The following is a 115,343-nucleotide window of genomic DNA, read 5'->3' as shown; positions in this document are numbered from 1 at the left end:
TTGCTCATCCCATAAATTTGCCCGGTAGTTTACGTCAAACGAGATTTTTGCCCCACCTGCACGAAAACGGCGAACCAGCTCTAAAGCCACCTCACGGGTTTGCTGGCTAAGGGCAAGAGAGATACCGCTTGTATGGAACACACGTGTGCTGGTATAGGCAGATTCGGGAATCTCATCGAGCGTGATGCTATTGATAGAAGAATGCTTTCTGTCGTACACCACACAAGGCTTTCTGGGGTGAGCTCCATTTTCGTAGTAATACACGCCTAGGCGAGCATCGCGGTTTTCATCGTAGAGCAAAAAGTCATCACTCACACCGCCAAAGCGGATGCGGTTTTTAATAAAAGTACCAACTTCACTACGAGGGATTTTTGAAATAATACCCGTGCGCAGCCCTAAAAGAGATAGACCGGAGGAAACATTCAGCTCCGAGCCGCCGGCTCTCTTTTCAAACACCACACCATCAACAATTCGCTCGTTGATGGTGGGTGATAGCCGCAGCATAATTTCCCCAAAGGTGATGGCGTCAAAAGGTCGTTTGGATTCCATGTCATCTGCTCCTTTTCACAAGCAACACTACATTCTAAAGTTTATCTATTATGATTATTTAAATCTGAACTCATACGAATCAATTATGAAAGCTCGCTGTGCCGGCTGAATTTCCCCATAACCGCTTATGTAAGAAAAGGGCACCGAATGATGATGATTCTTCGGTGCCCTTTCTGCAACACCGCGCGTCACGGTGTTTTTCTACTCTAGCTTGTTATCTCTGAACACGGCCAGAGCCGTCTCCCAGTGCAAGCTTATTTACTTCATCCACAGAAACCTGGTTAAAGTCACCCTCAATGGTGTGCTTGAGGCAGCTTGCCGCAACGGCAAACTCAATTGCATCCTGGGGAGCATAGTCGTTTAGCAAGGAGTAAATCAAACCGCCGCCGAAGCTATCGCCTCCGCCTACACGGTCAACAATGCGAATGAGGTAGTTTTTGCTGAAATAGTAGTCGCTGCCATCATACAGCATTGCAGCCCAGTTGTTATCGCTAGCAGAAATAGAACCACGAAGCGTAATGGCAACCTTGTCAAAATGGAAGGTGTCTGCAAGCTTCTTGGCAACCTCTTTGTAGCCCTCATGGCTGATTTTACCGCCGGTAATGTCGGTATTTGCTGCTTTGATGCCGAACACATCGCTGGCATCTTCTTCGTTGGAGATGCAAACATTTACATATTCCATCAGGCCGCCCATAACCTGACCAGCCTTCTCGCGAGACCATAGGTTCTTGCGGTAGTTGAGGTCGCAGCTCACTTTTACATTGTGGCGTTTTGCAGCTTTGCAGGCTTCAAGGCAAATTGCTGCTGCACTGTCGCTGATAGCGGGAGTGATACCGGTGAAATGGAACCAATCCACACCCTCAAAAATATCATCCCAATTAAAATCGGAAGGCTGTGCAGTTGCAATTGCAGAACCGGCACGGTCATAAATAACCTTGGAAGGACGTTGGCTGGCACCCTTCTCTAAGAAGTAAATACCTACTCTGTCGCCGCCGCGGGGGATTTTAGAAACATCGACTCCAAATCTTCTGAGGGAATTAACTGCACTCTGGCCAATGTCGTGCTTCGGCAGCTTTGTTACAAAGCTTGCCTCAATGCCATAATTGGCAAGAGAAACGGCTACGTTGGCTTCGCCACCGCCGTAGGTAGCGCCAAAGTTTTCAGCCTGAACAAAACGATAATAGCCTTCCGGAGCAAGGCGCAACATAATTTCACCAAAGGTAACTACTTTCATCTTAATGAATCCTCCAAATGATATATACTTTCTATTCTTCCATGCAAAAGAACATCTTTTTCTGTTGGGTAATTTTTACTTTTTCTGGGCAAGATGTACTCGAAAGCCGCAGAAATCGCGCTTTAAATAAATGATGGTCATGTTGCCTTTATCATCATACTTTGCAGAATCAGCATCAAACTCAATTCCGCGGCTCTCAAAGTAGCTGATGGCTCTGGGCAAGAAATTGGTATTGATTGAGAAATGGCCGCGCTCACCATACCCCATAAACTTCATAATTTCTACTGCGGTACCGGCAAAGAAGGAGCTATTGCCCTCTTTCTTAGCAAAGCCAAAAATATCACTGAACGCATCGGTTAATTCACCGGCTTCGGCTGCATCTTTGGTGTTAATACCAACATGGCCAATTTCAAAGCCCAGCATAGTCTGCACTGCTTCACGGGTCATATCGCGAATTTTATTAAACTCCCCTGCGCTAATCAGCTCGGGCTTTACCATCCAGCTGCCGCCGCATGCTAAAATTTTATTGTAAGACAGATACTCGTTCAGGTTTTTCGCGCTGATTCCGCCGGTGGGCATAAACTTCATTTTCACATAAGGAGCTGCCAATGCTTTAATCATAGCAAGGCCGCCTGCCTGCTCCGCCGGGAAGAACTTTACAACGTCGAGCCCAAGCTCAATGGCCTGCTCAATATCGCTCGCATTTGAGGTACCGGGTGTCACCGGAATCCCTTTATCTACACAATACTTTACAACTTTGGGGTTCAGGCCAGGGCTAACAATAAATGCAGCACCGGCAGCAACCGCTTTGTCTACCTGCTCGGTATTCAGTACAGTACCTGCACCTACAAGCATTTGAGGGAATGTCTGAGACATTGCGCGAATGGCCTCTTCTGCCGCATCGGTACGAAAAGTAACCTCCGCACAGGGCAAGCCGCCTTCGCAAAGCGCCTTGGCTAGCGGAACCGCATCCTTTGCGTCATCGATTTTAACGACCGGAACAATACCAATTGCACCAATTTTTTTTAATGTTTCATTCATGTTCAGCACCTCTGATTCTTTTAGTTTCATAATGTGGAACTTAGTTTCATTTCTTTGTACTTTTATTATACTGTTTCCCCGCGTGAAGTCAATAGAATCTTACAGGTTTCCAATTGTTTTTCCCGATTCACTATGATACTATTAGAGAACTAAGTCAGTCGCTTTGCTTTTTAAGCAATATTTTTACGTACTTTTTTGCAGCTTTACCTGTTTTAGTTTTAAGATTCATCCAATTTGGAAAGGAAGAAATTGGTGTATGCCCCAATCTAATCCCGTTCAGTCGGCAGAGCGTATTTTTGAACTGTTGGAAGCTCTGGTACAGAGCGGCCCAGTCACTCTAACGGAACTGAGCACACGGCTTTCCCTTCATAAAAGCACCGTACATCGCCTCCTCAAATCCCTCGTTTTAATGGGATATGCACGGCAGGAGGAGGAGTCTGGTAAATACCTGCCCACCTACAAAATTTTAGGGCTTGCGGGAATGCTGCTCTCAAAACTCGACATTCTTGCTGTTGCGCGCCCGTTTTTAGAACGCTTAATGAGGCAAACTCATGAAACGGTTCACTTTGTTCAGCGAGAAAACACCCACATTATTTATGTGGATAAAGTGGAATCCGACGCGAACAGCATCCGCATGGTATCTCGCATTGGGCTACGCCAGCCGATGTACTCCACTGGAGTTGGCAAGGCAATACTCGCTCAAATGAAAAACAGCGAAATACAAGATGTATGGAACCAAAGCGATATTCATCCCTATACTGAACACACCATTGTAACCTTTGAGCAGCTTATGCTAGAGATTGAGCAAATTCGCAAGCAAGGCTACGCGCTCGACAACGAAGAGAACGAGTTAGGGGTACGCTGCATTGCCGCTTGTGTAACCGATTTTTACGGTCGTGCATCGAACGCCTTTAGTATTTCTGCACCCGTTTCCCGTATGTCAGACGAACGCATCCAGGAGCTCTCGGAATATGTTCTCCAAACAAAGCGAGACCTTTCTCAGGAATTGGGTTTTTCCGGAAAGTGATTTCCGGTACCTGAGAATAGGCTCGCATTTTTCCGTTTACTCTAATGGATTTTTGGTAAGATACGGGAAAAACTTTAATAGTAACTCTTATAGTTGACGAATTACTTTTATTGAGAAAATAAGCGGCTTTTAACCGTGCACACTGTATTTTTTACGGCAAAAAGGAACGCAAAGAACGAATTATTCTATATCGGATGATAATAAATACCAAATTGCAGTGAAATTTGCGAGATATGGAAGCTTTTTATGCAAAATATGCACTGCTTTTGTTGAAACCCCCTGCATTTGATGGTATAATTATTTGTAATTGTTTTCAGAAATCTGAGCAGACGAAAGGATTAATTGAGATATGATTTGCGCTAACAAATATCACACCCGCCTGTGTGGCAGGGTGAGTGAAACCGATATTGACCAGACGATTCGCGTGGCGGGCTGGGTTGAGAATATCCGCGACCATGGCGGAGTACAGTTTCTGGATTTGCGGGATCATTACGGCGTGGTGCAGGTTGTTGTACACGACGAAGCCATGATGCAGAACGTAGTGCGTGAATGCACCATCAGCGTTGAGGGTAAGGTGACTTTGCGTGATGCAGACACCGTAAACTCCAAGCTGGCAACTGGTACAGTGGAAATAAAGGTAGATTCTCTTACCGTGCTTGGCAAGGTAACCAACCCCCTTCCCTTTGAGATTACCAATTCCACAGAAACCAAGGAAGACGTTCGCCTAAAATACCGCTTTCTGGATTTACGTAATCCGGAGGTTCACAATAATATCGTGCTTCGCTCGCAGGTGATTTCCTTTCTGCGCCAGAAAATGACCGAAATGGGCTTTTTGGAGATTCAAACCCCCATTCTCTCTACTTCTTCTCCGGAGGGCGCGAGAGACTACTTGATTCCCAGCCGTAAGCATCACGGTAAATTTTATGCGCTGCCGCAGGCTCCGCAGATTTTCAAGCAGCTGCTGATGGTATCTGGCTTTGACCGTTACTTCCAAATCGCACCCTGCTTCCGTGATGAAGATGCAAGAGCAGACCGTTCACCCGGCGAGTTCTACCAGCTCGACTTTGAGCTTGCTTTTGCTACACAGGAAGATGTTTTTGCTATTGCAGAAGAGGTTCTCTCCGAAGTATTTGCGAAGTTCTCGAATAAGCAGGTCTCCAAAGCACCGTTTGTGCGCATTCCTTTTCAGGAGTCCATGCTCAAATATGGCACGGATAAACCCGATTTGAGGAACCCGCTTGAAATTATCGATATTTCCGATATTTTCGATAATACCACATTTGCACCGTTTAAGAATAAGACCATCCGTGCCATTCGTGTGCCGGGCTGCACTTCCCAACCAAAGAGCTTCTTTGAAAACATGCTGAAATTCGCAACAGAAATTGGCATGAAGGGCCTTGGTTATATCAGTGTAATCGGCGAGGGCGAATACAAGGGCCCCATCACCAAATTCTTGCCGGATGACAAACTGAAAGAGCTTATTTCGCGTGCCGGTTTAATTCCGGGCGATGTCATTTTCTTTATTGGAGATGAAAAAACCGCTGCTGCAAAGCTGGCCGGGCAAATTCGTACCGAGCTTGGCAGACGCTTGAACTTGATTGATGAATCTCGTTTTGAAATGTGCTTTATTGTCGACTTCCCCATGTATGAAATTGATGAGGACACCGGCAAATACATTTTCACTCACAACCCCTTCTCTATGCCCCAAGGCGGCCTTGAGGCACTGCAAGGCAAGAATCCCGAAGAGATTCTCGCTTACCAGTACGATATTGTTTGCAATGGCGTTGAGCTTTCTTCTGGTGCTGTGCGTAACCACGACCCTGAAATCATGGTGAAGGCATTTGAAATTGCAGGCTACACTGAGGAAGACATCCGCGAGAAATTCGGCTCGCTGTACAATGCGTTCCACTATGGAGCACCGCCGCATGCTGGTATGGCTCCCGGAGTTGACCGCATGGTAATGCTGCTCACCGAACAGCAAAACATTCGTGAAGTGATTGCATTCCCCATGAACAGCAACGCGCAAGATTTGCTCCTTGGTGCACCTACCGAGGTTACCGAGCAGCAGCTGCGTGAAGTTCATATTAAAATTAGATAATTCTAAAAATTTCTCTCCTCTCCCATTTTTGTGAGGGGAGAGTTAAAAATTACAAGGAGGCGTTTCCGCTTGGTCACACATGAAGATATATTAAAAATTGCACGGCTTGCCAAGCTCCAAATCCGCGAGGATGAGCTGGAGGCTTTTACGAAAGATATGGACGAAATTATAAATTTCGCCAATACCATTAATCAGGCCAATGTGGAGTCCTCAGATTTTGATCACATCAATCAATTGGAAAACGTGTTTCGTGAGGATGTCGTTGAGCCGTCTCTTCCTTCAGAGGATATTCTGCGCAACGCAGAAAGCCAGGAGGACGGTTACTTCTTGGTGAAAAAAAGAGGATAAGGCGGGTGTAATCAATGGAAGATTACGGTAAAATTAAGAAACTTCATCACTCTTTGCAAGCAAAAGAAATTTCTTGCCAAGAGCTGACCAAAACCTATATACAGGCGATTGAAGCGGACAATCCCGCCCTCAATGCCTACGTTCACTTTACCCCAGAAGCTGCCCTAGCGGCAGCGCAGGAAGTTGACGCAAAAATAGCACGTGGTGAAGAAATTAATATTCTTGAGGGCATCCCGATGACCCTCAAAGACAACATCTCTACCACAGGAATTGAAACCACTTGCGGCTCTAAAATTTTAGAGGGCTACCGCCCGGTATTCGATGCAACCGTTTGGAAATTACTGCACAGCAGAGGCGCTGTACTTTTAGGAAAAACCAACATGGACGAATTTGCCATGGGTTCTTCCAATGAAACCTCCATTTATGGAGGAGCATGGAATCCCCACAACACCAATTTCGTTGCAGGCGGCAGCTCTGGCGGAGTTGCGAGTGCGGTTGCAGGCAACTTAGCAGTATATGGCCTGGGAACCGACACAGGCGGATCCATTCGTCAGCCGGCGAGCTTTTGCGGTATCGTTGGCCTGAAACCTACTTATGGTGCGGTTTCACGTTACGGCGTAGTTGCCTATGCCTCTAGCTTTGACCAAGTAGGCCCGATTGCCACAAACGTGGAGGATACTGCCTTGGTATACGATGCTTTGGCAAAGCAAGACCGAATGGATTCCACTTCTCTTGGTGCAAAGGAATTGGCATGCGACTCTTTGAAAAAAGATATTAAGGGCATGAGAATCGGCTTTGCAAAGCAGTACTTCGACGGTGTTCGTGATGATGTGCGCCAAGCGATTGAGCGCTCCATGCAGATTTACCGTGAACTTGGCGCAGAATTAGTTGAGATTGATCTTCCCCAGCTCTCTTACGCTTTGCCGGTATATTACATTTTAAGCTGTGCAGAGGCTTCTTCGAACCTTGGTCGCTTTGATGGTATTCGCTATGGCTATAAAGCCTCTAACTACAATGATGTAAACGAAATGGTCGCAAAAACACGCAGTGAAGGCTTCGGTAAAGAAGTAAAACGACGCATTCTGCTTGGTACCTATGTTTTGAGTGCTGGTTACTATGATGCGTATTATAAAAAAGCGCAGAGTCTTCGCGGTGTATTGGTTCAGGCGTTCCAGTCCGCTTTTGAACGCTGCGATGTCATTGCAGCGCCTACCGTGCCGATGACTTCCTTTGAGCGTGGTAAAGCAGAGCAAAATGCGGTTGAAACGTATTTGACGGACATCTGCACCGTTCCGATTAATATTGCAGGAATTCCTGCTCTCTCTCTCCCCTGCGGATTTGACCAGAAAGGAATGCCGATTGGCTTACAGCTCATTGGTAATTCTTTCTGTGAGGCTACTCTTCTCAATGCCGCTTACCAGTTTGAGCAGGCTACCAGAGAAAATGTATTCCGCGCAGCTAGTATGGGGGTGCAATTATGAAATACGAATTAGTATCGGGTCTTGAAACCCACGTGGAGCTTTCCACAAATACAAAGATTTTTTGCAGCTGCTCTACGGAGTTCGGCGGCGACCCAAACACGCACTGTTGCCCGGTTTGCGTAGGGTTTCCCGGAACACTGCCAAAGCTCAATAAACGAGTGGTAGAGTACGCGATTATGGCTGGCCTAGCCACGAACTGTGAAATCTCCATTATCTCCAAAATGGACCGTAAAAACTACTGCTACCCCGATTTGCCCAAGGCATACCAAATTTCTCAGTTCGATATGCCGCTTTGCAAAAATGGCCATATTGACCTTTCCAACGGGCGCAGAATCCGCATTAACCGTATCCATATAGAGGAAGATGCCGGCAAGTTGGTTCACCAAGGCGGCAACACATATGTGGACTACAACCGCGGCGGCGTTCCACTTATCGAAATTGTTACTGAGCCAGACTTCCGCAGCAGTGAAGAGGTACGCGAATACGTAGAGAAGTTACAGCTCGCTATGAAATTTATCGGCGTGTCTGACTGCAAAATGCAGGAAGGCTCCATGCGTTGCGATGTTAATATCTCCGTTCGCCCGGTCGGCACGGAAGAATACGGTACCCGAACAGAAATTAAAAACATGAACTCAATCACCTTTATGACAAAGGCGATTGAATATGAGTACACCCGTCAGATTGATGTTCTTGAAAACGGCGGGAAAATTACGCAGGAAACCCTGCGCTACAATGAGGCTGACGGTACCACCTCCAGCATGAGAAGCAAAGAGGATGCCGACGATTACCGCTATTTCCGTGAGCCGGATTTGATTACCATCCATGTAACAGAAGAAGAGATTGAGGCCATCCGCCGTGCTTTGCCGGAACTGCCGGAAGTAAAGCGTGAGCGTTATATTAACCAAATTGGCCTGCCGGAAGCCGACGCATTGCAGCTTACAAAATCCCGCGCGATTGCGGAATTCTTTGAAGCAGCAAGTGAAGGCGTGGCAAACCCGAAAACCGTTGCAAACTGCATTATCGGTCAGATTTTCCGCCGTATGGACAATGATGATGCCAAAGAAAAATTCGAGGTCTCCATCCCCGCTTCTTACCTGAAAGAATTGGTTCTTTTGTTAGACAGCGGCAAAATCCGTATGAATTTGCTGAAATCCACTTTGGATAAAATGCTGGACAGCGGCAAACCTGCCACCGATTTCCTCAGTGAAAGTGATTTGAGCGGAGTAGATTCCGGGGATCTGAAAAAGCTCTGTGAAGAGGCCATTGCGGCGAACCCCAATGCGGTTGCAGACTACCGTGCTGGTAAAGAAAAGGCCCTCAAAGCCTTGCTTGGTATGGTTATGAAGGCGAGCCGTGGCAGAGCGGATGCTCTTGAAGCAGAACGAATTCTGATTGAGCTGATTTCGCTAGGCTAAACACCAAAAGCGTTCGCAATTGATTTTCGAAATCAAGTTCAAACAAAAATAATGTAACGCATAAATCGGTTTCTCCCCTGCTTTCCGTCGGGGAGAAACCAAAATTTTATTAAGATAAAAATGGAGATACTGAGAAGAAAAAGGAGCTTGTTTATGGAATTTACAAAAGAGGACAATCGCATTTTTTCAAATGATGAAACAGGCAAATTGATAGCGGAAATCACGTTTCCGAACATTTCATCCACAACCGTTGATATTAATCATACGTTTGTAGATGATTCTCTGCGCGGCCAAGGCGTTGCTGGCAAGCTGATGTTAGCAGCGGTAGATTCGATTCGTGCACAAGGGAAAAAGGCAATTGCCACTTGCCCTTATGCCGTTGCTTGGTTTGAAAAAAATAATGAGTTTTCAAATCTTTTGGATTCAGAAATTTCCAGAAATAAATAGCCACTGGCGGCACATGCTATTGTCGAGGAAGTTCAGGCGAAGAACGAAACTTTGCTGAAGCCTTGCCATAAAACACACTCTGTTTTTTTGGTGCTGGCGGATGTAAACTATCGTTGAAACACAATTAAATTTAATTGATGTATCCGCTTGGCACCTCTTGGTAAGTCCGCCTATGACAGGACGTAAAATTAATCTCCATTCAAACGTAATATAGGGGAAGAACCATTGGGTTCTTCCCCTTCCTTTATCTTTCAATTAAGTAAATCATACTAGCAAACTTTTTATTATTATTTATTTAATAAAATAAGCATATATAATTTAAATAAACTATGCTATCCTTAAAAAACGGGAATGGAAAGGAAGGTGATGAGCAATGATTCTAACTACAACTAACACAATAGAAGGCAAACGAATTGTAGAGTATAAGCAAATCGTTTTCGGAGAAGTTGTTTCCGGCGTCAATTTTATGAAGGATTTTGCGGCGGGTCTTACGAACTTTTTTGGAGGAAGATCCTCTTCCTATGAGGGCGAGCTTATGGAAGCGCGAGACAAAGCGATGCTGGAGCTGCAGAGCCGTGCTGCTGCTTTAGGCGCAAACGCTGTGATTGGAATAGATGTTGACTACGAAGTACTTGGAACAGATAACAATATGTTAATGGTAACCGCCTCTGGTACCGCAGTAGTCGTTCAATAATTAATAAAAAGCCTTAATAGTACAACTCGTGCTGCTAAGGCTTTTTTTCGTATTAAATTAAATATAGAAAATGATCAGACAAATCGTTGTGCTGTATAAGGATTCTCCTGATAAATCTGCTGAGACAAACGAATAAACTCTCGCATTGCCTTGCTGATATATCGATTTTTTTTATGCGCGATATAAATGTGGCGGCAAACATTCGGAGCTTGTACCTTATATAAATATGCTCCCGGTTCACCAGAAGTACGTTTGATTACGGTATCTGACACAAAGGCCATGCCGATTTGCTGCTTGACCAGATTATATGACGTCATAAGCTGATCCAAGTACAAGGTACGTTTTGGTGTGAAATGATATTGTTCAAATAATCCATTGGCAAACGTATTCATATTATGCCCTTTGTGAAGCAGTAAGAAAGTGAATTCACGAAAGATAATCGGATTCACTGGCTTACAATCCGGATTTTTATATGCGTCCTCGCATACGTCACGTGCGGTCATACGGTATTCCATTAAGTGGCGATTAATCTCATATTGTTCTGGTACAGCAAGGAGGATATGCTCTTCTCTCAATGGGTAGCTTCGAAAGAGCTTGTCATCAAATGTGCTACTGTCAATCACTAGATCCACTTCCGAATCCAATAGCTTTTGCTGAAGCTCCGGTGTGCTTGCCTCATTTACCTGAAGCTGAATGCCTGGGTACAGGCTATCGAATCTTGATATTAGCGGAGCCATAAAATAGGATGCAAAAAACTGCGGAGCTGCCAACATGAGTGTGCCAGTTTTCATATCCGTATAATCTTGCAAGTAAGACTCTAAGTTTTTTTGCAGTTCTAAAATTTGCCGAGTTGTTTCTATATACACCTTCCCCGCATCGGTTAATTGAACCGGAGTGGTACTTCGGTCAAAAATAGTGATTCCTATATCTTGCTCCAGTTTTTTAATCGTTGCACTTAAAGAGGGTTGCGATATGTATAAATTCTTTGCCGCACGAGAAAAGCTACCTTCTTTATAAATTTCATAAACGTACTTCAAAGTCTGGAACATGGCATTCTCCCTACATTATAAATAAATTCATATAATTTCTATTATATTATATGTATTTGATTATATTATCTCTTTCTGGTATTGTCAATATAGAAGAATTCAAGGAACTTTTGTGAATGGTAACGAACAATAAATAGTGCCAATTCAGGAAGATGAATTCTCATAAACTAGCTTACGAGTATTCCTTAACAATAGAAATTTGGTGAAAAAACGCGCTTTGACTGGCCGCCCATGCCATGTCAAAGCGCGTTTTTTTATTGTTATTTATTGTTGGTTATTTCTTTGAGATGCCTTTATGTTATTTCTGGTTTTACGCAGTTCCGCTAAATTTGCAGCGAGCGCATCATCCGTTCGCTTCATTAAGTCGTCAATGTAGTCGTTTGAGGCACGGCGCATCTCACGAAATTTCGCCTGGCTTTGGCTAATCAGCTCGTTCGATTTTTGTTGCGCCTGGCGCACAATTTCATCCTGATTTACAAGAGTTCTGGCACGTTCCTCCGCAATACGAACAATGCTTTCTGCCTCGCGCTTTGCATCACTGATGATTTGGTTACGATCAGCCACTATGGATTTTGCCTGACGAAGCTCTTGTGGGAGATTATCGCGAATTTCGTCGAGTATCACCTTTACCGCTTCCCCATCCAGCACTGCTTTACCACCAGTAAGCGGAAAATTCCACGCTTTATCTACCATATCGTAGAGCTCATCCAATAAATTCTCTACATTCATCGTTTTTTGCCTCCTGTATAAAGACGTTGCGTAATGTCATCCAAAATACACTCTGGCACAAAATTTGAAATATCCCCGTCAAAGGTAGCTACCTGTTTTACAATACTTGAGCTAAGGTACATATTTTCTGCTCGTGTCGTTAAAAACAAAGTTTCCAAATTCGGGTTCAGCTTTTTGTTGGTCAGAGCCATTTGAAATTCATATTCAAAGTCTGACAAAGCTCGTAGACCCTTTACAATAGCAGTAGCATTGCAAATTTTAGCATAGTCTGCTAATAGGCCTTCAAAACCGACGATCTCTATGTCTGTCATACCTACTGTTGCACGCTTAAGCATGTCAATACGCTCTTCTACGGTAAAGCTAGTATGCTTATTGGGGTTGACCAAAACGGCAACAATCAAATGGTCAAAAATTTTACGGGCACGATTGATAATATCCAAATGCCCAAAGGTAACCGGGTCAAAACTACCCGGACAAATTGCTATTTTCATAACGATGTCACGTCCTTATGCCGATACACGGTCAGCAAAATTTTTCCGTAGCGGTAAGAACGCACCTTCATAAATTCACCAGCGGTAAGAGGGAGTTCTTCATCACTAGGGTGTTCGCAAATAATCGTGCCGCCATGGTTCATCACAGCCGCTGTATGAGGCAACGCTTGCTCAATTAACCCCGTACGATAGGGCGGGTCTAAAAAAGCAATATCGAATGGCTCCGGATTACGGGATAAAAAAGAAATGGAATCCGAGTTCACTAGCTTTGCCTGCTTTTCAAACCCTGTGGCTTCAATGTTTTTCTCAATTACGGCAACCGAATCACGTGAGCTATCAACAAACACAGCCTCCCGCGCACCACGACTGAGTGCCTCTAAGCCTAGCTGGCCAGAACCGGCAAACAAATCGAGTACCCGGCGGCCTTCCAAATCGAACTGAATAATATTAAAAAGGGCTTCCTTCACCCGGTCGGGTGTAGGGCGAACGCGCTCTCCTTCTAGAGATTGCAATCTCTTGCCGCGTGCGGAACCTGTAATAATTCGCATATAAAAACCGGACCTTTCCCAAAGTCTTGTTAAATTTATTATCCCATTATTTGTGCATACTGTCAACCGCTATCTTTTTCTCCCGAATTTGAGTGAAAATAATCGTATATGGTTTGCGCGGCAGGACGAGTCATCCCTTTTACACCGCACAGCTGCTCCAAATCTGCTTCCCGAATGGCCGTAATGGTACGAAAATGCCGCAGTAATGCTCTTGCTCTGGCATCCCCCACGCCCGGAATATTGGTAAGTGTACTGGAAATGGTGTTCTTCTTTCGCATTTGGCGATGATACCCAATCGCAAAGCGGTGAACCTCATCTTGAATGATAGAAACCAGTGTAAAAGCACTGCGGGTAGATTGAATGGAGATTTCGCCGCCATCCTTTGCAATGGCACGAGTACGGTGTTTATCATCCTTTACCATTCCAAAGAGAGGAATATCTAACCCGTACTCCTGTAAAATAGGACGAACGGCAGATACATGCCCTTTGCCGCCGTCAAGCAAAATCAAGTCTGGTAGGCGACCAAAGCCTTCTCCGCTATCCTTGTGTTGGTAGTATTCCCCCAAACGGCGGCTAATTACTTCTCGCATCGCGCCATAATCGTCTTGCCCTTCAAAGCTTTTGATTTGAAAACGACGATAAGCAGACTTTAACGGTCTCCCATTTTCAAACACCACCATACCGGCCACGTTATCGCCGCCTGCAAGGTTTGAAATATCGTAGGACTCGATATACTGTGGTGGGTTTTCTAGCCCTAGCAGGCGCGCCAGCTCATCCAGTGCGGATGCTTCTTTACCGGTTCGACCGGTTTGCTGCGCCAGCTGTTCTGACGCGTTGCTGCGGCACATTTCAACAAGCTGAGCCTGTTCCCCTTTTTGCGGAACGGTAATCTTAACCCTACGCAAAGCCTTCTTAGCGAGCCATTCTTCTAATAACGTGGCATCCTCTACTGGACCATCCAAGGTAAGGCGTGGAGGAACCTGTTCGCGCATAGAATAATACCGCTCTATAAACTCACCGCGTGCCTGCTTTAGGTTCCCAATTTCCCCTAAAAGGAATGTTTCACGATCCACTAAATTACCGCCACGAAAGCGAAACACCTGCACACACGCACTGCCTGGGCCTTGCGCGAGCGCAATTACATCCTGCTCGGGAACTCGAATGGAAACGACCTTTTGCCGTTCCCGCATTTTCTGAATGGCATTCATACGGTCACGTATTCGGGCAGCATATTCAAACTCTAAGTTTTCTGCCGCCTGCTCCATTTTTTCCGTGAGGCGCTTCATCGATTCCGTACTGCCACCTCGAAGAAAGTCCACAGCCTCTGAAACAGCTTCCTGGTATTCTTCTGCTTTCATACGGCCGCGACAAGGGGCACTGCATTGCTTTATATAGTAATTCAGGCACGGCCTGCCCTTGCCAATATCCTGCGGAAAGCGGCGGTTACAGGAGGGGAGGCGAAAGATTTTGAGAGCCTCGTCCACTGCCTGCTTCACAGACCACGAGCTAACATAAGGGCCAATGTACTCCGCACCATCATCCGCAATCTGTTTGGCTTCGGATATTTTAGGCCACTCTCCCTTACTGATACGAATGTAATGGTAGCCTTTATCATCTTTCAGCAAAATATTGTATTTGGGCGTGTATTGCTTAATTAAGCTACACTCCAACACAAGTGCTTCAAACTCACTGTCGGTAAGGATATACTCGAAATCATGTACGTTAGAAACCATGCGGCGAACCTTATCGTCATGGTTTTTTTCAGAACCAAAATACTGACTAACCCGGTTTTTCAGCGCTTTTGCCTTACCAACATAAATTATGGTGCCGCTCTTATCGCGCATAAGGTAAACTCCCGGTGTAAGCGGCAGGCGCATCGCTTTTTTACGCAGTTCTTTTTTATGATCTTCCATGCTTTCCTCCCTTACACTTAGAGCTCAAGTTAAATAACAAAAAAGCACCGCCAAAGCGGTGCCTTGAATTGCTTAGAATTCGCCGGAATCAGCCTTATATGCAAATCATATCCGCACTGGCTACGACACTCAGCAGTTCATAACAAAAGCCGATACTTACTCCGCAAAACCGGATTTCACCAAAGCAACCAAGCTGTCAACAGCGTCCTGCTCATCGGAACCGTCAGCAATAATGCGAATATCGGTACCGCCAACAATACCAAGGGATAATACACCTAAAAGGCTCTTCGCATTCACACGGCGCTCTTCTTTTTCTACCCAAATAGAAGACTTAAACTCATTGGCTTTCTGAATAAAAAAAGTAGCCGGACGAGCGTGCAGCCCTACCTGATTCTGAACTAATACTTCTTTCACGCACATTCAAAATTCACTCCTAGCATCAAAATGTAGCTTCTAACCCGAAAAAACATCCCACATCATAATAATATACAAACTGACATTATTCTTTAAGTCATAGTCATTATATCACAATAGAAAGCGCCGTCAAGAAAGGAAGGCTAATTTTGGATTGATGCCCTATACGTTGTTTCGGACAGGCAATCCCTTTGTATAGTTTGCCCCGATTGTTGAAAACTTTTGTACCCTCTACCATCATTGCAGCGAATAATCTATATTATGCGTTCTATTTTGATTCGTTCGAGGAAGATTCCTTCTCTTTTTCACAAAGTAAGGAGAGGTACCGTTTGTCCTTTTCATCCAAATCAGCCGTTTCGAGCATATCGGGACGATTTTTCCAAGTTCGAAGCAAAGATTGCTCTCTTCGCCATTTGTCGATATTGGCATGGTGACCGGAAAGAAGAACCTCCGGTACCTGCATCCCTCGCCAATTGGCAGGGCGGGTATAATGCGGGTATTCCAAGAGACCGCTGAAATGGCTTTCTTCTTCAAAACAAACGTCGTCAGAAAGCACACCGGGAATCAAACGGCTAACACCGTCTGCTAAAATCAAAGCCGGCAGCTCACCGCCGGTAAGTACATAATCCCCCGCAGAGATCTGTTCATCCACATAACGGTCAATGATTCTTTCGTCAATTCCTTCATAATGGCCGCACAAAATGGCGAGGTTCTCGTATTCCGCCAGCTCATTCATCTTTTGCTGAGTTAAAACGGTTCCCTGCGGCGACATATAAACGATATGAGGCTTTTTGCCTAAATGACGCACCAAATCGTCAATACACTCTGCAATCGGCTCTGCCATTAATAGCATGCCCATTCCACCGCCAAATGGGCAGTCATCCACACGGGAATGTTTGTCGTACGCGTAATCTCGAATTTGGTGGCAACAAACCTGCAAAGCCCCCTTTTTGCGAGCTCTGCCTACAATGCTTTCTGCCATTACAGTTTCGCACATGTCGGGAAAAAGAGTAAACAGATCAATCCTCATCGTCAAATATCCCCTTGATTGGTCTGATTTTCATAACCCCTGCTTCGGGGTCACGCTCCAGAACCACCTGTGGAATCGAAGGCAGAAGATACGTTTTCCCATCTGGCGAAGTGATTTCGTATACATCGTTTGCTCCGGTTTTTAAAATATCGGTAAGTTTGCCGTACTCCTTACCCGAATCATAATCCAGAACAGCTAAACCGAGCATATCCTGCACAAACCAAGTGCCCTCTGGCAGCTTAACATCAGCACGACGCAGGTACAATACTCTCCCACGCATAGAGTCACCCTGTGTAGCAGAGGTTACGCCCTCTAAATTCGCCAGAAGCAGCCTCTTATGCACACGGCTGGAAAGTACCTGAACTGAGGAAGCTCCGTTTGAGTCCCAGTACAAAGTACGAAACTTCGATAAAAACTCAGCAGAATCACACCAAGGCTCTATGCGAAGCTCTCCTTTTATTCCGTGCGTACCAACGATTCTTCCCGCTTCTAAAAATGGCTGCAGCATTCCCTTCCTCCTCATTGCCTATCTTCATTCTCATATTGCAGCATTGCCTGCCAAAAGGGCAGAAATACACCGCAACGCTATTTTAAGAGCGAATAACCCGCTCATTTACTCCATGGTTAAAACAAGACTGCAACAAAGCCAGTACTCCTTACGGAACAAGCCATGTTACAGTCTTGGTTCATTAGTCGATCTCGACAGAAACCTTGCCATTTGTGCGGGTTGCTGCGGCACGCATTACCACGCGAATCGCTTTGGCAATACGCCCTTGCTTACCAATTACCCGACCCATGTCATCCTCAGCTACATGCAGGTGGTAAACTACAGTGCCATCTTCAGACGGCTCGTCCACCTGAACGGTAACAGCTTCGGGATGCCCAACGAGCCCCTGAGCAATCGTAACCAGTAATTTCTCCATCGGTAGATCTCCTCCGATCTTTTAAATCACTCCGTGCTTCTTAAACAGAGCCTTCACGGTATCAGTGGGCTGAGCGCCGTTGGAAATCCACTTCTTTGCCTTTTCTGCGTCAACCTTCACAACAGAGGGCTCTTCCATGGGATTGTAGTAGCCAATCTCCTCAATGAAGCGGCCGTCACGGGGGAAGCGGGAATCCGCTACCACAATACGATAAAAGGGAGCTTTCTTAGCGCCCATTCTGCGCAATCTAATCTTTACTGCCATACAAAACAACCTCCAAAATATGATTCATAAATTTAATATATGTGATTCACTTGAAAGGATTACATAGCGACTCTCACCTTAAAAAGTTGTTGATTTTCTTCTGCAAATTAAGCAAATAAAAATCTCCGTTTTCAATGTGTATCATTTTAAAGTGAATGAACTACACCCTTTTTGAATGAAATCCCGAATTAAAAAGCCTAGAACGGCATGCCGCCCGGCCCGGGCATTCCCGGCATCCCCGGCATTCCGGGGAACTTCTTCTTTTTCTTAAAGCCCTTAACCTGCTTCATCATTTTCTGCATTTGTTCAAACTGCTTGAGCAGGCGGTTTACGTCCTCTACCTTCATGCCGCAACCGGCAGCAATGCGCCGCTTACGAGACGGGTTAATCACAGAGGGGTTCTCTCTTTCAGCCGGAGTCATAGAAAGAATGATGGCCGCAGAACGGTCCATGATTCTCTCATCAATGTCAACGTCCTTAATTTGCTTATCAATACCCGGCAGCTTGGATAATACAGATTTGAGCGGTCCCATTTTCTTCATTTGATTGAACTGGTCAAGCAAATCATTGAGGTCCATCTTATTCTGCATCATCTTGCGGGCAGTTTGCTCTGCCGTCTTTTTATCGATGTTCTGCTGAACATCCTCAATTAAGGTAAGCACATCGCCCATTCCCAAAATACGGGAAGCCATACGGTCTGGGTGGAAAACCTCCAAATCGGTTAGCTTTTCACCAATACCCGCATATTTAATGGGCTTACCGGTCACTGCACGAACCGAAAGCGCCGCACCGCCACGAGTATCACCGTCGAGCTTAGTAAGAATCACGCCCGTAATATCAAGAAGATCGTCAAACGTTTTTGCTACGTTAACCGCTTCCTGACCGGTCATGGAATCGACCACCAAAAGGATTTCCTGCGGTTGCAAGTCACCTTTGAGCTCCTTGAGCTCATTCATCAGTTCTTCATCGATTTGCAAACGGCCGGCGGTATCTAAAATAAGAATATCGTTGCCGTAATCTCTGGCATGGCGTACCGCCGCACGGCAAATTTCCACCGGCTTTGTATTCCCCTGCTCAAACACGGGAACACCCGCCTGAGAACCAACCACTTGAAGCTGCTTAATCGCAGCCGGGCGATAAATGTCGCATGCTACCAGCATTGGGCGGCGCCCTTGCTTTTTGAGCATTGCGGCAAGTTTGCCTGCATGAGTTGTTTTACCGGCACCCTGTAGGCCACACAGCATTACAATCGTAGGGATACTTGAGGCTTCGTTTAGGCGTGCCTGCTGCCCCCCCATTAGCTCGGTTAATTCTTCATCTACAATTTTAACAACCATCTGTGCCGGAGTCAGGCTTTCCATTACCTGTGTACCAACAGCACGTTCGGTTACCTTATTGGTAAAATCTTTTGCGACCTTATAGTTAACGTCTGCTTCTAACAATGCAAGGCGAACCTCGCGCATGGCTAATTTGACGTCGGCTTCGGTCAGCTTTCCTTTTGATTTTAAGTTTTTAAAGGCGGTGCCGAGCTTTTCCGCCAATCCTTCAAATGCCAATGCTATTCAAATCCTTTCGTCTACTCTTCACATAGCCGCCGAACAATGTCTTCGATTAAGGCAACATCCTGCTGTACGTCCTGTGAAAAGAGAGATTGTGAATTATAAATACGAATTCGCTCGGTCGCTTCCCGAATTTGCTCAAGCCCTTCCCGCATTTCGCGAAAACGGCGCGCAAGACCCAAGCGTTCCTCCATCTCTAGTAATTGGGCTTCTGCACGTTTAATGGAGTCGCGCACCCCTTGCCGGGTAATGCCTTCGTTATCTGCTATTTCTGCAAGCGACAAATCGTCGTTGTAATAATACTCGATTACACAGCGCTGCTTATCGGTGAGCATATCGCCGTAAAAATCCAGCAAAAGAGATATTTCTAGATTTTTTGCCATATCGCACCCTCATTCGCTGTAAAGTTCGATTGCTTTCTGTAAAGTGAAAACCTTTACACTTGTGAATTATACAGGAATCACGTCGAAAAGTCAAGTGTTTTTCAAGTGATACTGTTCCTTTTTAAATAATCCAAAAGCTTGTCTTCCAGTTCATTGACATCAATATCTCCTGAAACATTTTTGCCGAGCCAATCTTTTACATAATCTCTCACTTTATTGCCTGCGTCAGACAAAGTAGTGGTCGCCTGAAATAAAATACCATTTTCCTGTACTTGAAACATTCCTAAAGCGAACCCCGTTTTCACTGCTTTTTCAGAATGCAAAAATGGTTTTACATCCACTAAAATCACATTGTCTTTTCTGGTTATTCCGCTTGGAAGCTCTTTGCCAAATAACCGATTAAGTGCAAACTTAGGCGAAACACTTAACTTGCCTAGGCGCACCTGCTGAATTTCCACACGCAGCTGTTCAGCCGCTGCATCATACATAACCTTAGACTGCGAGGTAACCCCCAGATTCTTGCCGTTCCAAGTAACGGGAGTGTAGGCGGTTATCGTATTTTCTTTGGGAAATGTAAGGTAAATTTGGTTTGGCTGGTATTCTGCCTTTCCCATATAGCTCTGCACATCTGGCAAATGGTAAGCTGTGAACGCATTGATTTCAGATTCTGAAAACTTTACAGGTTCACTAGTAAGCATCGCTTTTGCAGCGGTGCGCAAAACCTCTTGCGATGGCGCAGGATTGTACTTACCGGCGAGGTCATCTGTCAGCATCAACTTATAAGGGATTGCAACCGCCAGCCCAAGAACTACAGCGGCACCTAAGGTAATTAGCGCCCAACGTGGAATCGGCATACGCAAGTTAGACAGCTCCTTTCAAATAAAAGATGGGTCAATGGGTATTGCGGCAGACACATTCAGCCTGCAAAACTTGCAATAACCAAATGGAAAAGTGCAAGTTTTACATGGCTATGCCGTTGCGCAACGACTCATTGACCCAAAGCTTTCAAAGAGAAGTCTATTTTAGCTCTACTATGGTTACACCAGATTCCCCTTCGCCAAAAACGCCCAAACGGTACGTTCTTACACAGGAGTGCCGGCGTAAATGCTGCTGCACTGCCGTGCGCAACACCCCGGTACCCTTACCGTGGATAATTGTGAGCTGATGAATACCAGAAAGCAGGGCAGAATCAATTGCGCGGTCTACACTCATAATTGCCTCGATGGAATCTTCGCCGCGTACATCCACCTCAGTCATTACCGGAGCGTCCGAGCGTTTTGGCACAGTTCGAGTGCCGCTCCGGCGCGCTTTACGATTCTGGGTTTTCTGCTCAATCAGACGAAGATTCTCTACGGGAACCCTTGTCTTAATGATACCAGCCTGCACGAGTACTTTTTTGTCGTCTGGTGCCGGTGTTTCAATCACAGTGCCTTCTTTATCAATATCGAATATCAATACGTCATCCCCAGCCTTGAGGGGGCGAGGCAGCACATAGACATCATCTGTTTCTTTTTTACTCACCGGATCGGAAGAGCTCTCCAGCTCACGCATCCCTGCCTTCATTCTGGCGCGCTGCTCAGCCGACATGCTCTTTGCGCCCTGGCGTTTCATTTCTTCCAGCTCTTCAAGCATTGCGTCTGCTTGTGCCCGAGTGCGTGCCACAAGCTGTGCCGCTCTTTCGCGAGCCTGCTCCATCTCTTTAGCGGCTTCACGTTCCAAACGTTCACGGAACTCTTTCGCCTCTTGACTAATGCGCTCTGCCTCTGTGTGCTTTTCCTGCGCCTTTCTGCGCTCTGTTTCAAGCTCTTGACGGCTCATCTCTAAATTTTGAACCACATCTTCAAAGCGGCGGTTCTCTCCCGATACCAACTCGCGTGCACGGTCTACTACATCCTTATTTAAGCCCAAGCGGCTTGAAATAGCAAACGCATTCGAACGACCCGGTACACCAATTAGAAGGCGGTAGGTTGGGCGGAGCGTGGCAACATCAAACTCACAGCTTCCGTTTTCTACTCCGGCGGTTTGCAGCGCATAGGCCTTCAGCTCTGCGTAGTGCGTTGTAGCTGCTACTCTTGCATGCTTACTGCGAAGTGACTCCAAGATTGCCATAGCGAGCGCTGCACCCTCTACCGGGTCGGTTCCCGCTCCCAACTCATCGAGTAAAATCAAGCTGTGTTCATCCGCGTGTTCCAAGATTTGTATGATATTGGTCATGTGCGCTGAAAATGTACTAAGGGATTGCTCAATGCTCTGCTCGTCACCAATGTCTGCAAGAACTTTGCGGAACACAGAAATCTCACTGTTGTCTCCCACAGGAAGCATTAACCCGCACATAGCCATCAGCGTTAAAAGCCCTAGTGTTTTGAGTGTAACTGTTTTGCCACCGGTGTTTGGGCCAGTAATTACGAGCGTGTCAAACGTGGTACCGAGCTCTATGTTCATTGGTACCACTATTTTGGGGTCAATGAGTGGGTGACGCGCTTGATTCAGCAAAATTCGGCCGGTATCATTCACTTTGGGCATGCTGGCTTTCATTTTATAAGCAAGCTGCCCCTTGGCAAAGATTAAATCCAGACCCACAGCCGCTTGGTAGCTTTCAATAATTAAGTCTGCAAAGCCGCCTGTTTCTGCAGAAAGCTCGGTTAAAATCCGTTCAATTTCTGCACTTTCTCGTGACTGCAGTACTCGAATTTCATTATTTGCTTCCACTACTCCCATTGGCTCTACAAACACGGTTGCTCCACTGGAGGAGGTATCGTGCACCAAACCGGGAATCTCTCCGCGGCATTCTGCTTTAACCGGCACCACATAGCGCCCTCCACGCATGGTTACAATGGGGTCTTGTAAGTATTTTTGGTATGTGGCAGAACGAATCATTTTATCGAGCTGCTCGCGCACACGCGAAGATGCGGCACGAATACGGCGGCGAATGGATGAAAGCTCAGGAGATGCGCTGTCGGCTACCTCTTCTTCTGAAATGACCACCGCATTAATTTTTTCTTCCAAATACTTATTTGGAACTACGGATTCAAAGCGCCAATCAAGCGTAGTTTTCATTCCCTCGCTTTTGCGCCGCCAATCAGTTATGGCACGCATAGTGCGCAGCACTCCTGCTATTCGTAGAAAATCCGAAAGATTCAGTACCCCTCCGGCCTGTGCACGACGCAAGGGGTTGGCTACATTCTTTAACCCCCCAAAGGAGGGAGAACCGAATTTTGCCATTAAAACAAAAGCGTCGTCTGTTTCTTGCAAGAGGCGACGCACGGCATCTGTTGAAACGGCAGGTTCCAGCGTTATGGCCTGCTCTGCCGCTTCTTCACTGGCAGTTTGCTCCGCCAGCAGCTTTAAAATTTTATTCAGTTCCACAGCGGTGCTATGCCGCTGAAAGCTATAATTTTGCATGGAAGTTCCTTTCTTACTTGGTGCTCAAAGCATTTGTTCCTCTTGCAGCTCTACTGTAAGAGATTTTTCAAAGCAATGAAACACCCCTTTGCGAAGTAGAATTCGTCCGCAGTGTTCATACCCAAGCGACTGGTACAAATGAATTGCTGGCAGATTTTTCGGGAACGCGTCGAGCCGAATTGCGTTAAAGTCCTGCCCTCGAAAATACTCCTCGGCAAACCGAGCTATCTTTTTACCACAGCCTCTGCCTTGGTACCCTGCGTTCACACACAGGCGGTGGATGACACCAACTTTACCGGTATGGTATTTCCAATCCACGTAACGGTACTGCGGTTCCTGCTCTTCATTTAGAACAATAGCCGCAGCTAAGCCGTCTTCCTCTTCTAACACAAACAGTTCTTGATTCACCACGTCCTGCGTTAAGACCAGTTCATTGGGATAAACATCATCCCATTGGTCAATCCCTTTTAAACCCATCAACTCAATTGAGCCAAGATACAAATTCAATAGATTGGGTAAATCCTCCAACTGGGCTTTGCGAAAATCTTTCTTATCTTCCATTTTGCTCCTCCCGTGATACGCTCACCTTACATTCGGGTTATCTGATGATAAAAATCGAGTGTGGCAAATCGCCGCTGTACCGTACTAAGCAAATACTGTTCCGCTGCATCCGCCAGTAGACGAATACCGTCATCTAAAAGACGAAACGAAAACAGCTTGTCAAATTCCGCATAAATGGTATGGCGCAGTGCGGTCATAACACCTCTCGGCAATGGTATCGCCGGCTCTTGCTGTGTTGTTTTTGCAATGCAGTCTGCACACGTAATAATACCGCTGCGGGGCAGGAAATACATGGTGTCTGCTTCATAACAGCCACAATCGTGACAGCACACAAGATCTGGCATGTACCCGGCCAGCGCAAGCATACGCATTTCTACCACAGCCTTAAGCTGTAGGCTTGGCCGCAATCCCTTCGCAAGAAAATGCAGAGAATTAAGCATCAAACGCAAAAAGTCCCCCGCCTCGGATTCTTCGGGAGCCAGTACGACGGCCAACTCGCAAAAATATTGGGCAAGGGACAGCCTTTCCATATCCAGGCGCAAATCAAAGAATGATTCAATTGGCCAGGCGTCGTTAATTATGTACTTATCCCGCCCTTTATAAACCGAAAGGCGGGAATAGCTAAGCAATTGTGTGGAAGATAATTTCCGGTTTTGCAGGCGCTTTGCCTGCTGTGCAAATGCGCGGATGACTCCCTCATTGCGAGTTAAAACCGTAACGAGACGGTCACTCTCACCCACGCTCTTCTCCATAAGGACTAAACCCTCGGTATTGATTTGCATACTTCTCCTCCTCGGGTTGCACTACGGCGGCCTGCTGGTTAATGGCCTGCGTAAGCCTTGCATAGTGCAAATAGGCCTCTACGCTGCCGGTTTGCTGAAAAACATTCCAAGCCTGTTCTCTGTCCACAAAAAACGCCTCCCAAAAAAGAATCCCAAATAGAGTATTTGCAATTCCGTGAACAGTATGAGAGGAAAATAAAAGAACGTTCGCCATTATTTGACAAGCTTTTTACGATTTTTATGTTACTGGAACGAATTTGAGTCGTAACCCAATGAGCGCAAAAGGTTTTGGCGATTGCGCCAATCTTCCTTGACCTTTACCCAAAGCTGAAGGTTAATTTTGCAGTCGAAAAACCGCTCCATATCTTCTCTGGCATACATGCCAATCTTTTTAAGCATCGAACCATTTTTGCCGATTAGAATGCCCTTGTGCGTGTCGCGCTCGCAAAAGATAATAGCCTGAATATCGGTAATATTGCTACCATCCTCACGTTCTTTCATGCTTTCTACCGCTACGGCAATACCGTGTGGTATTTCCTTATCTGTTAGGCGCAAAATCTTTTCACGCACCATCTCTGCCGCAAGAACGCGCTCCGGCTGGTCGGTGAGAGTATCATCGGCAAAAAAGTGCCCTCCGGGCTGTGCGAGCTTCATCAGCTCTTGCCCTAACAGCTCCATTCCGTTACCGTCTTTGGCAGAAACGGGAACCACCGCTTCAAACTCAAACTTTTGCGCAAACGCACCGATTTGCGCCATCAGCGGAGATTTGTCGCCAAGCGTATCAATTTTATTAATTGCGAGAACCGCAGGGATGCCGAGCGAACGGAACTTTTCCATCAAATCGTTATCCGCAGGGCTAATACGGGTTCCTGCTTCCGCAACTAAAAGGCATGCGTCAACACCCGCAACAGATTCCGTAACGGATTTGACCATATAATCGCCAAGGCGCGTACGGGGCTTGTGCAAGCCGGGCGTGTCCAAAAACACGAGCTGCGTATCCTCTTTGGTCAGCACACCCATAATGCGAGTACGGGTTGTCTGCGGTTTGCTGCTAACAATGGCAACCTTTTGGCCAAGCAGGCGATTCAAAATAGAGGATTTTCCCACATTGGGGCGCCCCACAATTGCGATAAACGCGGTTTTTCCAGCAGTGTCCTGCATCTGATATAATTCCGTCAATAGAAAGCTCCTTCTTTAATTTCATAACAATGCTGCACTATTCTATTAAGAGTTATTTGCATTCTCGCAAGAAATTAGAAAAAATCTTTTGCAAGCATTGCTTTTCATTATCTTTTATTTTTATTACGGTGCAAGCAGTCTCGAATGCCCACCGGCCCCATTTGAATATAGAGATAGCTTACAAATAAAGCAAGTAACAGGAATAGCATATACAAAGGTTGGTACAAAAAATACCGTGCTATAAAAAGCAGTACCTCAGGCCGCCAGAACAGGCAAATTCCAACTCCAACGGAAAAACCGGCAAACACCAGTACAGCTCCTGCCGCTAAGTCTTTAATAATGCGTACAACTGGGTGAAAGCTTGACGCCAGCATATCTGATATTTCTTCTGCCACCGTATTGAACAGCTCTGCACCAATTACCATTGCGAAGGTAATAAAGAGAAGTGCGTACTGCGTGCGTGTTAAATCATAAAAGAACGAAAAAGCGAACACATACAACGCCGCCACTGTATGGATCCGCATGTTACGCTCGTTATTAATGCAGTATATCACGCCCCGAAAAGCATATTTCAGGCTTTTCAGAAAGCGCAGCCTTCGTTTACTCTTCATCCTCATCCAATACATAGCTACTGGTACTTGGAAGTCCCAGCTGCGTCATTACCTGCTCCTCTTTTTCGCGCATACGCACACGGTCCATTCCGCCCTGCTCGTGGTCGTACCCTAACAGGTGCAGCATGGAATGAGCACAAAGATACCCCACCTCGCGCTCTAAGCTATGGCCGTAACGTTCGGCCTGCTCTACCGCTTTTTCCATGGAGAGAACAATATCGCCTAATATTTTCGCGCCGGTATCATGATTCTCATCGTACTCGCCGTTTTCACCCATGGGGAAACTCAGTACATCCGTCGAAGAATCTTTGTCACGGTACTGACGGTTGAGCTCTCGTATCTGTTCATTATTCACAAAGGTTACGCTAATCTCCGCCGGGTGCGGGAATTTCTCCAGCCTTAAAACAGCATTACAGCAACGGCGGATGAGCATCCGCAGGCCGGTGGGAATTTTCACTTCCTTTTGCGTATTGTCAATGATGACTCTAATCTTTTCCATTCTCTATCTCCTGCTCTCTTCATTCTTTTCATAAGCTTTGATGATGTCCTGCACCAAACGGTGGCGCACAACATCCTTGTCGTTGAATCTGACCTGTGCAATGTCATCCATATTTCTCAAAATCCGCATCACGTCCTTGAGCCCGGAGCGTTTGCCATCCGGCAAATCGATTTGTGTTACATCGCCGGTAATGACCATTTTTGAGTTAAAGCCGAGTCGGGTCAGAAACATTTTCATCTGTTCGGGAGAGGTGTTTTGTGCCTCATCCAAAATGATGAAGCTGTCGTCAAGCGTTCTGCCGCGCATGTACGCCAGCGGCGCTACTTCAATATTGCCGCGCTCCAAATACTTCTGGTACGTTTCCGCTCCCAGCATATCAAAAAGCGCGTCATACAAAGGGCGCAAATAAGGGTCTACCTTCTGCTGCAAGTCGCCAGGAAGAAAGCCCAGCTTTTCACCGGCCTCTACCGCGGGCCGAGTCAGGATGATCCGGTTGACCTCCTGAGCGCGGAACGCCGTGACCGCCATGGCCACAGCGAGGTATGTTTTACCAGTACCGGCAGGCCCCACACCAATTGTAATGGTGTTCTGCCGAATCTGATTGCAGTAATTTTTCTGCCCAAGTGTTTTGGGCTTTACGGGCTTGCCTTTCGATGTAATACAAATGCAGTCGCCCGCGAGGGTCTCAATTTTCTCTTCGCTGCCGTCGTTAATCAGCGAGATGCAGTAGCGCACATTCTGCTCACTAAGCGCTTCTCCTCGGTTAATAAGTGAAAGAAGGCTTTCGATGACACGAACCGCCTTACCTACATTTTCAGGGTCACCAGAAACCTTAATTTCCGCACCCCGCCCTATGACGCTAACCTGGTACTCTTTTTCTACCAGTTTAATATTTTCATCGAAGCTGCCAAAAAGTGCAACGGCCTGCTCCATACGGTCTATATTAATGCGTTGTTCAAACATTCTTTCACCTTTCACTATCTCTGCATTTCTTGTATATTATAACATGATTTGCATCATCCGTCATCAGAATTAGAATAGAATTCCTATAAAATTATTCACAAAATTTCTAGGGTTTAAACAGGATTTCTGATTCAAGGGCGATATTTTCCTCGCATTGGCAGTGCAGTGTTAAGCGGTAAACATCTCCCTGCACTTTTCCCGAAAGATTCGAGGAAAGAATCTTTACATCCTTCCATTCCTGCTGCTTCATTTCTTCTATTTTCGCCTTGGCCTGCTCCTCAGCCTGCGCCTCGGTAAGCACGATTTCTTCGTGTGTTTGCTCTGACCATGTTTCGGTATAAACAGAGATAGGCAAATCGCCTGTTTTACCCTTGAGTGTTACACGCTGCGATTCTTTCTGGTATTCGCCTTGCGGCCTCCCCGTAAGCGAAAGTGGCAGCTCTAAGCCAAAAATTCTTACGCTTCGCCGAACGACCTGCTTGCCGGTTGGGCGCAGCTGTGTTTGCTTCATTGGTATTTCGGCCACAAGGTTCTTCTCTGTTTCGGCGATTACCTTGCCGGTGGAACGCATCATTCTTGTTCCCCCAACTGCATCATCTGCAATACCGCTTACCAGCAATTGCCCCTTTATAACAGCATCCCCTACTTTTACCTGCAATACACCCCCGGTTACCTCAAGCTTTCGCACCTGACCAGAGGCAGAAGCTTTTAAATTGCTTACTTTGTCTTTTAATTCCGCTTCCGGGTGCTGAATCTGCTCTTCTAAAGCAATTTCAATATTACAGCCTTGTGTATTTACTGAAAGCCATGAAATCTCAGGGAACGCAATCATTAGGCGCCGCTGCAACTCCTGGTACTCCAGCCGGCTCTTTAGCGCGCCAGGTGAAAGACCCAGGTTTTTTGCCTCTGCCAATATTTTTTCACTCGGAACACTGGTATTCCCCGTTACCTGAACACTCCAAACATAAAGAGAGAAAACTTGCAGCGTGAGCATAAAGACAACCATTCCGGCAACTAGGCCTTTTCGAGCCGTCACGCGCTTCCATAGGAAGGGCAGTCCATGTCGTTTGCCCGCTTTCAGGCGAACTCCGGCCTTTCTTGCAATTGGGCGAAGCTCCTCATACCGCCCCACTGCTATTGCCGCCGTAAAAAACTCTTCGGAACGCCCAATACGCCAAAGAGCTACGCCTTGACGGGCGCACAAATTTAAAAAGCGCTCACAGGCGCCCTTTCTGCGTGGTCGGATTTGAAAATTGACCCAACCCAGAACCCAGCGGACGAATGCAATTGACCCCATTGTTACACCTCACGTTAAAAATTCCAAGCCAGTTAGGTACCCCTCTACCACTAGAGAGTCTGCCGTCAGGCACTTAATCTTTAGGTTCCTGCCCGTGAAACGGACACTCATTTTTCCCGCTCGCACTCGAATCGAATCTTCACTGTATTCCAAAACTCCGCCACAGCCCTCCAGCACAGCTTCCCGGTTTCCGCTAATCTCCATGCGAAAACCGCTGAGCAGTGAAGGCGGCGGCATACTTAGCGAGTTTTCAAGCTTTTTCTTCACAGCAACACCCCATCCCGTGATTTTTATAACGGTACAATACAAATCCAGTTACAATCTAATTTGTGACTATAATCCGTTTTCACCCAATTCCAGATTTTTATGGGAGATTATTATAAACTTATGCAATTGGAGATATAAAAATCACCCGGATTCATATACATGATTTGAGGTGAAGCATATGTATTCCGGTAAAGTATTTTCTGCGCTGTTCGCCGCCGCCTTCGGGGCGGGGCTTTTGTTTTTGCCCGCCGCGTCGGCTTCAGGTGCGATTCGTGGCTTAGAGTATTGCCTGATTATACTCGTACCTTCTTTGTTCCCGTTTATGGCACTGTCTACCTATCTGGTGAAATCAGGACTATCTGATTCTTTGGGCAGGGTTCTAGGGCCCGTAACTAAACTTTTATTTCGCCTGCCCGGCTGTACCGCGGCCACCATACTAATGAGTATGATTGGCGGATTCCCGGTAGGCGCAAGAGGAATTGCTGCCCTGCACCAGCAAGGAAGCATTACAGACAACCAAGCCGCCCGAATGGCTTCCTTTTGTGTAAATGCGGGGCCAGCGTTTGTCATTAGTGTGGTTGGAGTGGGTCTGCTCGGCAACCCCACCGCAGGTGCAATTTTACTTAGCGCTCAGCTTGGCGGCTCTATTTTACTTGGGTTTCTTTTAAAATTCTCCGAGACAAAGGAATCCGTTTCTATGGTTCCTGCAAACAACGCAAAGCATAGTGCCTCCCCCTTGATTGATTCAACGGTAGATGCCGCAAGAGGTACCATGAATTTATGTGCATTTGTCATTTTATTCTCTGTATTGATTGCTCTCCTTCGTGAAATAGGAACAGCCGCATTTCTGGCACAATTTTTGCTCCGCCTTGGGATGCCAGCCGCAGTGTGCGGCTCTGCACTCTCTGTTATTATGGAGGTTACCAGCGGCTGTTTTGACATTGCCGCTTTGGGCGGCAGCGGTATGCTGTTTGCTTTTGCAATGGGTTGGGGTGGATTTTGCGTTCACTTTCAGGTGCTATCATCACTCACAAAAATTCCATTCTCTCGCTCTATGTTTTTCGCCCACCAAATGATAAAAGGTATTTTTTCTGCTATATTTGCAGTCATTTTATTTCAGCTATTCCCACAAGCCGCTCCTGCTTTTCAAAATACGACCCGCGCCCTAAATGGGGAGCTTTCCGGCAGCCCTGCCGCGGCTGCAGCACTCATTGCGCTATGCATCGTTTTGCTATGCTCTGTTGGGGCTGAAAGGCTGGAATTTCGTAAAAAATCATGCTATAATAACCCCACAGCATAAAGAAAAAAGATACGAACCACACCCTTCCACTTTTATATTTAAAATATTTGCTCGCTTGTTTAATACATAGCAAATGTCCACTCAATTTAACCGGCGGTGGACATTGGCATAGAGCTTTTTATGGATTGGGTTAGTTAGAACATATGTAATTTATTTATTACTGTACCCGTGGTCGTATTTATGGCTCTACTCGTAAAAAATGGAGGAATTGATTTTGTTCGGATTAAAGAAAAAATTATTTGGAAGTCAAATAGATACAAACTGCGAATATTGCAGCTATAATACAGGAACTGAAGAAGAACCCGTATGTTCCAAGGGTATTGAAATAAAAGAAGACGGCACCTGTCGCCGTTTTTCTTACGACCCATTAATGCGCAACCCCCGTGCATTGCCGCCGTTGCGGGAATACGACTTAGACGATTTTTCACTATAACAAAACAGCGCCTTCCTCCTGAGCACATAGGAGAAAGGCGCTGTATTTTTTTATTTTTTAGAAAGTGTATTGTCCTGTTGTTTTTCTACGCATTTTTGAATACCTTGAAGAATTTGTGTTAGAAAAGGAGGAAGCCGAACACCAGTTGCCTGAATATTCTCCAGAATACTTAACAACTCATTTACCGTAAGCCATACAGCAACCAAAGAGGCCACTGCATAGCGAACCGGCAATTCTCCCATTCCTGCCTGACTCCCCGCGTACATTAGCAAAAAGTCGATTGCGACTCCTACCCCTACGAGCGACCATGTGAGTATTTTTTTAATAATACCACGAATGCTACGGTAAGAACTCACCGCTTCTTTTCTGTAAATAGAAGCCATAATTCCCGTAACATAATCCGTTAAGCTCGATAAAATCAAAAGGTAAACAGGAACCGCCAGAATACCAAGCCGGGCGGAAACTACGGCAAACATAGCTGCCAACCCGGCTTTCAATTTGTCCATTTTTTCGCCCCCAGACACCGCTAAAGAACATTAAAGTTGCAGTTAGCAGTTTGATCCTTAGACCGCACCTGAATGTGGGCGTGGCGTACCGGTGGCTTTAACGCTGTAACATCAATGAGCCATCCGCGCCCCTTTGCATCCAATCGCGGCTCAGCAGCGCGAATAACGTCCCGCCCGGTTACCGTAACCTCTGGCTTTTCATCACACCTGGCTAAAACGGTATAGATTTCACCCGGGGACATATCCTTGCTTCTAGTATCCAGTGAAAGAGGTGTATCTTCCTCTATTGGTGGTGGTGCCGGATAATTATTAAAGCCCCCCTTGCGAATGATTTCGGGGTAATCTTTAAAAGACAAATTTAAATCAACATCTCCCGTTCCGTTTTTCACTCCGGGAACTCGTCCTTTATCCGTGTATTGCCAAATAGAAGCTGGAAATTCGCTTGACATTTGCGTATTGTACTGTGCCAGCCACAAGTCAAACTCTTTTATCCGGCTCCAGTCCAGATGATTACGCAGAACATTTAAATTCGCATAGATTGCCACATAATAACCGGCATTCGCCACCTGCCGACACCAAGCCATAACCACATCGGTCAGGCTGTCACGCGGCAGCCGTAGTATCGTATCCTGTTCCACATCCAGTGCAACAGGGTACTCCATTTTGCATCCTCGAACCAGATTGAGAAAATGTGTTGCTTCTCTTGCAGCTTCTTCTGTTGATACGGCATGTGTCCAATGGTACACACCGGTATGAAGACCTGCAACAGCAGCATTTGTTAAATTTTCACTCATTCTTTTATCTGCCAGTGTATAGCCCTCACTGGCTTTTATCATGGTAAAATCATACCCAGCTTCCTTTACAAGGTTCCAATCTACGTTACCTGTCCCATTATATACATCAATTCCTTTTCTGGTAGACATAACAACTCTCCTTTCTATACTATAAGATGCAAAAAGGGGGAAACTTGCTCTTGTTTATGCAAGTAATCCCCCACAAAATTATAGTTTTTTACAGGAATTCTTTGTCCGCTCTCCCTTTAAGAAAATTCGCACCTTTCCCCTTTTCTATCTTCTATTAAAAAACGATGCCACCGAAGTAGCCTTTTGCAAAATGGCAATAACCAATTGTGATAAATGATAATTTTTTGCCTAGTCTTTATTTTGTATAGCCAATTGTTATAAAATATACTATAATCTAAAATAGCAATTCAAAAGATTGTTTCTTTACATAGTAAATTCTTTATTAGCAAATACATCTCGTTCATTTTTCTATTTTTCAGTTTTAACGTTTAAATAACGTCGAAAAGTAAGATAAAAAATTATCTAAGATACGTTTCGTTCTTTGAAAGGCATTGACAAGCATTTCGTTTTACTTCATAATATGTTTCACTTGTTTTTAGACTCTCTGCACGAAGAGGGAGCTTCTCACCCCAAATAAGAAGGGAAAGACAAGACATTTGAACAAAAACCTTACTCGGGGTTTATCTTCACATTCCCTGAAGCTGATTGCAGCTGCTGCCATGCTGGCAGACCATTTTGCTTGGCTGTTTCTAAACACATTTAGTGTTGCCGGCCAATTGCTTCATTTTGTTGGAAGAACAACTATACCAATTATGTGCTTTTTCATCGCGCAGGGATTTAACCAGACTCGCAGCCGTACTAAATACGCAGTAAGACTGGCTGTCTTCGCGGTGATCTCTCAAATACCATTTCATTATTTCTTAACCGGTAACCTAAGTGTATTCTCTTCCCCCATCCGCTTGAACGTAATGTTTACACTTTTGTTCGCCCTACTATCTCTTGTTGTTTTAGACCAATTGCGAGATAGGCCTGCTGGTTGGCTCTGCCTCTTTATTCTAACACTTTTGGCTTCGTTTGCAGATTGGTCTATTTTTGCGATTATTTTCACAGTTATTTTTGCACAAAACAGACATAACCCGCAAAGACAAATGCTGTTGTATTCGGTAGCGGCCATAGTGACTGCAAGCTTCTTTGCTTTTAGTAGTACTTCGCAGGAAGGCGCTCCTTTTTGGAGCGGATTCTTTCAGTTTGGCCTATTGTTAGCAGTCCCACTTTTACCAAGCTACAACGGGCAAAGAGGTACTTCTCCTGCTGGCAAATGGTTCTTTTATCTTTTTTATCCCTTGCACCTAATTGTTTTGAAGGTAATTCATCAATTCGCAATTTAAAGCTTATATCAAAAATTTTATTGGAGGTGGACTGAATGTCTAAACGGGAAAACGTTTCCATGTCCGTAATTCGGAGGCTGCCGCGCTACTACCGCTTTCTAACACATTTAAAAAAAATGGGGATGACCCGTATCTCTTCCAAAGAGCTGTCTGAAAAAATGGGTCTAACTGCTTCTCAAATCCGCCAGGATTTGAACTGCTTTGGTGGCTTCGGTCAACAGGGTTATGGTTATATTGTTGACCAATTGCAGCGGGAAATTGGAGGAATTCTTGGTCTCTCCAACTCTTACAAGGCGATTCTAATTGGTGCCGGTAATTTAGGACAAGCACTGGCACTTCACATGGCGTTTACCGCACAGGGCTTTCAGCTTGTCGGTATATTCGATAATTCGCCATCTAAAATTGGCAGTGAAATAAATGGCTTAACCATAAACGATACGAAGCTTCTCAAAGATTTTTGCGAAGCGGAACAACCATCTATGGCAATTCTCTGCATCCCTCGCGAAAACGCCGAGAAACTCTCAGAGCAGCTCTACGATCTTGGTATTCGTAATTTCTGGAATTTTAGCCATTATGATATTTCGATGAAATACCCGGATACTGTTGTAGAAAATGTTCATTTAAACGATAGCCTAATGACATTGTGCTACCGCATCTCTGACCAACAAGCGTCAACCGAAGTTTCGGATGAGGCTGGAGTATAATACGAAAAAGCGATGCCCGATGACTTTACAAAAAAGGAACAGCGAAACTGCTGTTCCTTTTTGCTATCATCCTTTACATACTTAAAAATTGCTCTATTTTATTCAAAGAATTCCCATGCTCTTTTGGGGAAAGCTTTAAAAAGAGGATTACGAGATGAATATACGAGATGTGTATGAAGACTATTATCAATATATTTACAATTACGCATTAAAGCTAACCTGCCACCCGGAAGACGCACGCGACCTAACACAGGATACTTTTCTCAAAGCGATGAATAAATTAGGAACTTTAGCGAATGAAAAAGCTTTGGCAAGTTGGCTTAGAACCATTTGTTTTCATGAATTTATAAATCGAACAAAAAAGGACCCTAAAAAATATAGAGAAGTTCCTCTTGATTTTGAAGCATTAGAGTCGGATGGCCTCCGTTTTGTAGAGGTAACACCACAGCCGGATGACGAAATTATCGTTGAGGAAGAAATAAGAAGCCTGCAAAACGGCTGCTTTCTGGCAATGGTGCGAAGATTAACACTTCATCAGCGTATCGTATTTTCGTTAGTAGATATGTACGGGCTTCCGATTGACACTGTTGCTGATATGATGGGGATGTCAAAAGGGGCGGTGAAAGGCTTATTGCACCGCGCAAGAATGAATCTGGATTGCTTTTTTGCGAATCATTGCAGCATTATCGACGAGAAGAATCCCTGTTCCTGCAAAGCATGGTTAACGTTCTCGGAAACACGCTCCAATTTACAGAGCAGTGCTCACAAGCTGATTCATCAATTGGATGCTGGCGAGAAAAATAGCTTTTATAACGAGCAGGTAAGAAAAAAATTGCTATTTTTGTATGCGAACATGCCGGAGCAGAAGCCACCAAAAGAGTGGTACCAAAGTGTTTTAAACGCGCTGTGCTAAATCTTTTTATTTTAGGCGTATCTTTTCCAAATTGATCTTGTCTTTATCTATGTAGAGAAAATTTTCTCAGAAAGAAAGGATGAATCCTATGAAAAAGGTAACCCCCGGTTTTGAAGTACTCCTAAAAGAAACGAATGGAATTGGTCCCGCTCTCATGAACACCATTTTGCTACTATCTGAGAAGAGTGCGTTGGATAAAAAGACTCATGAACTCGCGTACATTTCAGCCTTAGTCGCATCGAAAAACACCAGTGGTCTCCCCTTTCACATTCAGCAGGCGACAGAGCTTGGCGCAACAAAGGAAGAAATAAAGAGTGCAATTCTAGTGCCCTTGCCTATTTTGGGAATACAGGTTGCGGACGGGCTCGCTTATTTAAGCGATATTCCAGATTGACAAGGTATTCCTAACCCGTTTTTACACAGCAAAAAAGCATCCTGCTATTCTGCCGTAATTGGCATGAGCTAGGATGCTTTTCTTATTCCCCTGTCTTTTTACGAGAGGCATGTAATTTATCAATAATGGCTTGCTCCGGTGGGTGCTCCGGGTACAAAAAGTTGCGCACTCGCATTTGGCAGTCTGTGTCGCCGCAATAGTAAAGAATATCGCCCTCGCAGAGTACCGCATAAGGGCCAGGAGAAATCATCATCATTTCACCCCTGCGAATTCCTAAAATAGTTGCGGTTGTATAGTGCCAAAAGTTAATATCAGCAATCGATAAATTCAAATACGGTGTTTTCGTGGTGATTTCAATCTCAAATGGAATAAAGGGATTAAAAGCCTGAAAGCGTTCCGTTCTGTCTAATATTTCAGAAATGGTTTCTGCCATATGCTCGGCTTCTTTTCGCTGACGATCAATGCTTTCCGTAATATTTTTCTTCAGGTCATACAAGGATTTAATATCCATAAATTGCTGAACAAAACGAACCGCGTTGTCGTAAGATAAAATTACAACACCACTGCCTTTAACAACAGATACAATCTCAAGGTCAGACAAAACTGCAATTGCGCGCCGAGCCGTTTCTGGCGAAACACTGTACTGACTAGCCAAAGCCGACCTAGCATACAGCTTGTCGCCTACCTGGTACCTGCGTTCAACAATCTTAGCTGCAATATCTGCCGCTATTTGCTGATATACCGGAGCAGATACCTTGATTTTATGCTCCATGAAATTCGAACCCTTTCGTGTTATCGTCACTTCTATTCCGAATGCTTTTCTGCCAATACAGCAATTCTTCCCCCACTTGCGGCGGGGGAAGAAATCGTTCACTGCTTTTTACTAGTTTATCATTCAGCTGAAGTTTCTTTTTGATACTCTTTCGCTGCACCAACAAATCCTTGGAACAAGGGGTGCGGACGATTGGGGCGAGATTTAAATTCCGGGTGGAACTGTGCACCCATAAACCACGGGTGATTCGGGAGCTCCATCATCTCAACAATACGGTTGTCAGGGGATCTTCCGCAGAACACAACACCAGCGGACTCAAGCTGGTCACGGTAATCGTTGTTCACCTCATAACGGTGGCGGTGGCGCTCTGAAATCAGAGCCTGCTCATCATATAATGCAGATGCCTTTGTGTCGGGCAGCAGCTTGCAGGGGTACTTGCCAAGCCGCATGGTTCCACCCAGCTGAACCACATCCTTCTGCTCGGGCATTAAATCGATAACCGGATTGCTTGTCTGCGGATCAAATTCAGCAGAGTTTGCATCCTCCAAACCGAGCACATGGCGGCTATATTCCACAATTGCCATTTGCATACCAAGGCAGATGCCCAAAAACGGTACGTTATTTTCACGTGCATAACGAATGGCAGTAATCTTGCCCTCGATTCCACGCTGGCCAAAGCCACCGGGAACCAGAACTCCGTGCACTCCGTCAAGCAATTCATTTACATTTTCAGGTGTAATCAGTTCGGAATCCACCCAACGAACATCTACCTTTACATGGTTGCCAATTCCGCCATGTGTGAGTGCTTCTGCAACACTCAGGTATGCATCGTGCAGATCCACATATTTACCAACCATCGCAATGGTAACGGTTTCTGTTAATGCCATCGCCGTGTTCACCATTTTAATCCACTCGGTTAAATCGGCGCCATGGGTATCCAGACCAAAATGCTTACACACAATATCATCCAAACGCTCTTCTTTCAATGCCAGCGGCACAGAATAAAGGAGCGGCAAATCCAAATTCTGAATAACACAATTTTCTCTTACATTACAGAACAAAGCAATTTTCTTTTTCTGATCCTCTGCCACAGGCAGTTCAGAACGAAGAACAATAATATCCGGCTGAATTCCAATGGAAAGCAGCTCTTTTACGCTATGTTGAGTCGGCTTTGTTTTCTGCTCATGTGAGGCTGCCAAATACGGCACCAAAGTTACATGAATAAAGAGGCAATTGTTACGCCCAATTTCTGTTGCGAATTGGCGAATCGCCTCTAAAAATGGTTGGCTTTCTATGTCACCCACGGTGCCGCCAACCTCTATAATTGCAATATCTACGTTCTCTTTTCCGTCTGTAATACGGGTTTTAATTTCATTTGTTATATGCGGTATTACCTGTACGGTTCCGCCGTCGTAATCGCCGTTACGCTCCTTTTGAAGAACGTTCCAGTAAATACGGCCAGACGTTACGTTACTATTCTGCGTCAAATTCTCATCAATAAAACGCTCATAGTGACCCAAATCAAGGTCGGTTTCCGCTCCGTCATCCGTCACAAAAACCTCACCATGCTGAAAGGGATTCATTGTACCCGGATCTACGTTCAAATACGGGTCAAACTTCTGCATTGTCACACGCAGACCGCGCGACTTGAGCAAACGCCCCAAAGAAGCTGCAGTAATTCCTTTTCCTAGGCCAGACACGACTCCACCAGTTACGAACACATATTTTGCTGCCATAATTTCCTCCTACCAACTGCCCTTTTAAAAAATAAATTCCCCATCAAACTGCTGGGGAACACAAATTACCGCATTTTATTATATCGCCTATCCCAGCGGGTGTCAATTGGGATAGGCGATATTTTGTCGGTTTCGTAGGGAGTTCCAAAGATACGAGAAAAATCGACATTTTTTTCCCGGAACAATCAATCCAAATCATTCCAATCTCTATTATTTTTTAAGACTTTTTAGAAAAAGCAACGAAAGTTAAAAACTCACGCTGCTTTCTCTTAGCAATACAAAATCGATATTGGAATAAAGAAACGAAACGATATTAATTCATTTACTCATTTACAGAGATTGACGAATTTGCTCTTCATAAAACTTCTGCGGCTTTACTCCAATCTCAGACCAGCTCTTTTCGCCATCCTTAAACAAGATAACGGTAGGAATGTTCATGATACCATAACGGCGAGCCAGCTCTTGGTTATCATCCACATCCACCTTCAGAACCGTCAGGTTCTCTTCAAACGTTTTTGCGAGCTCCTCCACAATAGGGGCCACCATACGGCATGGGCCGCACCAGCTTGCCCAAAAATCGACGAGCACCAAAGGATTTTCGCTAATTAATTGATCAAAATTTTCTTTTGTAGCATGAATTACAGCCATAATATGAACTCCTTTTCTTAATTGAAATTATCCCTTATATTTTTCTAAAGTTATATTAGTTATCGTAACGTCTTTTATGGGCTTGCTGCCCTCACCAACCTCAACAGCCGCTATTTTATCAACAACATCCAAACCTTCAAATGCTTGGGCAAATACGGTATGACCTTTTCCGGTCGTATTATAAGCACCATCCAGTGTGGGATTTCCACCGTTTTCGGTATACAGTTTTTTATAGGCATCCGAGATTTTACTCATGTCTACCAAATTCCCATATTGAGTAGTAACTGCTTCGGGATTTTGCTTGTACACATCATAACCTTGTTCATAATAGGCCCAACCACCAAATGCAGATGCCGGAGTCTGATTAATAAAAAACTGACTGCCGTTAGTATTGGGTCCGGAATTTGCCATAGCGACCGCACCGCGAAGATTCACCAACGATTTGCTAAATTCATCTTCAAAGGGTTTGCCAAAAGCACTTTCTCCACCCATACCGGTTGCGGTTGGGTCACCGCCCTGTATCATAAAATTGTTAATAACCCGGTGAAAGGTAATTCCATTATAATATCCCTTTTTAACTAGCTGCTTGAAATTATCTACTGTTTTTGGTGCAGACTCTGGGAAAAAACGCAGCTTTATCTCTCCCATACTGGTCTTCATTATAGCAATTTCTTCTCCAGCAGCGGGCTTGTCCAGTTGATACCCCAAAGCTTTCTCTTGCTGATTCGCAGAACTTGAATTTAGCTGTTGTTCTGATGCACTCGAATTCTGCTGTTCCGCAGCGCTGGAATTTTCTTGTTTATTATTAACCTCGTTTTTGGGCTGACTCGCGCAGGCTGTCAGCATCAGAAGAGTAGATAACCCCACTAGTGCGATACGCAATCTTTTCTGCATTAAACCACCTTCCCTTTCACGTCTCATCTATTTTGTTTCATATTTTAGTCTATTTTGTTTTAATATGCAAGCTTTTCCATCCAAGATGGATATGAGTCATACTTTAAGTTTTTCTAAAATTCTCGGAAGAAAAAATGACCGTAAAATTACTGTATCACAACCATTTTGGCTCAAAAAAACCGGAAAGCAGTTCAACCTATGGATTTCAGTATTACTCACGTGTTTTTTTGCATATAGATGTTTTGACCGGAAAAAGGAGGTAAAAGAATGGGCCTGAATACTTATAAACCCGAGGGCTGGAAGATTGACACACCGGAAAACCGGGCTGCTATGGCAAGCATGACTGCCCTAATGGATGCAAGCCGGGACGAAAAAATACTGGAAGGACGGGCGCTAGTTTGTGACAGCATGCACAATTTGCTGGTAGACCTGGGCTGCATGAAGGGACTCATCCCGCGTGAAGAAGGTGCTTTGGGCATTCGCGAGGGAACTACGCGAGACATTGCCATCATCTCACGAGTGAACCGCCCTGTCTGCTTTATCATAACCGGATTCCAAAAGGATGATGCAGGCAACCCAATTGCGGTGCTTTCCCGAAGAGCGGCTCAAGAAAAATGCCGGAGAGAATACATAGAAAAACTCCAGCCCGGCGATGTAACCGACGCACGCATTACCCACCTGGAAACCTTTGGTGCTTTTGCAGACATTGGCTGTGGTATTATCTCATTATTGCCAATTGATGCAATCTCGGTTTCGCGCATTGACCACCCGAGAGAACGCTTTACAGTTGGAATGGATATTCGCACCATCATTAAATCGATGGAGGGAGATCGCATCACACTTACTCAAAAAGAGCTTTTGGGTACCTGGGAAGAAAATGTTGCTTTGTTCCACACAGGAGAAACCGTTGCGGGTATTATTCGCTCCATTGAGCCATACGGAATTTTTGTTGAGCTCGCACCCAACTTAGCCGGGCTTGCAGAAATAAAAGAAGGAATCCAACCCGGGCAACAGGCAAGTGTTTATATTAAAAGCATTCTGGCATCTCGCATGAAAATTAAACTTGTTATTATTGATACCTTCGATTATTCTTACCGTCCGATTCCACCAAAATACTTTTTTAAGGGAGAACACATGGATCGTTTTGTTTACTCACCGGAATGTAGTGATAAGCAAATTGCAACCGAATTCTCACAAACTTAAAATAATCGAAACTTGCCTATTTCATTTTTACTGCAAGAGAAATACCAATTTACAGAAAAAGCCCGCGAAGCAGAGAAAACACTGCTCGTGGGCTTTTTTTATTCTTTCTGCGATTGCAGCCGAAGAATATGTGAATCTATTAACTGCCGAAAGGTATGGTTGTTACCATTCTTTCCATTTTCATCTTTATAATGCAAGGGCTTGTAATACGGAGTTAGCGTTTGCTGCTTTAAAAATTGCAGTGCCTCTTTGCGGCTGCGTGCATTTTCAATAACACCAGCCAGCTTTACGGCATACATCGCATTGTAAGGCTCCAAACGGTATGCTTCTGCTAAATTTGTAAGAGCCGATTCATGCTTTCCCAAGTTCTCTTGTGCCTGCGCCAAAATCATATACATTTCGGCTCGGCTCCTTGCCCAACGGCTAATTGTAATTCCATCCTCTACAATGGTTCCGTATGACAAGCTATCCCATCCAGGGGTTTCAAGGTACTCTTGTGCATATTTTGCGGTCAGCACATTATCTTCGCCTAGCCAACTGCTGGCCGTGGCGGCAATATAAAGCTGTTGCGGTGTTTTGGGTACACCACATAGAGATATCACTTTGCGCAGCCTTTCATGATCGTTCAAAAGCTTTGCGTACAAGCGCTGTGCCTCTTCTTCTTCTTCATAGTCGGCAGGGATTGAGGCCCCAATGAAACGAAATAGAGCTGCCGCTAAATTAGGGCGACTATTTACTGCGGATTCCATTGACAACACCCACTTTCACTTCTTCGAATGCCCCCATTATAACATAAATCATTCCGTGAGTATATAAGATTCCCAATTGTATTTGCACAATTACAAAGCAGATAATTCTTATCATACTATGCAGTACCCCTACATCGAACGTCTTCGATATAGGGGTACTTTGGCACAGTGAATTATTCCTCAATGGATGATTCTACAAAAGCAAATTCTCCATTCTCATAATTGCATACAATCTGCGTTCCCGCACGCACTTTCCCTTCTAGCATCAGCTCGGAAAGGCGGTCCTCCAGCTTTGTTTGAATCGCACGGCGCAATGGGCGTGCCCCGTAGATGGGGTCAAAGCCTTCTTTTGCAATTTCAGCAATTGCACTCTCTGAAAATTCAGCAGAAATACCGATTTCACTCAAACGCTTCTGCAAAATCTTGAGCATACGGCCTGCAATTTCACGAATGTTTTCATCCGAAAGCTTGTGGAATACAATAATGTCATCCACGCGGTTTAAGAACTCTGGGCGGAAAGTACTCTTCAGCTCCCCAAGCACCAGCTCTTTTACCTTTTCGCTGTCGACTTTTTGAATATCTTCCGATGCAAAACCAAGGCTGCCCTTTCTCTCGGTAATCAGGCGCGCACCAACGTTTGAGGTCATAATGATAACAGTATTTTTGAAATCAACCTTTCTTCCCTGTGCATCAGTGAGTCTGCCGTCCTCCAAGATTTGTAGAAGAATATTAAATACATCGGGATGAGCCTTCTCAATTTCATCAAACAGCACTACGGAATAAGGCTTGCGGCGAACCGCTTCGGTAAGCTGACCGCCCTCATCATAGCCTACATATCCGGGAGGCGAACCAACCAGACGAGAAACAGTATGCTTCTCCATATATTCGGACATATCAAGACGAATCATCGCATTTTCATTCCCGAACATTGCTTCTGCCAACGCCTTTGTCAGCTCGGTTTTACCAACGCCAGTAGGCCCAAGGAAAATAAAGGAACCAACGGGGCGCTTGGGGTCTTTCAGGCCAACACGGCCGCGGCGTATCGCTCTGGCAACGGCACTTACTGCCTCCTCCTGCCCAACCAAACGCTGGTGCAGAGTCTCTTCCAAATGGAGCAGTCGTTCGCTTTCCTCTTCGGTTAGCTGCACAACCGGAATTCCAGTCCATACGGACACTACATTGGCAATATCTTCGGGCGAGACTTCTCCACCTTCGTGAGAACGCTTTTCGGTCCACGAGTTCTTCTGATTTTCCAGCTCATCCTTTGCCTTTCTCTCTTCGTCCCGCACCTTAGCAGCACGTTCAAATTCCTGCGCGTTAATGGCGGCAGATTTCTCCTGCTCCAATTCCTTAATGCGCTTTTCCAGCTCCTGTAAATCCGTAGGTGCGGTAAAGGCACGTAGGCGAACACGAGAAGACGCTTCATCCATCAAATCGATTGCCTTATCCGGCAAAAATCGATCTGCAATATAACGGGAAGAAAGCTTAACCGCTGCTTCAATCGCTTCGTCTGTAATTCGAACCTTGTGGTGAGCTTCATAACGGTCACGAAGCCCTTTTAAAATCTCTATCGCTTCCTCTTCACTCGGCTCACCAACCATTACCGGCTGGAAGCGGCGCTCCAAAGCAGCATCCTTTTCGATATATTTACGGTATTCATTGATGGTTGTTGCACCAATCACCTGAAAATCGCCGCGGGCGAGCGCGGGCTTTAAAATATTAGCCGCATCGGTAGAGCCTTCTGCAGAACCTGCACCAATAATGGTGTGCAGCTCATCGATGAACAAAATGATATTACCTGCGTTGCGAACCTCATCCATCGCAGTTTTGATTCGTTCTTCAAAATCACCACGATACTTCGTGCCGGCAACCATACCAGTTAAATCAAGTGTGATAACCCGTTTGTTTTTCAGAAGCTCAGGCACCTGACCCTCTGCTATCTTTAAAGCAAGCCCCTCTGCGACGGCTGTTTTGCCAACGCCAGGCTCACCAATGAGGCAAGGGTTGTTTTTGGTGCGGCGAGAAAGAATCTGAATCACTCGCTCAATTTCGGTTTGTCTGCCTATTACTGGGTCTACGCCGCCTTTTGCTGCAAGTGCGGTAAGGTCCCGACCAAACTGATCAAGCGTTTTGGTGCCACCTTTGCCGCCCTTACCCGACGAAACAGATGGCATACCAGAGCCAGAAGAAGATTCTTCCCCACTGCTCAAAGCAGAGCTGATTTCGTTTAGAATGTCACTGGTCTTTGCACCAAGTGACTGGAGGAACCGAACGCCGTAGCTGTCGCCCTCCGATAAAATTGCGATGAGCAAATGCTCTGTTCCAACGTAGTTATGACCAAGCCGTGCCCCTTCCATTACTGCAATTTGCAGAATTCGCTTGCTGCGGGGTGTAAAATCATCGGCAGAGAGGTTGGTTTTGGTTCCGGTACCTATTTTATCCGCCATAAGCTGTTCCATTTTTGTTGCGGTTACTTGCAGCTTATTGAGTACGGTGGCAGCAACACCCGATCCTTCTTTTAAAAGACCGAGCACAATATGCTCACTGCCGATATACGTATGCCCTAGGTTTTCCGCCGATTCAATGGCCTGATTCAGAGCGGTGTTGGCTTTTTCTGTAAATCCGTTAAAACGATACATAGATCGTCCCCCCTTTTTCATTTCAAAAAGATGTTTTATTTTATTTCTATTTCCATACTAACTTGCAATCAGTTTGCAAAAGAATCTTTGAGCCGCTCAGAAACAATTCCTGCCCGCAGTGTATCCCTTTCGGTGGCGGTCATTTTCTTCGTCAGCATCATCGTAGCCGGTTGCACCTGCACAATTAAACTATTAATAGTGTCGTATGAAATACCGGTGATAAGCTCCGTTGCTACTCCCATTCTCACATAAGAAATCAGCCGCATAAATTCGTCGCTTCTTAAAACACGGGCACTTTTTAATATGCCTATGGAGCGGAAAATCTGGTCTTGCGCTTCCACCGTCTTGACCAATTCGGTTCGGGCGTTTTTTTCTTGCGTAATCAATTGCTCTGCAATACTTTTTAAGTTTGCAATCGCCGCTTGCTCGCTAAGCCCAAGTGTGACCTGATTGGAAAGCTGATAAAAAGCCCCTATCGGCTCACTGCCCTCCCCGTAAATACCACGTATCACAAGTCCGAGCTTAGAAAGACTGGAAGCTACCCGGCGCATTGCACCACTCTCTTGCAGAGCCGGCAAATGCAGCATTAAAGAGGCACGCATACCGGTACCAATATTTGTTGGGCACTGTGTTAAATAACCCAGACTCTCATCGAATGCAAAATGCAGGCTCTCGTTGAGCAATGTATCCACACGGTCTACCGTTTCATAAGCGCCCTCCAAATCAAGACCCTCGCACATGACCTGAATTCGCAGATGATCTTCTTCATTAATCATAATTGAAATGGTTTCATCTTGCGTGAGTAACAAGCCTCTACCGTTTGGCGTAGAGATAAACTCCGGGCTGACCAAATGGCGTTCCACCAAGGAGACTGCCTCGTTTTGTCCAATGTCATCTAAGCTAATATAACGAAAGCTGTTTGAAATAGAGCTGTTGCCGCGCATTACGGCATCGTGCACCGCTTGCTCTACTTTCGCACGCTGGTCGGCGCTCATCTTAACCGGGAAAGGGTAATCCTGCAAATTTCGTGCCAGCCTTACACGGGTACTAATAACCACGTCGGCCTCCTTGCCACTTTTCTCGTACCATTTCATCATTCTTTGCCGCCCCCTTCCAGTGTTCTGATTTCATCACGTAGAACAGCTGCACGTTCAAAGTTTTGGCTTTCAATTGCCTGTTGAAGCTCTTTCTTTTTCAGGTTTAGCTCCGTTTGTTGCTCTTGTGGTGCAACACTCAGCTTAGCCTCCGGTGTTACCCGGAGTGCTCGACTGCTGGGATGCTTGCCAAAGTGATTTGTATTACCATGGATTCTTTGTATGGATGGCATCAGCCTCTCACGGAAGGTATGGTAGCATTCCGCGCAGCCAACCTTACCGCTCTGCGCTATCTCACCAAAGGAAGAACCGCAGCCCGGGCAGCGTTCGGTATCTGTCATTTCAGGACCCTGACTCCCAAAAAAACTGCCTAGTAAGCTGTTAAAATCTAATGAAAATGGGTACATAAAATTCCCGTACCCCGCCTTTTGGGCGCATTCCCCGCAAAGGGCATATTCCGTTAACTCCCCATTCACAATAATTTTCACATAGGTAGTGGCCGGGTTTTTCCCGCACATCTGGCATTTCATAACAATCCCTCCTACATACAATAGTCGAAAATCGTCTCCCGAGCTCATCTTTGGTAAGGAAGACGTTATAGCTTTACTCACAATTAATTAAATTCAATATTTTAGATCTGTGTCATCAGCATATGCTTAAAAATTGCTGCGCGAAGCACATCCCGCTCTTCTTTTAAAACATTTTGGTAACAACGGTCATTTAAAGCTGCTGCCATAATCTTTGCCGCTTTTTCCGAAAGAATATCACGCTCAAGCAAATTTGTTAACATGATTCGAGCCGTTGCACTGTCAAGCGAATGCCCTACGGCGTTTACTGTGTGCATAATGGCACTGCTTGCATTCATTTGTATTTGTGTAATGCGAATATATCCGCCTCCACCGCGGCGGCTTTCTACCAAATAGCCCTGCTCCGGTGTAAAGCGCGATGTGATTACATAATTGATTTGGCTGGGCACACACCCCAGTGCAACTGCCAGTTCATTTCTTTGTATTTCTGCTTTTCCATTCTCTTCTTCTAATAATGCCAATATATAGTTGGCAACATGATCGCTCATTCTCATGATACCCATCCATCCGTTTTCTGATTTTGACTTTCTTTGACTTTGTATTTTCTATTATATAACGTCTGTTTCTATAGTCAAAGTCAGTTAAAGTCAATTTAGGCTGATTTTCGCAAATAGTAGCAATTTATCTTGCTCAGCATATTATTTTCTAAGGATTCTTAATGGTTTCTTATAATTGCTGCACCGCCCTTTTAAATATATTCATACGGGCGAAATTCAATTGCTGAGAAGAGATGAAGCGGAGATTTTTCAGCAGAAAATATTGCAGTAAAATTATTGTAACACCATTTCTCCGCACGCAATATACTATAGTGTAAACCGAAAGGAGGAATACAATAATGTGTAACAATAACTTTGGTGGTGGCGGTTGCTGGTGGATCATCATTTTAGTCCTTCTGTTCTGCTGTGGCGGCTGGGGTGGCTGCGGTGGCGGATGCGGTAATGATTGTGGCTGCAACAACAACAACTGTGGTGGCTGCGGCGGCTGCGGCTGCTAATTCATCGCTCTGCAAACGATCTAACCCGCACACACAAAAAGGGAGCTGTGGAAAACCCACAGCTCCCTTTTCTCATATGTGTTACAACTCATGTTTTGTTTTGTACAAAAGAAGTGCCTGCGCCAATTGATCGGGACACGAGGTATTTCTGCGCCCGCAGCGAATCCCTTGCAAGCGAAGAATCACATCATCTACTTTCATTCCCTGCACAAGCGCACCAATACCTTGGCTGTTCCCATCGCAGCCACCAATAAATTCAACCTTTTGCACCGTATCCTTCAAAACATCGATTACAATTTTTGAAGAACATACCCCACTGGGGCGAAATTCATACAGCATTGCTTTCCTCCTCTCTTTCATCTTACGATACATAATGGAAAAGAATTTTTCATAGAAAAATTTCTTTCGTTTAGAAAGAGAAAACCAGCTTGCAATACCCTGAATTAGCCGCCTGATTTTATTTTGCGGCTTCTCTTTCTCAAAGCATCTAATTGCTCATCGGGAGTGGTGAATGCCCCAAGCCCACAGGAATGAGAAGTATACATACCGTGAAAATCAGAACCACCCGTCATAATTAAACCACGCAGACGCGCCAGAGCCATATATTGAGGAATATCCTCTTCCTTATGGGTGGGGTGCCAAACCTCAATTCCGTCAATTTCTCCGCGCTCTGCGAGCTCCAGCATAAGGTCATGACCATCGTATTGGCCGGGATGCGCCATGATGGCTACGCCGCCCGCCTCATGAATCTGCCGAATTACATCGTGTACATCGGGATATTCAATCGTACTGTAAGCAAGCCCTCCACGTGGGCTAAACAGCTTGTGGAACACAGAACCAAACATTTCAGTGGTATATCCCGCATCAATCAAAGCGTGCATAATGTGCTGTTTATAAATATTGGTGCAGCCTTGCGCACGACGCAAAAACATATCTGCTGGTATTGGGTACAACCGCATTACCTTTTGCATCATAATATTAGCCGCTTTTTTACGCGATTCACCAATCCGCTTACAAAGGCCCTCGAGACGGTCCGGACTTTCGCAATCGTAACCCAAAATATGTACCTTTCTGCCACGAGCATTATCATAAGCAGAAATTTCTATTCCGGGAATTACCTCAATCCCTTGGCGATCTCCAAATATTTTTGCTCTCGTTGCTCCCGCAAAGGTATCGTGGTCTGTTACCGCTATGGTAGAAAGCCCCTTTATTTTAGCCAGCAACACCAGTTCATCAATGGAAACCGCGCCGTCTGACATTCTTGTATGACAATGTAAATCCGCTGCCATTTTTATCCCCCTCTTATTTTTGGTAAGTAAATAATAATTTTGTATTATAATGATTATTAGATTATTTGTAATTATTTTCTTTATTTATTTCGATGAGAACACAGGAAAAAGGGAACAAACCTACGCTCTTAGAGCCCAGTTTGCCCCTGTTCCTTACAAGTCATTTACCTTAGATAAAACGTTTCTCTAAGTGACCAAAGAAAGAAGCCTTCGTAACAAAGCTTCTTTCTCAATAATTGAACTATTCAAAACCTTATTTTCTAAGAAGAAGTTCCGAATTGAATTTTTTTGCTGAAATAAACAAGAGCAGTACGTCCACAATAAACAATACAATTCCAGCGATTAAAGTCCATAAAGCCTCTACGTAAATCAGCCCCGTAAACTGTGCAATCATAATCAGCACCAGCGGCATTACAATAAACCCTGAAAGCTGCATAGATTCTAAGTAACTTTTTGAACGGCCAGAAAGAAGAACCATGAATATAACACCGAAGATTGTAGTAGCAGGTGCAAGTACAAAGACGAGCGCTAACCAATTCCAATTTAAGAAAAACGGCATTTTTAAAATCAAATTCCCGGCTCCTACTACAATTGAAAAAACAAGAAACGAAATCGTTGAAATAACAAGGGAAAGCGCTGCACAGCCAGCTACCTTTGCCTTAAAGAGACTGCGCGCTGAAAGCGGCGTAAGGAGCAGTGTTTCCATCGTTCCCCGTTCCTTTTCCCCCACAAAGCTTGCGGCCGCTGTTGTTGTGGAAGACATGAGTGGAATCATTAAAAAGAACATGGGACAAACCATATTTACCATGAGGTAAAACATGGACTGCTTTAAATCAAAGAAAGCAATAAGTTCCTGCGGCATGAGCTTCATCATGTTATCTACCCCATTGAGTTGGTCCGCAGGGGCATACATTACCAGTAAAAGATAAAGTATTGGCAAAACCACAACCATAGTAACTGGAAGAGCAATTAACGTGCCGCGAACACTACGCAAATGCCACACTTCATGAAAATCTTTCTTTAAAACAGCGAGTTCAGAATTAGACAACAGCTTCACTTTGCCACCTCCTGACTTTGCAAGAAGGAAAAATAAACATCCTCTAGTGTGGGTCGAATCAGTCGCGCCTCATATACAGGAATATCCTGCGCTATTAAATCCCGCAAAATTGCAGGCATCTCTGCTTCCGAAGCAATTTCCGTTTCCCAATACTCACCATTTTTCTCAAAACCGGGTAAAGTTTGTTCCGTATCGGTAAGAATACCTGCTTTTATATGGCAGCCGGCACCTTCGCATAAAGTAGTAAAGTTCCCTTGAAGAACCATTTTACCGCGATGCAGAATTCCATAGGTACTGCATAAATCTTGCGCATAACGAAGCTGGTGCGTACATAAAAAAACAGTCACACCACTCTTTTTTGCAAGTGAGGTTATCATTTCATTTACAGCTTGCGCCGATTCGGGGTCAAGCCCACTGGTAGGCTCGTCCAAAAAAAGCACCTGAGGCTCGTGCATTAACGCACGAGCCAACGATAGACGCTGCATCATACCAGTAGAATACTGATTTGCTTTTTGTTCACGAGCCTCCCAAAGGTCAAGGCTACGGAGAAGCAGCTCCGCCCTCTCCTTTGCTTGCGCACGTACTAATCCGGCTGTTTCGCCGAAAAACTCCAAATTCTGTTCGCCCGTCATAGTGCCGTACATGCGGGCCGTTTCTGTCATAACACCGCAAAGGGCATGAACCTTTTCCGGTTCCTTTAGCGGGGAAAGCCCCATTACAGAGCATTCACCGGAGGTAGGCCGCAGCAAACCGGTTAATAGCTTTACCGTAGTCGTTTTTCCTGCGCCATTTGGGCCGAGAAAGCCACAAACACCACCCTGCGGAACTTGAAGTGTTAAGTCCGAAAGAGCCTGTGTCGTTCCATTATACGACTTTCCCAGAGATTGCGCAACAATCGCACTCATAAACCCGCCCACCTCCATTTTATTCTATTATGCCCTTTGCTCCATATGAATCTTCGTTAAATCGTGAATCTCTTCCACATTTTCTTTTATACCGCGCTTGTCGGCGGTAGCCAAAAGCTTCTGGCGGTTTTTCATCAGCTTCTGTACCGATTCCACACCACCGGGGCCTGCAACACAGCCGCCTTCGCAAGCCATACCCTCAATCAGGTCTTCCTTCATACGGCCGGCATTCATCACCATAAGCTGTTTTTTGCATTCTTTCGCGCCACTGCACTTCACGCAGGAAACCTCTTTATCAAAGCCGTCCTCTGCAAGAGCAGCTTCCACAGCCGCAGTAACACCACCGCTAACTGCAAAATTCTTACCCTTGATGCTACCGTCTTGCTCATTTTCAACTTCTAGAGTTTCTACTTCAATCTCTTTTGCGTCAAACATTGCAGCAAGCTCTTCAAAGGTCATTACATAGTCTGCGGTATCTTCCGCTTTTTGAATTTCAAGCTTCTTCGCAACACAAGGGCCAAAGAAAACAACTAAAATATCCGGCTCTTTCTCTTTTAAGTACCGCACCGTTAGAGTCATGGGAGACGCTGTATGTGAAATATTAGGCTCTAATTTCGGGAAATGCTTCTCGATCATATCTACAAAAGCGGGGCAGCAAGAGGTAGTCATTTTCTTGCCTTCTTCAACGGCCTCTTTTAGCTCCTGCGCCTCATGGTATGCGGTTGCATCGGCACCCAAAGAAACCTCAACTGCTTCTGCAAAGCCAAGGCGACGCAAGCCTTCCTTTAGCTGCCCTACATTTGCGGTACCAAAATGACCCTCAATTGCAGGTGCAAAAACGGCGTATACCTTTTTGCCAGACTGAATTTCTCGAATCACATTCACAAGGCTGGAACGGTCTGTAATTGCACCGAACGGGCAGCCTGCCATACATGCACCGCAGCTAATGCAACGGCTGTAATCAATCGCTGCCATACTGTATTCGTCCATTGTAATGGCATTAACTGGGCAGGAACGCAGGCAAGGACGCATCGTATCCGAAATGGCATTGTAGGGGCATGCAGCAGCACAGCGGCCGCACTCCTTACACTTAGCGGGGTCAATATACGCACCGCGGCCGGTAACGCTAACCGCACCGAAAGGACATGCCGCAACACATTTTTTTGCCAAACACTTCTGACAGTTGTCCGTTACATTAAAACGGTTAATCGGACACCCTTCGCACGCAGCCGGTACAACACCAATTACTGCATTTTCTTGCTGGCGGGGAAGGTCTTCACCACATGCTGCGGTAACACGCTCACGAATAATTTCGCGCTCACGGTAAATACAGCAGCGGAAGGCAGGCTGCGGACCGGGAATAATCTCATAAGGAATATCCCCCAAGTGCTCTGACAGTTGATTGTCAAAACTCATACGAGCCACCGAAGATAATACTCGGTACTTAAGCTGTTTTGCGTCATTGTCATACTTCATGCTAAAATCCACCCTACTTTTATCATTGTATTTTTATGGCGTACAGTAAAAATCATAAGAAACGTTCCGCCCTTTATCTAAAATAGTGCGGAACCGTTTCGTTTTATCATTGTGATTATTATAACATTACTAGTGTATAATAACAAGAGAGAAATATAATCTTCATGCAAAAAAAACATAAAAAAACCATAAATGAATACTCGAGTAAAGTGCACAAAAAACAGCGCTTATTTCTGTAATTCGCTTGAATTATAATGAGTGAATTCGTAGGATTTTGTTTTTCTCTTCCGCTTGCGAAATTTGTAATAAATGAATAAATATTATTTTTTATCAAAAGAATCATTTAAATACATGTGTGTTTCTGTGAAGTACACTTTTCTGTTTCTTTTTTAAGTTTACTATCTTGATTGTTGTTTGAAATGATAAAAAGAAAATGTAAAAAAACAGACGACTTATTTACAAACTCCAAATCAATTTACACCTAAAAAAGCTCTTACCTCTTCCAATAAGGACAAATATTTTCCATCTGAAACACCCACTAATGTAAAACCCTCAATGTCTTGCAAAGTGATTTCTGCGGAAAGGGGCCTATTGAGAAAAGGGTATCTTGCTTTCTCTCGCATAGATGGAGAAAAATAGCCATAGAAAAATTCATTCGTTTTATCCGTTTCTTTATTTAAGAAAAAAATGTAATCACGATTCGGCTCTGAGGGTCCATAATCGAGTAAATAATGAACCGTTTCTCCATTCATTTCTTGGGAGTAATATGTTTCCGCAATTTTTATTGTTTCGCCTTCTTTTACATTCCCCTTAAAAACTTTTGAAATTTTAAAAGAAGATACGGTAACACCATAAAATGCTGTATCATTTTTATTCGGATCAGGATAATACAGCTTTTGTTTTGCATCATCTAAAAGAGTACCAACCACAATATAATCAGATAGATTACTCAATTCTTTTAAATTGGAAGCATCATAAATATAACACAATCGTTTAACTACACACCTACTACTAACAGGTATTTCTTGTAAGCTAGTGTCTGTAAAAACTGTTGTGGCTGTATTACAAGAAACCAAAGATGTTAAAAAGAAAAGCACGGTAAACGAACCTAACATTTTATATTTCATGAGCGCATATCACTCCATTAATATTATTTTAGAGGTATATTAGTGAACGACACATTCTAATCTCCAAATTATACCATAAAGAAATAAAAAAATAATATTTTAATTAATTTTTTCTTGCATTTTGTGATTATTTATAGTACAATGCAACTCGAAAAGAAAAGTAGGATCAAAGCCTATTTTCAGTGAAAGTAAATTTACTTTCGCAGCAACAACTTTTTTTGACCATTTCTTTTGCATACTGCAGGAGAAATCAAACGCCATACGGACAGCTGGGTCAAAATGCCGATTGGCAACTTTCGTTGCCTTATTGATTGAGCCGTTGCTCAAATTTTATAAGTTGGTTACTTAAAACCGTGTGCATTCGCACATTACGCTTGTGAAACAATCAATAAGAGTAGTAAAAGTAAGTTATTGCTATATAGACTCTGATTCTCTGTGCTTTTGAATAAATAATAGCGGATATGTGCATACCCTTGCGCATGAACCGCTCAAAATAAAACAAAACGAACAGAAATTGTTGACTCAAGTGGTAAGTGCGGCACGCGCCGTCTTTCACTTGAGTCTTTTTTATTTTTAAGGCCATACTCCTAAAAAGACTTACTCATGAAAGCATTTGCACCCCTCTCATTTAGAGAGATTGACCATTCATTTCTTTACAAAAATACGCCGGGAATCAGGTGACGGTATGGAAAACAAACTGAAATTATATGGCTTTAACAACTTAACAAAATCCCTCAGCTTTAACATCTATGACGTCTGCTACGCCAAAAGCGAACGGGAGCAGCGCGACTACATCGCCTATATTGACGAGCAGTACAACTCCGAACGCCTGACCGGGATTCTGGAGCGCGTAACCGAAATGATTGGCGCGCATGTGCTCAATGTTTCGAAGCAGGACTACGACCCACAGGGCGCAAGCGTTACCTTTTTAATTGCGGAGGAATCGATGCTGGCAGGGCGCCGAGCCGGAACCCGTGCGGAGCTTGCAGGTGAAACCATGGTGGCGCACCTCGATAAAAGCCACGTGACGGTGCATACCTACCCGGAGTACCACCCAGACACTTTTCTCGCAACCTTTCGGGTGGATATTGACGTTGCCACCTGCGGCGAGATCACGCCTCTAAGTACCCTCGATTATTTAATCGGCAGCTTTGATTCCGATATTATTACCATGGACTACCGTGTGCGCGGCTTTACGCGCGACGTAACGGGGAAAAAGCTGTTTATGGATCATAAAATGACATCCATTCAAGATTACATCGACGATAAAACGCTTCGCAGTTACGATGCAATCGATTTGAACGTATATCAATCCAATCTTTTCCATACCAAAATGCTGATTAAAGACATTAATTTGCAGAACTATCTGTTTAATACCGACGTTTACGAGCTGCCACCCCAGGCAAGGCTAAAAATTACAGACAGCCTGCGGCGAGAGATGATTGAGATTTTCTCCGGCAGCAACGTGTACTGAACAGAAAGGAGGCTCTTTATTGAATAAATTGGACCAAACTCGTATGCCCATCCGGCAGGCACTGCTGGATTTTCAGGCTGAGCGGGTCGTTCCCTTTGATGTTCCCGGGCATAAGCACGGGAGGGGGAATCCCGAACTAACCCAATTTCTTGGCGAGCGCTGTATGCAGCTCGACGTAAACTCCATGAAGCCGCTGGATAACTTGTGCCACCCGGTTTCGGTTATCCGCGAAGCGGAAGAACTGGCCGCTGACGCATTCGGCGCAGCGCACGCTTTTTTCATGGTAAACGGCACTACCTCCGCCGTACAGGCAATGGTGCTTTCCGCCTGCAAACACGGGGATGAAATCATTCTCCCCCGCAACGTACATCGTAGTGTGATTAATGCGTTGATTTTGTGTGGTGCAACCCCCGTCTACGTAAATCCCGAAACCGACCATCGCCTTGGCATTTCTCTTGGAATGCGCCTCTCTGCTTTGGAGCAAGCAATTCGGGAACATCCAAAGGCACGTGCGGTTCTCGTTAACAACCCCACCTATTATGGCATCTGCTCCAATTTAAAGGCCATTACAGAGCTAGCCCACCGGCACAATATGCTTGTGCTGGCAGATGAAGCACACGGCACACACCTATATTTTGGTGAAAACCTGCCTATGAGCGGTATGAAAGCCGGAGCGGACATGGCCTCCGTAAGTATGCACAAATCCGGCGGCTCCCTCACCCAAAGCTCGTTCCTGCTCGTTAACAGCGGCGTCAGCGAAGGGTATGTGCGGCAAATCATCAACCTAACTCAGACTACCAGCGGGTCTTACTTGCTGCTTTCGAGTCTCGATATTTCCCGGAAAAAGCTTGCCACGGAGGGAAAAGAAATCTTTCGCCGTGTGAATGAAATGGCAGAGTATGCCCGCGGAGAAATCAACCAGATTGGTGACTACTACGCCTACTCTCGCGAGTTAATCAACGGCGACACCGTATTTGATTTTGATACCACCAAGCTTTCCATTAACACCTTGGAGCTAGGCCTTGCGGGAATTGAAGTGTATGACATTCTACGAGATGAATACGACATTCAGGTAGAGTTTGGCGACCTCGGCAATATACTGGCTTATCTCTCCGTTGGTGACCGCCACCGTGATTTGGAGCGGCTGGTTGGCGCACTCGCTGAAATTCGCCGCAACTATAAGCGCGACAAAACGGGCATGCTGAGAATGGAGTATATCTCCCCCATTGTTGCAGTTGCGCCGCAAAAAGCGTTTTACGCGGAAAAACAGGCTCTGCCTCTTGCACAAAGCGCAGGGCGCATTTGCAGTGAATTTGTTATGTGCTACCCACCGGGAATCCCGATTCTCGCCCCGGGCGAATTGATTACCGATGAAATACTGGAATATATTACGTACGCCAAAGAAAAGGGCTGTTTCTTAACTGGCCCAGAGGATTTGGAGCTGGAACGGCTCAATGTAATCAAGGAGGAATGAGCGGTGGATTTATGGTTTACAGAAAAACACGCGCCCGGCGTTCAGCTTTCCATACGGGTAGACCGTCAGCTATACAGCGCGCAGAGCGAGTTTCAGCGCATAGATGTATTTGAATCCGAGGAATTCGGCCGCTTTTTAACGCTTGACGGCTACATGATGCTCACTGAGCGCGACGAATTTATTTACCACGAAATGATTGTTCACGTTCCGATGGCGGTACACCCCAAGGTGCGGCGTGTTCTGGTGATTGGCGGCGGCGACGGCGGCGCAGTACGCGAGCTGATTCGTTACCCCGAAATTGAACGAATCGATTTAGTTGAGATTGACGAGCAGGTAGTGCGGGTATGCCAAGAGCATCTTCCCCTTACCGCATGCGGCTTTGATGACCCCAGAGTAAAGCTTTATTTTCAGGACGGCCTGAAATTTGTGCGCCGCCAGAGCGAGGAATACGACCTGATTCTCGTAGACTCTACCGACCCATTTGGCCCCGGCGAGGGGCTGTTTACCCGGGAATTTTACGGCAACTGCTATAAAGCCCTCAAAGACGACGGCATCATGGTCAACCAGCACGAAAGCCCATTTTATGCGGTAGATGCACTCGCCATGCAGAGAGCACACAAGCGAATTGTGAAATCCTTCCCCATTAGCCGCGTGTATCAGGCACATATTCCAACCTACCCCTCCGGCCATTGGCTGTTTGGGTTCGCATCGAAGAAATATCACCCACTCAAAGATTTAGACACAAAGCGCTGGAAGGAACGTAATATTCCGACCCGCTACTATAACACCAAGCTGCATAAGGGCGCATTTGCCCTACCAAACTATGTGGAGGAGCTCCTGAAAAATGTCGAACACATTGACTAAAAACATTGAAACCTTTTTGGGCTGCGACTGCGAGTACGAAGAAGCAAGAGCCGTACTATTCGGCGCGCCGTTTGATTCTACCACGTCGTTTCGCCCCGGTACTCGCTTTGCCAGCCGTGCCATGCGGGCAGACTCCTTTGGATTGGAAACATACAGCCCGTATCAAGACAAGGATTTAGAAGAGATTTCTGTATTCGATGGCGGCGATTTAGAGCTTTGCTTTGGCGATACGCAAAAAGCTCTTTCCCAAATTGAAGAATTTGCCGCAGGTATTTTGCAAGACGGTAAAATGCCCGTTATGATTGGCGGCGAGCACCTAGTTACGCTCGGTGCGGTTCGAGCCGCGGTAAAAAAATACCCCGATTTGCACATCCTGCATTTTGATGCCCACGCAGACCTGCGCGAAGAATACCTTGGCACCACCCTCTCCCATGCAACAGTACTGCACCGCTGCTGGGATTTGGTTGGAGACGGCAGAATTTTTCAGTTCGGCATTCGCTCCGGTGACCGCAGCGAGTTTATTTGGGGCAAAGAGCATGTTACTACGCACAAGTTTAATTTTGAGGGACTGGAGAGCGTCATTAAAGCGCTGAAAGGCAAGCCCGTTTACGTCACAATTGATTTAGACGTACTTGACCCCTCCGTGTTCCCCGGCACAGGAACACCAGAGCCGGGCGGCGTAAGCTTTATACAGCTGTTGCATGCGGTAATGGTGCTCAATAGCCTGAACGTAATCGGGTGCGATGTAAACGAGCTCTCCCCCGTTTACGACCAAAGCGGAGTTTCTACCGCAGTTGCCTGCAAAATTCTGCGGGAGCTTCTTTTAACGGTAGTTCCCCCATCCAAATAAATTAATTATTCATATAAATAGAGGCCATACAGGAGGTATCATATTATGGGAAAAGCATTAATCATCGGTTGTGGCGGCGTTGCGAGCGTTGCCATTCACAAATGCTGCCAAAACAGCGACGTTTTTGAGGAAATTTGCATTGCAAGCCGAACGAAAAGCAAGTGCGATGCGCTTAAGGAAAAGCTTTCCGGCGGTAAGACCATCATACACACCGCAAAGGTGGATGCCGACAATGTAGACGAGCTTATTGCGCTCATCAAAGATTTTCAGCCCGATGTGGTACTGAATCTGGCTCTGCCTTACCAGGATTTGACCATTATGGACGCATGCCTTGCTACCAAAACCAATTATGTGGATACCGCAAACTATGAGCCGCTCGATACGGCGAAATTCGAATACAAATGGCAGTGGGATTACAAAGAGCGCTTTGAGAAAGCAGGCATTACCGCATTGCTCGGCAGTGGCTTTGACCCCGGTGTTACCGGCGTATTCTCGGCCTATGCGCAGAAGCACCAGTTTGACGAAATCAATTACATTGATATTCTCGATGCAAACGCGGGCGACCATGGCTATCCCTTTGCCACGAACTTTAACCCCGAAATAAATATTCGCGAAGTGAGTGCTAACGGCAGCTATTGGGAAAACGGCGAGTGGGTCGAAACCGAGCCGATGGAAATTAAGCGTGTGTATAATTTCCCGGAAATCGGCGAAAAGGATATGTACCTGCTCCACCATGAGGAGCTCGAGTCCCTCGCGCTCAACATCAAGGGAATCCGCCGTATTCGCTTCTTTATGACCTTTGGGCAGAGTTACCTGACTCACCTGAAATGCCTTGAAAATGTGGGCATGACCTCCATTGTGCCGATTGAGTTTGAGGGCAAGCAGATTGTTCCTCTCCAGTTCCTCAAAGCGGTTCTGCCGGATCCCGCCTCCCTCGGCCCGCGTACCAAGGGTAAAACGAACATTGGCTGCATTTTCCAAGGGAAAAAGGATGGCAAAGAGAAAACGTATTACATTTACAATGTTTGCGACCATCAGGAGTGCTACCGCGAGGTAGGTTCACAGGCCATTTCATACACCACCGGTGTTCCTGCCATGATTGGCGCGGCTCTGCTCATGACCGGCGTGTGGAACAAGCCCGGCGTGCACAACATTGAAGAGTTCGATCCCGATCCTTTCATGGATGCGCTCAACAAATGGGGCTTACCGTGGCAGGAAAGCTTTACCCCCGAACTGGTTGACTGATGATGGAAAGAAGCAAACTATATTTACAAGCCCCCTCCCCCAGCTTTGTGGTGGATGAAGCACTGCTGATTCAAAATCTGGAGCGTCTCGCTTTGGTACAGGAGCGCACCGGCTGCAAGATTTTATTGGCGCAAAAGGCGTTTTCCATGTTTTCGCTGTACCCACTCATCGGGAAGTACTTGAGCGGTGCAACCGCCAGCGGACTCTATGAAGCAAAGCTCGGTTATGAGGAAATGGGTAAAGAAAACCACGTTTTCTGCCCTGCCTACCGTGACGATGAGTTCGATGAAATTACCCGCCTGTGCGGCCATATTTTATTTAACTCCTTTTCACAGTGGCATAAATTCAAAGACCGTGCGCTTGCCGCCGGGTGCGAATGCGGCATCCGCATCAACCCGGAGTGCTCCACACAGGATCATGCCATCTACGACCCCTGCTCCCCCGGTTCACGGATGGGAGTAACCGCGGCGAATTTTCGCCCCGAGCTGCTGGATGGCATAACCGGCCTGCATTTTCACACACTGTGTGAGCAGAATGCCGATGCACTCGAGCAAACGTTAGATGCCGTGGAAGAGAAATTCGGTGAGTATCTTCCTCAAATGAAGTGGCTGAATTTTGGTGGTGGGCACCATATCACCCGCCCGGATTACGATGTAGAGAAGCTGATTTCCCTCATCAACCGCACACAAGAACGCTATGGTGTGCAGGTGTATTTAGAGCCGGGAGAAGCCGTGGCACTGAACGCAGGCTTTCTCGTTTGCACCGTGCTGGAGATTGTGGAAAACGGAATCTCCAATGCGATACTTGATACCTCCGCCGCGTGCCATATGCCGGATGTGCTCGAAATGCCCTACCGTCCTCCCCTGCTTGATTCCGGTTTACCGGAAGAAAAACCGTATTGCTATCGCCTTGGCGGGCCTACCTGCCTTGCGGGAGACATTATTGGGGATTACTCCTTTGACCATCCTCTTGCCCCCGGCGACCGCCTGATTTTCGGCGACATGGCGCATTACTCCATGGTGAAAACAAACACCTTTAACGGAATGGCTTTGCCGTCAATTGCAATTCTAGACCAAGCGGGCAATTTACGGGTGCAAAAGACCTTTGGATACGAAGATTTTAAAGAACGCTTATCATAATAAAAACAGGAGTGGTAAATTACCACTCCTGTTTTCTTTCTTTACTAGAATATTTTCTTTTAATTTATGCGAATCACTTGAATAACAATAAGCAAACAGGTATTATTTATTTATAATTATTATGTTAGCTCGTAAATCAAGAAAGGAAATTGGTAACATGGAAAAAACAAAAAAACGTATTCTGATTGGAGTGCTCACAATCTCTGTTGCAGCGGCTGCCGCTTTTGGCGGCACAAAATTGCTGATAAAACCTGCTGATTATATTCTGGACAACAGAAGCATTGTTAATCAAGGTGTTATGTTCGACTCTGTTGACCATGATAACGACACAGAAACCGCAACCGGATTAAGCCTTGGAAAAGATACTTATCGAGTCATTGTAAAAGATGACACAATGATTGTTCAAAACCGCGACAACGACGAAGTGATTAGTGTGAATCAACAGCAGGAGGATAACACCTATGTTCTGGAGTTAAAGAAACAACAGAGGATTCAGGTGACCTTCGATTCCACAAGAAATATGCTAAAGCTTGCAGGAGCAAGCGCCAAATAACATATCGTTCTGTAAAAGAGGAAGGCGCGCACAATGATTGTGTATGCCTTCCTCTTTTTAATTTACTTCACTTCAATGAAACAACTTTGTTTTTAGAAGTATGTTGAATTAGAAATAATTCCAGCAGAATGGATAAAGGCAAATTATCTAAAATCAACTCATACTTTATTTCTTCTTCAATGTAAAAAATCTTAACTGCCTGCAATACGGCAAGCTGTCTTTTGGGGCAAGGTTGAAGCCGAAGCTGATATTCATAGTCATCCACTCGCATTGTTACCTCATAGCTTGCATCCATTGCACTGGATTTGCCATTCTCTTTTAAATAACGGCATGCCTGTTCATACTGCTCCGGATACATTTTACGAATTATCATTTTTATTCCCCCTTGTTTTTTGCATAATATATCTATTTTTTACTATATCACAGAAGAGCCAATTAGTGTTATGCTCAATATCGGGCATAGAAAGAAGTGGTGGTAACCGAAAGATTACCACCACTCTTTTATAATTATTTAAATCTAAATCCCCCAAATTTCCCGCGCATACTCACGCACCGTGCGGTCACTGGAGAAGTGCCCGGCGTGTGCCGTGTTTGCAAGGCACTTACGTGAAAAATCCTCTGCGTTGCGGTAATCGCGGTTCGCCCGCAGCTTTGCATCGCAGTAAGATTCAAAATCTTGAAGCAGATAATATTGGTCTGGCTTATGCCACGATGCACCCTTGAGCAGAGAATCATACAGCTCACGGAATAAGCCGGTATCGCCGTCATCAAGCGTGCCGTCAATGAGGGTATCTACTACGCGGCGAATGCGCGGATTCGATTCGTACAGTGCTTTGGGGTGATAGGTATTCGAAATCTGCGCAATTTCATCTACCGTCGCACCGAAAATATAATTGTTCTCTTCCCCTGCCTGTTCCACAATCTCAATATTCGCGCCGTCCAGCGTGCCAAGCGTGACAGCACCGTTGAGCATGAGCTTCATGTTGCCCGTGCCGCTCGCCTCGGTACCCGCTGTGGAAATCTGCTCCGAGACGTCTGCCGCAGGAATCAGCTTTTCTGCGTAAGACACATTATAGTTTTGCACGAACAGCACTTGAAGCTTATCGTTTACCTCCGGGTCAGCACTCACCATACGGGCGATCTCGTTGATGAATTTAATGACCCCCTTTGCCCTGCGGTAACCGGGTGCCGCTTTTGCCCCAAACAGAAAAGCGGTGGGAGTAAAATCGGTGAGTGTACCGTCTTTGATGGCAAAATAAATATCCAAAATGGAAAACGCATTGAGTAGCTGACGCTTGTATTCGTGCAGACGCTTAATCTGCACATCAAAGATAAAATCGGGATTCAGTTCAAAACCATATTCATGAATGCGAACATGGTTGCAGAGCTGTATTTTTTTTTGTCGTTTTATCTCTCGGAACTGTGAAAGCGATGCTGAGTCATTAAGGTAAGCAGTCAGCTGTTCGAGCTGGCCTAAATCCGTAACCCACCCATTGCCGATGCGCTCGGTGATAAAGGCAGACAACTCCTGATTACACAGAGCAAGCCAACGGCGCTGGGTAATGCCGTTCGTTTTATTCTGGAAGCGCTCCGGGTACAATCGGTGCCACTCGGGCAGCACCGCATTTTTGAGTAGCTCGCTGTGAATTTTCGCCACACCGTTTGTGGCATGGGAGGCATACACCGCCAGCCTTGCCATGTGGATTTGTCCACCACTTATTATTTGCAGGTCAGCTTTGTCCTGCTGCGCTATGTTTTTCTCTTTTATATCACGATTCAAAGCGTTTTGCAGGAGAACTACATACGGGTACACCTGCGGCGCAACCGAAAGGAACAGAGAAACATCCCATTTTTCCAGTGCTTCTGCCATGATGGTATGGTTCGTGTATGCAAAGGTATCTCGTACTATTGGGAATGCCTCTTCAAACGAAAGCTGGTGCTCTTCCATAAGGATACGTAGCAGCTCGGGAATCGCGATAACCGGGTGGGTATCGTTTAGTTGAATTGCATATTCCAGAGGGAAACGTGAAAAATCTTCCCCATGCTTTAGAAGAAATGCTTTGATTAGGCTTTGCAGAGACGCACTGGTGAAAAAATACTGCTGTTTCAGGCGCAACTGCTTCCCGACAATGGTATCATCGTTCGGGTACAGTACCGCTGTTATTTCTTCTGCACGAACCCGCTCCGCTACTGCATCATCGTATTTTTGCAGGTTGAACTGCTCAAAATCGAATGCGTTTAAAGGTTCGGCCTGCCACAGCCGCAGGCGGTTAACCGTATTCCCGCCATAGCCGATTACCGGCATATCGTAGGGAATCGCACGCACCGTTTGATCGGCAAATGTTACGGTAACTGCTTCACTTTCCTGTCGGATTCCCCAAGGGTCACCCGCTTTCAGCCAATCATCTGCCGCTTCCTTTTGAAAGCCATCTTGAAAATACTGGTGAAACAGTCCGTATTTATATCGAATGCCAAACCCATTGAGAGGAATATCGTGCGTAGCTGCTGAATCCAAAAAGCAGGCGGCAAGCCTGCCGAGACCGCCGTTACCGAGGGCGTCATCGTCAATGCTTTCAAAAATACCGGAATCAAAGCCATTTTGATTGAGATAGGTGCGGCAGCGTTCCAGCAAGCCAAGGTTTAGTAGGTTACTATATATCAAACGGCCAAGCAGAAACTCTGCGGAGAAATAGCAGGCCCTCTTACCACTGTATTCCGAAAAGCTCAGTGATTTCATCGCCGCTTTTGATACGGCGTTATAAAGCTGCTCTACTGTTGCCTCCCGTGCGGTTGTTCTATAATCAAAATCCAGGTACTGGTCGATTTGCTGTTCAAACTGATTCATGCGCAACTCCTCCTGCGTAAAGGCAATCCACGAATTAAAACCATCTTAAGAGAATCCAATTCTTCTTCTCCCCCTTGGAGCAAGAAAATTAGAAGTATTACTTGTTCCCGCTGAGCCTGCCGTAAAGCTTCATCATTTGATGCAGGTTTTCTGCCAAACGCGGCGGGATTTGCCCCGGAGTAAGCCTCCAGCGCCAGTTCTGCCCTATAGTGGAGGGTGTATTGGTGCGGGCGCTATTTCCTAAGCCTAGTAAATCCTGCATTTGAAAAATAACGGTATTTGCAACGCTCGAATACCCTGCATGAATGAGCGCAGCAGGAACCTTACGATTGTTTTTTACATTTAAATACGCTCTGGCAAAGCGCATTGTTTTCTGCTTTTGGTGAGCAAAAAAACCTGCCAACGTTTCGTTATCGTGCGTGCCGCCGTATACCACTAGATTGCGCTCAAAATGGAACGGCAGATTCGAATTGGTTTCATCACTATCAAAGGCAAACTGCATCAACTTCATGCCCGGGTATCCGCTGATATTAAGCAGGCGGTCTACCTCTGGGATTACAACGCCTAAATTTTCTGCGATTACCCGCTTATTCCCCATCACTTCAGCAATGGCTTCAATAAGGGGAAGTCCCGGGCCGGGGTTCCACCAGCCGCTCAAGGCGGTAGTCTCCTCTGCCGGGATGGAGTAATAGTGTGCAATGCCAACAAAATGATCGATCCGAATAACATCATATAGGCGGGCAGAAAAGCGCATGCGGCGCTTCCACCACGTGTAACCTTCACGCTCCATAAATGCCCAATCGTACAGCGGGTTACCCCAAAGCTGGCCGGTTTCTGAAAACAAATCCGGCGGCACACCTGCCACCAAGGTGGGCCTGCGTTGTTCATCCAGTTGAAACTGCTCACTCTGTGACCATACGTCGGCACTATCTAGCGCTACATAAATAGGGATGTCACCAATAATCTCAATCCCCTTTTGATTTGCATATTCTTTTAGGCGGTACCATTGGCGGAAAAATTCGAACTGGCAAAACTTCCAGAACTCTATTTCTTCTGCATTGCGCTCACGGAAGGCACACAAGGCCTTTGGCTCCCGCAAGCGAAACTCCTCCGTCCAAGCCAGCCATTCCCTGCCGCCAAACTCATTTTTCAGCGACATGTACAGTGCGTATTCCTCCAGCCACTCTGCATTCTCCTCACAGAAGAGCAAATAATCCGCAGTATCTTGGTGTTTACTGCGAGCAAAAGCCTGACGCAAAACAGCAAAACGTTTCTCATACAGCGATGCGTAGTCCACATCCATTGGATTGCGCCCGCAATCCGATTCCTCTAGTTCTATTTGGGTTAATAGCCCTTGCTCCAACAAACAATCGAGGTCAATGAAGTACGGATTTCCTGCGAATGCGGAAAAGCTTTGGTACGGGCTGTCTCCGTAGCTGGTTGGCCCCAATGGCAGCACCTGCCACCAGCGTTGACCGGCCTCCACCAAAAAATCTACAAAATCGTAAGCCGCCTGTCCAAACGTACCAATCCCATAGGGTGACGGAAGGCTGGTAACCGGTAAAAGCACACCGGCTCCACGTTCCATCGGCTTTTGTTTTTTCATGTTATTCCCCCTTAGAACTTGCTACGCAGCGAACGCTTTCGCCTTCCCGCAAACGGAAATCGGCAAGCTCATGAACCGCTTGAGACTCATTTTCTATGCAATCGATTAGTATTTGCACCCCACGCTCCGCCATGCTTGATTTATGCTGTTCTATGGTGGCGAGCTTTGGGTTATAGTACTGCGCCAGCTCAATTCCATCAAAGCCCATAACTGAAATATCCTGCGGAATGGAAATGTTATGATCCAACAAATATCGGCAGGCTCCAATTGCCATTACGTCACTCATGGCAAATACCGCCGTAATATCCGGTGAATTTCGGAGCATTTTCTCCATGGCATGGTAACCGCTTTCATAAGAGAAACGCGCCTTTTGGTATTGTCGCTCTTCTAAGAACGCGACACCATATCGTTCAAAAGTCTGCTTACAACCCAAATAACGAAGGTAGCTGATGCTGTTGGTATCGAACCGATTACCACCAATTACCCCAATGTTACGGTGCCCTTTTTGAATGAGGTACTCTACTGCACTGGACGCGGCGGCGGTGTCATCTGTACTAACACTAGAAAGATAAGAAAAACCAAGGCGGTCAGCTGCCGTTGCCACCAGAACGCTTGGCAGGTAGATTTGCTCGAAACCCTCTATAAAATTCTGGAGGTTTCCGCCCAAAAACAAGAGGCCAAGCGGTTTGCTTTCGCGGATGAGTTGCTGCGCCTGAACCACCTCGTCATCCTCTTCATCAAGATAACAAATTTGCGCCGTGTACCCTGCTTTTTCAATTAACACTTGCATTTGCTCCAATATAGGGGCAAACAACATATTCGAAATACCCTTTACTAAAATTGCAATACTGTTGGTTGCCGTTTGCTTTAGCTGGCGGGCGTTCTGGTTGGGTACAAAGCGATGAGCCTCAATCACCGCCTGAATTTTTCGCTTTGTTTCTTCACTTACATCGGGATGATTATTCAGAGCACGCGACACTGTACTTACCGCAAACCCAGACTCCCTAGCAATATCTTTAATTGTCAATATAAACGCCCCCAGGGTGTATATTTAAGTTCTGTTTATCCTTTTACCGCACCGGACAATACCCCTTTGATTATATGCTTTTGGCAGGTAAGGTAAAAAATAATGATAGGTATAATGGAAAGCACCAGCATTGCCATCAATGCGCCCATATCACGCGAGCCGTACCCACCCTGCAAATATTGAATGGCGATTGGCAGGGTACGGAGCTTTGTTCCCACGACAAGGTACGGTAATAAAAAATCGTTCCAAATCCACATTGTGTTAAGAATCGCTACCGTAATCGCCGTAGGGCGAAGAATGGGAAATACAATCAGAAAGAAAGTTTGTAGTGGATTGCAGCCATCTATAATAGCGGATTCCTCAATATCAACCGGTACGCTCTTAATAAAACCGCTAAACATAAACACCGAAAGCCCCGCTCCGAACCCAAGGTAAATAACGATTAACCCAACGGGATTATCGAGCCGTAATGTGTTAGCGACTTTGACCATGGTGTACATGACCATTTGGAACGGAACCACCATGCTAAACACAAACAGGTAATAGAGAGTGGAGGTTACTTTGCTCTTTACCCGGGTAATATACCATGCCGTCATCGAGGTAAAAAGGATTATTGCTGCCACCGAAAAAATAGTGATAAATAAAGAATATCCAAACGCACGGAAAAAATCAATCTTTTGTACGCCATTTACATAGTTATCAATGCCATAAAAGGATTCCACACTCGGGAATTCAAAGGGAGCATTCGAAATAAAAAGCTGGCCTTTGAACGAGTTCATAAGTACAAGCAAGATTGGAACCAAAAATAAAATCAGAAGAAATGTTAAACAGACAAACAATATGTTATTCGCCTTTTTTACCTCTCCCATTAGTTCTCCACCTCCCTGCTACGCGTTACAATTAGCTGCACTAATGCAATTGCTGCTACAAGCAGGAAGAACACCACTGCCTTCGCCTGCCCTACTCCTTCATACCCCATGCGACCATAAAAGGAGTTAAATATATCGAGTGCGAGCATGGCGCTCTGCCTTGCCGGAGCACCACCGGTTAGCGCATAGTTTTGGTCAAATAGCTTAAATGAATTGGTAAGTGTTAAAAAAGTACAGATAGTAACAGAAGGCATCACCAATGGAATGGTGATAGAAAATAGTGTTTGGCGCGGGGTAGCACCGTCAATTTGTGCTGCCTCAAGCACATCTACAGGTATGTTCTGAATTCCTGCAATATAAATAATCATCATATAGCCAATCATCTGCCAGTTCATTAGAACCACCAAGCCCCAGAAGCCGTAACTGGCATCAAATGTAATATCCACTCCAAATTGCAGCAAAACACCGTTAATTAATAGCTGCCAAATATAGCCCAAAACAATACCACCGATTAAATTCGGCATAAAGAAAGCGGTTCGAAACAAATTTGTTCCACGAATACCGCAAGTAAGCAACAACGCTAGCAAAAAAGCCAACACATTGATTGTAATGACTGATACAACAGTAAATTTAGCAGTAAAGCCAAGAGCATTTAGAAAATTTGCATCGGAAAAAGCGCGGGTGTAGTTTTCGAATCCCACCCATTTTGCATTGGTTACAGTAGTAAACTTTGAAAACGATAAATAGATACCCATAAAAAACGGTATTAAAAAAGCAATAAAAAATGCGATTATGGTCGGCAGCGCAAATACAGCAAAATATTTCTTCAGTGTTTTCTGCATGCTTTCCTCTCCCCTTCCAAAGCGACCCAGCCTGTGTGCACCGTCACCGGCATACTCTAAAAATAAAGCCGCCCTGCGCCGCAGGGCGCGGAGCGGCTCTCCCGTTCATAAAGATTTATTCCAGTGAAAGTCTGCCTATCTCATTGGTTACTGGTTGCTTTCACTCTTCCATTCAGTTACTACCAGCTTTTTCACGTCATCCCAAGACTTATTTCCCTGGGCATATTGCAGCAAAGCACTACCAAAGTTATCTTTAAATGTCTGGCTGGGGAACACTGTGAAGTTCCACGGAACTGTGTTGATATCTTTTTTAGCCATCCAGTTAAGAAGATCCTTTGCAAGGGGGTCTGTTGGTTTTTCAGACTCTGTAAAGGTATCGAACGGTGCGATGAAATTCAGCTTATTGGTAACAAAATCCTTACCGGTTTTGCTGGAATACAACCAATAAATGAAATCTTCGGCCGCTTTCTGCTTTTCGGGGGATGCCTGCTTATTAATGGCGAAGAAATTCTCGGTACCAATGCAGAGGCCCTGATTTTCTTCACCGGGCATACCTGTATAGATGGGCAGGAATTTTACATCTTCTGCTTTTACGGTATTGCCCTTTACCTTTTCAATCTGTCCCCAAGCCCAGTTACCGTTTTGCACCATAGCGGTCTGCCCGAGAGCAAATTCAGACATAGAATCGTCGACCTGCTTTGTTCCAAGCAAATTCTTGGGAGTGATGGAATTGTTCAAGTACAAATCAAAGATGTTCTTGAAGTTATCGGAATACTGGAACTTAATCTCTTTTGTTGCATCACTGGTCAAATCCACTTTATTTTCTTTAAATTCATAGTAAACCGGAACATTGGCAAGGTGAGTCTGCCAGCGCCAGTCTTCACCGGGCTTTAAAGAAGTAGAGGAGAAAACACCCTTAATGCCGAGTGCATCTTTCTTAGCAGTCATATCTTCTGCAACTGCTTTCAGTTTTGCATAGCTATTAATTTCTGCTATGGAGCTTGCTTTTGCGCCGGATGTCTTAAAATATTTATCCATAATCGCTTGGTTATAAATAATTCCATAACCTTCTACCACATAGGGAACGCCATAAACACCCTCGCCGTCTTTAATGGCAAGGCTTTTGTCGGAGAGATGTTTATACAGCTCAGTATCTTTTAGGTCCGCACAATAATCCTTCCAGCTTGCATAGCCTCTTGGCCCATTAATCTGGAAAAGAGTTGGCGCATCTGTTTTTGCAATCTCTGCCTTTAGCGTTTGCTCATAAGTACCAGAAGCTGCTGTAACCACATTCAGAGTAACACCAGTCTCTTCCTTATATTTTTTTGCAATTTCTTCGTAAGCCGCTGCAGACTCAGGTTTAAAGTTTAAATAATATACGCTTTGCTCCCCTTTGGGGGTTGCACTGGAGGCGCTGCTGGTGCTCCCATTCGGGCTGCTGCATGCAGTCATAGAAGCGGTCATCGTCGCCATTGCCAGGCAAAATGCCAGAACCTTTTTCATTCTTTCTCCTCCTAATAAATAATGTTCTTAGTTCCAGTAACGTTACCGGAAACGTTACCAGTAGCTCTTGAGCTATATTATAATACAGTAATTGTTACTTTTCAATAGTATTTTTTATTTTCTTTGCATTTTTCTTCTGAACATGTCCATCTTTAGTAAAGGTTACGGGAAGCTTTGTATTCTACTTACTCAAAAATAAAAACGGGAACAGCGAACGAAAAATCGTTTCCCTGTTCCCGTTTTTTATTTAGCTTGATTCAAATGCTGAATGATGATTCCAGCAATGGAAGGACACGGCGCTTGGCGTACCACCGCACCAATATCGAACGCGACCATTGGCATCCCATAAACGACACAGGAGGCTTTATCCTGCCCGATGGTAAAGGAACCTTGTTTTCTCATTTCAAGTAATCCCTTTGCCCCGTCGCTGCCCATACCGGTTAGAATGACACCCATTGCATCACTTCCTGCAGTTTCAGCTACCGAGCGGAACAGTACGTCAACAGATGGACAGTGTCCGCTTACCTTTTCCCCTGCCGCACATTTAATATAATAGCCTCGCGTATCCTTGGCAAGAGTCATGTGCTTATCACCCGGTGCAATGTAGGCCACGCCTGGTACGACACGTTCGCCGCCCTGCGCTTCGGCCACTGTAAAAGCACACAGGCGATCCAGGCGATCCGCATACATTTTCGTAAACCCGGCAGGCATGTGCTGCACCACCAAAATTCCCGGTATATTTGCGGGCAGTTTTTTTAAGATTTCAAGCGTCGCCTCCGTACCACCGGTAGAAGCGCCTATGGCGATTATCTTCTCCCCTTTTACGTTAGCGGTAAGCGTTGGAGTAGGCAAAGACTCCAACGGTGTGGGGGCTTTTGTTTTCACCTTTGCAGTAGATGCAACGCGTATTTTAGCCGCTAGCTCCGTAAAAAACACATTGTAATCCGTTCTTGCAGCGGGCTTGCGAATAAAATCGACTGCACCTGCATCAAGAGCATCAAAAATCCCCAAAGCCAGTGAACTGACCAATACAACAGGTATTGGCTGGCGGGGAATGAGTTTTTTAATAAAATCTGTGCCCTTCATGTCGGGCATTTCAACATCCATAGTAATAACGTCTGGTGAAAGCTCCTGAATCTTTTTTGCAGCCTCGGCTGCAGAACCAGCAGTGCCCACTACTGTAATACCGGGGTCTTTCAGTAATGAATTTTGCAGTGCAGTGCGAAAAAACAAGGAGTCATCGACAATTAAAACCTTAATGCTATGATTGAGCGGCATACCGTTTATTATCCTTTCTGGTACACAGACGGCTCCAGATAAATAAACTTGGAGCTGTCCCTTTGTATTGTTTCTGAATGCCCAATCAGTAAAAATCCACCTGGGATGAGCATGTCGTAATATTTATTGATCAGTTTGTTGCGGTCGTTCTGGTCAAAATAAATCATGACATTGCGGCAAAAAATCAAGTCAAACTGCTGCATTGGCGGGAATGGCTGCATCAAATTCAGCCGCTGGAATGTAACATGGCGGCGAACATCGTCATTAATACGGTACTGGTCTGTACCCTGCTTTACAAAATAACGGGTCAACCAGCTTTGCGGCACATTTTTTAAGGATTCTGCGCTATAAATGGCAGCTTTGCCCGCAGACATCGCTTTTTCTGAAATGTCTGTGGCAAGGACTCGAAAATCCCATCCCGGGCGACTCATGCTGAAGTAATCTTTCAGCACCATACAAGTGGTGTACGCCTCTTCTCCCGAAGAACAACCCGCGCTCCAAATGCGAACCAGCTTTCGGTGATTTACACGTTCCTGAAGAGGTAAAAATTTTGTTTTTATGAAATCAAAATGAGCCGGTTCACGCATAAAGTAGGTGTGGTTTGTCGTTAACTTATTTAATAAAACAATAATCTCTTCCGGGTTTTTCTGCTGGATGAGGGTCATATACTCTGAAAAAGTTTTCATGCCCTTTTCCGCCAGAACAGAATACATACGCGCCTCAATTAGCTGGCGCTTATTGGACAGATTAATGCCGTAATTATTTTTAACGTAGTTGACTATAGTTAGAAATTCCTGATCTGTCAAACGTATCATAATGATCCTTTCTACTGTGGAAAAATATTGGACATATCATATTTTGCTTCAAGCAAATCGCTTGGCACTTTAGCTCTTCATCAGGTATGAAACAATTGCATCGCCAACCTGTGCGGTTGTTGCAGTACCGCCCATATCGGGAGTAAGAACGGTTCCCTCCGTCATTATAGCTTCCATTGCTTGCAAAAGTCGCTCTCCCCATTGCTCATGATGGAAAAAATCCAGCATTTGGCTTACCGCCCAAACGGTAGCTAAGGGGTTTGCAATCTGTCGACCTGCAATATCGGGTGCCGAACCGTGAATCGGCTCGAACATAGACGGGTACTTTCGCTCCGGGTTAATGTTGGCACCGGCTGCGAGCCCCATTCCACCGGCAATGGCAGCGCCAAGGTCGGTAAGAATATCGCCAAATAGGTTCGAAGTTACAACCACCTCAAATGCCTCTGGGCACTTTATCATCATCATACTAGCTGCATCCACCAAATAAGAAGCGGTTTTTACATCGGGGTATTCCCGACTTACTTCAGAAAAGATCTGATCCCAAAACACCATGGAATAGTTCATTGCATTGCCCTTGCTGATGCTGGTAAGGGTTTTCTTTTCACGGCGTGCTAATTCAAACGCATAACGCATAATACGTTCGCACCCATGGCGAGAAAAAACGTTATCCTGAATAACCACCTCATGTGGTTTGCCACGGTACATCCAACTGCCACTGCCAGCGTATTCACCCTCACTATTCTCCCGTACGAAAACCATATCAATGTCTTCCCGCTCAACGTCCTTTAGCGGGCAGGGGGCACCTTTGAGCAGCTTTACCGGGCGCAAATTTACGTATTGGTCAAAGCTTTTGCGAATGGTGAGCAGCAGCCCCCAAAGAGACACATGATCTGGTACACCAGGGAAACCGACAGCACCAAGGAAAATCGCATCGTAGCCCTTAAGCTGTTCAATACCATCCTCCGCCATCATACTCCCGGTTTTCAAATAATATTCGCAGCCCCAGGGAAAGGTGTCGAACTCAAAGCGGAACCCGCCGTCCAACCGGGCAACGCATTCTAAAACCTTGCATCCTTCTGCAATTACCTCTGGCCCGATACCGTCACCTGGAATTACAGCGATTTTATGAATCTGCATAGCCAACGCCTCCCCACAATCGTTTTAGAAATAATATTGAGTTAATTATTATTATACAGGTTAACCACATCGAGAATCAGGCTGATGCTGCCATCGCCCAAAACTGCACCGCCGGAAATACCGCTATCTTTAATATTGAACTGATTCAGGTACGCAGGCAAGCCCTTAACAACCACCTGCTGTTCCCCAAGCAAATCATCCGCCAATACGCAGTAAATCTTTTCGTGGTTTTCAACCTGCACCACTATAGAATCTTCCAACGTTTTTGCCTTGGGCTCCAAACCGAATACGGAATGCAGGCGAATGAGCGGGTAGTACTGGTTGCGCATTGTAATAATCTCGTTCCCGCTGGTATCGTACAATACTTGGTCAGCGGTCACCTTAACCAACTGCTTGATGTTATTGGTAGGTATGATGAACATGGTATCACCAACTGAAACCTTCATACCATTCACAATTGCCAAAGTAAGCGGAATTTTGAACAATACCTTTGTTCCCTTGCCGGGCTCACTGTAGATTGTTACATCGCCGCCAACCTTTTCTACATTCTTCTTTACAACGTCCATACCCACGCCACGGCCTGAAAATTCCGTTACTACTTCATTAGTAGAGAAGCCGGGCATCAGCAAGAAATTATAAACCTCGCGGTTTGAGTATTCTTTTTCATTCTTTTTCAGCATCCCCTGCCGCTTGGCTTTCGCCAAAACCGCTTCACGGTCAATTCCCTGACCGTCATCCTCAATTGTTATGAGAATTTCGCCGCCAGTATTCTGCGCAGAAAGTGTAATGGTACCCTTTGCCGGCTTACCGTTGGCTAAACGGGTTTGCTTATCCTCCAAACCGTGATCCATCGCATTGCGAACCACGTGCATAATTGGGTCATTAATGCTGTCTACAATGGATTTATCAACCTCGGTTTCCTCACCAACGAGCACCAATTCGGCATCTTTATCCAAGCTTTTGCTCATATCGCGTACAATACGGCGCATTTTTTGGAACACACCGGAAATAGGAACCATTCGAATAGACATAACGATTTCTTGCAGCTCATCCGTAAGCTTGCGCAGCTGGCGCGAGGCTTTCGTATAGCTGTTATCCACTCCACTTTCGCTGGTTTGCTGCACGGAGTGAGAAGCCGTTACCATTGATTCTGTAATGACTATTTCACCTACAAGATCCATCAAATTATCCAGCTTTGAGAGATTCACGTTGATGAGGTTTTGCTTTACCGCCTGGTGGTTCCCATTGCCGTTGCTTGCAACAGTTTCTGTACTTGCAACGGTTTTCTCTTCCTTAATGCTTTTCGCCTGCTCTTTTTGTTGCGTAAGCGAAGAAAGAACGGTATAATTTTTGGTGTAAACAAAGTTCTCGATGGTCTTAAGAGAGCCTTCCATGTCTTCTTTTGTTTGGAATAAAAGAAGAAGTCCCTCTTTGCCAATAATTTCGGCAGCGGATGCTTCCGATTCCAAGCGCTCGGGAACATTACGTACTGCTATGCCGTTTTCGGCTATGGCATGCACCAAAAGCATGGCTCTTAAATGAACCATTTCCGTCTCTTCTTCAAAGAATACACGCACCGGGAATTGGAATTCTCCGTTGTTTTCCACAGCGGGCTGCTTTGTTTGTACGGGTGCCGCAGCAATAGGTGCTTGCGGCACGGGGGTTGCTGCGACTGCAGGTTCAACAGCTGTCTGTTCAACAGGAATACTTGGCTTAGCTTCTGCGTCAGCCTTGGGTTCTTCCGGTGCTTGTCCAGAAATCTTTTTGAGGAAAGAATTAATTTCTTCCTCTAAACTGCCGATATCTGTAATAAGCGGTTCGTTGTTTTCAATCTTCTCGACCTCTGTTTTCAGAAAATCGCTGGATTTGAACATCAGATCCGTTAGCGGCTCATTGTACTTCGAAGAGATACCGTGCTCTCTTACATAATAGAACAGGTCCTCCATTTTATGAGTTACCGTAGCCATGCTGTCGAACTGCATCATTGCAGATGACCCCTTGATTGTGTGCATGATTCGAAAAATTTCATCGATACTTTCCGAGTCAAAATCACCCGCTTGCTCACAACGGAGAAGAATTTCATCCAAATGAGTTAGCAGACCGTTGGTTTCGAACAAATAAACTTCCAACAAAGATTCCATATTGTTATCCATGAATGATAGCCACCGCCTATCTCAAAAATTCCGAAAGGGAAAACGAAAGATTTCTATCTTTCTCATAAGATATATCGGATTAAGTCGCAAATAATTAACTTTTTCATTTTGATTTCTAAAAATTTTAAATTTTAGAGGTACCCATTATGGCAGATAACCTTAGAATCACTACTCCCGTACCGGGCGGAGACAACGTGAACCGGCTCAACCCTACGAGGCCCTCTGAACGTGCAATCGTGAACCCAGCGCTTGTTCCGCCTACCAATGCAGACAAGCAATCCGGTCAAAACAACACGGAGTTTTCCTTTCTTCTGAACCGAAATTCTGTCTTTAGCCGCTTTATTCAGCAGTTGAGTAAAACGCCGGAGCTATCGCAGAGCTTGGGGAAGCTGGTTTTCGAGGTTATGGGGCGTGCTGGCGCAGAGCAGGGAGCCGCTGTTTCAGAAACGCTCCGCCAGTTAACACAGGTTATCAATATGGGGCGCGAAGATATTATAAAAAACCTGCTGTTCCAGGAGAATAACCGCACCCAGTTTTCAGGCCCCCTCTTTCAAATGATGCGGCAAATGTTAGAGCAATACCCTAACAAAACGCTGGAACAGAAAATGGCGCAGTTCCTGAAAGTATTTAACGCGTATACCAGTGCAGGTGAAACCACCCGCTCGGTCACAAATCGCCTCATACAAATGAGTGAGCAGATTCCGCAGCCGTATAGTGGGCAATTGACACAATTGGCGCAGGAGCTAACAGCAGAGCAGCCAATTGAAAACCTAAACCAGAACCTTTCCACATTAAAAGAAAAAATCATTCCATTTATTCGGCGCTATATTTCTGCTACCAACGATTTTGGCAGAGTAAGAGATAATATTACGCTCTTGGTGCATGACCTCTCTCGCCTGAATATTGGCTCACGAGAAGAGCTTGCAGAAAAATTTACTGCATTGCTCGATTACTGCAAATACGACCTTGATTTCCCTCCACAAAAGCTCAACGAGTTAACCTCCGTTTTTCTTGACCACATGGGACAGTTGGAGACACCAAACCAAAACAAATTGCTCGATTCAATTTTGAATCTGCTAACTGAAAATGCAAATGGTCCGTCACAGCGAGGGCAAGAGCTGTTCCAGAGCACGCTCTCCTCTCTTCTGATGGACAACAGTGTATATATGCCATTCCATCACCTTTTTCTCCCCCTTACCTTTGAGGGTAAATACCTATTCGGTGAAATATGGATAGAAAAAGAGGAAGAAGCTGAAAACAGCCGCTATGCGCAGGATCGGGAACGAAGCCGCCTAATTATACTAACCTTCGATATTAAAACTAAGGGGTATTTTGAAGCGTTTCTTACTCTAACCGGAAAAAATATCAACATTCGGCTAAACTGCCCTGCGGAGTTTACCTCAAACACTAAAGAGATAGGTGAAGCCGTAACTGCTATTTTCACACAAAATGGTCTTGTAACGGAATCCATTGAGCTTTCTGCGGGGATTCCCCCCACAGCAAGTAAAATCATTCTGAAAAAAATACACGAGGGAAGGCGAACCGTAGATGTCTCAATATAATAACAAACAACGAGCAGCCGCCCTGCGCTATTCCGAAGAAAACAATCATGCTCCCATTGTAGTAGCAGCTGGAGCTGGCTACACTGCCACTAAAATAATAGAGGTCGCTCAAGAGAACAACGTACCTGTTTACCAGGATGACGCTCTGGCCTCTCTTTTGTCGCAAATGAATATCGGCACAGAAATTCCACAAGAACTTTACCAAGCAGTTGCAGATTTATACCTGTATTTTTTAAAGTATGGAGAACCGGAAGTTGCTGCAACAGTTCCCTCTACGGAAGAGAAGTCTCCCTCTTTACCTGAAATGCCGGATTTTTCAGAAGAATGAATATTAAATTACGTCTTTTTTTGAAAGGCACTTCATTTTCTTTTAAAAATGACCGATATACAAATTGAATCTTATATTTTATTCTTTTTTAGATTACTGCCGCTGATGCGGCGGAAGAAGTGGTGAAAAGATATGAATAATCAACCCAATTTGGTTTCCTCTTTAACAGAAGGAACCGCAGCAAAACAAAATACATCTGAAAAACACCTGACCTTCTATATTGATGGCCAGATTTTCGCAATCCCCAGCAGTTTGGTGGTAGAGATTGTTCGAATTCAGGCAATTACACTCATGCCGAAACTCCCCTCTTATGTCAAAGGGGTCATCAACTTGCGCGGTAAAATTGTACCGCTGATTGATTTACGCCTGAAGCTCTCAAAACCAGAGCTGGAGTATAACGACCAAACAAGTATTGTCGTAACACAAACCGAGGACGCTATTATTGGATTAATTGTCGACAGCGTAGACGATGTAACCGATATTGCAACCAAAGATGTAAACGAAACACCAAGCCTTGGCCGCGAGAAGAGCAACCCCTTTGTTACCGGAATTGTAACACTCTCAAAAGGCCCGGCTCTGCTTCTTAACTTAAAGCGGATTCTTACAGAAAATGAGGATGACCGTTCCGGCAAAACAAGTTCAGAACTTGCGGAAGACCAAGGCGCCTAATCGCTCTTCCCTACCAGTTGTTCGTAACGGAAGACAGAATAAATATCAATTTGAAAGGGTGACTTCAATGGAAGATACCATCGATACCATCGACTTTCTAGACACAGCCAATCAGGAGATTGACGGAAAATATTTAACATTCTTTTTGGATAACCAACTTTTCGGTGTTCCAATTTCAGACGTTGTACAGATTATTGGAATGCAGGAAATTACTCCTGTACCCGATTCCCCTGCTTATGCAAAAGGGGTTATTAACTTGCGCGGAAGTATTATTCCTTTAATTGATATTCGGCTGCGTTTTGGTAAGCCTGAGCTGGAATACACGGAGCGAACCTGCATTATTGTAACAAAACTGGAAGAAACTTACATCGGCTTTCTGGTAGATTCTGTAAACGAAGTCTCGGTAATTGAAGAAGAGAATATTTCAGCTACTCCCACCGTTATGTCTGGCAATAACACAAACGCTTATGTTACCGGTATTGGCCGTTTGCATGGTAAAGTAGTGCTGTTGGTAGACCCGAAACGTATTCTAAATAACGATGAAATAAAACAGGTGGAAAAGGCGCTGGATCGGCTCTAATTAGATTTAGCAACCTTTGCATACTGCACCCGGAAAGGAATATCGGAATGCAACAGAAAAAACCTCATATCTCATTAAAAGCGGAGTTGCTAATCGTAATACTTAGTATTATGCTAATATCTGCAATCATGGGTATCGTAACCATGTATTTATTTATTCAGAAACTAATTATACCAGCTATATTGGTACTTTTATTCGGGTTCGTTCTAGCTAGTTTTATTACTTGGCGTGTGGCACATAAACTGCAATTTGCATTTAAAATGATAATAGATAGCATAAAACGTCTTGGTAAAGGTGATTTTGATATTGAAATTGAATTTGCCATGCAGGCTGACATGAACGACCTCTGCGAAGCAGTGAATGATTCTGCTGCGCAGCTAAAACAAAATGTAACTGGGGTTGCAAACACACTTGATTTAATTACCTCCGGAAAAATCCATATTGTAAACAAACGGAGCTATTTCGGAGATTTTGTTCGTATCCAAAATTCCATGCAACGGCTCTCTGAAATTTTGCTGCAAAACGTTTCTCTTATCTCCAGCACTTCTCAGCAGGTAACAGATGGCGCTGAGCAGGTTTCCAGCGCATCCCAATGCTTGGCACAGGGTGCAACGGAACAGGCAAGTGCCATTCAGGAGCTTTCTGCAACCATACTCGATGTTTCTGAGCAAGTAAAACAAAATGCATCGGATGCTTTGGAAGCAAACAATGCATCTTCCCTGGTACAAGACAAAATTCAGAGCGTTGCTAAAGAGACCGAGAACATGCTCCAGGCAATGGCAGAGATTACAAACTCCTCTAATCAGATCGGCAACATTATAAAGACGATAAATGAAATTGCACGGCAAACGAACATTCTTGCACTGAACGCCGCTGTTGAGGCCGCCAGAGCGGGTGCCGCCGGTAAAGGCTTTGCTGTCGTTGCGGAAGAAGTACGAAATTTAGCCAGCAAAAGCGCCGAGGCCGCGCAAAACTCCACAGTCCTCATTGAAAACTCAATTCAGTCTGTGGAAAAAGGAAAAAGCATTGCAGACCAAACCGCAAGAACCATGCAAGAGGTTCTTGACGCAACAGATAAATCTAGCGATTTGGTCAATCGAATTGCAACTGCTTCAGAGACTCAGTCAACCTCCATTAGCGAAATCAGCTTGGGTGTTGACCAAATTTCTTCCGTAGTACAAACCAATTCTGCCACTGCAGAAGAAAGCGCCGCCTCTAGCCGTGAGATGGCAGACCATGCGGTTCAGCTTCAAAGTTTGGTGCAGTACTATTCACTGGATGAAGCCATTGTATCTTAATCTACTTTTTTGTTTACTAAAAACAGCCTGCGGACAAAATATCCGCAGGCTGCTTTACTTTTATAACATTATTGAATCACTTCATCTTGTTTTGCTTTCTGCCTTTGTTCATCTTCTTCTGCTTCCAAAAGCTCTTCTTCCAAATCTTCCGTAGCAATATTACAGGCATTTTCAATCACAAGACATAAATAATTGCGATCGTTATACAAATCTAAAATTTTATCTGGCTCACTTAAAAGTCGAATCTGCGGGCGAAGCGGATGCCGGATATTCTGAGCAACAACAATAGCAATTTCACCATTACTCAGCCGTACACACGAACCAACCGGATAGGGAGATACCTTTTTCAAAAACGCCTCCACTACCTCCACGTCAAACGCTGTTCCGCTCCCTCCCATAATATACTCCAATACTTCGGTGGGAGACGACGGTTTGCGGTAAGGCCTAACGGAGGTTAACGCATCATACACATCTGCTACCGCAATAATACGGCCAAATAATGGAATACTGCTTCCCTTTAGCCCACTGGGGTAACCGGAGCCATCAAACTTTTCATGGTGGGTTAATACACCATAACATATTTTATTACTCACCAAATGGTGCTTAAGAAAAAACTCGGCACCCTTATACGGGTGGAGCTTTACAATATCAAATTCCTGCGGCGTTAATCTGGCTGGTTTTGCAATAATCTCGATTGGTATAGACATCTTACCAATATCATGCAGTAAACCGCAAAGACCAAGGTCATATAAATCCCTTGTCTTCATCCCCATCGAAATCCCGATGGCGATTGCCAGAATCGCTACCCCAAGAGAGTGGTTATAGGTATAATCATCATATAGCTTTAGGTTAAAAATACTGAGCTCAATGTTTTTATTATTTTTTAAAGCGGTAACAAGCTGTTTCGAGACATCCAATGTCTGATTGATGTGGCTGATATTGATGCTCTGTGCATTCTTATCAAACATCTCGAAAACGTGTTCGAGATTGGTGATAGCCTCCTGCTTGAGCGCCTTTTTAATCGGCGGACGAGGTCGCGGCAATATGCGTGCCTGCTGTTCCTCTTGATCATCATCGGAATGGATATATGCTCCTAAAACTTGTAATTCGCAAAGCTTTTGAATGTACGCACTGGTCAGAACCTGCCCCGAACGCAACATGGCGACTTTACAAGTCTTGTAATCATACAAATACACGTCCCGATCCAGCCTCATGCCTTCTTTCAGCTGATCGATTGGAACAAAATTCATGTGCTTCCTTTCTTTCATGCTCGCATCAATGAGCAAGGTACAACAAAACTTATTGCACTAAGTGTACAATATTCGTACAGGAAATGCAATTGTTATTTCAGAAAATCGCAACTAATTCTTCTGTTTTTTTCCTAATGATTTATGAAAAACATACGATATATAAGGTAAGAAGAATTTTTATTGGACTGGGGGATTACCAAAATGGCTTCTTTATCGACCAATTCCAGCACATCTTCCTCTTCCCTTTATGCAACCGCAAGCTCTTCCAAGCGTATGAGCGGCCTAATGTCGGGATTAGACACCGACGAGCTAGTCAAACAGCTCACAAGTGGAACACAAACAAAAATCAATACTGCAAACCAAAAAAAGCAAATCGCCCTTTGGCAGCAAGAGGCATACCAGAGTGTGAACAAATCCATTTTAGAGTTTAAGAGTAAATATTTCTCTTCCTCTTCCAGCAGTAGCAGTATTCTCAATACAAGCTTTTTTAACAGCAATACGATTGTGAATAATTCTCCCTATGTAACTATAAACGGGCTAGCTAGCGCAGCGCAAAACATGCAGATTAAATCTATTTCGCAGCTTGCAAAACAGGCTTCTTTTATTGCCAGCAATAAAGTCTCCACACAAGCGATACAAACCGGTACCGTACAGTCTGAGTGGACAAAAAGTGCAGTAATTAGCGCTTCTATGAAAATCACTTTCGAAAATAAAGACTATACTCTTACCGTAGGCAGTGACGGTAAGACCACCCAGGCATCGGAAATCATACATCAGCTTAATCAACAGCTTCAAGATCAAGGGCTGGGCGACAAATTGAGTGCTGCTATAGTAGATAATAAATTCGTTCTTCAAAACAAAGATTCTGCGTCTACCTCAAAGGCAACCATAAAGAGTGCATCGGACGCATTACTGAATGGATTTGGTCTTAAAGTAGATGATTCTGGTACCACTATAACTGGTTCAACTGAAGTAAATGAAGGGTATTTTACCAATCATTCCATTACTACCGGATCTAAACTAAATCTGACTGTTGGAGGAACTGAATATACTTTCACTGTTCCTTCCACTCTATCTCTTTCCGTTGGGAAAGAGGACAGCCTTTATTATAAGGAATTGGAAACAACTCTTAATGATTCCTTAAAAACTAATGCTGATCTAGCAAAAAAAGTAAAGTTTTCAGTTGATGAAACTGGAAATGTATCTTTAAATTCTACCGATGGCAGTTCTGTTGCCGTTACCGGAGGAAGCCAAAATCTACTCAATGGTTTGGGCCTTAATAGTGGTGGTACATACTCTACTACCGGTAAGGTAGACAAAAGTGCATTATACAAATCCTATTTGGGTGAATCTCTTTCTGGAGCTAACCTAACCTTTGATTTAAACGGTCTTTCTAAAACCATCTCCTTTAATGAGAGTGACCTTGCCAAGTATCAAACCCCAAGTGACTTAATGAACTATTTACAAGGTAAGCTCGACTCTGTTTTTGGAACAAATAAAATACAAGTTACTGAAAAAAACGGCGGATTTGCCTTTGAAACAAAAGGCAACGCTACTAGTGACACGAACGTCCTTACAATTACTTCTTCCAGTAAAAGTGGCGTGCTCGGCATGGGCGGAGCCTTAAATGTGTATGCTGGTGAATCGAATCGCATCAACATGAATAAAACACTCCGTGATGTAACGAAGAATTTTGCCTCTCCACTTGAAACAAAGACAGATGCAGAAGGAAATACCTCTTTACTGCCAGAATACAAAATCTCTATAAATGGGAAAGAGTTTTCTTTTAAAGCAAACGATAGTATCGATACCATTATGAAAAAAATAAACAATGATTCGGATGCTAACGTAACTATTACCTATTCCAGTACATTAGACCGCTTCAGTATTGTTGCAAAGAATGGCGGTGCCAATAGCAAGGTTGAGATTAAGGATATGACCGGAGCAGGCAACCTATCAAAGGCACTATTTGGAGCAAACGAAATTAATGGTGAAGCTGGACAAGATGCTATTATGCAGATTAGCTTTGACAAGGGACAATCCTTTGAAACCATCTCGCGAAGCAATAATAGCTTTACCATGGACGGAGTAAACTTTGAGCTTCAAAAAACTACTCCAACAAAAACAGTTACCGGTTCTGATGGAAATCCCGTTGAAGTACCGGATATGGATCCCATCTCCTTTATAGTGGAATCTAAGAACGAAGACCTTGTAACAAAAATCAAAACCTTTGTGGATGATTACAATGCGATTTTGAACGCAGTCAATGCAATGTATACGGAGAAAAAACCAACCGATGGTAAATACTCACCTTTAACGGATGACCAAAAAACAGATATGAGTGAGAGTCAAATAACCGCATGGGAGAAAAAAGCAAAGCAAGGCCTTATGTTTAACGACTCATTGTTAAGCGAATTTTCCCAGGAGTGGCGCTCGGGTATGACGAATTTTGTTTCCTCCGTAAGCGGTGCCTTGTATCAAATTGGTATTGAATCAAAGGATTACAAAGATAATGGAAAACTAACAGTAGATGAAGATAAGCTTAAATCAATTTTAATTTCAGACCCCGAAAAAGTTTCTGAACTCTTTACCTCTACGGATGGTATTTCAAATCGTTTACAAACAATTATTAAAAAATATACGAACGATAGTCTGGTAGATACCGGTAAGCTAATCTCAAAAGCCGGCTCAAGCACAAGCAAGGTAGATCAGAGTGATCTGGCTAAAAAGATGAAGGATTATGATACTCAAATCAAATCGCTGAAAACCCGGATGAAATCTCAGCAAGAATATTATTATAAAAAATTTACCGCTTTGGAAACTTATATTTCTAAAATGAATTCTCAAGCGAGTTTCTTTTCACAAAACAGTTCCTCCTGATAGCTAAAATAGAGGTGTGCCATGCAAAGCAATGCGATTTTACAATACAAACAACAGTCTATTTCCACCATGTCTCGTGGCGAACAATTGGTGCTGTTATTTGATGAAGTTTTGAAAAATCTTCATCATGCTACACTGCTGATGAAGGAAAACGACCTTACCAATTCTGAAAAATGCACTCAAAAATGCAAAAGCATATTTCAGTACCTCTCTTCTATTCTGGACTTTAAATACCCTATATCAAAAGATCTATATGATTTATATTATTTTTGCAATCAGCAAATCATCCGTGCTGAGATTCGCCGTGATCCTCAGCTTTTGAATGATATTGTTCCCATTGTAAATGATATGCGCGATACTTGGGCACAGGCAGAAAAGCTGATTCACATTAAAAAATAAGACATGCGGCAAGATTGGAGAACTTCATGCTTACACAGGAATTTTTGGTCTGCCTGGAGCAAAAGAAAATCCTGATGGAACAAATTTTAAATATAACCAAGCAGATGGAGGTTCAGACATTAGAAGAATCTCTGGAGTTAGATGGTCTGCTTGAGCAGCGCGGTCTACTCATGCAGCGAGTGGATAAGTGCAACGTATTAATTCAGTCTAAAATAGAGCTGTGTTCCCCTGATGAGCAGGAGCGGCTTCGCAGCCTAGTGGCTGCTCAGCTAGAAGAAGATTCTTGTTCACAGGACGAACAGAAGGCATTAATATTGGTGAAAGATATTAATGCAATGTTTCGCCAGGCTGCAGCTTTAAATCGTTCTACATTGGATTTTTTGTTTGCACAGCGTGAGAATACAAAGAATCGGCTTGCTGAATTAAAACAGCAAGGTGAGCAAAATACTCTTTTTACCTACCAGTAGCAAAAAACAAGGCATAGCAATCAACGTGATTGCTATGCCTTGTTTTTCAGAAGAAAAGCGTGTAAAATAAAGGCAGCATTTACAGGAAAGGATTTCATATTCATACCATGATTTTCGATATGCACGTTCATATATTTCCAGATTTTCTTGCTGAAAAAGCTCTTTCCGGTATAGGTGAGACAAGCCATGTTCCTCCCGTCACGAAAGCTACTCTTTCTCATACCAGAGAAAAATTACAAGCGTGGGGAATTTCTGGCGCCGCCGTCATGAACATTGCGACAAAGCCCGAACAGCAAACTAATGTCAACAACTGGGCTGCGCAAGTTCAAGACAGCTTTTTTTATAGCTTTGGGTCAGTACACCCTGACGCACCGGATGCTGTAGAAGAAGTTTGGCGTATTCACAGCCTTGGCCTTTATGGTGTGAAATTGCACCCAGAGTACCAACGTTACTTTGTGGATGACCCCAAAGCTTACCCTATTTACGATGCGATACAGGAGTTGGGATTACCCGTAACCTTTCATGCCGGGTGGGACCCTGTATCCCCTAATTTGGTGCATACGCCACCAAAAGCATTGGCGAAGGTGGCGCGTGATTTTCCACACATGAAAATCATCGCAGCGCACATGGGCGGTATGGAGCGCAGCGAAGAAGCGGAAGAATACTTAATCGGACTTGAAAATGTATATATTGATACCTCTATGTCATATCTGATTGTAAAACCAGCGCAAGCAAAAAAAATGATATTATGCCATGGAGCTGAAAGAGTATTGTTCGCCAGCGATTGCCCTTGGAGCAACCCGCAGGAACAACTGCGTTTTCTGGAACACTTAAACCTTCCTCAATCCATATTGGAGGATATTTACTGGAACAATGCCCTATACTTACTAGGACTCAATAAAAAATCCGGGATGAAGCACCCGGAATAAAGCGGAGGATATTCCGATGAAAACTATTTTAGTAACCGGTGGTGCCGGATTTATCGGCAGCCACACCTGTGTTGAGCTTCTGCAAAATGGATATAAAATTTGTGTTATAGATAATTTCTGTAACTCTTCCCCTGCCACACTGGATGCGATACACGCAATTACAGGCAAATATTTTCCCTCTTACCGCTGTGATTTGATGGATGAAAAAGCCTTGGCTCAGGTTTTCCAGGAAGAGAAAATAGATGCAGTTATCCATTTTGCCGGCTTAAAAGCCGTAGGCGAAAGCGTGCAAAAACCCGTTTTATATTACCGTAATAACGTTACCGGAACTTTAAACCTATTAGAACAAATGGAGCAGAACGGTGTACGAAGGCTGGTCTTTAGTTCTTCGGCCACGGTTTACGGCGAAAATAACCCCATTCCTTATAAAGAGGACATGCCCTCCGGGCAAACAACCAACCCTTATGGAACTACCAAGGCGATGATTGAACAGATTCTGAGAGATATTTGCCAAAGCAATAGCCACTGGAGCACCATGCTGCTGCGTTATTTTAACCCGATTGGGGCTCACCCCAGCGGCCTAATTGGCGAAGACCCAAACGGTATTCCCAATAATTTAATGCCATATATTATGCGTGTAGCGCAAGGAACTCTGCCCTATTTGAATATATTTGGTAATGACTACCCCACCAAAGACGGTACCGGAGTGCGCGATTACATTCATGTTTGCGATCTTGCAATTGGGCATGTAAAGGCATTAAACGCATTATTCGCAAAAGAAGGCGCGAGTGTCTACAACCTTGGCACCGGTCAGGGAAGTTCTGTATTAGAGGTTGTAAAAACATTTGAACAGGAATCTGGTGTACCGATTCCCTACCAGTTCGCCCCCCGCCGGGCAGGCGATTTGCCGGAATATTTTGCGGATGCAAGCAAGGCTATGCTAGAATTAGGCTGGCAGGCACAGTTCACACTGGCTGATATGTGCCGCGATTCCTGGAAATTCATTAAAATGAAAAACCCTTCCGAAAGAAAGCTGGTAGCTAAATGAATTTAATCATAGAAAAAGATTGTCAAAATGTCGACTGGGAAGAGCTAGCAGAGGTTATTGAGGTCGCCGGTCTATCCCCTCACCCTGCTGAAAAGTTTCAGTTGGCATTCGAAAACAGCTTTGCCGTTGTTTTTTTGCGGGATGCCAAACGCTTGATTGGCTGCGGACGCGCACTCTCTGATGCCGCTTTTCAGTCTGCCATATACGATATTGCTCTGCTACCGGAGTACCAGGGAAACGGTCTGGGCAAGCTTCTGGTGGAAGAAATTTTAAAGCAATTGCCTGAAAATAATGTTATTTTATATGCTTCACCGGGGAAAGAAGCATTTTATGAGCGATTTGGCTTTGCTCGCTTAAAAACGGGTATGGGCAAATTCTTAAACCCAGAACGCATGCGTGTAAAAGGCATGCTAGAATAAAATATGGCTCTGCCACAGTAAACTGCACCCCATTGTTAGACAGTATGATATACTGAAAACAAATGGGGTGTTTTGCTATGGTAAAAGGGATTGCAATCAAGCACTACACACCAGAGTTTAAAGTCATAATAGTGAAAATTGCAAGAAGAATTTAAGCTATTGAGAGACGGCTGAATAAGACTTTCTTTGCTTTGCCCATAGAGTGAACTACTGTATTTATAGGACTTTGAATCTCCCTGTATTATTCTCTCATCAAATTCTATCCACTGTACTACCTATATTTCGACATAAAAAATCAGCTATAATATCAAAGATTATAGCTAACTTTTATACAAAAACATAACCTAAATTATATTCTTAATAGTAAAAAAGAATTCTTACGTGTTTCTGGGCGTAAAATGCCTATTTTTCAATTATAGCTTGTTTTTACACTTCTTCTTTATTTTTGTTCGCAATTCTTGTCTTGTAAAAGACGATTGCACCAATTATAAATACGATAATTAAAACAATAAGGGTAGCATGTGCGTAAACATCTACATAATCTGCAATACGTTCCCAAGATTCACCAGCGAAAACTCCTAAATGAACCAATACGGTGTTCCACAGGAACGTTCCCGCTGTGGTATATAGTAGGAAAACGCCCATAGACATTTTGGTCATACCAGCAGGAATGGAAATCAAACTACGGATGATGGGAATAAAACGGCAAACAAAAACGGTAATTCTGCCCTTGTTCGTAAACCACTGAGCGGCACGCTCCACATCTTCCCGCTTAAAGTGCAAAATTTGTCCCAAACGACCATCTAACCAGCCTTCAATACGTTCCGGTGGAAAAAAACGACCAACACCATATAGAACCAAAGCACCTAGTACAGCTCCTATAGTGGCCGCGATTACAACTCCCCATACTTTCATTTCTGTATAAGTGGTTAAAAACCCGCCAAAGGTGAGTATAACCTCCGATGGTATTGGAGGAAAAATGTTTTCTATTGCAATCAGTAGCATAATCCCAATATAGCCAAACTGATTCATCGTTTGAATAATCCACTCTTGCATTTACAAACTTGCCCCTTTCCCGTGCTCCATTTACACGCCTCCGATGATAGCAGAAATAAAAGAGGCAGACGTGACCAAACTGTAAATTTTTAGTCAATTTTGGTTTCTTCAACAGATACTTTGTCGGTTTCCCCCATCTTGTCCGCTTTTATTTCAGGTACTACGACAGGAGGTTTTCCCATTACCTCTTCCTCTGTAATTTCTCTTTCCTTTAGCTTTAGCTCGGTTTCTTGACGGAGCAATGCATAAAATACAGAGAATAACGGTACACCAAGCAAAATTCCGATAATGCCGAACAGGTTACCGCACAATAAAATAGCAATCATTACCCAAAGGCCAGGTAGCCCAATGGAACTGCCAACAACGCGCGGGTAAATTACGTTGCCCTCAAATTGCTGAAGAAGCACTAAGAAAATGAGGAACCACAAACTGTAAAATGGGTTGATCATCAATAGAACAAAAGCGCCAATAGCACCGCCTAAATAAGCACCTAAAATAGGAACCAGGCTTGTCATAGAAATGATTACACTAATCATAATTGCATAGGGTAAACCCATTACAGACATACCAAGGTAACATAAAGAACCTATTATAATCGCCTCTGTCATCTGTCCGGTAACAAAACCAGAAAAAGTACGGTTCGTAAGCACGCCTACCGCTACCAAACGCTGAGCCTTCTCTTTGGGGAAAAACGCGTACAAAACACGGCGAATATTTCGAATTAAGCGCTCTTTGCTAAATAAAATATAGATTGAAAAAATGACACTGAGAACAAACGAAATGATTCCAGATGCAATGCTAATAGTAGCAGACACCAATGAGGTAGCTAAGTCACTAACGGTTTGCGTTACCTTCTCCAGCGGTTTCGTCCAATCCACTTTCAAGAGGCTTTGGGTCTCTTTGCTCCAATCAAACTCATTTGCTAACTCCGTCAACCACTGTGAGAACTGGTTAATATATGCGGGAAGATTCTCGGAAAAGAAACTAAGGGAACTGATAAATTCTGGCACAATATAAATAATGAATAGCCAAACAACCAACGATAAAAAGGAGAATGCCAGTAATATGCTTATGCCGCGGCGCATTTTAAGCCAAAGCTTCCATCCTTTTTTATTGAGTGGGGCGAATAGCTTATTTTCTATAAACCGAACCAGAACATTTACCACATAAGCAACGCCTATACCTACCAGTAACGGGCCAAACAACGATAGAATGTAAGAAATAACGTTTGATACATTTTCAATATGGAACAAAATAAAAATCAGACCAACCGTAAATGAAATAAAAAAGATCAGCTTGCCACGGATCTTCTTCCACAGTTTATGGTCCGACAGGATTTCTTCCCAATTCATCCCTGCCGCACAACCTTTCCAAAATAAGTAATTTTATTTCAATGCTAACGTAATTACAAGTAAAAGTCAACGAAAAGCATTTTATAAGATTCTTAATATTAAAATCTATTTTATAGCATAGCCCATTTCGTTGTAGTTATTTCTTTTCTATTTACAACAAAAGGCAAATCGAGGACATGAAAATAAGTAAAACTCATAAACAGGGTTATGTTAAACTATTTATGCTCATACATACTTAAATTAATAAATTTTTTAGCGAATTAAAAGTATATTTTACAGTGCTTTAAGACAGCAGAAGCAAAGGATCATATTCTATGTTTAATAAAAACGATAAAAGTATTTTTGATATAATAAACAATTACAACTGGGACGATGGTTTTGATTATCCCGCTTCCCTATTGCTGGATAATCCGTGTGACCTTGCGCTCGCACTTTGCATTTTTTATTTAGCGGATGGATATCGCTTTTTACAAGCTGTACCGGAACAAAAAGATAGAAATTCACAATGGGTCGCATTTATTGATTCTTTATATCGGAATATAATAGATGGTAGCTATGTAAAAACAAAGCGGCCCTATCGAATCCCTCTTACTAAAGTTCAGTTATATCATCTTCAAAAATTGGAAGTACCAGAGGTGTTTTTAAAAGACCTCCCGTAAAATCATTAATAGAAAGAGATAGATTTTTTAAATATAGAAATCGCCCTGCCTAATTGGTAGGGCGATTTTACATGGAATCGTTGTTGCGTACATTCAATTATTTAAGCTTATTCCTGCCTTATTGCTGTAAGAGCGCTAATTTTCACCGCACGGTTTGCTGGGGAAAAGCCTGAAATAAGGCCAACCATCGTAGAGAACACAAGTGCCCCTAACGCCAACCAGACCGGTATAATGGATATTTGCGCGCCTGCACCGCCAATTCCTAAAAGACCTTCGCCATTCGCCGCAAATGAGTTTAATAAGAACGACAATAAGTAGCTAATTCCAATACCAGCAACGCCCCCAATGAAACCAATCATACCGGCTTCTATGAGAAACATGGTGCGAATGTTCCCAATCACACAGCCAAGCACCTTCATTACTCCAATTTCGCGTGTACGCTCGTAGATAGACATAATCATAGTATTGGTGATACCCAACGCCGCAACTAAAAGTGAAATCGCACCCAAGCCACCCAAAATCATTTGAATGGTTCTGGTTTGTTGTTCAATGGATTCACGCATACTGTCCATACTATGCGGCTCAAATCCCAACTCTTTGATGGCATTCTGTACTGTTTCAACCGATTTAATGTCCACCGCCTTTACCATCGCGGAGTTATACTGAAATTTTTTTGTTTTATCTACCTTAATATTGTTGAGCTTATTGTACTGCTCCACCAAAGAGCGTGCGAACTTTACATCCATAAATACATTATAGCTTGGGGAAGGATCTTTACTCCAATCCTGTGCCATTATGCCTATGCCTTTGAGCTTGATTGGCTTTACGCTCTTCTTGTTGTTTTCATCACTCTTTTGTAAAACCAATTCGAGTTTATCCTCTAAGGGGTTCACATAGGGGTCTGGAATGTTACCTTTGGAATCGGGTTCGGGGTAAATCATATTATTGCTTCTTTTTTTGCTGTTATAAAAATTATAAAGAGCGTCTTTACCAAACAAAACTGTGCCTTCTACTACCGTTCCTTCCGGCAGCTTCCCCTCCTCCAATTGATAATTGTTCTCTGTAATATAATCCATATAAACACCAAGAACTGAACCACCGTAAATGTATTTGCCGCTTTTAATCTGGAAGGCAGAGGAATCAACATCGTAAATCGGTGTTAGTGTTTGTACACCTGGTATTTTACGCATTTTTTCCATCATGGCGTCATCCAAGGGCTCTCCATCGGGTAGTGGGTTATAATTTTCAACCTGTATTACCGTTAAATCTCCCATGCTCTGCATCATATCATCCGTTGTTTTTTTAATCCCGATACCAAAAGAAAGCATCACCACAATGGCGCAGGTGCCAATCACCACACCCGCAACGGTGAGCAGCGTTCGCACCTTACGTTTGAACAGGCTGCTCATGCTCATCAAAATCATATCTTTCCATTTCATGACGGATCCTCATTTTGGTGCTCATCCGAAAGCTCAGGAGTCTTTGGATGTTCTTCGTCGTAATCGTCTTCCAATTCCAATAATGACTGCTTCTTTGCAGCTTTTTTGCGGCGAATAAGAATAAACGCTGCTGCACCACCGGCAAGTACCGCCACAACAATCAGCCAGCCCCAAATTGGCATACCCGAGTGTTCGTCGGTTTCAGGCATACTGCTCTCTTCATCAATTCCTCCTGGACCAGCCGGTTTTCCCTGCTGTACCTCGCAAGAAAACTCTTTCACAATTTCTCTCGTTTGCCCATTGGGGTCTTCATACGTTATTTTTGCTTTCCCCTCCAGCATACCTTCTTCCAGCGGGGTTAACGCAACATCGTAATTATCTGAGGCACCCGATTCCACATTACCAATATAAATGTTTTTTTCCGGTGCTGTGAAGTTGCCATCTAAAACAACGGATAAATTATAAACCGTACTTTTCCCTTTATTTACATAGCTTATGGAAAGCTGCCCCTCCGAACCCAATTCAATCGGTCCCTGTATATCCGTATTGGTTATTTCAAAGCGGTCCGGCTGGGTAAGGGGAATGGAAATCGTTTCTGTTGAAGAGATTTTTTCGTGCTTGGAGTCATTCGCAGATTCATATTCAAATTTCACATCGATGCCATACGATTTTGGCTTTGCATCCGCTTTGGGATACAATTCGATTGATTTATCGATGGCGGCACCAGCTCCCAGCTTTGAAATGAAAAACGTATTGGAGGAGTTTGCTGGGGTAAAAATTCCGCCGGTATCTTCATCCGCAGTTGATGTAATGCTAATTTTTAAATTTTGAATGGCTGTACTGGTGTTTGCATTGCGAAAACGAAGAGCTAGCGGGAATGTTTTTCCTCCTGTAATAGAGGTACCACCAAAGCTGTAGTTTTCAATAATGATGATGGGCTTTCCGCCATCCGAATCGCCGGTGCCAGTAACAGAAACAAACACTTTTGTTGCTACGGGATCCTTTACTTCATCTGAGGTGAGGTTGACACCCACCGCATAGTTACCGGTTTCCATTTTAGCAGCCGCCTGCATTTGAAAAGATATGGTTGCACTTTCCCCGGGCGCCAAACTGGAAACGGATTTTCTGTCGAGTGAACCAACCACCGTAAAGCTTTCTGTGGCAAGACCATCAAGAGCCGCATTAATATTATGGTACGTTTGGCTGCCGGTATTTTTTAGCACAAGGTCCATACGGAAGGAACTGCCGGAGTACACCTTGGAGCGGTCTACCTTATAGGAATCGATTCGCACGCCGCCTTTGCCCTGTGCACTGTCTAGTACCTGTATGTAGGCGGTTACTTTATTGCCGTTAATATTAAGCGTAATGGGGTATATACCAGCTGCAACAGATGAATCCACCTTCAAAGGAAGGTTGAGATACTTTTTTTCACCCGATACAAAATTCATGGTATAAACGGCGCCAGCTGACGTAAGCATAATCTTTGCATCAGTGGGTACAGCTACCTCAATTTGTGCGTCTTCCAGCGTATTACCGCTTATTAGAGGAATTCCAACGGTTGCACTGTTGCCGGACACGATAGTTGGCGTAGAGCTATTTTCGTCCACGCGCACGGTATTATCCGCAGAGCCTTCGCCTGCAATTAGCGTTTTACGAATACTAATTTTATTCTTGGTGGTAATCTCAGAGCCTTTGGGGGCATCATCGCTATTATAATATGTAATAGAAAATTGCAGTACCCCGGGTCCGGGTCCCGAATAAGTAAGATAGTTTTCAGGGATATATAAGGTATAATATAGACCTCTATCATCTTCATCATCTGTAGCAGATATTTGATCTTTTGTTATTACAAATTCATTTTTCTTGATGCGAATTGCCCCGTTGGGGCTGCTTACCTTAATTTTAACGCTTTTTGCACCATTTAAGGTACTATCATCATGATGAAAGCGTATCTTTACTTCAAAAGAATTCCCCTTTTGCACAGTAGAAGGTGAAATACTTGTTGAAATTATCTCTGGGTCATTCACGGTAGGTTCTTCGGCTGCAGAGGTCATTACAGGAAACATCTGCAACAACAACAATGCCGTAAGTACAAACGCCGCCAAAGAGCGCATTTTATGTAATCTCATTCCGTTTTTCCTCCTATTACGGTTGTTAATTCCTGTTTTTTATTGGAATCGTGGGCGGGAAAAATAGATTCATTCATACAATCCGACAGCACATTTCCGTCGACTATTGTAATAATGCGATCTGCATAGCGGGCAATATCTTGATCATGGGTTACCAAAATCAAGGTTTCTTGGTATTCTCTTGCCATCCCCACCATTATCTCCATTACTTCTTTGGTTGTTTTAGTATCTAGGTTACCTGTTGGCTCATCTGCAAAAACAATTTTGGGGTGAGCCACAAAGGCGCGTGCAATACCCACACGCTGCTGTTGGCCGCCACTCATCTGAGTTGGCCGGTGCATGAGCCGATTCCCTAAATGAACTGCATGCAGCATTTTTATTGCCTCTTTATTTCGCTGTAATTTTCCTTGGCCACGGAACATAAGCGGCATTGCCACATTTTCTATTGCGCTGAGTGTTGGCATCAAATTATAAGACTGAAAAACAAAACCGACGTTTTTCTGCCGAAACAACGCCAAATCCCTTTCATTTAGCGCTGTTACTTCAACGTCATCTATCATAACCCGGCCTTTGGATGGTTTTTCTAGCCCAGCCATAATGTTGAGCAAAGTAGATTTTCCGGAACCGGAGGTTCCCAATATACAGCATATTTCCCCAGATTCAACTGTTAAATTGATGCGGTTTAGTGCAACAATCTTCTCTTGGTCAACCCGGTATACTTTACGCAGGTCCTCCACATGAATCAGACCCATGTTGACCTCCTTAAACCATATTCTTTAAGAGATATTATACCAATATACTGGAAATATTATTTTCTATGAAAGAATTAAAAATTTACAGTTGCGATGACAAAATAAATACAAATTTGAAATATATGCTAGAAAAAAGAATTCTAATTTTCCAATTTATTTTTCACAATCACAAAAATAGAATCGATATTTTTATGCGCAATCGTTTAAGAATTTCTTAAATTGTTCCTTATAACCAAATTTATCTTGTTTTTTTCATCGAGAAAATATATACTTGTAAAAATTAATCATTTAAGAACTTAAATAAAAAAGAGACAAAATAAGAAGTATCATTAACAAAGGAGAGAAAAAGAATGACTTTAAGATTTGCTATTCCAGAAGATGCGCCACGTATACTTTCGATTTACGCACCTTACATTTTAAATACCTGCATTACCTATGAATACACCGTTCCTACCGTAGAAGAATTTGAGGAGCGGATTCGTAACATTAGTAAAAAAATGCCGTACCTTGTTTATGAAAATGAGAATGGAACGATATTAGGCTATGCGTATGCCGCACCTCACATGACACGAGCCGCCTATCAATGGGACGCAGAGCTTTCTATTTACATGAATGAGCAAAACCACCGCAGTGGAGCGGGTACCATTTTGTACAAAACATTAATTGCATTGCTAAAGGAGCAAGGCTTTATCAATCTTTACGCCCTCATATCCGTTCCAAACGAGCCCAGTGTTGGCTTTCACCGCTCACTTGGCTTTGAGCAAGTAGGTGTATACCCCCATACAGGATATAAATTGGGCAGGTGGAACGATATTGCGATACTGGAATACTGCACACAGCCTGAGCTGGGCCATCCTGTTCCCACAAAATCCATTCACGACCTGCCCCAAAAACGGATTGATGAAATATTTACAGCTACGCAGCGAGTGCCGCAGACTGTACGGTAACCGGAACGGTTTGAATACCGCCGTCACTTGTAGTTAGTAAAAGGGTTACATTGCCTGTCCCGTGATAGACCACGCGGTACTTTATACCGCGCGGGTCTTTTGCATTAATCACCTGTACAGAGGCTACTGCAGGGTTTGAGCTAGTAACAGTTACTTGTGTGCCAGACTGATACGGGCGAGCGATTATTTCTGAATAAGTGCCTGCCTTACCTGTTAGGGTAGAAGCATCCACTTTTGCACCTCTTGCAAGCGCTATTTTGAGTGTGCGATACTGCGACCAGTCTGTTATAGAATCGAACTGACTATTCACAGCTACATAACCAGCGGAATCCCACGAGTAGTGCTGGTTCACCCCTCCAGAAATCGCTACGTCACTCTTGAGCAACGCATAGGTTTGCACAACTCCTGGCTGGTCAGGAACAGGGTCATCCCAAGTGGCATCAATATGGTACCATTCTCCCTCATACCGCACCATGTTCCAAGCGTGGTTCATGGGTGTGCTTTGAACTACAATACCAGGAATTTGCAGCTTTTGCATTATCAGCTGAAATGCCGCCGCATACCCTTGGCAAACAGCTTTTTTATTCACCAACGCTCCGTATGCCGTAAAGGAATCATGCGGGGCATTGTTTGTTTCTACACGGGTGTCGTAAGAGCAATTTAGAACCAGATAATCGTGAATTGCGACTATTTTCTGCAACTGCGTCATGTCTGGAGTGATGGCGTAAGAAATGGCAGCCTGAGCAGCTTGTTCAATTTGAGCGGTTTTCGCCGCTACTTCTTTTTGAGCAACATTGTATTTTGGCCAAAGACCATATACCACTTCTTGCTCATCCACGGTGTATTCGTAAGAAATTACACTGGAGATTTGTGGGTAGTTTGTAAAAGAGGTGTAATTCAAAATCCTCAATAACTGATCTTTTGTAATTCGATACTTTCTCAAATCAAGCACACTTGTTCCATTCATAAGAGCATTAGAAATTACTACCTCTGCCTCTTTGGCATTGGATTCCATTGCTAAAAGCGACATCGTAGCAGCTGCTGGTTGACTTTGCTGTGCGGTATTCTCTAAATATTCGGAAACCATCAATGTTTCGGTATGTAAAGTTGCAGCCTCCTGTGCCCCTGCAACAACAGCGGCCATACTTCCCATCATCGAAAGAGAAAGTAGCAGGCTAAAAACTCTCTTTTTCCAGTTTACCTTAAAGAATGCATTCATTCGATAAAACACGCCCTTCCATGATTGATATCCATATTTTAACAGAGATTCATTTTATGTAAAGTACTTATTTATGAATTTTCTGATATTCCTTATACTTTCTTTCATAAAGTTCTAATATCAAATTAAAACGACTCTTTCTTGCCGGATTTACCTATGAGATGTTATAATTACTTCACTTCTTAAATAAAGATCTATTTCTATTTACATATCTATTCGCAGAAAGGGTGCCTTACATGCTCGGTACTATTGTTAACACGGTCGCAATCATAGTTGGAGGGGCCCTTGGTCTGCTGTTTCAAAAACGCCTTAATTCAAACTTGGAGGAAAGTCTTTATAAGGTATTGGGTGTTTCTATCTTTATTATAGGGCTCAATGGCGTGATACACTCAATGTTCACCGTGCAAAATAACCGTATTACGAGTGGCGGCGAACTCCTTCTTGTCATTAGTTTGGTTGTTGGAACTGTGGTTGGTGAACTGCTGCATATTGAAAACCGACTAGAAAGATTAAGCCAGAAAGTAGAGCAAAAAATGCAGCTTTCCGGTTTTTCCAGCGGATTTGTTGCCGCTTCCATCCTTTATTGTGTTGGTGCAATGGCGATTGTTGGTGCCATTAATGATGGTTTGCGTGGCGACAGTAGCACCTTGCTGGTAAAGAGCATTTTAGATGGAGTCAGCGCGGTTGTCATGGCATCCACCTTAGGGATAGACGTAATCTTCAGTGCAATTCCGGTTCTGTTATATCAAGGCTCACTTTCCCTCTTGTCTGCTTGGATAGGCCCCGCTATGACCGATGAGCTATTAAATCAAATTTGTATGGTTGGCTATGCGATTGTAATGTGCATCGGCATTAATTTCTGGGGAATAACAAAAATAAAAACGGCTAATCTTCTTCCTTCCATCTTAATACCTGTTATTTATTATGCCGTAACTCATTTTTCTCTATAAAATTTTGTATCCATGCTTTTTAAATAAAATTTCACCGTTCAACTGGTTTGCTTCATTTCTACACAGGCTGGGTCAACCACGCTTTCGTACTTATTTTAAAAAAACCGACGCTACACGCGCCGGTTTCTTACTTTCATTATGCTCCAGACGGTACCGTTGATTCTACCTGCAATTGGGCTGTTACCGTTTGGTTTTTTCCTTTCCGCTTCGCTTCATAAAGCGCGGCATCCGCACGATTAAAAAGCGTACTGCTCTCTTCCCCAGGGTTGTACTGTGCTATGCCACCACTAAAGGTAACATGAATCATCCCAACGCAAGAGAGGCGACTATCTGAAAAATGGCGTCGAAGCTGCTCAATTCGTTCAAAGGCTTGTTCACTATCCATCCCTTTAAATATAATACCGAATTCCTCACCGCCATAACGTGCTACAAACTCTGTTTTTGGGGAAAAGACCATCCCCATCAAATCTGATAGACCTTCCAATACCTTATTACCAGCGGAATGGCCGTAGGTATCATTAATGGCTTTAAAATTATCAATATCTAAAATAGCCATTGAGAATACTTCGTTTTGGTATTTTGCAAGCTCTACACTTTCATTTAGCTTATTGAAAAAGGTATGCTGATTATATAAATTGGTAAGTGGATCCATTTTCACTTTACGATTTAATACCATTTGCGCCTGATAGCTGGAGATAAGGTCTGCTTTTCTCTCTTCAATATAAGTGATAATAATGTTTGACAGTATACAGGCAATCAAAACCATAAAAAAGACCACTACAATATTCCGAATAATAAATGAATTACCTTTCAATAAAGAATAGGTATGACCAGCACATATACCCATAACAGCAATACTAATCGCACAAATTAGATACATCTTTTTTCTGTCAACAAATATTGCAGATAATACAATTGGCATGACAAAAATAGACAATGCGCTAATTAACGTATAATGAACCCAAACGGTTACGGTACATAATAGTATTGTTGTCGCAATCAAGCAATCATTTTTATATGTATCTGACAGTGTACTCTTTGTTTGAAAGAGAAAGTTGAATAAAAGAGAGCTATAATTTATAAGAGATGGATAAAAAATGCGGGTGCGAACATACGCACCGCTCTCAATAGAAGTTAATTCTCCCGAATTCATTAAATAAATATAATACGAAACTTCTAATAAAGTGACAGCGATGGCCATAAATAAAAGAATACAGTTGATTTGTTTTCTCCATTTTGCGAGGTTCAAGTCCGGCATTTTAATCCGCAACGTCAATCACTTCTCAGTCAATTTTTCAAACATTATAACATATGAACTGCAATAAGAATAGGTCTTTGTGTCATTTTTTGTATTTACTTTAACATTTTCTGTCTAACATTTTTTTCTAAATTAGACATTTTATGGTGTATAATTCTTTTATCCATATTTTTATTGCTTTGAAATAAACTCTAGTTACCGCTAATTTGACAAAAATTGTCGTATATTATGTTCGTTTTAATAAAAGACTAAAGGTTATATTATAAATGTTGCTTCTTTTGACTAAAAATGGGATGGATTCTGCTAAATGAAATTGCGAGCAGTAGAATCATTCAAAATTGCTTCGCAAATAGGACATTTATCTATTTTGGATCTGTTATGGATTATTTAACCATCCCTTGCGGCAAACAGATCATTGTGTTATACTATTTCTGTTTTGAGGAAGGGAGGAAACGGTTATTTTATTAACGGTTGACATCGGCAATTCACACATTACCCTTGGTGGTTTTGAGCAGGAAACTCTTGTTTTTGTAGCGAATTTATTAACCTCTCCTTACCGAACAGAAGACCAATATGCTGTTGAACTGCTGCAAATTATGAATTTGCATCATGCAGAACCAAAAGAAATCAATGGCATAATTATTTCCTCTGTAGTACCGGAGGTGTCTGCGCCTATTCAACGAGCCTTTCAGCATATTTGTGAGTTTCCACCCTTGGTATTAGGGCCGGGCGTAAAAACAGGTCTGAATATTTTGATTGAAAACCCCGCGCAGCTTGGTTCCGACATGGTAGCCAATGCAGTAGCAGCTGTTTCAAAGCATCCTCTGCCCTGTGTCATTTTTGATATGGGCACTGCAATTACAGTTAGTTTTCTGGATAAGAAAGGGAACTTTTTAGGCGGTATGATTTGTGCGGGTGTGAACATTATGCTACATGCACTCACAACCCAAACTGCACTTCTTCCTCATATCAGCTTAGAAAATCCAGATCATTTTATTGGCAAAAACACAGTGCAGTCCATGCAATCTGGCATGCTATTTGGCACAGCTGCAATGCTAGATGGCCTCGCCTCCCGATTTGCGACGGAGCTGCATGAACCACCAACCTTAATTGCAACCGGCGGCATGGCACAACTGGTTACTCAAAACTGTGTTCACCCTTTTATTGTGGACAAGCACCTTATGTTGGAAGGGCTTCGCCTTATTTACGAAAAGAACCGTAAAACCACCAAACCACCTCGGTCAAAACAGGGGTAAAACCTGTTTCTGATAAATCTTACAGTTGCGCTGCATCCACTAAATCGGAGCAGCAGCAAGGAGGAAACCATGAAAGCGAACAAACGAATCTTATTTCTGGCACAATTTTCAATGCTCCTCGCAATCCAGATGATTGTATGCTTTACCCCTCTGGGTTCCATCCCCATCGGTCCTATGGTAGCCACATTAGCAGGTGTACCGGTTATTATTACCGCCATCATGCTTGGCACAAAGGCTGGTGCGCTGATGGGCTTTTTCACCGGCCTGTTCAGTTTTTTAGTAATGACATTTACGCCGCCGTCCCCTGTTGCGTTCGTGTTTACACCTTTTTATAGCATTGGTGAAGCAAAAGGCAACCTATGGAGCCTTGTTATTTGCTTTGTTCCCCGTATCTTAATTGGTGTAGTTGCCGGTATTGTGTTCCAATCTTTGAGCAAAGCACTCAAAGGTAAGAAAAGCGCCAAGGTAATTCCTTATGCGATTAGTGGAATATTCGGCAGCATGACAGCTACTATTTTAGTGTTAGGCGGAATCTATGTCTTCTTTGGACAAGCGTATGCCGCTACTCTTGGAATGAGTTACGAGCTTTTATTGGGAGCGCTCGGCATTACCATTGCCACCAACGGTCTTTTAGAAGCCGCGATTTGTGCCATAGCAGCTACGGCAATCTGCTATCCTCTGCGCAGATACAGCACTGCTGCATTGGCTGCTGAAGCAACATAACTTTAAATAATAATAGCCCCGTTCGGTTAAACCGAACGGGGCTTCTTGTATTTAGGACTGATGGAAAGTTAAACAGCTGGTTTCTCCCTTTTCTTCCGCACCGCTTCCACTGATACAAACATTACTGGCAGCACAACTGCCGCCCGCATTATAGGTACAATTGTCGGCGGAACAGTCAATCGACAAGGTTTCATTCGGAATTGAGCTGCACACTGCGTTCGAAAATGATCCCGTTTGTTGGGAAACATAGGAAGAACAACAGGTTTGTTCACTTTGAAAAGCCATTGCTCCCTTTACTTGAATATTTGGTAGACAGCAAAAGTTTGCAGAATAATTTGCACAAGAATTCACGTGACATTCCAATCTTGCCATAGCAAAACACCTCATTTAAATTGATGCTGCTAGTATTTACTGGAATATAGAGGTTATTCGCTGTGGCAAAGCAGAAATATGGGATTGTACTGTTATGAAACAGAGTCTGCTCCGGTTAAAAATCGATTTTCAAGCACACTGAATATTCCGCTGTCTGTCAGGCGAATTTCAGGAATTACACATAGAGATAAGAACGAAAGATTTTGAAATGGGTCAATATTCTCGGCAACACCCATGTTCCGGCAAAGCTGAACCATTTCTTCCTGCACCTGAGCCACATTTACCTCAGCCTGCTCTGTAAACAAACCTGCTACCGTAAGTGGCAGCGTTTGCAGCACTTTGCCGCCAGAGCAAACGGAATAGCCGCCTTGGCATTCACGAAGAGCAGCAACCGCGCAAATGATATCTTCATCATTGTCGCCAATTACAATTAGATTATGAGAATCATGAGCAATGGTGGATGCTATCGCTCCGTTTTTAAGGCCAAAGCCTTTCACTACACCTAACCCTAGCTGACCGGAACCACTATGACGCTGTATTACTACGGCTTTAAGCAAATCGTTTTGCGGCACAAATAAATCACCATTTACTCCGGGTAAATCAAGATACTCAAGACGAGTTAAAATCTCACCCGGTACGAGTGTTATCACGGGATAATGACTTTGAACCGGAATTGCAAGCTGTTCTTTTGTGATTGAAGGAACATGAACGCTGTGTGTAAGCTCCTGCTCTGCCATTGGCAACGGCATTCCCGTAATTTTTTCAGAAGCCGGTACGCCGTCTTTGTAGACCTCGGCAATTTGGAATTCCTCTAAATTCTCCAGCACAATCAAGTCGGCTCGGTACCCCGCGCCAATTGCACCTAAATCATCCAATCCATAAAGGCGAGCCGGCTGGATGGTTGCACAGCATATTGCGGTAATTGGGTCGAGCCCTAAACCAATGGATTTACGGATGTTGTTATCGATATGCCCCTGTCGCTCCACATCATCTAAATGAAGGTCATCGGTGCAAAAGAGAAAGCGATAAAACGGAAGACCATCCTTTAATGCGCCTGACACAATTGCTTCCAGATTCCGTGCGGCGGAGCCCTCTCGTACCTGAACAAAAAAGCCTGCCTGCACCCGTTCCAATGCTTCTTCATACGTAGCGCATTCATGGTCGGTTTGAACACCAGCCAAGCGGTAAGCCTGAAGCCGCTTGCCGGAAACCAGAGGGGCATGACCGTCAATCACACCGTGCCGCATCAGCTTTATTTTCTCGAGTAAGTCTTCTTTTCCTTTTAGAACACCGGGGCAGTCCATGACTTCCCCCAGCCCAAGCACACGAGGGTGCCGGCTAAGGCGTTCCATTTGAGCAGCATCGTAAACAGCACCGTTATGTTCCAAGCTGTTAATGGGAACACAGGAGGGCAGCATAAAGTAAATATTAATCGGTGCATCTTCACTGGCACGGAGCATATACTCCATGCCGCGCTCACCCGCTACATTCACAATTTCGTGTGGGTCTGCAAATACGGTGGTAGTTCCGTGCGGCAATACCTGCCGCGAAAACAATGCAGGCGAGGTCATGGAAGACTCAATATGTACATGTGAATCGATTAAACCGGGGCAAACATAACGCCCAGTAAGATTGATCTCTCGTTTTCCTTGGTACTCCCCTACTCCTACGATGATACCATCCTGAATTGCAATATCGGCGGTTCGAATGCGCCTTGAAAACACATCCACCACATTCGCATTTTTGAGTACCAACTCTGGCAATTCATTTCCCAAAGCATAAGAAATCCACTCATTCTTCCATTCCATTACAGCCTGCCTCCTCTAAGTTCTGCTTGCTCTGCCCCATTGGACTCTCTCATTTAAAATATTCCTCCCCCTGCATAAGCAAGGGAAGGAATGAAAAGTTTATATCAATGTAACTGCTTTAGCCCATGATAGCATAGACAAACAACTTTGACAAGCTGATTTTGTGCACAGCGGTAAATACCATCATTCACTCATAAGCTCGCAAATTTGATTGGAGAATGTTACCGGGTCTTCAATCCCAATACCCTCAATGAGTAATGCCTGTGTATACAGAAGCTGAGCATACTGTGTCAGCTTTTCTTGATTACTGCCAAATAGCTTTTGCAGCACGGCAAATACCGGGTGCGTTGCGTTTATCTCTAGAACACGCTGCGCCTGTACCTTTTCTGCATTCGGCATCGCATTGAGCACCTTTTCCATTTCGAGAGAAATAGCTCCTTCGCTGGAGAGGCAAACAGGGTGAGATTTCAGCCGTTGTGAAACAACAACCGATTTCACCTTGCCATCGAGTGCTTTTTGCAGGAATTCGAGCAGGTCTTTGTATTCTTCTTTCTTTTGCTCGGCTTCCTTCTTTTCTTCTTCCGTCTCAAGGCCTAGATCATCAGACGAAACATTTTTAAACTCATGTCCATCATATCCATTTAAAATGCGAAGCGCGAATTCATCAACTTGATCTGTTAAATAAAGCATTTCAAGGCCTTTTTCACGCAGTAATTCCGTTTGCGGGAGCTGTTCAATGCGAGCAACGCTTTCGCCGCTGATGAAATAGATATCCTTTTGGTCTTCCTTCATCCGGCTGACATACTCTTTTAGTGTCACCGGTTTTTTCTCGCTTGACGAGTAGAAGAGCAATAAATCTTGCAACAGCTCTTTATGTTGACCATAGTCGGAATAAACGCCGTACTTTAACTGCAAACCAAAGCTTGCAAAGAATGTTTCATATTCTTCACGGCGATTATTGAGCATCGATTCCAGTTCAGATTTAATCTTTTTTTCAAAACGAGACTCAATCAGCTTAAGCTGACGGTCATGCTGGAGCATTTCACGGGAAATGTTTAGTGATAAATCCTGTGAATCGACAAGGCCACGAACAAAGCTGAAATAATCTGGCAGTAAGTCGGCGCATTTTTCCATAATCATAACGCCATTGGAATACAATTGAAGACCCTTTTCAAACTCCTTGGTGTAGTAATCATAAGGAGCCTTAGCGGGAATATACAAAAGTGCATTATAGGTTGCGCTTCCTTCAGCACTGGTATGAATGATATGAAGCGGTGCTTCGTAATCAAAGAACTTATCACGGTAGAACTGCTCATATTCCTCTTTGGTAATCTCGTTTTTGTTCTTACGCCAAAGGGGAACCATACTATTTAGTGTTTCGTCCTCAAGGTAGGTTTCCGTCTCATTTTCAGAGCCTTCCTTTGGGCGGTGCTTTTCTACCTGCATTTGAATAGGATAACGGATATAATCGGAGTATTTCTTTACAATGGCGCGAATGCGGTAAGTCTCCAAATACTCATCAAAGTTTTCTTCCTCAGAAGAAGGCTTAATACTCAAAACAATTTTTGTGCCATGCGCTTCTTTTTCGCAAGGCTCTACCGTGTAACCTTCTACGCCTTTTGACTGCCAGCGCCAAGCCTCTTCACTGCCATAAGCACGGCTGTATACAGTTACGCAGTCGCTAACCATAAACGCCGAATAAAAGCCTACCCCAAACTGGCCAATAATCTCTACGTCATCCTTTTGCTCCATTGTTTGCTTAAAGTTAAGAGAACCACTTTTTGCAATGACGCCCAGGTTATTTTCCAGCTCCTCCTTTGTCATACCGCAGCCATTGTCCTCAATGGTAAGGGTACGCGCAGCCTTATCTGGTGTAATACGAATGCTAAAATCATCCCTGTTAAGCCCTGTATCACCATCCTGCAAGGTTCTGTAATACAGCTTGTCCATTGCATCACTGGAGTTTGACAAAAGCTCACGCAAGAAGATTTCGTGGTGGGTATAAATGGAATGAATCATCAATTCCAGCAATCGTTTCGATTCTGCTTTAAATTGCTTCATATCGATTATCCTTTCGTACGAAAATAAGTATTGTTGGCCGAGTGAACACAATAACCAAAAGTCAGTTATTTCCCTCAAGAAAGAGAGAAATAACTGCTATCATTCTGTTCATTCAACTTAAATTAGCACTCTAACATGGAAAGTGCTAAAAATATAGTAATACATATTTTGATAAAATGCAAGACTAAAATGGAATTTTTATCTATCTCGAATCGGTGGAGAATCATTATGATCTACGGTGATAATTGCGTTACATTGTGGTTCCTGTGTGTTTATTTTTTCCGCTAAAAATTCGATAAGCTTTTCATCGCTCCATGAAAAGCGATAAGGTACAACAATATCAAAAATCACACGGGACTCCTCGGGCTTCCACACGGCCTGAAAGTCGTGCATTGTTATTTCATCTGAAATAGTTCGCAAAGTTTCTTCCACATATATTTTTAGTCGGTTTGCTCTCTCATCTCCCGTTACTACGGGGTCTAGATGAATCACCAAATGGATATTGCCATTGGCGAGAAAATCCCTCTCAATGTTATCGATTATCTCATGGCTTTCCACAATGTTGTGCTCGGCATCCATTTCGCAATGGACTGAGGCAAAGCAGCGATCCGGCCCGTAGTTATGAATATTCAAATCGTGCAAACCGATGATGCCCGGATAAGCCAAAATCCTGTGGTAAATCTCCTCCACCATTTCTTTACTGGGCGCAAGACCAAGAAGAGGATTCGCTGTTTCAATCACCAAGCGGAACCCAGCAATTAAAATAAACACAGCCACACCAAGCCCCAACCAGCCATCCAACTGCCAGCCGGTATAGTAAGCAATAAACAAACCAATTAAAACTGCACTGGTAGAAAGTGCGTCATTTCGGCTGTCTTGCGAGCTTGCCAGTAACGCAGTAGATTGAATGGTTGCGCTGATTTTGCGGTAAAACAGGCATTGCCACAGCTTGAGTAGTACAGATGCAATCAAAGCAATGAGCATTGCAACACCAAACTCGGTAGGCTGAGGGTCTATAATTTTTCCAATAGACGTTTGCGCAAGCTGGAAGCCAACCATAACAACCAAAAAAGAAACCACCATACCCGCTATATATTCAATTCTGGCATGACCATAGGGGTGCTCTGCATCCGCCGGTTTGGCAGAAAGGTGAAACCCAAACAGGGTTACCAGCGAAGAAGCCGAATCTGTTAAGTTATTGAACGCATCCGCCATAATAGCAATGCTATGGAAAAATAGGCCTGTAAGAAGCTTAATGAGGAACAGAATTAAATTGGTTGCCACACCAACCCAACCAGCTAGCTTACCATATCGTTCCCGCACATGAGGTTGATTCTCGTTTTCTGATTGACGAACAAACAAACGGATTAGCAATTGTGTCATCCAAATGCTCCTTTCCGATTCCCTTATTCTGAAAACAGGCTATTCCCTTGGGAATCAATCGCCACAACGAGCGGCAAATCGCAAAGCTCGAGGCGCTTTACTGATTCACAGCCTAAGTCTTCAAATGCGATAACCTCCAAAGACTGAACACACTGTGCGGCAAGTGCCCCGGCTCCGCCTATTGCACATAAATACACTGCCCCATTACGGCGGATTGCATTCACAACCTCTTGCGAACGGTTGCCTTTGCCAACCATAGCAGCAAGGCCTTTGTCGAGCAGGCGAGGTGCAAAGGGATCCATTCTTCCTGAGGTGGTTGGCCCACAAGAACCAATCGCCATCCCCTCTGGAGTGGGTGTGGGGCCGGCATAATAGATTACTGCTCCTTCTAATTCAAAAGGCAGTGCTTCCCCTCTATCCATTAGTGCAAAAATGCGCTTATGAGCAGCATCTCTAGCGGTATAAACAGTGCCGGAAAGTAAAATCTGCTCCCCTGCTTTTAATGTTTTCGCTTGTTCTTTTAGTTCACTCGTATTAAGCTTTCTCTTCTCCAAAACAAACTCTCTCCTTTGATTTCCTAACTTAAGCTTTTATTATAACGTATTTTGATTGTTCGGTATAATAAAGACTGTTTTTATCTGGAATATAGCAGCTTCGTTACCAGCAACTTTGTTGCTTTTTGTGGTTTGCTTCTCATCTGAAATACGATATAATAATCTTATGCGGCTTAAACTCCTGCTACAACATTGAACACAATTAAGTCGTAGCGCAAAAGCACCTGTGTATAAACAGGCAACTTACTTCAGATTAAATTCCCGTATGGCACGGGAAAACAGAAAGGACTGCAAGCATGGCAACACCAGAAAAGCTGATCGTTTTTGATTTAGACGGCACTCTGCACCGTACCGAAGTTTTTGCCGTAAAGATTCACCAATTGGTACAGGAAGAATTCGGATACCCCGTACAAGCGTCAGAATTTATTCAGAGTACATTTGGAATGCCCTCCCAAGAATACCTGCCAGCCCTTCTGCCCGGCTCAAATGAAGAAATTCAAAGAAACTACGTGCAAAGAGTTATAGAGCTGGAAGACGACTACTTATATTTGGCTGAAGCATATTCCGGCAGTGCAGAAATGCTTGAGCGGCTTCGTGCAGAAGGTTGGGTTACGGCAGTATGTTCCAACTCTTCCACAAGATATATCAGCTCTGTTCTCAAAGCCATAAGGCTAGATGAGCTCATTGATGAAATACAGCCTTTGGAAGCTGATTTGCATTCCAAAGACGAAAGCCTTGCCCGCCTACTTGCCAGATTAGAGCCGAAAAAAGCACTGATGGTTGGCGATACAGTTTTTGATTTGGAGGCTGCACGTAAAAACAACCTTCCGTTCATTGGCTGCCTATATGGCTTTCGCCCAGCAGAAATGGCAACAGCAGACCGTAAAGTAGAAAACGCAAGCGAAATTTTTGCCGCAGCGCAGGAGCTTTTATTTTCTTGATGCACAATAAAACACAACACAGGCTATAAATGAGACTATACAAATGGGAGCCGTTTCCGGCTCCCTCATTTTTTTGCTTGTGCGGCGACTAAAGCATATTCTTTTTCCGTAGAAAATATGCCGCGGCCAGCATGCATACGGTTGCCATTCCAACTGGGAACCAAAAATCTGGTATTGGCAAACCACTTACGTTCATACCGTACATACTGGAAATAACGGTAGGAATGGAAATAATCAGAGTAATCGAAGCCAGAACCTTCATCACGATATTCAGGTTATTCGAGATAATAGATGCAAACGCATCCATTGTTCCAGACAAAATGTTCAGATGAATGTTCGACATTTCAATCGCCTGCTTAACCTCAATGAGTACATCTTCCAACAAATCCTGGTCTTCCTCATATAAACGTACGGCACGGCCACGCATAATTTTTTCAATTGTAATCTCATTCGCCTTTAGCGAGGAAGAAAAGTAAACCAGTGACTTCTGAATGCTCAGCAAATGGAACAGCTCTGAGTTCTTCATCGATTTACGAAGCTCCGCTTCTACCTGCATGCTGATTTTATCAATTTGCTTTAGATACTGCAAATACCGTGTGGCAACCCGCAGCATAATGTTTAGAATAAAGCGCGTTTTCAGGTTCGTTTGTACTCCCTTGACTACACCCTCGGTAAATTCGTTGAGAAGAGGGTTTTCGCGTGTCATCACGGTGATTACACTTTTCTCCGTGAGAATAATACCAAGTGGCATGGTGGTATACACTAGGCCATCTTCATTCTTTTCTACACACGGAATATCAATAATGATTAAGGTATTTCCGTCCTCTGAATCAATATGAGAAGATTCCTCTTCATCCGTTGCAGCACGAAAGAAATCCGGCTCAATTGAAAAATCTTGAATCAACCCGTTAATTTCTTCCTCTTTTGGAGCTATACAATGAATCCAGCAACCCGGCTCATACTCGGGAATCAGCTGAATCTTGCCATCGATGGTTTTATAATAGGTTAGCATTGGCACTCAACTCCTTACTGCGCGCAAATGCTCCCCTGCATAAAAAAGCAAAGGCCGCACCGCACACCATTTTTTCGTATGGGATAATCGCCCAAAGGGTCCGCTTTCACGATGCCGCCTCCTTATAATTGAAATTTTTATTTGACCCACAAGTAATTATAGCACAAAAAACCGAGATTGCAAGAGAAATCGGGGCTTTTCGGAGCGTCTTGCTTCAAATTCCGTCAATTCGGCGATTTTAGAGCTTTTTTGCCCGAATTTGATTAAATTTAAGTAAATTGAGCTGAATCATAAATTTGTAGTAAAACTATACCCGTGTCGTTCAAAATTTAGGGATTCATAAAAATGGTGCGCTCGCTCTCGCTTTACATTGCTAGAAAGCGTTACTTTATAGCAACCTGCCGCTTTCCCCTCTTCCAGTGCAAAGCGAATCATCTGCTCACCTACGCCTTGCCCGCGGCATTCCTCCAGCACAACTACATCTTCTATAACACCAGCGAAATCTCCGCTAAGCCCTTGCAGAATTGCCAAAGAGAAGGTGCCCACAATGCGTACACCGTCCAAGGCAACAAACACCTTGTAATAAGGGTAGCGAGCCATGTCCTCCAGAATGCGTTCCGATTCTTCCAGCGCAACAGATTCCTCGGTATGAAAATCAGGCTGATGATAGAGTTCCCGAATTACGGGCAAATCTTCACGGTTTGCTTGCCGAACTAAAACTTTTATCATACTATTCCTCCTAATATTCCTTTCCGTAATCTTTTTAAAGCAACGCACACTTGCTTTACACCTTTACATCCATAAAAACAGGACAGAGAAACACCCTGTCCTGTCCATTTTCAAATGATGTAATTGGCTTATTCCAAGCAAACGGTATTGAAAACCAAGTGATATCTATGACAATTAGCGATTAAAAATTGACATTATATCGGTAAACGTATCGTCTTCATCGAGTCCGGTCGCTTTGTCTCCCTGGCTCTGCTGTGGTTTTACCACACCGCTGGAAGAAACTGGAGTGCTGTTTCTAACCGTTGGGTTTACCTGCTGAGGGGAACCGTCATGTGTAGCAAAACCCGTTGCAATAACCGTAACACTCATTTCATCCTCCATGGATTCATCGAATGCGGTACCCCATATGATATTGGCCTCTTCATGAGCCTGCTCCTGAATCATGCTGGCAGCTGTTTCAATTTCGTCCAGCCCAATGTCAGGAGATGATGTAATGTTGATGATAACACCCTTAGCACCACTGATGGAGGTTTCCAGTAACGGGCTGGAAATAGCCATGCTTGCTGCAAGCTGTGCTTTCTCTTTGCCAGAAGCACGCCCAACACCCATATGCGCGTAACCTGCGTCCTTCATAACCGCACAGATGTCGGCAAAATCCAGATTAACAAGGCCGGGTAATTTAATAAGGTCTGAAATACTCTGCACACCCTGGCGAAGAACATCATCCGCAATGGTAAACGCATTGAGCAAGGTGATACGCTGCTCACTTACAAGCTTCAAGCGCTCATTTGGAATTACAACAAGAGAATCTACATGCTCACGCAATGCGGAAATACCGCTTTCTGCTTGCTCCATGCGGCGGCGTCCCTCAAAGGTAAAGGGCTTTGTTACAATACCGATTGTGAGAATGCCCATATCGCGTGCAATCTCTGCAACAATAGGTGCTGCTCCCGTACCGGTTCCACCACCCATACCAGCGGTTATAAATACCATATCGCTTCCGCGCAGAACGGCAGCAATTGCCTCGCGGCTTTCTTCTCCGGCCTTCTGCCCTATTTCAGGCTTGGAACCGGCGCCTTTTCCGTGGGTGATTTTATCGCCAATCTGAATCTTCTGCATCGCTTTGGAACGGAACAGCGCCTGCTTATCCGTATTGACCGTGATAAATTCAACCCCCTGAACTCCCGAGACCACCATGCGATCTACTGCGTTGTTTCCGCCGCCGCCAACACCAATTACTTTTATCTGCACGATGTTGTCCTCATTATCGATTTCAAAAGGCATCTGCTGCATCCTCCTGTCGTTTTATATAAAAAAATTGTAATCATTTGAAAAGCAAAAAGCTAAAAGAAATAAAGTGATAATCGCTTTCACAGTTGGATTCGTTTGTCTGATTGCTATCTTATTTAATTTAACACTTTTCTGGCAAAATTTCAATAACTTGTCCATGTATTCACAGAAAATTAAGGGGTTTTTCCCTCAAATGGGATAAATTACTAAAAACTAGGTGGCAGATGAAACTGCAGACGACACAACAGCAGACGAGGACGGAGTAGCCGAAGCCGATTTTGCAGGAGAACTTGATACAACTCCGTTAGGGTCAAAATAAGCACGCTCATCCTCTTTGGCACTGCTTAAATTTAAAACTCCCTTTTCATCTTTACCAATATTATCCTCACCCTCTGGGTTTTTGCCATATAATATTGTTTTCCCGAAGCGAATTTTATAATCCAAATCTGCGGAAGAACCAAGATTCATTGTAATTCGCCCATCATATACTAAGAGGATTCGGTAAGGGTCACTAATATCTATCTTTGTAACAGAGGTAAATGCATTGTTCTTAATCGATTCCGTAAGCTGTTCATAGAGTGACCGGGAGGCATCATCCTTATATACTGCTGGTTTACCAGGCACAGCAGAAGACAGGGCTAGTCCCACAATTAACGTGCATTTTTCTGGCAGCTTTTTTGTTTGCTCCAGCACCTTGCCAGATGAGGTAAGGAGTGTGTAGCTTCCACCGGCTTCCACTGCTCCTGCCACCTGAGCCGATTCAACCTGAATCGAAATTTCAGCCGGAAGCTTGCGAGAAACCTTTACGGTTCCTATGTATGGCAGCTTTTGCGCTATTTCTTCTTGCGCATGCTTTATTTTTGCTAAAAAGAGATTTTCACCCTTTTGAATTCCACATGCAGCAATGATTTGTTCCTGCGAATAGCGGGAGGTTCCCGTAACCTGTATGGAATGAATCTGAAACAGCACGGTAAGTGAAAGAGTGACTGCCGACCCGAGTACAACCAGGAACATAAGGGCATAAAAAATCCGCAGTCTTCTTTTTCTTTTTTTATGCCGTACCCGTGGGGCGCGACTGCTCTCTGCATGGCGCGCCCGTTCCGTTTCGGGCCGGGTACCCGGTTTAGTACGTCTATTTTGATCCATTGTTTTAAAACCTCCGGAAACCGGGGGATTTGAGTAACCCCGCTTTATTCAATCCTTTGAATGGAGGCACCTACCGCGGCAAGGCTTAGCTCCATTTGTTCGTATCCTCTATCAATGTGACGAAGACCTTCCACCTGTGTAATCCCTTCCGCTGCAAGGCCTGCAATAACCAGCGCAGCACCACCCCGTAAATCCGGAGACTCAACAGAAGCACCCGAAAGCCTTGGCACGCCTTGAACTACGGCAACACGCCCCTCCACTTTTATGTTGGCGCCCAAACGCAATAATTCACCAACATGCTTAAAACGGCTCTCAAATATATTTTCAACAAATACACTTGTTCCGTTCGCCAGTGCCGTCATTGCCATCACTGGCGCCTGCGCATCGGTAGGGAAGCCCGGGTAAGGCATGGTGCGAACACTTTTTACGGGTAACAGTCGCTGGGGAGCCGTAATTTTGAGCTCATCCTCACAGAACATGAGGTTACAGCCACTTTCTTCAAACACCGGTATCATCGGCTCTAGGTGCCGAGAGTCAATCCTGCGTATTAAAAGTGAGCTTCCCGTAGCAGCTGCCGCTGCCATATAAGTTGCTGCCGCTATACGGTCTGGAATCACACTGTGCTCACAGCCATAAAGCTTTGGTACACCCTCAATTACAATTGTGCTTTCTCCTGCTCCACGGATTTTACCCCCGCAGGCATTGAGAAAATTTGCTAAATCACATATCTCCGGTTCACGTGCTGCGTTGGTAATCACGGTAGTGCCTTTGGCGCATACCGCGGCAATCATTACGTTTTCCGTAGCACCTACACTGGGGAAGGAGAAACCGATTTTCGCTCCTTTCAGCCCATCTGGAGCGCTGCAATCCAGGCACCCATGGTCTTCCTCAATTTCCACTCCCATACGGCGAAGCGCAGCTAAATGCAAATCGATTGGTCGTGGCCCCAGCTCACAGCCGCCGGGGAAGGAAAGCTTGGCGCGCCCGGTTCGGGCTACAATAGCTCCTAAGAAAACGATGGAGGACCGCATCTCTCTCATCAGATAGTCCGGAATATCACTGTGAATGATGCCTGAAGAATCAATGGTTACGTCACCACGGTTGCGGTTGACCCGACAGCCTAAATAACGGAGAATCTTCGCACAGGTTTCCACATCTGACAAAACAGGGCAGTTATGTAACACTGTCTCTGTGTTACAGAGCATAGACGCCGCCAATATGGGCAGAGTGCTGTTTTTTGCTCCATGGACAAGGATTTCCCCCTGTAACGTTTTGTGTCCTTCTATCAAAAATTTTGCCACTTCAAACACCCTTTCTTGCCTATTGTGCTTTGCTATATTATGCAAAAGCAAGTCGGGTGTGTGACTGTGGACTATTCTGTCGTATGCAGCGTTTCGAGCATAATTTTATAAATTCTTTCGCTAGCGTCTAAAAAAGCCATTTTTTTTGCATTCTTACTTAATTCTGTTACACCTCCAGCAGATGAAAAAATCTTTTCAACCGTACTGAGAAGAGCTTCGCCTGATAAATTTTTTTCCTCTAAAAGCATCGCGGCCTTACGGCGAACCAAAGCCATTGCATTGTGGTACTGGTGATTCTCAGCAACGTTTGGTGAGGGAATTAAAATAGATGCTTTCCCCTGTGCCTGCAGCTCACTGAGAGTGATAGCTCCTGCGCGGCATATGACAAGATCTGCAGCTGCCATACAATCCGGCATATTGCGTATGTACTCTTTGAGCTGTATATTTTTTGCTTTCTTTTCATCCAAACCTTTTTCTTGCAATAGAGAAGGCAGCCAACCGCCGTTTTGACCATAGCCATGAATGTGCTGGAATTTTTGATTTTTTGCACTTGAAAGCAATAGCTCTACCACTGCCTCGTTAATGCTTCTGGCTCCCAGACTGCCACCGAACGACAATATCACGGGGCGCTCATCCAACCCAAGGGCACGGCGGGCACGTTCACGGTCAGTCCTCAAAATTTCTTGCCGTACTGGGTTACCGGTTACTGAACACTTAGCACCGGAGGCCATATATTTTTTTGAATCCTCCACAGCAAGCATTACATGGTTTACTTTACCGGAAAGCACTTTGTTTGTTACACCGGGATAAGCGTTTTGCTCATGGATTAAAGTAGGAATCCCCAATTTAACAGCCTCACGAATTACTGGACCGCTTACATAGCCCCCTGTACCAATACAAAGATCGGGAGCAAACTCCCGTAGAATACGTTTTGACTCCACACTGGATGTTACGATACGCACCAACGTTTTCACATTTCGTGCCATCGCTTTTACCGTTAGCCTACGCTGAAAACCAGAAATGGTAATACTCTGAAAAGGAAAACCCGCTTCCGGCACCAAACGTTCCTCCATCCCCCCCTTGGCACCCACATATAAAATCTGAGCGTCAGGCTGCTGCTCTCGCAGATACCCCGCAATCGCAAGTGCGGGATTGATATGCCCGGCTGTACCACCGCCTGCAAATAAAACCTTCATTTTGGAAAAGCCCCCTACGTTTTTTCAATCGCCGACGTTCGTGAAATGGAAAGTACCACGCCCATCTGCGCCAAAAGCAGTACCAGCGACGTACCCCCGTAACTAAAGAACGGCAAGCTAATGCCGGTATTGGGAATCGTGTTGGTGATAACCGCAATATTTAAAACCACCTGTAAACCAACCTGCAAGGTAAGCCCGATGCCGAGCAGCATACCGAATTTATCCTTGGCTTTGAGTGAAATTGTTACCCCGCGCCAAACCAGAAGCGCAAAGAGAATCACAATAATCAACGCACCAATAAACCCCAGCTCCTCACAAACGATTGCAAAAATAAAATCGTTTTGCGGCTCAGGCAAATACAGGTATTTTTGACGTGACTGACCAAGGCCAAGGCCTAAAAGCCCGCCAGAACCAATGGCGTACAAAGACTGGCGCGTTTGCCAAGTATCTGCAAGCAAATTTTTCTCAGTGGTAAAGGGATCCAGCCAAGCAACAACACGGTCATTCGCATAGCTGAATTCCGATGTAAACAAGACGAGATAGGCAATACCAGCCAGCGCCACACCAAAAGCCGCACCAAACCAGCGTAGTGGTACACCGCCAATAAAAAGCATCATACCCGCCAACGCAATAATAATAACTGCGGCAGAAACGTGAGGCTCACGAATCAGCAGAACCACTGTAATTGCCAGTAAAATGACATATGGAAGAACACCGTAGCGCGCAGTATCCATCCTTTTAAAATTGATTGAGATAAGATGTGCAAAACACAGCGTCATCGCAAACTTTGCAATTTCAGACGGCTGAAAACCAAATAAACCGAGGCTGATCCAGCGGTGTACGCCCTTCACGGCGGGCAAAAACAACACGATTACCAGCAGCGCATAGCTTACCAGAAGCAACGGCAGCGCGAACCGGTGCAAATGATGATAGTCAAAATAGGATATGAACAGCATTAATATGATGCCCAGTACAGCAAACGATACTTGGCGAACAATGAAATAATAGCTGTTCCCATAATTATAATACGCATAGGCATAGCTGGCAGAAAACAACATGACAAGTCCAATTACCACCAGCACCATAACTAAAAATAGAAACGGCATATCGAGACCCGAGCGCACGGAAAACACTCGGAACTTCTTTTTTACCCGTTTGGTCAAGGGCATCGTTCTTTTGGCCGCCGCTTGTTTCGGCTCCGATGAGTTCCGTTCCGCTATTGGCTTTCTGGCTCCGCGTGCCTGCGGCGGAATCGGCTTTCTTTTGCTTTCACCGGACATCGACACCCCTCCTTTTACACGAAATATATCTTAACACATATAAACGCCACAATCTGTCAAAGCTTGCCGACACAGCAGAAGGGCAAACACAGCGACTATAATCCTTTTATTACACTGAATAAAGCCAAGGCACCGCCAGCAAGGGTTACTAGCGAAAATACAAGGCAAATTTTAATTTCACTCCACCCGCACATTTCAAAATGATGGTGAATGGGACT

General features: G+C 44.4%; 115 protein-coding genes (2 of these 115 cut by a window edge). 39 read left to right on the top strand and 76 right to left on the bottom strand.

Features of this window, described 5'->3' with window-relative positions:
• The 3 genes from E7L17_RS04775 to E7L17_RS04765 form a co-directional block, all read right to left on the bottom strand.
• On the bottom strand, positions 1 to 549 hold the 5' portion of the coding sequence (locus E7L17_RS04775) for a sugar kinase (protein ID WP_316322113.1). It extends 477 nt beyond the left edge of the window; only the first 549 of its 1,026 coding nucleotides appear in the window; it begins with the start codon at positions 547 to 549; its stop codon lies off the left edge, out of view.
• 214 nt (positions 550 to 763) lie between these two features.
• The gene (locus tag E7L17_RS04770; RefSeq protein WP_410470643.1) at positions 764 to 1,783 is read right to left on the bottom strand and encodes a PfkB family carbohydrate kinase; all 1,020 of its coding nucleotides are present in this window, start codon (positions 1,781 to 1,783) and stop codon (positions 764 to 766) included.
• Between the two features lie 75 nt (positions 1,784 to 1,858).
• Complete coding sequence (locus E7L17_RS04765) at positions 1,859 to 2,824, bottom strand: bifunctional 4-hydroxy-2-oxoglutarate aldolase/2-dehydro-3-deoxy-phosphogluconate aldolase (protein ID WP_316322112.1); 966 nt, start codon at positions 2,822 to 2,824, stop codon at positions 1,859 to 1,861.
• A 256-nt stretch (positions 2,825 to 3,080) separates the two neighbouring features.
• Between E7L17_RS04765 and E7L17_RS04760 the strand changes: the two genes are divergently transcribed.
• The 7 genes from E7L17_RS04760 (at position 3,081) to E7L17_RS04730 (ending at position 10,334) form a co-directional block, all read left to right on the top strand.
• Positions 3,081 to 3,851: an IclR family transcriptional regulator gene (locus E7L17_RS04760; RefSeq protein ID WP_316322111.1), complete on the top strand. Its 771-nt coding sequence runs from the start codon at positions 3,081 to 3,083 to the stop codon at positions 3,849 to 3,851.
• 349 nt (positions 3,852 to 4,200) lie between these two features.
• On the top strand, positions 4,201 to 5,949 hold the full coding sequence (aspS, locus tag E7L17_RS04755; protein WP_316322110.1) for an aspartate--tRNA ligase: 1,749 nt from the start codon (positions 4,201 to 4,203) through the stop codon (positions 5,947 to 5,949).
• A gap of 69 nt (positions 5,950 to 6,018) precedes the next feature.
• Positions 6,019 to 6,297 carry an Asp-tRNA(Asn)/Glu-tRNA(Gln) amidotransferase subunit GatC gene (gene gatC / locus E7L17_RS04750; RefSeq protein WP_316322109.1) on the top strand — a complete coding sequence of 93 codons (279 nt, stop codon included), beginning with the start codon at positions 6,019 to 6,021 and terminating at the stop codon, positions 6,295 to 6,297.
• A 14-nt stretch (positions 6,298 to 6,311) separates the two neighbouring features.
• Positions 6,312 to 7,778, top strand: coding sequence for an Asp-tRNA(Asn)/Glu-tRNA(Gln) amidotransferase subunit GatA (gene gatA / locus E7L17_RS04745; protein WP_316322108.1), 1,467 nt, complete (start codon positions 6,312 to 6,314; stop codon positions 7,776 to 7,778).
• A complete protein-coding gene (gene gatB, locus E7L17_RS04740; protein ID WP_316322107.1) occupies positions 7,775 to 9,193 on the top strand; it encodes an Asp-tRNA(Asn)/Glu-tRNA(Gln) amidotransferase subunit GatB in 1,419 nt (472 codons plus the stop codon). The genes gatA and gatB overlap by 4 nt, the downstream gene beginning before the upstream one ends.
• A 153-nt stretch (positions 9,194 to 9,346) precedes the next feature.
• Positions 9,347 to 9,640 carry a GNAT family N-acetyltransferase gene (locus tag E7L17_RS04735; RefSeq protein ID WP_316322106.1) on the top strand — a complete coding sequence of 98 codons (294 nt, stop codon included), beginning with the start codon at positions 9,347 to 9,349 and terminating at the stop codon, positions 9,638 to 9,640.
• A 373-nt stretch (positions 9,641 to 10,013) separates the two neighbouring features.
• Positions 10,014 to 10,334: a putative heavy metal-binding protein gene (locus tag E7L17_RS04730; protein WP_316322105.1), complete on the top strand. Its 321-nt coding sequence runs from the start codon at positions 10,014 to 10,016 to the stop codon at positions 10,332 to 10,334.
• Positions 10,335 to 10,408: 74 nt separating this feature from the next.
• On the opposite strand, the gene E7L17_RS04725 is transcribed toward E7L17_RS04730, so the two are convergent.
• The 23 genes from E7L17_RS04725 to E7L17_RS04615 all read right to left on the bottom strand — a co-directional run bounded on the left by E7L17_RS04725 (position 10,409) and on the right by E7L17_RS04615 (position 29,198).
• Complete coding sequence (locus E7L17_RS04725; RefSeq protein ID WP_316322104.1) at positions 10,409 to 11,383, bottom strand: LysR family transcriptional regulator; 975 nt, start codon at positions 11,381 to 11,383, stop codon at positions 10,409 to 10,411.
• 264 nt (positions 11,384 to 11,647) lie between these two features.
• On the bottom strand, positions 11,648 to 12,112 hold the full coding sequence (locus tag E7L17_RS04720; RefSeq protein WP_085833250.1) for an ATPase: 465 nt from the start codon (positions 12,110 to 12,112) through the stop codon (positions 11,648 to 11,650).
• Positions 12,109 to 12,603: a pantetheine-phosphate adenylyltransferase gene (coaD, locus tag E7L17_RS04715; RefSeq protein WP_085833249.1), complete on the bottom strand. Its 495-nt coding sequence runs from the start codon at positions 12,601 to 12,603 to the stop codon at positions 12,109 to 12,111. The genes E7L17_RS04720 and coaD overlap by 4 nt, the downstream gene beginning before the upstream one ends.
• A complete protein-coding gene (gene rsmD / locus E7L17_RS04710; RefSeq protein WP_316322187.1) occupies positions 12,600 to 13,190 on the bottom strand; it encodes a 16S rRNA (guanine(966)-N(2))-methyltransferase RsmD in 591 nt (196 codons plus the stop codon). The genes coaD and rsmD overlap by 4 nt, the downstream gene beginning before the upstream one ends.
• 23 nt (positions 13,191 to 13,213) lie before the next feature.
• Positions 13,214 to 15,064, bottom strand: coding sequence for an excinuclease ABC subunit UvrC (gene uvrC, locus E7L17_RS04705; RefSeq protein ID WP_316322103.1), 1,851 nt, complete (start codon positions 15,062 to 15,064; stop codon positions 13,214 to 13,216).
• Positions 15,065 to 15,220: 156 nt separating this feature from the next.
• Positions 15,221 to 15,484 (bottom strand): HPr family phosphocarrier protein, encoded by a 264-nt coding sequence (locus E7L17_RS04700; protein ID WP_009060040.1) that lies wholly within the window; start codon positions 15,482 to 15,484, stop codon positions 15,221 to 15,223.
• Positions 15,485 to 15,746: 262 nt separating this feature from the next.
• A complete protein-coding gene (gene trmD / locus E7L17_RS04695; protein ID WP_316322102.1) occupies positions 15,747 to 16,508 on the bottom strand; it encodes a tRNA (guanosine(37)-N1)-methyltransferase TrmD in 762 nt (253 codons plus the stop codon).
• Positions 16,498 to 17,016 (bottom strand): ribosome maturation factor RimM, encoded by a 519-nt coding sequence (rimM, locus tag E7L17_RS04690; protein ID WP_316322101.1) that lies wholly within the window; start codon positions 17,014 to 17,016, stop codon positions 16,498 to 16,500. Before rimM ends, trmD begins: the two co-directional genes overlap by 11 nt.
• Positions 17,017 to 17,197: 181 nt before the next feature.
• Complete coding sequence (locus E7L17_RS04685) at positions 17,198 to 17,431, bottom strand: KH domain-containing protein (protein ID WP_316322100.1); 234 nt, start codon at positions 17,429 to 17,431, stop codon at positions 17,198 to 17,200.
• Positions 17,432 to 17,452: 21 nt separating this feature from the next.
• Positions 17,453 to 17,695 (bottom strand): 30S ribosomal protein S16, encoded by a 243-nt coding sequence (gene rpsP / locus E7L17_RS04680; protein ID WP_316322099.1) that lies wholly within the window; start codon positions 17,693 to 17,695, stop codon positions 17,453 to 17,455.
• A gap of 197 nt (positions 17,696 to 17,892) precedes the next feature.
• Entirely contained in the window at positions 17,893 to 19,251 is a 1,359-nt protein-coding gene (ffh, locus tag E7L17_RS04675) for a signal recognition particle protein (protein WP_316322098.1), read from the bottom strand.
• 20 nt (positions 19,252 to 19,271) lie between these two features.
• Entirely contained in the window at positions 19,272 to 19,637 is a 366-nt protein-coding gene (gene ylxM, locus E7L17_RS04670) for a YlxM family DNA-binding protein (protein WP_085833242.1), read from the bottom strand.
• A gap of 101 nt (positions 19,638 to 19,738) precedes the next feature.
• Positions 19,739 to 20,491, bottom strand: coding sequence for a hypothetical protein (locus E7L17_RS04665; protein ID WP_316322186.1), 753 nt, complete (start codon positions 20,489 to 20,491; stop codon positions 19,739 to 19,741).
• Positions 20,492 to 20,654: 163 nt separating this feature from the next.
• Positions 20,655 to 23,039 carry an endonuclease MutS2 gene (locus tag E7L17_RS04660; protein ID WP_316322097.1) on the bottom strand — a complete coding sequence of 795 codons (2,385 nt, stop codon included), beginning with the start codon at positions 23,037 to 23,039 and terminating at the stop codon, positions 20,655 to 20,657.
• 24 nt (positions 23,040 to 23,063) lie between these two features.
• Positions 23,064 to 23,600 (bottom strand): GNAT family N-acetyltransferase, encoded by a 537-nt coding sequence (locus E7L17_RS04655; protein ID WP_316322096.1) that lies wholly within the window; start codon positions 23,598 to 23,600, stop codon positions 23,064 to 23,066.
• A 26-nt stretch (positions 23,601 to 23,626) separates the two neighbouring features.
• On the bottom strand, positions 23,627 to 24,382 hold the full coding sequence (gene recO, locus E7L17_RS04650) for a DNA repair protein RecO (protein WP_316322095.1): 756 nt from the start codon (positions 24,380 to 24,382) through the stop codon (positions 23,627 to 23,629).
• The gene (locus E7L17_RS04645) at positions 24,333 to 24,509 is read right to left on the bottom strand and encodes a YqzL family protein (protein WP_143750810.1); all 177 of its coding nucleotides are present in this window, start codon (positions 24,507 to 24,509) and stop codon (positions 24,333 to 24,335) included. Before E7L17_RS04645 ends, recO begins: the two co-directional genes overlap by 50 nt.
• 116 nt (positions 24,510 to 24,625) lie before the next feature.
• Positions 24,626 to 25,561, bottom strand: a complete 936-nt coding sequence (gene era / locus E7L17_RS04640) for a GTPase Era (RefSeq protein ID WP_316322094.1) — start codon at positions 25,559 to 25,561, stop codon at positions 24,626 to 24,628.
• Between the two features lie 107 nt (positions 25,562 to 25,668).
• Positions 25,669 to 26,172 (bottom strand): diacylglycerol kinase family protein, encoded by a 504-nt coding sequence (locus E7L17_RS04635; protein WP_316322093.1) that lies wholly within the window; start codon positions 26,170 to 26,172, stop codon positions 25,669 to 25,671.
• Positions 26,162 to 26,671 carry an rRNA maturation RNase YbeY gene (ybeY, locus tag E7L17_RS04630; RefSeq protein WP_316322092.1) on the bottom strand — a complete coding sequence of 170 codons (510 nt, stop codon included), beginning with the start codon at positions 26,669 to 26,671 and terminating at the stop codon, positions 26,162 to 26,164. Before ybeY ends, E7L17_RS04635 begins: the two co-directional genes overlap by 11 nt.
• 3 nt (positions 26,672 to 26,674) lie before the next feature.
• On the bottom strand, positions 26,675 to 27,634 hold the full coding sequence (locus tag E7L17_RS04625) for a PhoH family protein (protein WP_316322091.1): 960 nt from the start codon (positions 27,632 to 27,634) through the stop codon (positions 26,675 to 26,677).
• A gap of 106 nt (positions 27,635 to 27,740) precedes the next feature.
• Positions 27,741 to 28,931: a sporulation protein YqfD gene (locus E7L17_RS04620; RefSeq protein ID WP_316322090.1), complete on the bottom strand. Its 1,191-nt coding sequence runs from the start codon at positions 28,929 to 28,931 to the stop codon at positions 27,741 to 27,743.
• A gap of 9 nt (positions 28,932 to 28,940) precedes the next feature.
• Entirely contained in the window at positions 28,941 to 29,198 is a 258-nt protein-coding gene (locus E7L17_RS04615) for a YabP/YqfC family sporulation protein (protein WP_316322089.1), read from the bottom strand.
• Between the two features lie 178 nt (positions 29,199 to 29,376).
• On the opposite strand from E7L17_RS04615, the gene E7L17_RS04610 reads away from it, so the two are divergent.
• Both E7L17_RS04610 and E7L17_RS04605 read left to right on the top strand, forming a co-directional pair.
• Complete coding sequence (locus E7L17_RS04610) at positions 29,377 to 30,498, top strand: nucleoside recognition domain-containing protein (RefSeq protein ID WP_316322088.1); 1,122 nt, start codon at positions 29,377 to 29,379, stop codon at positions 30,496 to 30,498.
• 214 nt (positions 30,499 to 30,712) lie between these two features.
• The gene (locus tag E7L17_RS04605) at positions 30,713 to 30,931 is read left to right on the top strand and encodes a hypothetical protein (protein ID WP_316322087.1); all 219 of its coding nucleotides are present in this window, start codon (positions 30,713 to 30,715) and stop codon (positions 30,929 to 30,931) included.
• 50 nt (positions 30,932 to 30,981) lie between these two features.
• Here E7L17_RS04605 and E7L17_RS04600 read toward each other — a convergent pair whose 3' ends face one another.
• Both E7L17_RS04600 and E7L17_RS04595 read right to left on the bottom strand, forming a co-directional pair.
• Entirely contained in the window at positions 30,982 to 31,437 is a 456-nt protein-coding gene (locus E7L17_RS04600; protein WP_316322086.1) for a phage holin family protein, read from the bottom strand.
• A 20-nt stretch (positions 31,438 to 31,457) separates the two neighbouring features.
• Positions 31,458 to 32,360, bottom strand: a complete 903-nt coding sequence (locus E7L17_RS04595; protein WP_316322085.1) for a glycoside hydrolase family 25 protein — start codon at positions 32,358 to 32,360, stop codon at positions 31,458 to 31,460.
• Positions 32,361 to 32,896: 536 nt separating this feature from the next.
• On the opposite strand from E7L17_RS04595, the gene E7L17_RS04590 reads away from it, so the two are divergent.
• The 4 genes from E7L17_RS04590 (at position 32,897) to E7L17_RS04575 (ending at position 35,639) form a co-directional block, all read left to right on the top strand.
• Positions 32,897 to 33,628, top strand: a complete 732-nt coding sequence (locus E7L17_RS04590; RefSeq protein WP_316322084.1) for a TraX family protein — start codon at positions 32,897 to 32,899, stop codon at positions 33,626 to 33,628.
• A 35-nt stretch (positions 33,629 to 33,663) separates the two neighbouring features.
• Positions 33,664 to 34,332 (top strand): redox-sensing transcriptional repressor Rex, encoded by a 669-nt coding sequence (locus tag E7L17_RS04585; protein WP_316322083.1) that lies wholly within the window; start codon positions 33,664 to 33,666, stop codon positions 34,330 to 34,332.
• Positions 34,333 to 34,486: 154 nt separating this feature from the next.
• Positions 34,487 to 35,245 carry an RNA polymerase sigma factor gene (locus tag E7L17_RS04580; RefSeq protein ID WP_316322082.1) on the top strand — a complete coding sequence of 253 codons (759 nt, stop codon included), beginning with the start codon at positions 34,487 to 34,489 and terminating at the stop codon, positions 35,243 to 35,245.
• An 88-nt stretch (positions 35,246 to 35,333) separates the two neighbouring features.
• Positions 35,334 to 35,639 carry a carboxymuconolactone decarboxylase family protein gene (locus E7L17_RS04575; protein ID WP_316322081.1) on the top strand — a complete coding sequence of 102 codons (306 nt, stop codon included), beginning with the start codon at positions 35,334 to 35,336 and terminating at the stop codon, positions 35,637 to 35,639.
• Positions 35,640 to 35,721: 82 nt separating this feature from the next.
• Here E7L17_RS04575 and E7L17_RS04570 read toward each other — a convergent pair whose 3' ends face one another.
• The 4 genes from E7L17_RS04570 to E7L17_RS04555 all read right to left on the bottom strand — a co-directional run bounded on the left by E7L17_RS04570 (position 35,722) and on the right by E7L17_RS04555 (position 39,689).
• Positions 35,722 to 36,411, bottom strand: coding sequence for a GntR family transcriptional regulator (locus E7L17_RS04570; protein WP_316322080.1), 690 nt, complete (start codon positions 36,409 to 36,411; stop codon positions 35,722 to 35,724).
• Between the two features lie 119 nt (positions 36,412 to 36,530).
• Positions 36,531 to 38,147, bottom strand: coding sequence for a CTP synthase (locus tag E7L17_RS04565; protein ID WP_316322079.1), 1,617 nt, complete (start codon positions 38,145 to 38,147; stop codon positions 36,531 to 36,533).
• A 330-nt stretch (positions 38,148 to 38,477) separates the two neighbouring features.
• Complete coding sequence (trxA, locus tag E7L17_RS04560) at positions 38,478 to 38,795, bottom strand: thioredoxin (RefSeq protein WP_316322078.1); 318 nt, start codon at positions 38,793 to 38,795, stop codon at positions 38,478 to 38,480.
• A gap of 27 nt (positions 38,796 to 38,822) precedes the next feature.
• Positions 38,823 to 39,689 (bottom strand): peptidylprolyl isomerase, encoded by an 867-nt coding sequence (locus E7L17_RS04555; RefSeq protein ID WP_316322077.1) that lies wholly within the window; start codon positions 39,687 to 39,689, stop codon positions 38,823 to 38,825.
• A gap of 267 nt (positions 39,690 to 39,956) precedes the next feature.
• On the opposite strand from E7L17_RS04555, the gene E7L17_RS04550 reads away from it, so the two are divergent.
• Positions 39,957 to 40,892: a S1 RNA-binding domain-containing protein gene (locus E7L17_RS04550; protein WP_316322076.1), complete on the top strand. Its 936-nt coding sequence runs from the start codon at positions 39,957 to 39,959 to the stop codon at positions 40,890 to 40,892.
• Between the two features lie 98 nt (positions 40,893 to 40,990).
• On the opposite strand, the gene E7L17_RS04545 is transcribed toward E7L17_RS04550, so the two are convergent.
• The 6 genes from E7L17_RS04545 to E7L17_RS04520 all read right to left on the bottom strand — a co-directional run bounded on the left by E7L17_RS04545 (position 40,991) and on the right by E7L17_RS04520 (position 46,455).
• Complete coding sequence (locus tag E7L17_RS04545) at positions 40,991 to 41,641, bottom strand: hypothetical protein (protein ID WP_316322075.1); 651 nt, start codon at positions 41,639 to 41,641, stop codon at positions 40,991 to 40,993.
• Complete coding sequence (locus E7L17_RS04540; protein ID WP_316322074.1) at positions 41,622 to 41,756, bottom strand: hypothetical protein; 135 nt, start codon at positions 41,754 to 41,756, stop codon at positions 41,622 to 41,624. The genes E7L17_RS04545 and E7L17_RS04540 overlap by 20 nt, the downstream gene beginning before the upstream one ends.
• A 58-nt stretch (positions 41,757 to 41,814) precedes the next feature.
• Positions 41,815 to 44,280, bottom strand: a complete 2,466-nt coding sequence (locus E7L17_RS04535; protein ID WP_316322073.1) for an ATP-dependent Clp protease ATP-binding subunit — start codon at positions 44,278 to 44,280, stop codon at positions 41,815 to 41,817.
• Positions 44,281 to 44,348: 68 nt separating this feature from the next.
• Positions 44,349 to 45,377: a protein arginine kinase gene (locus E7L17_RS04530; protein WP_316322072.1), complete on the bottom strand. Its 1,029-nt coding sequence runs from the start codon at positions 45,375 to 45,377 to the stop codon at positions 44,349 to 44,351.
• Positions 45,374 to 45,904, bottom strand: coding sequence for a UvrB/UvrC motif-containing protein (locus tag E7L17_RS04525; protein ID WP_316322071.1), 531 nt, complete (start codon positions 45,902 to 45,904; stop codon positions 45,374 to 45,376). Before E7L17_RS04525 ends, E7L17_RS04530 begins: the two co-directional genes overlap by 4 nt.
• A gap of 101 nt (positions 45,905 to 46,005) precedes the next feature.
• Positions 46,006 to 46,455, bottom strand: a complete 450-nt coding sequence (locus tag E7L17_RS04520; protein ID WP_316322070.1) for a CtsR family transcriptional regulator — start codon at positions 46,453 to 46,455, stop codon at positions 46,006 to 46,008.
• A 341-nt stretch (positions 46,456 to 46,796) separates the two neighbouring features.
• On the opposite strand from E7L17_RS04520, the gene E7L17_RS04515 reads away from it, so the two are divergent.
• Positions 46,797 to 46,955 carry a hypothetical protein gene (locus E7L17_RS04515; protein WP_316322069.1) on the top strand — a complete coding sequence of 53 codons (159 nt, stop codon included), beginning with the start codon at positions 46,797 to 46,799 and terminating at the stop codon, positions 46,953 to 46,955.
• A gap of 81 nt (positions 46,956 to 47,036) precedes the next feature.
• Here the strand turns inward: E7L17_RS04515 and E7L17_RS04510 are convergent, their stop codons facing one another.
• From E7L17_RS04510 to E7L17_RS04485, 6 genes are all read right to left on the bottom strand, one after another.
• On the bottom strand, positions 47,037 to 47,294 hold the full coding sequence (locus E7L17_RS04510) for a TIGR03905 family TSCPD domain-containing protein (protein WP_316322068.1): 258 nt from the start codon (positions 47,292 to 47,294) through the stop codon (positions 47,037 to 47,039).
• 104 nt (positions 47,295 to 47,398) lie between these two features.
• Positions 47,399 to 48,244: a PHP domain-containing protein gene (locus tag E7L17_RS04505; protein WP_316322067.1), complete on the bottom strand. Its 846-nt coding sequence runs from the start codon at positions 48,242 to 48,244 to the stop codon at positions 47,399 to 47,401.
• A 253-nt stretch (positions 48,245 to 48,497) separates the two neighbouring features.
• Positions 48,498 to 49,301 carry an ABC transporter permease subunit gene (locus tag E7L17_RS04500; protein ID WP_316322066.1) on the bottom strand — a complete coding sequence of 268 codons (804 nt, stop codon included), beginning with the start codon at positions 49,299 to 49,301 and terminating at the stop codon, positions 48,498 to 48,500.
• The gene (locus tag E7L17_RS04495; RefSeq protein ID WP_316322065.1) at positions 49,298 to 50,206 is read right to left on the bottom strand and encodes an ABC transporter ATP-binding protein; all 909 of its coding nucleotides are present in this window, start codon (positions 50,204 to 50,206) and stop codon (positions 49,298 to 49,300) included. Before E7L17_RS04495 ends, E7L17_RS04500 begins: the two co-directional genes overlap by 4 nt.
• 27 nt (positions 50,207 to 50,233) lie before the next feature.
• On the bottom strand, positions 50,234 to 51,682 hold the full coding sequence (locus E7L17_RS04490) for a 4Fe-4S dicluster domain-containing protein (RefSeq protein ID WP_316322064.1): 1,449 nt from the start codon (positions 51,680 to 51,682) through the stop codon (positions 50,234 to 50,236).
• 470 nt (positions 51,683 to 52,152) lie between these two features.
• Positions 52,153 to 52,809 carry a hypothetical protein gene (locus E7L17_RS04485; protein ID WP_316322063.1) on the bottom strand — a complete coding sequence of 219 codons (657 nt, stop codon included), beginning with the start codon at positions 52,807 to 52,809 and terminating at the stop codon, positions 52,153 to 52,155.
• A 685-nt stretch (positions 52,810 to 53,494) separates the two neighbouring features.
• Between E7L17_RS04485 and speD the strand changes: the two genes are divergently transcribed.
• From speD to E7L17_RS04450, 7 genes are all read left to right on the top strand, one after another.
• Positions 53,495 to 54,283, top strand: coding sequence for an adenosylmethionine decarboxylase (gene speD / locus E7L17_RS04480; RefSeq protein WP_316322062.1), 789 nt, complete (start codon positions 53,495 to 53,497; stop codon positions 54,281 to 54,283).
• A 43-nt stretch (positions 54,284 to 54,326) separates the two neighbouring features.
• The gene (locus E7L17_RS04475) at positions 54,327 to 55,757 is read left to right on the top strand and encodes an aminotransferase class I/II-fold pyridoxal phosphate-dependent enzyme (protein WP_316322185.1); all 1,431 of its coding nucleotides are present in this window, start codon (positions 54,327 to 54,329) and stop codon (positions 55,755 to 55,757) included.
• A gap of 3 nt (positions 55,758 to 55,760) precedes the next feature.
• Positions 55,761 to 56,621 carry a polyamine aminopropyltransferase gene (speE, locus tag E7L17_RS04470; protein ID WP_316322061.1) on the top strand — a complete coding sequence of 287 codons (861 nt, stop codon included), beginning with the start codon at positions 55,761 to 55,763 and terminating at the stop codon, positions 56,619 to 56,621.
• Positions 56,602 to 57,471, top strand: a complete 870-nt coding sequence (gene speB, locus E7L17_RS04465) for an agmatinase (protein WP_316322060.1) — start codon at positions 56,602 to 56,604, stop codon at positions 57,469 to 57,471. Before speE ends, speB begins: the two co-directional genes overlap by 20 nt.
• A gap of 45 nt (positions 57,472 to 57,516) precedes the next feature.
• A complete protein-coding gene (locus E7L17_RS04460; RefSeq protein WP_316322059.1) occupies positions 57,517 to 58,716 on the top strand; it encodes a saccharopine dehydrogenase family protein in 1,200 nt (399 codons plus the stop codon).
• Between the two features lie 2 nt (positions 58,717 to 58,718).
• Complete coding sequence (gene nspC / locus E7L17_RS04455; RefSeq protein WP_316322058.1) at positions 58,719 to 59,855, top strand: carboxynorspermidine decarboxylase; 1,137 nt, start codon at positions 58,719 to 58,721, stop codon at positions 59,853 to 59,855.
• A 157-nt stretch (positions 59,856 to 60,012) separates the two neighbouring features.
• Positions 60,013 to 60,408, top strand: a complete 396-nt coding sequence (locus E7L17_RS04450) for a hypothetical protein (protein ID WP_316322057.1) — start codon at positions 60,013 to 60,015, stop codon at positions 60,406 to 60,408.
• Positions 60,409 to 60,475: 67 nt separating this feature from the next.
• Here E7L17_RS04450 and E7L17_RS04445 read toward each other — a convergent pair whose 3' ends face one another.
• From E7L17_RS04445 to E7L17_RS04395, 11 genes are all read right to left on the bottom strand, one after another.
• Entirely contained in the window at positions 60,476 to 60,781 is a 306-nt protein-coding gene (locus E7L17_RS04445; protein WP_316322056.1) for a hypothetical protein, read from the bottom strand.
• A gap of 144 nt (positions 60,782 to 60,925) precedes the next feature.
• Positions 60,926 to 63,253, bottom strand: a complete 2,328-nt coding sequence (locus E7L17_RS04440) for a glycogen/starch/alpha-glucan phosphorylase (protein WP_316322055.1) — start codon at positions 63,251 to 63,253, stop codon at positions 60,926 to 60,928.
• A gap of 97 nt (positions 63,254 to 63,350) precedes the next feature.
• Positions 63,351 to 64,859, bottom strand: a complete 1,509-nt coding sequence (gene malQ, locus E7L17_RS04435; RefSeq protein ID WP_316322054.1) for a 4-alpha-glucanotransferase — start codon at positions 64,857 to 64,859, stop codon at positions 63,351 to 63,353.
• A gap of 1 nt (position 64,860) precedes the next feature.
• Positions 64,861 to 65,886 (bottom strand): LacI family DNA-binding transcriptional regulator, encoded by a 1,026-nt coding sequence (locus E7L17_RS04430; protein WP_316322053.1) that lies wholly within the window; start codon positions 65,884 to 65,886, stop codon positions 64,861 to 64,863.
• A 35-nt stretch (positions 65,887 to 65,921) separates the two neighbouring features.
• Positions 65,922 to 66,755, bottom strand: coding sequence for a carbohydrate ABC transporter permease (locus E7L17_RS04425; protein ID WP_316322052.1), 834 nt, complete (start codon positions 66,753 to 66,755; stop codon positions 65,922 to 65,924).
• Positions 66,755 to 67,597: a sugar ABC transporter permease gene (locus E7L17_RS04420; protein ID WP_316322051.1), complete on the bottom strand. Its 843-nt coding sequence runs from the start codon at positions 67,595 to 67,597 to the stop codon at positions 66,755 to 66,757. The genes E7L17_RS04425 and E7L17_RS04420 overlap by 1 nt, the downstream gene beginning before the upstream one ends.
• A gap of 147 nt (positions 67,598 to 67,744) precedes the next feature.
• Entirely contained in the window at positions 67,745 to 69,100 is a 1,356-nt protein-coding gene (locus E7L17_RS04415) for an ABC transporter substrate-binding protein (protein WP_316322050.1), read from the bottom strand.
• 243 nt (positions 69,101 to 69,343) lie between these two features.
• Positions 69,344 to 70,378 carry a chemotaxis response regulator protein-glutamate methylesterase gene (locus tag E7L17_RS04410; protein ID WP_316322049.1) on the bottom strand — a complete coding sequence of 345 codons (1,035 nt, stop codon included), beginning with the start codon at positions 70,376 to 70,378 and terminating at the stop codon, positions 69,344 to 69,346.
• An 8-nt stretch (positions 70,379 to 70,386) separates the two neighbouring features.
• Positions 70,387 to 71,193 (bottom strand): protein-glutamate O-methyltransferase, encoded by an 807-nt coding sequence (locus tag E7L17_RS04405; RefSeq protein ID WP_316322048.1) that lies wholly within the window; start codon positions 71,191 to 71,193, stop codon positions 70,387 to 70,389.
• A gap of 69 nt (positions 71,194 to 71,262) precedes the next feature.
• Positions 71,263 to 72,330 carry a tartrate dehydrogenase gene (locus tag E7L17_RS04400; protein WP_316322047.1) on the bottom strand — a complete coding sequence of 356 codons (1,068 nt, stop codon included), beginning with the start codon at positions 72,328 to 72,330 and terminating at the stop codon, positions 71,263 to 71,265.
• 41 nt (positions 72,331 to 72,371) lie between these two features.
• Positions 72,372 to 74,483, bottom strand: a complete 2,112-nt coding sequence (locus E7L17_RS04395; RefSeq protein ID WP_316322046.1) for a chemotaxis protein CheA — start codon at positions 74,481 to 74,483, stop codon at positions 72,372 to 72,374.
• A gap of 146 nt (positions 74,484 to 74,629) precedes the next feature.
• On the opposite strand from E7L17_RS04395, the gene E7L17_RS04390 reads away from it, so the two are divergent.
• From E7L17_RS04390 to E7L17_RS04370, 5 genes are all read left to right on the top strand, one after another.
• The gene (locus E7L17_RS04390; RefSeq protein WP_316322045.1) at positions 74,630 to 76,045 is read left to right on the top strand and encodes a hypothetical protein; all 1,416 of its coding nucleotides are present in this window, start codon (positions 74,630 to 74,632) and stop codon (positions 76,043 to 76,045) included.
• Positions 76,032 to 76,373, top strand: a complete 342-nt coding sequence (locus E7L17_RS04385; RefSeq protein WP_316322044.1) for an EscU/YscU/HrcU family type III secretion system export apparatus switch protein — start codon at positions 76,032 to 76,034, stop codon at positions 76,371 to 76,373. Before E7L17_RS04390 ends, E7L17_RS04385 begins: the two co-directional genes overlap by 14 nt.
• A 132-nt stretch (positions 76,374 to 76,505) precedes the next feature.
• On the top strand, positions 76,506 to 77,042 hold the full coding sequence (locus E7L17_RS04380; protein ID WP_316322043.1) for a chemotaxis protein CheW: 537 nt from the start codon (positions 76,506 to 76,508) through the stop codon (positions 77,040 to 77,042).
• 67 nt (positions 77,043 to 77,109) lie between these two features.
• On the top strand, positions 77,110 to 77,622 hold the full coding sequence (locus tag E7L17_RS04375; RefSeq protein WP_316322042.1) for a chemotaxis protein CheW: 513 nt from the start codon (positions 77,110 to 77,112) through the stop codon (positions 77,620 to 77,622).
• A gap of 47 nt (positions 77,623 to 77,669) precedes the next feature.
• A complete protein-coding gene (locus E7L17_RS04370) occupies positions 77,670 to 78,920 on the top strand; it encodes a methyl-accepting chemotaxis protein (protein ID WP_316322041.1) in 1,251 nt (416 codons plus the stop codon).
• Between the two features lie 68 nt (positions 78,921 to 78,988).
• On the opposite strand, the gene E7L17_RS04365 is transcribed toward E7L17_RS04370, so the two are convergent.
• Positions 78,989 to 80,170: an HD-GYP domain-containing protein gene (locus E7L17_RS04365; protein ID WP_316322040.1), complete on the bottom strand. Its 1,182-nt coding sequence runs from the start codon at positions 80,168 to 80,170 to the stop codon at positions 78,989 to 78,991.
• Between the two features lie 201 nt (positions 80,171 to 80,371).
• Here E7L17_RS04365 and fliD point away from each other — a divergent pair, with 201 nt between their 5' ends.
• The 6 genes from fliD to E7L17_RS04335 all read left to right on the top strand — a co-directional run bounded on the left by fliD (position 80,372) and on the right by E7L17_RS04335 (position 86,312).
• Entirely contained in the window at positions 80,372 to 83,050 is a 2,679-nt protein-coding gene (fliD, locus tag E7L17_RS04360; RefSeq protein ID WP_316322039.1) for a flagellar filament capping protein FliD, read from the top strand.
• A gap of 21 nt (positions 83,051 to 83,071) precedes the next feature.
• Positions 83,072 to 83,449 carry a flagellar export chaperone FliS gene (gene fliS, locus E7L17_RS04355; RefSeq protein ID WP_316322038.1) on the top strand — a complete coding sequence of 126 codons (378 nt, stop codon included), beginning with the start codon at positions 83,072 to 83,074 and terminating at the stop codon, positions 83,447 to 83,449.
• Positions 83,450 to 83,475: 26 nt separating this feature from the next.
• The gene (locus E7L17_RS04350; RefSeq protein WP_316322037.1) at positions 83,476 to 83,916 is read left to right on the top strand and encodes a hypothetical protein; all 441 of its coding nucleotides are present in this window, start codon (positions 83,476 to 83,478) and stop codon (positions 83,914 to 83,916) included.
• 119 nt (positions 83,917 to 84,035) lie between these two features.
• Positions 84,036 to 84,845 carry an amidohydrolase family protein gene (locus tag E7L17_RS04345; RefSeq protein ID WP_316322036.1) on the top strand — a complete coding sequence of 270 codons (810 nt, stop codon included), beginning with the start codon at positions 84,036 to 84,038 and terminating at the stop codon, positions 84,843 to 84,845.
• Positions 84,846 to 84,861: 16 nt separating this feature from the next.
• Positions 84,862 to 85,893 (top strand): UDP-glucose 4-epimerase GalE, encoded by a 1,032-nt coding sequence (gene galE / locus E7L17_RS04340; protein ID WP_316322035.1) that lies wholly within the window; start codon positions 84,862 to 84,864, stop codon positions 85,891 to 85,893.
• Positions 85,890 to 86,312, top strand: a complete 423-nt coding sequence (locus E7L17_RS04335; RefSeq protein ID WP_316322034.1) for a GNAT family N-acetyltransferase — start codon at positions 85,890 to 85,892, stop codon at positions 86,310 to 86,312. Before galE ends, E7L17_RS04335 begins: the two co-directional genes overlap by 4 nt.
• A gap of 426 nt (positions 86,313 to 86,738) precedes the next feature.
• Here the strand turns inward: E7L17_RS04335 and E7L17_RS04330 are convergent, their stop codons facing one another.
• A complete protein-coding gene (locus tag E7L17_RS04330) occupies positions 86,739 to 87,368 on the bottom strand; it encodes a DedA family protein (RefSeq protein WP_316322033.1) in 630 nt (209 codons plus the stop codon).
• An 89-nt stretch (positions 87,369 to 87,457) separates the two neighbouring features.
• Entirely contained in the window at positions 87,458 to 88,720 is a 1,263-nt protein-coding gene (locus tag E7L17_RS04325) for an AI-2E family transporter (RefSeq protein ID WP_316322032.1), read from the bottom strand.
• A 314-nt stretch (positions 88,721 to 89,034) separates the two neighbouring features.
• On the opposite strand from E7L17_RS04325, the gene E7L17_RS04320 reads away from it, so the two are divergent.
• Complete coding sequence (locus tag E7L17_RS04320) at positions 89,035 to 89,379, top strand: DUF4274 domain-containing protein (protein ID WP_316322031.1); 345 nt, start codon at positions 89,035 to 89,037, stop codon at positions 89,377 to 89,379.
• Between the two features lie 107 nt (positions 89,380 to 89,486).
• Here E7L17_RS04320 and E7L17_RS04315 read toward each other — a convergent pair whose 3' ends face one another.
• The 3 genes from E7L17_RS04315 to E7L17_RS04305 are packed head-to-tail and all read right to left on the bottom strand — an operon-like array spanning position 89,487 to position 93,699.
• Entirely contained in the window at positions 89,487 to 90,818 is a 1,332-nt protein-coding gene (locus E7L17_RS04315) for an ABC transporter permease (protein WP_316322030.1), read from the bottom strand.
• On the bottom strand, positions 90,815 to 92,947 hold the full coding sequence (locus tag E7L17_RS04310) for a cell adhesion protein (protein ID WP_316322029.1): 2,133 nt from the start codon (positions 92,945 to 92,947) through the stop codon (positions 90,815 to 90,817). Before E7L17_RS04310 ends, E7L17_RS04315 begins: the two co-directional genes overlap by 4 nt.
• On the bottom strand, positions 92,944 to 93,699 hold the full coding sequence (locus E7L17_RS04305; RefSeq protein ID WP_316322028.1) for an ABC transporter ATP-binding protein: 756 nt from the start codon (positions 93,697 to 93,699) through the stop codon (positions 92,944 to 92,946). The genes E7L17_RS04310 and E7L17_RS04305 overlap by 4 nt, the downstream gene beginning before the upstream one ends.
• Positions 93,700 to 94,049: 350 nt before the next feature.
• Between E7L17_RS04305 and E7L17_RS04300 the strand changes: the two genes are divergently transcribed.
• Positions 94,050 to 94,646, top strand: a complete 597-nt coding sequence (locus tag E7L17_RS04300) for an N-acetyltransferase family protein (protein WP_316322027.1) — start codon at positions 94,050 to 94,052, stop codon at positions 94,644 to 94,646.
• Here the strand turns inward: E7L17_RS04300 and E7L17_RS04295 are convergent.
• The gene (locus tag E7L17_RS04295; RefSeq protein WP_316322026.1) at positions 94,615 to 95,865 is read right to left on the bottom strand and encodes a transglutaminase domain-containing protein; all 1,251 of its coding nucleotides are present in this window, start codon (positions 95,863 to 95,865) and stop codon (positions 94,615 to 94,617) included. The two genes, E7L17_RS04300 and E7L17_RS04295, sit on opposite strands and share 32 nt — an antisense overlap.
• Positions 95,866 to 96,101: 236 nt before the next feature.
• Here E7L17_RS04295 and E7L17_RS04290 point away from each other — a divergent pair, with 236 nt between their 5' ends.
• Positions 96,102 to 96,815: a DUF554 domain-containing protein gene (locus tag E7L17_RS04290; RefSeq protein ID WP_316322025.1), complete on the top strand. Its 714-nt coding sequence runs from the start codon at positions 96,102 to 96,104 to the stop codon at positions 96,813 to 96,815.
• Between the two features lie 136 nt (positions 96,816 to 96,951).
• On the opposite strand, the gene E7L17_RS04285 is transcribed toward E7L17_RS04290, so the two are convergent.
• On the bottom strand, positions 96,952 to 98,073 hold the full coding sequence (locus E7L17_RS04285) for a GGDEF domain-containing protein (protein WP_316322024.1): 1,122 nt from the start codon (positions 98,071 to 98,073) through the stop codon (positions 96,952 to 96,954).
• A gap of 458 nt (positions 98,074 to 98,531) precedes the next feature.
• Between E7L17_RS04285 and E7L17_RS04280 the strand changes: the two genes are divergently transcribed.
• A complete protein-coding gene (locus E7L17_RS04280; RefSeq protein WP_316322184.1) occupies positions 98,532 to 99,329 on the top strand; it encodes a type III pantothenate kinase in 798 nt (265 codons plus the stop codon).
• Positions 99,330 to 99,398: 69 nt separating this feature from the next.
• Positions 99,399 to 100,052, top strand: a complete 654-nt coding sequence (locus E7L17_RS04275) for an ECF transporter S component (RefSeq protein WP_316322023.1) — start codon at positions 99,399 to 99,401, stop codon at positions 100,050 to 100,052.
• Between the two features lie 51 nt (positions 100,053 to 100,103).
• Here E7L17_RS04275 and E7L17_RS04270 read toward each other — a convergent pair whose 3' ends face one another.
• The 5 genes from E7L17_RS04270 to E7L17_RS04250 all read right to left on the bottom strand — a co-directional run bounded on the left by E7L17_RS04270 (position 100,104) and on the right by E7L17_RS04250 (position 106,230).
• The gene (locus E7L17_RS04270) at positions 100,104 to 100,424 is read right to left on the bottom strand and encodes a DUF1540 domain-containing protein (RefSeq protein ID WP_316322022.1); all 321 of its coding nucleotides are present in this window, start codon (positions 100,422 to 100,424) and stop codon (positions 100,104 to 100,106) included.
• A gap of 92 nt (positions 100,425 to 100,516) precedes the next feature.
• Entirely contained in the window at positions 100,517 to 102,232 is a 1,716-nt protein-coding gene (gene ade, locus E7L17_RS04265; protein WP_316322021.1) for an adenine deaminase, read from the bottom strand.
• Positions 102,233 to 102,415: 183 nt separating this feature from the next.
• Positions 102,416 to 104,299, bottom strand: a complete 1,884-nt coding sequence (gene htpG / locus E7L17_RS04260) for a molecular chaperone HtpG (RefSeq protein WP_316322183.1) — start codon at positions 104,297 to 104,299, stop codon at positions 102,416 to 102,418.
• Positions 104,300 to 104,491: 192 nt separating this feature from the next.
• The gene (locus E7L17_RS04255; RefSeq protein ID WP_316322020.1) at positions 104,492 to 105,676 is read right to left on the bottom strand and encodes a cation diffusion facilitator family transporter; all 1,185 of its coding nucleotides are present in this window, start codon (positions 105,674 to 105,676) and stop codon (positions 104,492 to 104,494) included.
• A 23-nt stretch (positions 105,677 to 105,699) separates the two neighbouring features.
• Entirely contained in the window at positions 105,700 to 106,230 is a 531-nt protein-coding gene (locus tag E7L17_RS04250; protein ID WP_316322019.1) for a Fe-S-containing hydro-lyase, read from the bottom strand.
• A gap of 296 nt (positions 106,231 to 106,526) precedes the next feature.
• Between E7L17_RS04250 and E7L17_RS04245 the strand changes: the two genes are divergently transcribed.
• Positions 106,527 to 107,171, top strand: a complete 645-nt coding sequence (locus tag E7L17_RS04245; protein ID WP_316322018.1) for an HAD family hydrolase — start codon at positions 106,527 to 106,529, stop codon at positions 107,169 to 107,171.
• An 88-nt stretch (positions 107,172 to 107,259) separates the two neighbouring features.
• On the opposite strand, the gene E7L17_RS04240 is transcribed toward E7L17_RS04245, so the two are convergent.
• The 8 genes from E7L17_RS04240 to mraY form a co-directional block, all read right to left on the bottom strand.
• Positions 107,260 to 108,183, bottom strand: a complete 924-nt coding sequence (locus tag E7L17_RS04240) for a magnesium transporter CorA family protein (protein WP_316322017.1) — start codon at positions 108,181 to 108,183, stop codon at positions 107,260 to 107,262.
• A 288-nt stretch (positions 108,184 to 108,471) separates the two neighbouring features.
• A complete protein-coding gene (locus E7L17_RS04235) occupies positions 108,472 to 108,912 on the bottom strand; it encodes a GNAT family N-acetyltransferase (RefSeq protein WP_316322016.1) in 441 nt (146 codons plus the stop codon).
• Between the two features lie 174 nt (positions 108,913 to 109,086).
• Positions 109,087 to 110,196 (bottom strand): cell division protein FtsZ, encoded by a 1,110-nt coding sequence (gene ftsZ, locus E7L17_RS04230; RefSeq protein ID WP_316322015.1) that lies wholly within the window; start codon positions 110,194 to 110,196, stop codon positions 109,087 to 109,089.
• Positions 110,197 to 110,415: 219 nt separating this feature from the next.
• Complete coding sequence (locus E7L17_RS04225) at positions 110,416 to 111,348, bottom strand: cell division protein FtsQ/DivIB (protein ID WP_316322014.1); 933 nt, start codon at positions 111,346 to 111,348, stop codon at positions 110,416 to 110,418.
• A gap of 44 nt (positions 111,349 to 111,392) precedes the next feature.
• Complete coding sequence (gene murA, locus E7L17_RS04220; protein ID WP_316322013.1) at positions 111,393 to 112,658, bottom strand: UDP-N-acetylglucosamine 1-carboxyvinyltransferase; 1,266 nt, start codon at positions 112,656 to 112,658, stop codon at positions 111,393 to 111,395.
• Positions 112,659 to 112,720: 62 nt separating this feature from the next.
• The gene (gene murG / locus E7L17_RS04215; RefSeq protein WP_316322012.1) at positions 112,721 to 113,845 is read right to left on the bottom strand and encodes an undecaprenyldiphospho-muramoylpentapeptide beta-N-acetylglucosaminyltransferase; all 1,125 of its coding nucleotides are present in this window, start codon (positions 113,843 to 113,845) and stop codon (positions 112,721 to 112,723) included.
• 14 nt (positions 113,846 to 113,859) lie between these two features.
• Positions 113,860 to 115,125 (bottom strand): putative lipid II flippase FtsW, encoded by a 1,266-nt coding sequence (ftsW, locus tag E7L17_RS04210; RefSeq protein ID WP_316322011.1) that lies wholly within the window; start codon positions 115,123 to 115,125, stop codon positions 113,860 to 113,862.
• 95 nt (positions 115,126 to 115,220) lie between these two features.
• On the bottom strand, positions 115,221 to 115,343 hold the end of the coding sequence (gene mraY, locus E7L17_RS04205; RefSeq protein ID WP_316322010.1) for a phospho-N-acetylmuramoyl-pentapeptide-transferase. 894 nt of this gene lie beyond the right edge of the window; 123 of the gene's 1,017 nt are visible here — the last part of the coding sequence; its start codon lies beyond the right edge, outside the window; the stop codon is at positions 115,221 to 115,223.

It is taken from the genome of Clostridium sp., assembly GCF_032576335.1.
Lineage (GTDB): Bacteria > Bacillota > Clostridia > Oscillospirales > Acutalibacteraceae > Faecalispora.
This window is presented reverse-complemented; position numbering and strand designations above follow the sequence as displayed.

Excerpts from the sequence above, each read along its gene's own strand:
- E7L17_RS04770 (WP_410470643.1), bottom strand. The coding sequence starts at position 1,783 with ATGAAAGTAGTTACCTTTGGTGAAATTATGTTGCGCCTTGCTCCGGAA.
- E7L17_RS04765 (WP_316322112.1), bottom strand. The coding sequence starts at position 2,824 with ATGAATGAAACATTAAAAAAAATTGGTGCAATTGGTATTGTTCCGGTC.
- E7L17_RS04760 (WP_316322111.1), top strand. The coding sequence starts at position 3,081 with ATGCCCCAATCTAATCCCGTTCAGTCGGCAGAGCGTATTTTTGAACTG.
- aspS (WP_316322110.1), top strand. The coding sequence starts at position 4,201 with ATGATTTGCGCTAACAAATATCACACCCGCCTGTGTGGCAGGGTGAGT.
- gatA (WP_316322108.1), top strand. The coding sequence starts at position 6,312 with ATGGAAGATTACGGTAAAATTAAGAAACTTCATCACTCTTTGCAAGCA.
- gatB (WP_316322107.1), top strand. The coding sequence starts at position 7,775 with ATGAAATACGAATTAGTATCGGGTCTTGAAACCCACGTGGAGCTTTCC.
- E7L17_RS04735 (WP_316322106.1), top strand. The coding sequence starts at position 9,347 with ATGGAATTTACAAAAGAGGACAATCGCATTTTTTCAAATGATGAAACA.
- E7L17_RS04730 (WP_316322105.1), top strand. The coding sequence starts at position 10,014 with ATGATTCTAACTACAACTAACACAATAGAAGGCAAACGAATTGTAGAG.
- E7L17_RS04725 (WP_316322104.1), bottom strand. The coding sequence starts at position 11,383 with ATGTTCCAGACTTTGAAGTACGTTTATGAAATTTATAAAGAAGGTAGC.
- E7L17_RS04720 (WP_085833250.1), bottom strand. The coding sequence starts at position 12,112 with ATGAATGTAGAGAATTTATTGGATGAGCTCTACGATATGGTAGATAAA.
- coaD (WP_085833249.1), bottom strand. The coding sequence starts at position 12,603 with ATGAAAATAGCAATTTGTCCGGGTAGTTTTGACCCGGTTACCTTTGGG.
- uvrC (WP_316322103.1), bottom strand. The coding sequence starts at position 15,064 with ATGGAAGATCATAAAAAAGAACTGCGTAAAAAAGCGATGCGCCTGCCG.
- E7L17_RS04700 (WP_009060040.1), bottom strand. The coding sequence starts at position 15,484 with ATGTGCGTGAAAGAAGTATTAGTTCAGAATCAGGTAGGGCTGCACGCT.
- trmD (WP_316322102.1), bottom strand. The coding sequence starts at position 16,508 with ATGAGGATTGATCTGTTTACTCTTTTTCCCGACATGTGCGAAACTGTA.
- rimM (WP_316322101.1), bottom strand. The coding sequence starts at position 17,016 with ATGCTGCAGCCATTTTTAGAAGCGGGAAGAATCGTTGGTACGCACGGA.
- E7L17_RS04685 (WP_316322100.1), bottom strand. The coding sequence starts at position 17,431 with ATGGAGAAATTACTGGTTACGATTGCTCAGGGGCTCGTTGGGCATCCC.
- rpsP (WP_316322099.1), bottom strand. The coding sequence starts at position 17,695 with ATGGCAGTAAAGATTAGATTGCGCAGAATGGGCGCTAAGAAAGCTCCC.
- ylxM (WP_085833242.1), bottom strand. The coding sequence starts at position 19,637 with ATGGCAAAAAATCTAGAAATATCTCTTTTGCTGGATTTTTACGGCGAT.
- E7L17_RS04665 (WP_316322186.1), bottom strand. The coding sequence starts at position 20,491 with ATGCCGATTCCACGTTGGGCGCTAATTACCTTAGGTGCCGCTGTAGTT.
- E7L17_RS04660 (WP_316322097.1), bottom strand. The coding sequence starts at position 23,039 with ATGCAAAATTATAGCTTTCAGCGGCATAGCACCGCTGTGGAACTGAAT.
- E7L17_RS04655 (WP_316322096.1), bottom strand. The coding sequence starts at position 23,600 with ATGGAAGATAAGAAAGATTTTCGCAAAGCCCAGTTGGAGGATTTACCC.
- recO (WP_316322095.1), bottom strand. The coding sequence starts at position 24,382 with ATGCAAATCAATACCGAGGGTTTAGTCCTTATGGAGAAGAGCGTGGGT.
- E7L17_RS04635 (WP_316322093.1), bottom strand. The coding sequence starts at position 26,172 with ATGAAGAGTAAACGAAGGCTGCGCTTTCTGAAAAGCCTGAAATATGCT.
- ybeY (WP_316322092.1), bottom strand. The coding sequence starts at position 26,671 with ATGGAAAAGATTAGAGTCATCATTGACAATACGCAAAAGGAAGTGAAA.
- E7L17_RS04625 (WP_316322091.1), bottom strand. The coding sequence starts at position 27,634 with ATGTTTGAACAACGCATTAATATAGACCGTATGGAGCAGGCCGTTGCA.
- E7L17_RS04620 (WP_316322090.1), bottom strand. The coding sequence starts at position 28,931 with ATGGGGTCAATTGCATTCGTCCGCTGGGTTCTGGGTTGGGTCAATTTT.
- E7L17_RS04610 (WP_316322088.1), top strand. The coding sequence starts at position 29,377 with ATGTATTCCGGTAAAGTATTTTCTGCGCTGTTCGCCGCCGCCTTCGGG.
- E7L17_RS04600 (WP_316322086.1), bottom strand. The coding sequence starts at position 31,437 with ATGGACAAATTGAAAGCCGGGTTGGCAGCTATGTTTGCCGTAGTTTCC.
- E7L17_RS04595 (WP_316322085.1), bottom strand. The coding sequence starts at position 32,360 with ATGTCTACCAGAAAAGGAATTGATGTATATAATGGGACAGGTAACGTA.
- E7L17_RS04585 (WP_316322083.1), top strand. The coding sequence starts at position 33,664 with ATGTCTAAACGGGAAAACGTTTCCATGTCCGTAATTCGGAGGCTGCCG.
- E7L17_RS04580 (WP_316322082.1), top strand. The coding sequence starts at position 34,487 with ATGAATATACGAGATGTGTATGAAGACTATTATCAATATATTTACAAT.
- E7L17_RS04575 (WP_316322081.1), top strand. The coding sequence starts at position 35,334 with ATGAAAAAGGTAACCCCCGGTTTTGAAGTACTCCTAAAAGAAACGAAT.
- E7L17_RS04570 (WP_316322080.1), bottom strand. The coding sequence starts at position 36,411 with ATGGAGCATAAAATCAAGGTATCTGCTCCGGTATATCAGCAAATAGCG.
- E7L17_RS04565 (WP_316322079.1), bottom strand. The coding sequence starts at position 38,147 with ATGGCAGCAAAATATGTGTTCGTAACTGGTGGAGTCGTGTCTGGCCTA.
- trxA (WP_316322078.1), bottom strand. The coding sequence starts at position 38,795 with ATGGCTGTAATTCATGCTACAAAAGAAAATTTTGATCAATTAATTAGC.
- E7L17_RS04555 (WP_316322077.1), bottom strand. The coding sequence starts at position 39,689 with ATGCAGAAAAGATTGCGTATCGCACTAGTGGGGTTATCTACTCTTCTG.
- E7L17_RS04550 (WP_316322076.1), top strand. The coding sequence starts at position 39,957 with ATGGGCCTGAATACTTATAAACCCGAGGGCTGGAAGATTGACACACCG.
- E7L17_RS04545 (WP_316322075.1), bottom strand. The coding sequence starts at position 41,641 with ATGGAATCCGCAGTAAATAGTCGCCCTAATTTAGCGGCAGCTCTATTT.
- E7L17_RS04540 (WP_316322074.1), bottom strand. The coding sequence starts at position 41,756 with ATGATAAGAATTATCTGCTTTGTAATTGTGCAAATACAATTGGGAATC.
- E7L17_RS04535 (WP_316322073.1), bottom strand. The coding sequence starts at position 44,280 with ATGTATCGTTTTAACGGATTTACAGAAAAAGCCAACACCGCTCTGAAT.
- E7L17_RS04530 (WP_316322072.1), bottom strand. The coding sequence starts at position 45,377 with ATGATGAAATGGTACGAGAAAAGTGGCAAGGAGGCCGACGTGGTTATT.
- E7L17_RS04525 (WP_316322071.1), bottom strand. The coding sequence starts at position 45,904 with ATGAAATGCCAGATGTGCGGGAAAAACCCGGCCACTACCTATGTGAAA.
- E7L17_RS04520 (WP_316322070.1), bottom strand. The coding sequence starts at position 46,455 with ATGAGAATGAGCGATCATGTTGCCAACTATATATTGGCATTATTAGAA.
- E7L17_RS04515 (WP_316322069.1), top strand. The coding sequence starts at position 46,797 with ATGTGTAACAATAACTTTGGTGGTGGCGGTTGCTGGTGGATCATCATT.
- E7L17_RS04510 (WP_316322068.1), bottom strand. The coding sequence starts at position 47,294 with ATGCTGTATGAATTTCGCCCCAGTGGGGTATGTTCTTCAAAAATTGTA.
- E7L17_RS04505 (WP_316322067.1), bottom strand. The coding sequence starts at position 48,244 with ATGGCAGCGGATTTACATTGTCATACAAGAATGTCAGACGGCGCGGTT.
- E7L17_RS04495 (WP_316322065.1), bottom strand. The coding sequence starts at position 50,206 with ATGAGTGCGATTGTTGCGCAATCTCTGGGAAAGTCGTATAATGGAACG.
- E7L17_RS04490 (WP_316322064.1), bottom strand. The coding sequence starts at position 51,682 with ATGAAGTATGACAATGACGCAAAACAGCTTAAGTACCGAGTATTATCT.
- E7L17_RS04485 (WP_316322063.1), bottom strand. The coding sequence starts at position 52,809 with ATGAAATATAAAATGTTAGGTTCGTTTACCGTGCTTTTCTTTTTAACA.
- speD (WP_316322062.1), top strand. The coding sequence starts at position 53,495 with ATGGAAAACAAACTGAAATTATATGGCTTTAACAACTTAACAAAATCC.
- E7L17_RS04475 (WP_316322185.1), top strand. The coding sequence starts at position 54,327 with ATGCCCATCCGGCAGGCACTGCTGGATTTTCAGGCTGAGCGGGTCGTT.
- speB (WP_316322060.1), top strand. The coding sequence starts at position 56,602 with ATGTCGAACACATTGACTAAAAACATTGAAACCTTTTTGGGCTGCGAC.
- E7L17_RS04460 (WP_316322059.1), top strand. The coding sequence starts at position 57,517 with ATGGGAAAAGCATTAATCATCGGTTGTGGCGGCGTTGCGAGCGTTGCC.
- nspC (WP_316322058.1), top strand. The coding sequence starts at position 58,719 with ATGGAAAGAAGCAAACTATATTTACAAGCCCCCTCCCCCAGCTTTGTG.
- E7L17_RS04450 (WP_316322057.1), top strand. The coding sequence starts at position 60,013 with ATGGAAAAAACAAAAAAACGTATTCTGATTGGAGTGCTCACAATCTCT.
- E7L17_RS04445 (WP_316322056.1), bottom strand. The coding sequence starts at position 60,781 with ATGATAATTCGTAAAATGTATCCGGAGCAGTATGAACAGGCATGCCGT.
- E7L17_RS04440 (WP_316322055.1), bottom strand. The coding sequence starts at position 63,253 with ATGAATCAGTTTGAACAGCAAATCGACCAGTACCTGGATTTTGATTAT.
- malQ (WP_316322054.1), bottom strand. The coding sequence starts at position 64,859 with ATGAAAAAACAAAAGCCGATGGAACGTGGAGCCGGTGTGCTTTTACCG.
- E7L17_RS04425 (WP_316322052.1), bottom strand. The coding sequence starts at position 66,755 with ATGGGAGAGGTAAAAAAGGCGAATAACATATTGTTTGTCTGTTTAACA.
- E7L17_RS04420 (WP_316322051.1), bottom strand. The coding sequence starts at position 67,597 with ATGCAGAAAACACTGAAGAAATATTTTGCTGTATTTGCGCTGCCGACC.
- E7L17_RS04415 (WP_316322050.1), bottom strand. The coding sequence starts at position 69,100 with ATGAAAAAGGTTCTGGCATTTTGCCTGGCAATGGCGACGATGACCGCT.
- E7L17_RS04410 (WP_316322049.1), bottom strand. The coding sequence starts at position 70,378 with ATGCCGCTCAATCATAGCATTAAGGTTTTAATTGTCGATGACTCCTTG.
- E7L17_RS04405 (WP_316322048.1), bottom strand. The coding sequence starts at position 71,193 with ATGATACGTTTGACAGATCAGGAATTTCTAACTATAGTCAACTACGTT.
- E7L17_RS04400 (WP_316322047.1), bottom strand. The coding sequence starts at position 72,330 with ATGCAGATTCATAAAATCGCTGTAATTCCAGGTGACGGTATCGGGCCA.
- E7L17_RS04395 (WP_316322046.1), bottom strand. The coding sequence starts at position 74,483 with ATGGATAACAATATGGAATCTTTGTTGGAAGTTTATTTGTTCGAAACC.
- E7L17_RS04390 (WP_316322045.1), top strand. The coding sequence starts at position 74,630 with ATGGCAGATAACCTTAGAATCACTACTCCCGTACCGGGCGGAGACAAC.
- E7L17_RS04385 (WP_316322044.1), top strand. The coding sequence starts at position 76,032 with ATGTCTCAATATAATAACAAACAACGAGCAGCCGCCCTGCGCTATTCC.
- E7L17_RS04380 (WP_316322043.1), top strand. The coding sequence starts at position 76,506 with ATGAATAATCAACCCAATTTGGTTTCCTCTTTAACAGAAGGAACCGCA.
- E7L17_RS04375 (WP_316322042.1), top strand. The coding sequence starts at position 77,110 with ATGGAAGATACCATCGATACCATCGACTTTCTAGACACAGCCAATCAG.
- E7L17_RS04370 (WP_316322041.1), top strand. The coding sequence starts at position 77,670 with ATGCAACAGAAAAAACCTCATATCTCATTAAAAGCGGAGTTGCTAATC.
- E7L17_RS04365 (WP_316322040.1), bottom strand. The coding sequence starts at position 80,170 with ATGAATTTTGTTCCAATCGATCAGCTGAAAGAAGGCATGAGGCTGGAT.
- fliD (WP_316322039.1), top strand. The coding sequence starts at position 80,372 with ATGGCTTCTTTATCGACCAATTCCAGCACATCTTCCTCTTCCCTTTAT.
- fliS (WP_316322038.1), top strand. The coding sequence starts at position 83,072 with ATGCAAAGCAATGCGATTTTACAATACAAACAACAGTCTATTTCCACC.
- E7L17_RS04350 (WP_316322037.1), top strand. The coding sequence starts at position 83,476 with ATGCTTACACAGGAATTTTTGGTCTGCCTGGAGCAAAAGAAAATCCTG.
- E7L17_RS04345 (WP_316322036.1), top strand. The coding sequence starts at position 84,036 with ATGCACGTTCATATATTTCCAGATTTTCTTGCTGAAAAAGCTCTTTCC.
- galE (WP_316322035.1), top strand. The coding sequence starts at position 84,862 with ATGAAAACTATTTTAGTAACCGGTGGTGCCGGATTTATCGGCAGCCAC.
- E7L17_RS04335 (WP_316322034.1), top strand. The coding sequence starts at position 85,890 with ATGAATTTAATCATAGAAAAAGATTGTCAAAATGTCGACTGGGAAGAG.
- E7L17_RS04330 (WP_316322033.1), bottom strand. The coding sequence starts at position 87,368 with ATGCAAGAGTGGATTATTCAAACGATGAATCAGTTTGGCTATATTGGG.
- E7L17_RS04325 (WP_316322032.1), bottom strand. The coding sequence starts at position 88,720 with ATGAATTGGGAAGAAATCCTGTCGGACCATAAACTGTGGAAGAAGATC.
- E7L17_RS04320 (WP_316322031.1), top strand. The coding sequence starts at position 89,035 with ATGTTTAATAAAAACGATAAAAGTATTTTTGATATAATAAACAATTAC.
- E7L17_RS04315 (WP_316322030.1), bottom strand. The coding sequence starts at position 90,818 with ATGAAATGGAAAGATATGATTTTGATGAGCATGAGCAGCCTGTTCAAA.
- E7L17_RS04310 (WP_316322029.1), bottom strand. The coding sequence starts at position 92,947 with ATGAGATTACATAAAATGCGCTCTTTGGCGGCGTTTGTACTTACGGCA.
- E7L17_RS04305 (WP_316322028.1), bottom strand. The coding sequence starts at position 93,699 with ATGGGTCTGATTCATGTGGAGGACCTGCGTAAAGTATACCGGGTTGAC.
- E7L17_RS04300 (WP_316322027.1), top strand. The coding sequence starts at position 94,050 with ATGACTTTAAGATTTGCTATTCCAGAAGATGCGCCACGTATACTTTCG.
- E7L17_RS04295 (WP_316322026.1), bottom strand. The coding sequence starts at position 95,865 with ATGAATGCATTCTTTAAGGTAAACTGGAAAAAGAGAGTTTTTAGCCTG.
- E7L17_RS04290 (WP_316322025.1), top strand. The coding sequence starts at position 96,102 with ATGCTCGGTACTATTGTTAACACGGTCGCAATCATAGTTGGAGGGGCC.
- E7L17_RS04285 (WP_316322024.1), bottom strand. The coding sequence starts at position 98,073 with ATGCCGGACTTGAACCTCGCAAAATGGAGAAAACAAATCAACTGTATT.
- E7L17_RS04275 (WP_316322023.1), top strand. The coding sequence starts at position 99,399 with ATGAAAGCGAACAAACGAATCTTATTTCTGGCACAATTTTCAATGCTC.
- E7L17_RS04270 (WP_316322022.1), bottom strand. The coding sequence starts at position 100,424 with ATGGCAAGATTGGAATGTCACGTGAATTCTTGTGCAAATTATTCTGCA.
- ade (WP_316322021.1), bottom strand. The coding sequence starts at position 102,232 with ATGGAATGGAAGAATGAGTGGATTTCTTATGCTTTGGGAAATGAATTG.
- E7L17_RS04255 (WP_316322020.1), bottom strand. The coding sequence starts at position 105,676 with ATGACACAATTGCTAATCCGTTTGTTTGTTCGTCAATCAGAAAACGAG.
- E7L17_RS04245 (WP_316322018.1), top strand. The coding sequence starts at position 106,527 with ATGGCAACACCAGAAAAGCTGATCGTTTTTGATTTAGACGGCACTCTG.
- E7L17_RS04240 (WP_316322017.1), bottom strand. The coding sequence starts at position 108,183 with ATGCTAACCTATTATAAAACCATCGATGGCAAGATTCAGCTGATTCCC.
- E7L17_RS04235 (WP_316322016.1), bottom strand. The coding sequence starts at position 108,912 with ATGATAAAAGTTTTAGTTCGGCAAGCAAACCGTGAAGATTTGCCCGTA.
- ftsZ (WP_316322015.1), bottom strand. The coding sequence starts at position 110,196 with ATGCCTTTTGAAATCGATAATGAGGACAACATCGTGCAGATAAAAGTA.
- E7L17_RS04225 (WP_316322014.1), bottom strand. The coding sequence starts at position 111,348 with ATGGATCAAAATAGACGTACTAAACCGGGTACCCGGCCCGAAACGGAA.
- murG (WP_316322012.1), bottom strand. The coding sequence starts at position 113,845 with ATGAAGGTTTTATTTGCAGGCGGTGGTACAGCCGGGCATATCAATCCC.
- ftsW (WP_316322011.1), bottom strand. The coding sequence starts at position 115,125 with ATGTCCGGTGAAAGCAAAAGAAAGCCGATTCCGCCGCAGGCACGCGGA.